Source organism: Streptomyces sp. NPDC004610, assembly GCF_040609715.1.
GTDB lineage: Bacteria > Actinomycetota > Actinomycetes > Streptomycetales > Streptomycetaceae > Streptomyces.
In genome coordinates, this window is sequence record NZ_JBEXLA010000043.1 from 1 (window position 1) to 88,915 (window position 88,915).

Here is an 88,915-nt window from a genome sequence, read left to right on the forward strand (position 1 = left end):
GGGCGTTCTGTGGGCCCTGCTGCGTGACGGACGGATCTTCACCTCCGCCCCACCGGTCACGCAAGCGGCTTGACTTCGTCATTGAGACTCCTGGGGCCTGCGGCAGCCGTGCACTGCTTCCGCGCTACTGCGCTCTGCTGCCAGTGGTACGCGCTGGGCGTAGGGAGGCGTTCAGCGGCTGGGCTGTGCTGTGCTCTGTTGTGTTGCGCTCGGCCTCCGCGCCGGACGAGTCGTGATCGTACGGCGGGGTCATGGGGAGTTCGTGCGGGTCCGGGGACTTTACGGCGGAGGTCTGGGCGGGGGCGGGCCCGCGTCGGCTGGGCCGGGGTGCCGGTGGGGGCGTCCCCCTGACCGGGCCAGGCCGGGTCAGGGCGTCGGCGGGGGCGTCCAGCGGTGGCCGGCCAGCAGGCCGCCGAGGCCGGTCCAGGCGAAGTTCATCAGGGTGGCCGCGGCCTGCCGGGCGGTGACCCCGGGCGTGCTGTTCGCCCAGGCGGCCAGGGACTCGGCGGCGCCCACCAGAGCCTCGGCCAGCCCGGCGAGATCCGTCCCCGACTCCGGGCCGCCCTGCCCGGCGTCCCGCGCGGCGGCGGCTATCAGCTGCGCGACGAACGCCACGATCTCCGCGCGCATCTCATCGGCCTCGGCCGCGAACCGGTCCCCATGGGTGCGGGCCCGCAGATGCAGCACCGCCCAGCCGTCGGGGTGCCCGGCGGTGTGGGTGAAGAACGCCAGCAGCCCTTCCCACAGTTGCCGGTCGGCGGGCAGATCGGCGCGCGCCCCGGTGCGCACGGCGTCGGCGAGGGCCTGGGCCTCCCGGCGGATACAGGCGGTGAAGAGGTCGTCCTTGGAGTTCAGATACAGATAGACCAACGGCTTGGACACCCCGGCGAGTTCCGCGATGTCGTCCATGGAGGCCGCCATGTACCCGCGCTGCCCGAAGATCCGTACGGCCGCGTCCAGCATCTGCTGCTCACGCACCGCGCGCGGCATCCGTTTGCTCTTCACGGCACCCATGCGCCTTAGCGTACGTCCGGCCGGTGACAGTGATGACCATGCTCCGGGCGGCCCCCGCGAACGGTCGTGGAACGCTCCAGGGGCCGCCCGTTCATCAGATGATGCGCGGACGGCCCCTGGACCGGATTCCCGGATTCCCGTGGGGACTAGGGGGATTACGGGGACTATGAGGACTATGGGGAGCTGGGAAGAGGGGGGTCAGGCCGGGAGTGGGACCTGGCGCTTGTCCTCCACCGGCCCGTCCAGTGGCGAGCCGCCGCCCGCCTTGTCGTAGGCGTCCCGGTCGAGGATGCCCTCGCGGGCCGAGACCAGCACCGGGACCAGCGCCTGACCGGCCACATTGGTCGCCGTGCGGATCATGTCGAGGATCGGGTCGATGGCGAGCAGCAGACCGACGCCCTCCATGGGCAGACCGAGCGTGGACAGGGTGAGCGTGAGCATCACGGTCGCGCCGGTCAGTCCGGCCGTGGCGGCGGAGCCGACGACGGAGACGAACGCGATCAGCAGATAGTCGCCGACGCCGAGCTGTACGTCGAAGATCTGGGCGACGAAGATCGCGGCGATGGCCGGGTAGATCGCGGCGCAGCCGTCCATCTTGGTGGTGGCGCCGAACGGCACCGCGAAGGACGCGTACTCCTTCGGCACCCCGAGCCGCTCGGTGACCCGCTGGGTGACCGGCATGGTGCCGACCGAGGAGCGGGAGACGAACGCGAGCTGGATCGCCGGCCAGGCACCCTTGAAGAACTGGAGCGGGTTCGCCCTGGCGACGGTGGCGAGCAGCACCGGGTAGACGATGAAGAGGACGATCGCGCAGCCGACGTAGATGTCGGCGGTGAAGGTGGCGTACTTGCCGATCAGGTCCCAGCCGTAGGTGGCGATGGCGTTGCCGATCAGACCGACCGTGCCGAGCGGGGCGAGCCGGATGACCCACCACAGGGCCTTCTGGAGCAGTTCGAGGATCGACTCGCTCAGGGTCAGGATCGGCTGGGCCTTCTCGCCGAGCTGAAGGGCGGCGATACCGGCGACGGCGGCCATGAAGACGATCTGGAGGACGTTCAGCTCGGTGAAGGGCGTGATGACGTCCGTCGGGATGATCCCGGTCAGGAAGTCCAGCCAGGAGCCGCGGTTCTCGGGTGCGGCGCCGTCGGCCGGGGTCAGGCCGGTGCCCGAGCCGGGGTTGGTGACCAGGCCGATGGTGATGCCGATGGCGACCGCGATCAGCGAGGTGATCATGAACCAGAGCAGGGTGCGGGAGGCCAGCCGGGCGGCGTTGTTGACCTTCCGCAGATTGGTGATGGAGACCAGGATCGCGAAGAAGACAAGCGGGGCGACGGCCAGCTTCAGCAGGCCGATGAAGATGCCGCCGATCTTGTCGAGCGTGGTCACCAGCCAGGAGACATCGGCCGACCTGGCGATCCAGCCGAGCGCCACGCCCAGCACGAGACCGATGATGATCTGGGCCCAGAAGGGCACTCTTATGGGCAGCTTGAGGGAATTCGTGTCAGACACGGACAGGCTCCGGTGGGGGAGATGCGCGACGGGGACGGGGAAGTGCTGGCGCTTGACTGGCTGAACTGGCGGGCCCGGACCGGGGGATGGTCCAGGAGAACGTTGTCAGTGACGACAGCTGGCGGAGGCGCACCGGCAGAGGTCCACATGCAGGCGCTCGACGAGCGGAACGCTCGGAGGCATGACGGACTCGGCTGCGGACTTCATGTCTAGACCGTAACACCCAGGCTTTGAGATCCTCAAAGCCTTTCTTTGAGAGGTACAACACGCCCCATACCCCAACAAAGCAAAGCACCCCGGGCGAACCGGGGTGCGGGGAGGGAGGGAGAGGAAGGGAGGGTGGAGGGGGTTGCGGGGCGGGGGCGCGGCCACGAGGCCCGCGCGCGGCCCGTCCGGTGCTGCTACGAGGTCTGCGCCTGGCCCGTCGGGTGGCCCTGGGACTGCGCGCGGCTGCGGGTCTGCGCCGCCTGGGCCGGGGTCTGGACCTTCTCCTGCTCCCGCTCCTGGCTCTGCGCCAGCGCGGCGCGGGCGGCGTCGTCGGCGACGTCCTCCTGCGTACGGTTGGCCTCCAGGTTGGCCTTCATCCGGTCGACCCGGCCGACGATCCCGACCGAGGCGCGGTCCCGCTCCTTGCGCAGCGCCACAAAGCTGATGGGGGCGGAGATCACCAGCGCGAGCAGGACGATCCACATGCCGTTGGACTCCCCGAGCCCGCGCGGCGCGATCCCGGAGTAGACCAGGCCCGAGACGGCCAGAAGACAGGCCACGAAGATCCCGAGGCGCATCAGCGTGTAGCGGAGCATCTCAATCCACTCTTCCGTTTCCTGCGTTTCTGCGTCGCCGTGTTCAGTCGCCGCGTTCACCGGGGGGACACCGTCCAGTGAAGCACGCCGTCCCGCCCGGTCATGGAGGGGGGTCGCGGGGCCGTCGGGGGCGGGGGCCGGTCAGAGGGGCAGCAGCATGACGATGTCGTCGCGGTCGTCGCCCGGTGCCACCCGGATCGCGCCGGGTATGCGGCCGACCTCCTTGTAGCCGCAGGAACCGTAGAACCGCTCCAGGCCGAGGCCGCCGCGGCAGCCGAGCCGGATCGCCTCGACGCCGTCGAAACCGCGCGCTGTGCGCGCCGCTCGGGCGGCTTCGGCGAGCAGATCGCGGCCGTGGCCACGGCCCTGGTAGCGGGGGTGGACCATCACGGTGTAGAGCCACACCCAGTGGGTCATCAGGCGGTGGGTGTTGAAGGCGAAGAAGGCGGTGGCGGCGACCCGGCCCTCGTCGTCATGGCCGACGAGGAGGCGGGTGCGGCCGTCGGCGATCGCGGTGAAGTGCTTCAGCAGTTCGGGGCGGATCGCCTCACGGTCCACCGGGGCCACGAAGCCGACGGCTCCGCCCGCGTTGGTGACATCGGCCCAGAGGTCGAGAATGCCGTCGCGGAGGGCGGGGTCGACGGCGGGGTCGAGGGTGAAGGTCAGGGGCATGGGGCGTTCGTCGCTGGGCACGGGAGGGTCCTGGGTGGGGCGGGCTGGGAACGGCGTGCTGGGGAGGGCGCGCCGGGAATGGAGTCCTGGGGGGCGTCCCCCCTAACAGCGTCCCGGGGAGGGCGACCCGTTAACGGCGTCCTGGGGAGGCCGCCCCGCTGACGGCGTCCCGGGGAAGGCGTCCCGCAGAACAGCACCCCCAAGGACCCCGTCAGAGCCGCATCGGCTGCGGGGCCTCCCGGCGGGCCGGGTCGGGGCCTTCGTGCTCCTGGACGGTCCCGTAGCGGGCGTCCCGCTGGACCGGGCGGAATCCGGCGTCCCGGATCAGCGCGACCAGGTCGTCCCGGGTGAGGTCCGCCTCGGTCAGCGAGCCGTCCAGCTCGTCGGCGCCGTGCTGGAGGGCGAGCTGCGCGGTCTGGAGGCCGTACGCCGTCCACAGGGCCCTGAGGTGGGGGACGTTGTCGAGCAGGAGCCGGGCGACGGCGAAGGTCTTGAGCGCCTCCAGCGGGGTGACCGCCGGGCCCTGCGGGTCGGGCAGCGGGACCAGGACCTGGAAGCCGCCGGTCTCGTCCTGGAGGGCGCGCAGCCGGAGCAACTCGTCGACGCCGTCCGGGCCGTGGCCCACGGAGGCCGGGGTCATGAGGCCCTTGCCGTGGGCGAGGCGGTGGACGCGGGAGCGGCCGGGCCAGTCGTCGCCGGTCTCCGTGTCGCCGGTGGTGAGGGAGCCGAGTCCGGCGTCGATCAGTTCGTCCAGGACGGCGGAGGCGTCCCGCCCGGAGAGGGTCTCCAGGGTCAGGATGTCCCCGGCGGTGAAGAGCTGGAGCGACACGCCGGGCAGGGCGTCCCGGAGCGCCCGCACCGCGCGCGGGTACGCCTCCCAGGGCAGCCCGTCCCGGACGGCGGCCGTCAGCCGCAGCTCGGTCAGGCCCTCGCCCGCGAGGTCCCCGGCGCGCGCCACGGCGTCCTCGACCGGCGTGTCGAGGTGGCGTACGGCGGCGAAGTGCCCGGCCGTGCCGTTGACCCGGGTGCGGACCCCGTGGGCGAGACCGCCGAGCCAGGCCAGGTCGTCCGCCGCGTGCAGCGCGAGGCCGTCCTCGCGCGTCAGCCGCTCACCGGAACGGACCTTCTGCTCCAGCTCGCGCTTGACCCCGGCGTCCATCCACATGCCCTTTCTCCGACGGTCCGGCCACACCCGGCCGGACCCGACCCACCGTACGCCTGCGCCCTCAGACCTCTTCGGGCAACTCCCCGACCCGGTTCTCCCACTTGGTGGAGAGCACGATGGTGGTCCGGGTGCGGGAGACGCCCTTGGTGCCGGACAGCCGCCGGATGATCTTCTCCAGGCCGTCCACATCGGTGGCGCGGACCTTGAGCATGAAGGAGTCGTCCCCGGCGATGAACCAGCAGTCCTCGATCTCCTGGAGATCCTTCAGCCGCCGGGCCACGTCCTCGTGGTCGGCGGCGTCGGAGAGGGAGATACCGATGAGGGCGATCACGCCGAGCCCGAGCGAGGCGGCGTCCACGGTGGCCCGGTAGCCGGTGATGACACCGGCCGCCTCCAGCCGGTTGATCCGGTCGGTGACGCTCGGCCCCGACAGTCCGACGAGACGGCCCAGCTCGGCGTACGAGGCCCGGCCGTTCTCCCTCAGGGCCTGGATGAGCTGCCTGTCCACGGCGTCCATGCGATCGAAGCCTTCCACTGAAGAGACTGAGGAGATCTGGGTGTACGTGCGTGATGGAGAGGTCTGTGGGGGGCGGGCCGTCAGCCGGTGGCGGGGCCGGCCGATCCGCCGCCGAGTTCGCCGGTCCAGCGCCGGTAGAGGGAGTGGGGGACCCCGGCCGCGTCCAGGACCCGCCCGGCGACGAAGTCCACCAGGTCCTGGATATGGGTGGCGCCCGCGTAGAAGGCGGGCGAGGTGGGGACGACGGACGCCCCCGCGTCGTCCAGTGTGACCAGGTGCCGCAGGGTCTGCCCGTTCAGCGGGGTCTCCCGGACGGCGACGACCAGCGGGCGGCGCTCCTTGAGGGTGACGCTCGCGGCCCGCTGGAGCAGATCCTTGGACAGCCCGAGCGCGACCCCGGCGGCACAGGCCGTGGAGGCGGGCACGATGAGCATCCCCCGGGTGGCGTACGACCCCGAGGACGGTCCGGCGGCCAGATCACCGGCGTTCCAGTAGCGGACGCCGCCGAGGTCGGGGGTGAAGGCGCCGGGCTTGCCGTCGGCGCCCCGGGAGAGCCATTCGCGCAGGTCGTCCTGCCAGTGGGCGTCCCGGAAGGCGAGGCCGGTCTCATCGAGCAGGGTCAGCCGGGAGGCCCGGGAGACGACCAGATCGACCCGCTCCCCCGCCGCGAGGAGGGCGCGGAGCACCGCGGCGGCGTAAGGAGTGCCGGAAGCCCCGGAGACCCCCACGATCCAAGGCGGACGGGGCGTCTCTCCTGGCTTGACTGGGTTCACACCTCCGAGCCTATCCGGCCCGAGGGGGTGCGAATATCCGCCCCGGCCGGGTGGGAACCATCCGTCCGGCCGGACGGGAACCGGCGGTGGGGTGCGGGGCGTTCCTCCAAGGGACAAACCAGTCGCGGGGGGTGTCATGGCGAACTACTACGGATCGGATCTGGGACCGGGAACGGGACCGGGCCAGGCCCGGCAGCCGGGCGGGCGGCGGGGCGGCGGGGCCCGCGCGTGGGCGGCGGCCAGGCTGGTGCTGGGCCTGGTGGCGCTGCTGTGGCTGCTGGAAGTGGTCGATGTGCTCACCGGCCATGAGCTGGACGGCTTCGGGATCGTGCCGCGCACGCCGTCCGAGCTGATCGATGTGATCCCGGCGTCCTTCATCCACTTCGGCTTCGGCCATCTGATGGCGAACACGGTCCCGCTGCTGGTGCTGGGCTTCCTCGCCGCGCTGGGCGGGATACGCCGGTTCCTGCTGGTGAGCGCGCTGATCATCGTGGCCGACGGGGTGGGCGTCTGGCTGGTCGCCCCGTCCGGCACCAACACGGCGGGCGCGTCCGGCCTGATCTTCGGCCTCTTCGGCTATCTGCTGGTGACCGGCTTCGTGGAGCGCCGCCCGCTGGGCATCCTGGTCGGGATCCTGGTCGCCGCGGTCTACGGCGGCACCTTCCTGGCGGGCCTGGCCCCCACCCAGACCGGCATCAGCTGGCAGGGTCATCTGATCGGCCTGATAGCGGGGGTGGCGGCGGCGTTCCTGGTCCGGGGGCGGAGACCGCTGGGGCGCTCGGCGGGGGTGCCGGGACGGCTGTAGGGCTCAGCCCCGAGGTACCGGGTCCGCCGCTACACCGTCAGCCCCCGCACCAGCAGATCCAGCAGCGCGCACACGAACAGCGCGATACCGATGAAGCCGTTGACGCTGAAGAAGGCGCGGTTCAGCCGGGACAGATCATGGGGGCGGACGATGGAGTGCTCGTAGACGAACGCGCCCGCGACGATCAGCAGGCCCAGCCAGAAGAACGCGCCCGCGCCGGTGGCGAGCGCGTACCAGGCGAACAGAGCCGTGGTCACGGCGTGGCAGACGCGGGCGGCCCAGATCGCGGCGGGGATGCCGAACCGCGCCGGGACCGACATGACCCCGACCTCGCGGTCCGTCTCGACGTCCTGGCAGGCGTAGATCAGATCGAAGCCGCCGATCCAGATGCCGACGGCCAGGCCCAGGATGACCGCGTCCCAGGACCAGGTGCCGCTGATCGCCAGCCAGCCGCCGATCGGGCCCATGGCCTGGGCGAGCCCCAGGATGGCCTGGGGGAAGTTGGTGAAGCGCTTGCCGTAGGGATAGACGACCATCGGGACGACCGCGATGGGGGCGAGGGCCAGGCACAGCGGGTTGAGCAGCGCCGCCGCGCCCAGGAAGACCACCAGGGCGATCAGGGCGCCGGTCCAGGCGTGCCGGACCGACATCGCGCCGGTGACCAGTTCGCGGTGGGCGGTGCGCGGGTTCCGGGCGTCGATCTCGCGGTCGATGATCCGGTTGACGGCCATCGCGAAGGTGCGCAGGCCGACCATGCAGACGGTGACCAGGAGCAGCCGGGCCCAGTGGATGTTCCGGTCCCAGTCGTACATCGCGGTGAGCGCGGCGATATAGGCGAAGGGGAGGGCGAAGACCGAGTGCTCGATCATCACCAGCCGGAGGAACGCCTTGGTGCGTCCGGGCTGCGGGATCGCGGCGGAGGCGCTGGTCACCGGAGGCACCCCGGTTCACCCGGGTGGCGGCGGCCGGACCCCGGGCCCGTACCGCGCCCGTCCGTGCCGTTGTCCGCCGTGCCGTTGTCCGCCGTGCCGTTGTCCGCCGTACCGGCGTCCGCCGCACCCGTCTCCGTGCCCGTGCCCGTGCCCGCGCCCGTCCCCGTGGTGCCCGTCACAGTCCGTACTCCTTCCAGCGGCGGTCGACCGTCGCCGCCGTGGCCGGGTCCGACACGACCATGTCGGGCCAGCCGCCGTCTCGCGTATAGCCCTCCTCCGGCCACTTCTTCGTCGCGTCGATGCCCGCCTTGCCGCCCCAGAACTGCTGGTAGGAGGCATGATCGAGATGATCGACGGGGCCTTCGACGACCGACAGGTCACGGGCGTAGTCGGTGTTGCCGAGCGCCCGCCACGCCACCTCGTGCAGATCGTGCACATCGCAGTCGCTGTCCACGATCACGATCAGCTTGGTCAGGGACATCATGTGGGCGCCCCAGATCGCGTGCATGACCTTCTGCGCGTGCTTGGGGTACTTCTTGTCGATGGAGACGATCGCGCAGTTGTGGAATCCGCCCGCCTCCGGGAGGTGGTAGTCCACGATGTCCGGCACGATGATCTTCAGGAGGGGCAGGAAAAAGCGCTCTGTAGCCCTTCCCAGCGGGCCGTCCTCCGTCGGGGGGCGGCCCACCACGATCGACTGGAGCAGCGGGCGCTTGCGCATGGTCACACAGTCGATGGTCAGCGCGGGGAACGGTTCCTGCGGGGTGTAGAAGCCGGTGTGGTCGCCGAACGGCCCCTCCGGGAGCATCTCCCCCGGCTCCAGCCAGCCCTCCAGGACGACCTCGGCCTGCGCCGGGACCTGGAGCGGCACGGTCTTGCAGTCGACCATCTCGGTCCGCTTGCCCGCGAGGAACCCGGCGAAGAGGTACTCGTCGATGTCCCCGGGGAGCGGGGCGGTGGAGGCGTAGGTGACGGCGGGCGGACAGCCGAAGGCGATGGCGACCGGGAGGCGCTCACCGCGGCGGGCGGCGACCTGGTAGTGGTTGCGGCTGTCCTTGTGGATCTGCCAGTGCATCCCGATCGTGCGCTTGTCGTGCCGCTGGAGGCGGTACAGACCGAGGTTGCGGACGCCCGACTCCGGGTCCTTGGTGTGGGTCAGGCCCAGATTGAAGAACGACCCGCCGTCCTGCGGCCAGGTGAACAGCGCCGGCAGCCGCTCCAGGTCCACCTCGTCCCCGTGCAGCACGACCTCCTGCACCGGCGCGTTCTCCGGCTTCACCTTCTTCGGCGGTACGTGCGCCATCGCGCCGAGCTTGCCGAACGCCTCGCGCACCCCGACGAACCCGTGCGGCAGCTCGGGCCGCAGCAGCCCGCCGATCTTCTCGCTGATCTCGCCGTACGACTTCAGCCCCAGCGCCTTCAGCAGTCGCCGGTCGGTGCCGAAGACATTCATCGCGAGGGGCATCGAGGAGCCCTTCACGTTCTCGAAGAGCAGGGCAGGACCGCCCGCCTTCTGCACCCGGTCGACGATCTCACCGACCTCCAAGTACGGGTCCACCTCGACCTTGACGCGCTTGAGGTCCCCTTCGCGCTCCAGTGCCCTGAGCAGGGAGCGAAGATCGTCGTAAGCCATGGGGTCCAGTATCCCCGAGCGGTTACCCTGGCCCCGTCACGGGGCCGGTGCGAGCCGCCCTCCCCCGCGTTCCAGGAGGCTGTCGACCATGCTCAGGCTGCTGATGTTCCTCGTACCGCTGGCGCTGAGCATCTACGCGTTCATCGACTGCATCAGCACGAAGGACGAGGACATCCGGCACATGCCCAAACCGCTGTGGGCGATCCTTGTGCTGCTGTTCCCGCTGGTGGGCTCGCTGTCCTGGCTGATCGCCGGGAAGAAGCGCTCCCCCGCGGCGGAGGGCTGGTCCGGCGTCCGCTCCGGCTCCGGCCGCGCCCGCTTCGTCGCCCCGGACGACAACCCCGAGTTCCTGAAGTCCCTCGCCGACGACACGCGCGCGTCCCGCGAGGAGACCGGGAAGAACGGGGACACCGGGGAGGGCGACGGTCGCGACGCCAGCGGTGACAAGGACGACGAGAAGGACGCCGGGAAGGACGAGGGCCCCAAGGGCGTGTGACGCCCGGTACGGGGGCCCCGAGGGGGCGGGGGCCGTACCCGGCATCGCGCCGGCTACGCCCCCGCCTTGATCTCCCCCGCGAACACCACGATCTGGTCGATGCGATCACGGCGCAGATGGACGACATCCGTGCCCGCCAGCCGGGGCCCGCCACCCGGCGTGGTGAACACCCACCGGTACCGGGCCCATTCGTCGGGCATGTCGACCCCCGACGCCCGGACCATCCTGCCCGTGCCCGCCGGATGGTTGCGGATGTCCAGGACGAACCACTCGACCGCCTCGATGCCCTCACTGCGGCCGAGGGGGCCGAAGAGCAGGACATCGGGCGTGAGCGCCTGGGCGAGCAGACCGGGCACGTAGCTGTCGTCGGAGGCGTTGAAAGCGGAGAGGAACGTATCGATCGCGAACTGGGCGGTCTCTTCCTGCATGCCTTCAGTATGACCAGCCCTCACCGGGACCGACCGGCGTTCAGAATCCGACCGCCTGGAGCGCGCCCAGGCCGACATCGGCGTAGGAGTGCTTGCCGGAGACGAAGATATTGACGCCGTAGTAGTTGAACAGCCAGCAGGCGAAGGCGATCAGGGCGAGGTAGGCGGCCTTGCGGCCCTTCCAGCCGGCCGTGGCGCGGGCGTGCAGATAGCAGGCGTAGGCGACCCAGGTGATGAAGGACCAGGTCTCCTTGGGGTCCCAGCCCCAGTAGCGGCCCCAGGCGTCCCCGGCCCAGATCGCCCCCGCGATGATCGTGAACGTCCAGAGCGGGAAGACGGCGGCGTTGACACGGTAGGCGAACTTGTCGAGGGACGCGGCGGCGGGCAGCCGCTCCAGGAAGGAGCTGGCGAAGCGGCCGGGGGTGCCGCCGGAGGCGAGCTTGGCCTCGTGCGAGTCCCGGAAGAGATAGAGCAGCGTGGCGACCGCGCCGACATAGAAGACCGCGCCGCACAGGATCGCCGTGGAGACATGGATGTAGAGCCAGTACGAGTGCAGAGCGGGAACCAATTGGTCACTGGCGGTGTACAAGACAGTGACGGCAAGGCCGAGATCGAGGAGGACGACGGTGGTCAGGAAGAGACCCAGCCAGCGCACGTTCTGCTTGAGGGCGAGCAGCAGCAGATAGACCCCGACGGCCACGGTGGAGAAGGTGATGTTGAACTCGTACATGTTGCCCCACGGCGCCCGCTGCACGGACAGCGCGCGGGTGAGCACCCCGCCGAACTCGACGAGGAAGGCGACGACGGTGAGCGAGATGGCGATACGCCCGTAGAGGTCGCCCTTCTCGCTGCCCCCGTGCGCACCGGGCCCGTCGGGCACGTCCCGCGCCCCGGCCACCGACCGTACGACGACCTTGGGCCGCTCCAGCACGGCGGTCCCGCCGGCCTTGCGTACGGTCACGGCCGGTGCGGTGGAGGCGTCCGCCGGGGTGTCCGCGGTGAGCGCGGCGGCGGTGCGGCCCACCTTGCTGCGGCTGCCGAGGAGCCATTCGACGATATAGGCGAAGAAGGCCAGGGTGTAGACGGCCATCGCGGAGTAGATCAGCGTATTGCTGATGTTCGCGAGGTTCTCGTTGGTCGCGGCGGCGAGAGTCACTTCTCAGCCCCTTCGGCAGGTACGGCGGGGTCTTGGGAGTCGGAGACGGAGGCGGGGCCGGGGTCGGCGTCGGGGCCGTGGTCGGGGCCCGGGTCGGCGTCGGAGGCGGGGTCGGTTGTGTCGTCCGGACCGGTGCCGGGATCGTCGGGCTCGGGGGCGCCCGGGGCCTGGTCGTAGAGGAGCCCGGCCAGTTCGCCGAGTTCCTCCGGTACCTTCGCGGACTCGCTGCGGCCGAGCCCGGCCATCTCGACGACGGTGATCCCGTCGGCGCCCCTGACGGCCCGCACCCACACCCGGCGGCGCTGGACGAACAGGGACGCGGCGAGACCGAAGATCGCGGCGATGGACCCACCCAGGGCCCAGCCGCTGGCGGGCTGCTGGGCGATCTGGAAGCCGGCCCACTCCTGGACGCCCTCGAAGGTGACCGAACCGGCCCCGTCGGGCAGCGTCATGGTGTCGCCGACGGCCAGCCGCTGCTTGAACAGCTCGCCGTTGGAGTCCTTGAACTCCTTCATATTGGTCTGGTCGAGCCGGTAGATGCTCTGCGGGATACCGGAGTCGACCCCGAGATCGCCGTGGTAGGCGGAGAGGGCCAGCCGCGGATTCAGCAGCGCGGGGAACTGCGAGACCATCGTGCCCTCGCCCTCACCGGCGAAGGTGGGGACGAAGAAGGCGTTGAAGCCGAGCTGCTCCCGCTCGCCGTCGGCGTTGCGGTAGCCGTCCATGACCTTGATGGCGCCGGTGGAGGTGGAGAAGCCGTCGAGCGGCAGCAGGGCCACGGCCTCCTTGTCCATGACGACCTTGCCCGTGGCATCACGGACGGTCACGATCGGGGCGTAGCCGTGGCTGGCGAGATAGACCTTGGTGTCACCGATCGCCAGGGGTTCATTGACCTTGAGCGTGGCGGTCCGCTCCTCGCCGTAGGCGCCGACGCTGTAGGTGATCGTCGCCTGGTAGGTGCGGGGGGTGCCGCGGTTGGGGCCGGTGGGCTCGTAGGTGCCGCGGAAGTCGTTGAGGATGAAGCTGAAGGCGTCCAGGTCGTCCTGGGAGAAGAGGTTGCCGGACTTGAAGTCGTCGTACTGGGTGAGGGTGTTGGCGAAGCCGTCGCCCTCCAGGATCAGTTTGTTGCCCTCGGACTTGAAGAGCTGGCCCCAGGCGAAGGCGATCAGCATCACGACCAGCGCGATATGGAAGACCAGATTGCCGACCTCGCGCAGATAACCCTTCTCCGCGGCGACGGAGTCCCCGGTGAGATGGGCGCGGAACCGGCCGCGCTTGAGGATGGCGAGGGCGGCCTCATGGACCCGCTCGGGCTCGTCGGCGGTGCGCCAGGTGGTGTAGGCGGGGAGCCGGGTGAGCCGCTTGGGGGCGCCCGGGGGGCGGCTGCGGAGCTGGCCGACGAACTGCGTGGTGCGCGGGACGATACAGCCGATGAGGGAGATGAACAGCAGGATGTAGATCGCGGAGAACCACACCGAGCTGTAGACATTGAAGAGGCCGAGCCTGTCGTAGATCGGCGCGAGGGTCTCGTGCCGTTCGCGGAAGTCGTCGACCAGGGTGATGTCGATACCGGACTGCGGGATCAGGGAGCCGGGCACGGCGGCGAGCGAGAGCAGCAGAAGCAGCAGCAGCGCGACCCGCATGGAGGTGAGCTGGCGCCAGAACCAGCGCAGCCAGCCGATCACCCCGAGGGAGGGGAGGTTCGGGTTCGGGGCGTCCTCGCGGGGGGCGGTGGAGAGCCGGCTGCCGGCCTCGCCGATTCCGTCGTCGTCGGCGGTGCGGGAGGCGGCCCGCCGTCCGGCGCGCGCGTCGGCGGCGGCCTTGTCCTGGGCGCCGGTCCTGGTGTCGGTCCCGGTGCCGGTGTCGGTGTCGCTCATCGGTCGATCAGATCCCCACAGTGAAGCCGTTGGACCAGGTCTGCATCTGCTGGACGAGGGTGTCCCAGATGCCGGTCAGCAGCAGCAGGCCGGTCGCGATCATCATGATGCCGCCGATCCGCATGACCCAGACATAGTGGCGCTTGATCCAGCCGAAGGCGCCGAGGGCCCGGCGGAAGGCGACCGCGGCGAGCACGAAGGGCAGGCCGAGGCCGAGACAGTACGCGATGGTGAGTGCGGCGCCGCGGCCCGCGCTGCCCTGCTCGGAGGAGAGGATCAGCACGGAGGAGAGGGTGGGGCCGATACAGGGCGTCCAGCCGATGCCGAACAGCGCGCCGAGCAGCGGGGCCCCGGCGAGTCCGGTCACCGGGCGCCGGTGGAGACGGAACTCGCGCTGGCTGAGCCAGGGCATCAGACCCATGAAGAAGACGCCCATGACGATCATGATGACGCCGAGCACCTTGGTCAGGACGCCCTGGTTCTCCATCAGCGTCTGCCCGAAGAACCCGAACAGCGCGCCGGTGGAGACGAACACGGCGGTGAAGCCGAGCACGAAGAGGGACGCCCCGGCGACCATCCGCCCCCGGCGGGCCTCGGCGAGATCGGTGCCGGTGACTCCGGTGACATAGGAGAGATAACCGGGGACCAGTGGGAGGACGCAGGGGGAGAAGAAGGAGACCAGCCCGCCGAGCAGGGCGATGGGCAGGGCTACGAGAAGGGCGCCGTTGAGGACCGTGTCGTTGTAGCCGACGGCGGCGAGATCGAGGGAGCTGCTCGCGGCCAGCGCGGACACTCCGGACAGTCCGGTCATGTCACTTCTCCGCCAGCACCGGTTCGAGCATCGTGCGCAGTTTCTCCTCGCTGAGCGCCTGGAGGGTGCGCGCGGCGACCTTGCCTTCCCGGTCGATGATCAGCGTGGAGGGGATGGCCTGCGGATTGAGGGTGCCCTTCTCGAACCGGAGCATCAGCTTGCCGGTCGGGTCGTACAGGCTCGGGTAGGTGACCCCGTACTCGTCCTCGAACGCCTTGGCCGGGCCGGTGGAGGTGTCCCGGGTGTTGATCCCGACGAACTGGACGCCCTGGTCCTTGACGTCCTGGTAGACCTTCTCGAAGTTCTTGGCCTCGGCCCGGCAGGGCGGGCACCAGGAGCCCCAGACGTTCAGGACGACGACCTTGCCCTCGTAGTCGGCGACATCGACGGTGGCGCCGTCGACGGTCGGGCCGGAGAGTTCGGGGATGTCGGTGCGCTCGGCGCGCTCGACGGTGGCGATGCCGTCGGCGCCGGTGATGAAGCCGGTGCCGCCGCCTCCGCCGGACGTACCGCCGGAGCTGCACGCGGTGGCGAGCAGGGCGACCACGGCGGCACCGGCCCCCAGGGCGGCGCGGCGGCGGGCGGGAGCGGTGGTGCGATGGCTGCGACGGGACCGGTTCGAGCACAGGGGGGCGCGGCTGGCGGCACTCATGTGAAAAGTTTCGCATGTCCGTTCCGGGGATCTTGGGCACCCCCCTCGGGACGGCAAACGGCCATTTCAGGCCGCGTTCGACGCCCCTGCGGGGGGCGAGGTGGAGGTGGCCGCGCCGCCGCCGAGGAATCCCTGCCAGCCGCCCGTGGGCGCCTGCCCCACATCCAGCGTCCGGAGCTGGTCCAGCACCTCGGGCTTCTGCACATCGAGCCAGTCCACGAACTGCCGGAAGGAGACCATCCGGACGTCCTCGCCCTTCTCCCTCTCCCGCGCGATGTGCTTGATCGACTCCTCGACGGCGTCCATATAGATCCCGCCGTTCCACTGCTCGAAGTGGTTGCCGACGAAGAAGGGAGCCCGATTGGTCTCGAAAGCCCGCTTGAATCCCTTGATGTACGCCTTCGTCGCCTGCTCGCGCCAGCCCGGGTAGTTGTGCGCGGGGGCGTTGGTGGAGTTCACGGACTGGTTGGCGAGGATGTTGTAGTCCATGGAGAGCACCTCGAAGCCGCGCCCCGGGAACGGTATCTGCTGCAGGGGCAGATCCCAGATCCCGTTCCGCTTGACCGGCCAGACCTGGCGTCCGCCGGGCGAGGAGGCGTCGTAGCGCCAGCCCAGCTCGCGGGCGACGGGCAGCAGCTTGTCCTGGCCGAGCAGACAGGGCGTGCGGGCGCCGACGAGTTCCTTGTCGTAGTCGAAGGGCAGGGACGGCAGATCGGTCCAGCCGGTGTTGGTCCGCCACTCCTTCACAAACGCCTTGGCCTGGTCTGTCTCGCTGCGCCACTGCTGCGGGGTCCAGTTGCCGACCGAGCCGGAACCGGCGCAGAAGTGCCCGTTGAAGTGGGTGCCTATCTCATGGCCTTCGAGCCAGGCGCGGCGGACGTTCTCCAGGGTGTCCTTGATGTGCGCGTCGGTGAGGTAGCCGATGTCGGAGGCGCCGCGGTCGTTGTTCGGCGGGTCGTACTTCCGCTTCTTCGACTCGGGCAGCAGATAGAGCCCGGAGAGGAAGAAGGTCATCCCGGCGCCGTGCTCCTCGGCGAGATCCAGGAAGCGGGGGAAGAGCCCGTTGCCGACCTCGGCCGCCCCGTCCCAGGAGAAGACCACGAACTGCGGCGGGGTCTCCCCCGGCTCCAGTGGCCGGGGCGCCTCGGGCTGGCGGGGCTGTTTGCCGGTGAAGGCCGTGGACCCGTCGCCGATGGGCTTGGCACTCGGCGACGGACTCCCGCCGCCGTCACCCCCCGCCCCGGTCCCCCCGGACCCGGAACCGCCGGAGCCCCCGGAGCCGTCCGATCCGGTACCGCATGCCGCGAGTCCCACCGTGGCGGCGGCGCCCGCGCCCAGTCCTAGCGCTCCCCTGCGGGTGATGTGAGGCATGAAGTCCCCGTCCCTGTGCGTCCTCTGTGGTCACCCAGTCAGAGGTGGACAGGAACGGGAAGGTTCCTTGCAGAAGTGAAGGTTTGCCTACAAATATGACGATCAGGTCACAAGGGGCACCGGGGAGCAACCGGGCGCACCGGGGCGCACCGGCGGCGGCAATGACCGGGCTCCGGACCCCGAACGGCCGGACCTCACGCCCCGAACGCCTTGTCCTTCCCCTTCACCGGCCGGGCCCCCACCCGCAGATGCGGCGGCACCAGCTCGCGCGCGGGCTCGCTGTACCCCACCGAGACGATCCGGTCGCCCTCGTAGGTGAAGGACGTCAGCGAGGCGAGGGTGCACTGCCGTCGGCGCGGGTCGTGCCAGAGTCGGCGCCGCTCGATGTAGGACCGCACGATCCAGATCGGCAGCTGATGGCTGACCAGCACGGCCTCGTGCCCGCGCGCCGCCTCCCGGGCGGCGTCCAGCGCCCCCATCATCCGGACGACCTGATCGACGTACGGCTCTCCCCATGACGGGCGGAACGGGTTGGTGAGGTGCCGCCAGTTCTCCGGCCGGCGCAGGGCGCCGTCACCGACGCCGAAGGTCTTGCCCTGGAAGACGTTCCCGGCCTCGATGAGCCGGCGGTCGGTCGCGAGGTCCAGGCCGTGCGTCTTGGCGATGGGGCTCGCGGTCTCCTGGGCGCGCTCCAGTGGGGAGGAGACGACCCGGGTGATGTCCCGGTCGGCGAGATGCTCGGCGACCCGGTCGGCCATCCGCTGCCCCAGCTCGGAGAGGTGGTAGCCGGGCAGCCGCCCGTACAGGATCCCCTCCGGGTTGGAGACCTCGCCGTGCCGCACCAGATGGACGACGGTGAGATCCCGCCGACCGCCCCCCTCTCCCCTTGCTTCCCCCGCGTCCGCTGCATCCCTGTACGTCATCGGTCCGTGGCCTCCGCCGCCGCTCGGGCCGCGGCCGGGAGCGCGTCGGCGATCCGCTCGACGGCCCGGTCGTCATGCGCGGTGGACACGAACCAGGACTCGAAGGACGAGGGCGGCAGATAGACCCCGCTCGCGAGCATGGAGTGGAAGAAGGCGTTGAAGCGGAACGACTCCTGCCGCCGGGCGTCCTCGTAGTCCCGCACCTCACGGCTGGTGAAGAAGACGGAGAACATATTGGAGGCGCTCTGGATGCGATGGGCGACGCCCTCCTTGGTGAGCGCGTCGGCGACCAGCCCCTGGATCCGCGCGGACACGGCGTCGACGACCTCGTAGGCCGCCTCGTCCAGCAGCCGGAGCTGGGCGAGCCCGGCGGCGGTGGCGACCGGGTTCCCGGAGAGGGTGCCGGCCTGGTAGACGGGCCCGGCCGGGGCGAGATGCCCCATCACATCGGCCCGCCCCCCGAACGCGGCGGCGGGGAAGCCCCCGCCCATCACCTTCCCGAAGGTCATCAGATCGGGCACGACCCCGTCGATCCCGAACCATCCGGCCCGGCTGGTACGGAACCCGGTCATCACCTCGTCGGAGATGAACAGCGCGCCGTTCTTCGCGCACGCGTCCTTCAGCCCCTGGTTGAACCCGGGCAGCGGCGGTACGACACCCATGTTCCCGGGGGACGCCTCGGTGATCACACAGGCGATCTCGCCCGGGTGGGCGTGGAAGGCGGCCTGGACGGCTTCGAGGTCGTTGTAGGGCAGGACGATGGTGTCCCCGGCCTGCGCCCCGGTGACGCCGGGGGTGTCGGGCAGCGCGAAGGTGGCGACACCGGAGCCGGCGGCGGCGAGCAGCGCGTCCACGTGCCCGTGGTAGCAGCCGGCGAACTTGATCACCTTGGTGCGGCCGGTGAAGCCGCGGGCGAGCCGGATGGCGGACATGGTGGCCTCGGTCCCGCTGGAGACCAGCCGGACCTGCTCCAGCGGGCCGACGCGCCCGGTCATCTCCTCGGCGAGCGCGACCTCGCCCTCACCGGGCGTACCGAAGGAGGTACCGCGGGCGACGGCCGCCTGTACGGCGGCGATCACCTCGGGGTGCGCGTGCCCGAGGATCATCGGCCCCCAGGAACAGACGAGGTCGACGTACTCGCGTCCGTCCGCGTCCGTCAGATACGGCCCGGTGCCGGACACCATGAACCGGGGGGTGCCGCCGACCGCGCGGAACGCACGGACCGGCGAGTTCACGCCACCGGGCGTGACGGCCGCGGCACGGTCGAACAGCGCCTGCGAGGCGGGTGCTTCGTATGGATATGGCAGTTCGCTCATGACCTTGCGACTTCTCCGACTTCTCGGACTCCGGGGGCAGTGATGCCCTCAGGGTAGGACAGGGGGTGGGGCGGGGGCCGCCGGCGGGGGCGAGGGCCGCCGGCGGGGCGAGGGGGCGGGGGGTGACTGGGCGGGGTGAGTGGGGTGGGCGGGGTGAGCGGCTGAGCGGGATGGACGTGGGGGCGTGAGTGGGATGGGCTTGGCGAGCGGGATGGACGTGGGGGCGTGAGTGGGTGGGATGGACTCGGCGAGCGGGATGGACGTGCGGGCGTGAGCGGGATGGACGTGGGGGCGTGAGCGGGGGCGTACGGACGGTCGTGGCGCGAACCGGCGGCGCAAACCGATGATCCTTCCCGGACCATCTGCGAAAATGACGGTTGAGAATGACCGTTGATACGTACAGCGTCCAGGGCCGTATGGGTTGGGTGCTGCGAAGAACCTGCGGACAGGTGTTTCACCGCACGTTTCGGCGAGCGGCCGTGGGGGAGGTCACTGACACGATGATCGGGTTGCACGGCCGGGGCCGGGCGTCCTAGAAAAGCAGTCGGGTGGAGATATGCATCGCGGTGGCGGACTGGGCGAGGGGACTGATGACCTGGGTCCTCGACGTGCCCGGCGGGGAAGGCACCGGCGCGACGCGGAGGAAGCCGCCGAGACACGTCAGGCACAGGGTGCGCCGAGCGAGCCCGAGCCGATCGACCGACGGATCGACCGACCGATCGACCGCCGGCTGGACGGCCTGCGGGCCGGGAGCAGGAATGGTGGTCGGGTGGGGGTGACGTACAAGTACTTCGGCGCGCCGGACGGGGCGACCGCGGCCCGGGTCCCGATCTCGATGCGTCCCGAGGAGCTCGGCGGCGACGAGCTCGGGATGAACGGCATGTTCACCAAGATCAAGCCGGAGACGATGGCCGCGATGGTCCTCACCGGCATCGAGGGCGTCCCGCTGCACAAGGTCCCGCCCCTGGAACTGGTCGTCCTGCACCCCGACTACGCGGTGGTCAAACTCCCCATGACGGTCGTCGACCCCCTGCGCGGCATCGGCGAGGAGGCGGTGGGCGCGGCGGCGTTCATCTGGTCGACGGTCCCGGATCGCGGGGGGCCGCGGGATGCGTTCAATGTGTACCAACTGCTGCATGAGTGGCAGGACTTCTCGCACCGGTTGCATGAGGCGGGGCATCAGCCGTATTGCCTTGTGTGGCCCTGAGCTGGGGTTTCATCGTTCCCCGTGCGCGCGAGCACGACGGCGCTGATCACGGCCGCGGGGACAGTCCGGGAGCGAGCAGCTCCAGCGCCTCCTCCCAGCGGTAGTGGTCGGCGCCGCCGCCGGCTTTGGGCCGGTGGGGTTCGTACGAGCCGATCAGGACGCCCATCTCGCGCAGCCGATCCAGACTCTGGTGGTAGGCGGGATGGGCGGCCTGGGCGGAGTTCAGGTATGGCAGCACCGCGACCGGAATCCCCATCGCGGGCGCCTCGCACAGGACGCCCAGCGCGAGATTGTCGGAGATCCCGGCGGCCCATTTGTTGACCGTGTTGAAACTCGCCGGGGCGACCGCAATCGCATCGGCGGTCCGGGGCGGGCGCGGTTCCCCCGGCGACCGCCAGGCGGAGCGGATGGGGCGGCCGGTCCGGGCCTCGACAGCCGCCACGTCAAGGAAACCGAGCCCTTGTGGGGTGGCGATGACGCCGACGTCCCAGTGCCGCTCCTGCGCAGCGGTGATCAGCCGGCCGACGTCGGCGGCGACCCCGGCGGCGCAGACCACGATCTGGAGGAACGGCTTGTCGTGCTGATCACTCACGCGGGCACTCCCAGTTGACGGCTGAAGTGGTGGAGTTCGGGCAGTGCCCGGCGGCGGTCGCGGGCCACCATGTCGGCGACCAGCTCGCGTACGGCCGGGCGGCGGACGTCCTGTGCCGCACAGCTCTCGGCGATGCGCAGGGCCTCGGCGAGGAAGTCCTGGGTGGCGTCCCGGTCGCCGTTTCTGCTGGCGGCGGTCGCCCCTCGGAGCAGCAGCAGACCGACGGCTGCCAAGTACCGGGGCGAGCGGCGGTCGTAGGAGCCGGTGAGCTGCTCGGCGGTGTGGCGGACCATGTTCATGGCCTGGGCGGTGTGCTTCTCCCGCACGAGAACGTGGGCGTGCTCGCGGACACTGGCGGCGAGCACCACCGGATGCCCCGACCGCTCCGCCTCGGCCATGGCCCGACCGGCAGCGAGCCACGCATGGCCCTGATCCGCTCGCTTCAGCAGCAGGCTGACCGACGTCTGGTAGCCGGTCGCGAGCAACCCGGACACCTCCACCGAGTCGGATGAGTCCTCGGCGGCCCGGCGCAGGTCGGCGATCAGCCCCGGCAGGGTCTGCTCCGGTTCCGCGCAGTCACACGTGCAGAACATCCGCCGTACGGCCCGTGTCCGGGCCCGCAGCCTGTCGAAGTCCAAGAACTGCCCGGTACTTGCAGAGTTCTTGCCGGGCATGAGGACCCGGACCAGCTCATGATGTGCCGGGGTCGACAACGGTGGGGCCGCCGCAAGCGCGGTGGCCGTCACATCCAGGAAAGCGGTGCATGTCCTCGGTTTCGGGATCGGCGGGGCTGGCGACGGGTGCGGCGGCTAGGCCGAGACGGTGCCGCGGAATCTTCAGCACCTGCGCGATCTCGCGCAGGATGCGTACGTCCCCCGTACCTCTGCCGCTCTCCAGGCGGCTCACCTTCGACTGGTGATACCCCAGTGCGACGGCGGCATCGCGCTGCGACCGCCCCTGTAGCACGCGTGCCTGACGGATCAGCTCACCGATCCGTCCTGCTTCACCCGGTGCGTCGACCATCTGTGCCACGGCTCCTCCTGCCGTCGCCGATCCCGCCTGCTCAACCGAACGTAACCGAGCGGCAATTGTCCGCGATGCAGCTCGTGCATGACTGATGCAGCCCCGGTACACAGTGTCTGCCCGTGTGCCTCCGGAGCGGTTGCGTAGAGCAGCCGCACCAATCCAGGAGGCAGTTCGTGACAGCGCGCCGGTTCGCTCTCTCCGTACCCGCCACGCCGAGTGCGGTCACCGCCGCCCGGCACCGGGCCGTCGAGGCGATAGAGGGCTGGGACGCTGGACTCGGCACCGGTGTGGTGCACACCGCCGAGCTTGTGATCGGCGAGTTCGTCACCAATGCGGTCCAGCACGCGGGCGTCGACCTGGTCTCCGTGACCGTGCGACTCGCCGGGGCCGCTTACGGATCGAGGTCGGCGACGCCTGCCCCCTGCTGCCCCAATCGGGTCTCCCGGATCTGTATGGCGAGAGCGGCCGAGGTCTGTTCCTCGTCGCTGCTCTCGCTGACCGGTACGGCGTCGAGCCGACGGCGGACGGGAAGCGCTGCTGGGCCGAATTCGCCCTGCCCACCAACGCCCACCAGAAGATCACTTTCCCCGTTCCCCCGCAGAGGAGTTGCTGATGAAAACCTCCCAGGCCCCCGGCGCTGCCGCCGAGGTGATCGCCGTACGCCCCGGACCACCCCTCACCGGCACCGTGACCGTCGACGCTTCCAAGAACGCCGCACTTCCGCTGCTGGCCGCTGCGGCAGCCCTCGGCCGTCCGGTGAGGCTGAGCAAACCTCCCGGCCAACACGGACGTCCAGACCAGCTTGCGCTGCTGGAGCAGGCTGGCTGGCACGTCCCACACCCCGTCCGGGACCCGGTGCGTCGTGGACGACGCAGGCCCCGCTCGGCTTCGTCTCCGAGGCACGTCGGCCGCCGCTCGCCCGCTGTCACCCGGCTCGCCGAGCTCCCCAGCTCACCCTTCGTTGTTTCCGGGTCCGTTGCCCGGTCGATCCCCGGCCGTCCGGGGTCAGTTGCCGACGAGTGCCTGTCTGATGCCGGGGATCTGGGGAGCGGCGATCGGCCACTCCGGGAGAGTGCTGCCGTATCCGAGCTCGGCTCTCTGGGGGCTCCCCCGGCTGGGGATCCCACCGACTCCTCGGCTTCCGGACACGCGCCTCAGCTCGTGATCGACGCGTCGCTCGACCAGAACGTCGACTCCACGTTCGGAGCTGGCAATTCCTGCCCAGAGTAGTCAGGGCCGTTCGGTGTGCTGGTCGGCTGAGCGACATCGGACTTGTCGACACACGGGGTGGTGATGCTCAGGTGGGCCTGACCATTGGGTGCGATGAGGACTTCGAGTTGGAAGCCGTCCTGTGTTCTGAAGTGGGCTGTCAGACCGTTCGGACTCGTGGCGACGAGTTCGTAGCCCTTGCTCTTCCAGTGGCGTTCCAGCACGCCGAGGAAGGCTCCGCGTCGTTCCGCGGAGATGACCGTCATGACGGAACGATCGCGGTCCACGTAGCAGTCACCCGGCATGGAGTACAGGTGAGTCCACTGCACTGGGGGCTTGATGGCAGCGAACGCCTCGTCCAGCATCGTGTCTGCTCTGTCGGCGGCCTCTTGCAGGTTCATTTTCGATTGACTTTCCCTGTTTGAGGACGGGGAATCGGAAACGCTGCATCCGGTCAGAAGCAGCGCCAGCGCCGCGGCCACTGCGCATCTTCTCATCATCGCGGCGTCTCCCTGATAACGTATTCCGGCTGGCCTGCGACAATGGCCGCGATGTTCTGTGCGGAAATCTTGTCTTTCCCATCCTCTGGTGAGAAGTAATTACTGTGGGCCTCGATATCTATCTTCGAGTTCAGCACATCTGGAAAGGAGGGTTGAACGAGCTCCGGTCCGGGCAGTGTTTCGAATCTATTGGCGCCGAACGATCGACTTGCCGGATCCTTACCGAACCAGATGTCGTCATCCCCCTGGTCAGCGATATCTCCTCCGAGGTACGCACCGAGCGGCCCGCCCCCGAGGAACCCTATCGCTCCCACCGCAGCTTCCGCTGACGACGGGAGCTTGGTGACGATGTCGTTCTCGGCCGCTCCGACCCAGACGCGATCCTTGCCCACACCGAGATCCTCCGCCTTGTCAACGCCGACCCCGGGACTTCCGACAAGAATGATGTCATCGACCCCTGGAATCCCTCCTGCCTCCTGAGTGGCGGCCCCTACCAACCGAGAGCCGTAGGAATGCCCGATGGCGGTGACATGAGGATCAGCATTCTCATTGGTTGCCGAAATCCCACTCATGAAACTGTTGTAGGTGGGGGCGCCGCGCTCGGCGTCGACCGTAGTCATTACATCGATCGATTGAGGCGCATCGTAGCCGAGCCATACGATCGCCGATGAAGATGGATCGAATTTCTGTGCGCCCTGGGCCGTATTGAAGGCGCGCTCCACCGTGCCGTCGGCAAATTCTGCGTTGAGTTTGGTGCCCAAGCCGGGCACGTATGCCGAGACGTTCTTCGAGGTATCAGGATTCCCAAAGGCGACGATCGCCCTACCATTCCCTTCGAGACCGATCCCCAGAAGGTACATGGGTGGCTGACTTCCCACGTTGAGCTTGTTCTGGATGCCCTTCAGTCCTTCGACTTTTTCCTTGGACGCCGCGTCGCGCTCACCCTCCAACTGTGCGATGAGGAGGCGGATGTGCTCCCGGTTCACCTCGTCCCGAACCGTTGCCGGGATGCCGTCCAAGTTGCCGATGACTTCCGGGAAGGCCGTCTTGTACTCGTCACGTTCCTCGTCACTGAGGCTGTCCCACCACTCTTTGCGGTCGGCGGGTGACTCGTCCAGCGGGATACGGCTCTGAAGGTACTCAATGGCCGCAGAACTCACAGCGTCGACATCGGATGCGACGTCCGCCCAGGTCTTCGCGTCGACGTTCAGCCCTGGCGCCGCCTTGAGCTTGTTCAGCGCCTGGCTGTAACGATCGTCGATCTCCCGGGCCTCCCGGACGGCATGGGCGATGCGGTCGGCGATGTCCACAGCTTTGGCGTGGTGCGGGTTCGGGTTCTTGAGCTGAGGGCTGCTCGGCACCAGCCCCGGTGATTGAAATCCTGTGTTGTTGCCAGGGATCAGCCCGTTGTTGCCCAGGACCGTGCCACCGGGAATCGACTCACCGGTGAGCTCATTCGCACCGCCGCTGGGATACGTGATGGTGCCGTCCGCGTTGACGGTGTACGCCAGGGCCGCCGCGTCGTCCAGGGCCTCGGCCAGGCGTCGCTTGGGGGCGGTGATCTCGGACGAGAACCCGTCGAGGGCTCCGGTGATCAGGCCGCACTCGACCCGGGTGTACCGGAAGTTCTCCGAGAGCATCCGTAGTTGCTTGAGTGCCGCGTCCGCGGCCTCACCCTCGTTGGCCTTCTCCACGGCGGCGGTGATCTGCTTGTCGATACGGTCCATGGCCGCGTCGGCCATACCGCTGATCGCGCGGTACCCGTCCGCCGCCTCCGCGTACTCGGTCGGCTTGAGGGCCTTGAGCGTCAGATGGTCCATGGGTCCAGGTCACCGGCCCTTGGCCTGGCCGCCGACGGGCGTGTCCTCGTAGTGGTCGGTCCGGAGCCCGGCGATCTCGCCCTTGATCGCCTCATCGGTCCGTAACTGGTCGTTGCCCGCCTTCTCCAACACCCCGGCAAGCCCGTCGCACACCCCGCCCACGTCCCTGACGTAGCGCTTCCAGGATTCATAGACGTCCTGTTGTGCTGCCGAGGCAAGGCACCCGGATTCCTTCCCGAGGCCCGTCTGGCACGACTCCATCTTCGCCCACGTCTTGTCGAGGTCCTCCCGTAAGGACCGGACGTCCTCCCCCGCCTTGGTCCACGCCGCTTTGTCGGACCTCAGTCTGAGGACACCGCCGCCACTGCCACCAGAACCGGCGGAGCCTTGGTCGGCGGGCAGTTGGTTGAGCCGCATTTGAGTGGTGTGCCGTTCGGTGGCTACGGCCTTGAGCTGTTCCCATTCCTCCCACGCCATGCGCGATCCCTCCCCGTGTCCTGGTCGTGCGTCGCCTGGTGAATACGAACCCGCGACGGTGGCGCTGTGGTGGCCAGGGCGTACCGTAGCGCCCCCGCATCACGTGCCCCATCCGTATCGGCCACCATCACGCCTGAGTATCTGTACTCAGACGGAACCCGGTCCTCGGTCGGACGGTGTGACGCGGTTCGCATGCTCGGAAGGGGGTGCCATGCCGTCGCGGCGCGAACCCTCGCGTGGTTTCTGGGTGGGTTGATCGGTCCCGGGGGGGGAGGGATGGTGATCTTGATGCGGCGGGGGGGGAGGGCGGGGGCTGGTAGTCCTTCAACGCCGTGCCGGTGGGGCCGTGTCCCCCTCGGAGACGCCGAGCGAGGTGCCGGGCTTCTGCTGATGTCGCTGCACGGCATGCGGGAAGGCGGGGCGAGCGGCGGCCGCCGTACTGGTTGATGTGTGTCCCTGAGCTGGGATTTCGGTCGTACTGGTGGGGCAGTGCGTAGCCCCGGTGATCGCGGGCGACCGCACCTGGCCGGACGGGCCTCGGCGCTCGCTATGGAGGGGGAACGGACCGGACTCACCGCTCCCGGCGGTACAGGAACTGCCAGGCCAGTACGGCCAGGGCAAGGGTCTGTGCCAGGGAGGCGATCACCAGGAGGGGCTGGACGGGGGGACCCGAGCACCAGAACGCGGTCATGCAGATCATGGGCAGGGCAAGGTAGGTGAAGAGATCCACGGCGGTCTGCAGTCGTTTGCGCGAGGTGCGGCCCCTGCCGACGCGGTGGTACTCCTCCCAGCCGAAGACGGTGCCGTGGGCGCCGCTGAGTTCGGCCAGGCGGGGGCCCAGCTGGTCGCGTATGTAGGAGCCGACCGCCGAGATCTTCTCGTCGTTGGCCAGATAGGTCCAGCCCAGGACCAGGCAGATCACCGGGACGGCGAGCAGTATTCGGGCCTGGTTGCTCTGGATGGTGATCGTCAGGACTGCCACGGACGCGGCGAGGGTGAAGTAGAGCAGGTTGTCGCGGAATCCGATCCGGGTCTTCTGCTCCTCCTTGATGCGGTCGTACTCGGCCAGCAGCAGTTTGCTCTCGGTGACGTCGTCTGTGGCGGCCATGGCCATTCCTCAGGTCGGTTCCCCGGTGGCGGGTGGGTTGGGGGGAGGGGGAGGGGAGGGTAAGGGGGCGGGCCGGTTCTCGGGCTTCGTGGCTCCGGGGTTTCGGGGATTCGGGGATTCGGGGGAGCCGGTTGTCCGCCCGCCCCCTTTGAGGGGGGTGGGGCTCAGTCGGTGGTCAGGAAGGGGGGCGGGGTGTGCGGGATGTTCCGTTCGATCCAGCCCTTTCCGTCCGCTGCGATTCCTTCCAGAAGGCGGAAGGTGTGGACGAAGCCGGCCGCATCGCGGTTGATCTCGGCGATTTCCTGTGCGTTCTCGTCCGGGGCCAGTTGATGGGTGTCGGCGTCCTTGACCCGAATGATCCTGGCCGGTCCGTTGGTGAGGATGAGTTCCAGGTCGTAGCCCACCTGGGCATGTTCGGCGACCTGTACGGAGGACAGGGCGTCGAAACGGTAGTTGCTCCGACGTTCGCTCTCGCTTCTCGCGTCGGCGAAATCGTAATCCGTACTGATTTCACGCATGCCGTCCTGTGTGACCAGGAAGAGGCGGAAGGTGTAACGCGAGTAACGCCAGGGACCGTTCCGTACCCGGCCCCGTTTGTAGGGGCGTGCGGGCGTCATCAGGATGGTGTAGGCGATCGGGTCGCGCCAGGTGAGCTCGTAGTGGCGGAGTGCCTCGTCGACGAGCAGCGTCTTGTCGCAGGTGAGCCAGGACTCCATTTCCTGCTCGCTGGGCCGTTTGCCGTCCAGGAAGTTCTTCCAAGTGGCGTACGCGGCTCGACGGGCGGCCAACTCTTCCACGTACGCCTGGGTTTCCGTGGCCAGTCGGTGGTCCTCGCCCCATGCCTCCAGCCAGGAGCGTCCGGCCAGGTAGCCGAAGCAGACCGCACCCGCGGCGGCCAGGACGGCGAGCACTGCGTACGCCTCTCCGGCCCCCGAAGCCGCTGTTCGGAGCAGGGCACTGATCACGGTACCGAGCGCCACCAGGACGATCACACACAACGTCCGTGTCCCCATGGGCAGCTCGCTCCGGTGGCGTTGCTTGAACAGAGTGCCCTTGCCATAGCGGTCCAGGGCATCCTCGGTGAGGTGGCGGATCAGCCAGCCGACCTGGTCCACATGGATGCGGCTCGCGCGGTAGAGAAACGCGACCTCGCCGACGAGGTCGAAGCGGATGCGGGCCGTCTGGTGGAGCCAGAGGTCGGGGGCGCATCCGGGGGGCACTTGGGTGCTGAAGCAGTGGTGGAACGCTTGATGGACACTGTTGGTGAACCCGTCCCCGGCAGTGGCGTGACCGTCCGCCTGGGACGCGCGGCTCCTGGTCTTCAGCCAGCGATCCTGGTACCACCACTGGCGGCCGAAGTAGGCCGCGGTCGGGACCGCCGCCAGCGCCACCGTCAGCTCGAGCACGGCCATGGCCGGGTTGGCGAGCAGCGCGAAGATCCAGAGGATCCCGGTGGTGGCGGCGAAGAGTGTGGCCCAGAGCGGGAGCACCTCCCGGGCGGCGGCAGCGGTGCTCTGACCGGGTGGCAGAGCGCGTGGTTCGGCGGGGTCGAGTTCGAAGTAGGCCCAGACCCGCTGTGTCCGGTCGTTGGCGAAGCGATCCGCCTCGGCGCGTTCGCGGTTCTCCGCCCACAGGCTGTCCTTCAGGCCGCCGGTGAGGATGAGGTCCAAGTGGCGGATGATCGCGTCGCGGTGGCCGGGCGGCAGGGCCCGCAGCCGTTTCAGTACGCGGTCCGGTTCGCCGTCCGCGGTGCTGGGCAACCGCAGCAGCTCGAAGACGGCGCGCAGGGCGTCCTTCCACTCCCCCTCGGCGTACTCCCCGAGGTGCGCGGCGACGTGGTGAAGCTGCTTGGTCTCCTCCCGGCTCAGCTCGTGGAAGGCACGGGTGCTGAGCAGGGCGAGCACCCAGTGGAAACGGACCTCCGCGTTGTCGTATCCGCGGGCGATCACGTCATTGAACACATCGCGGGCGCGGCTGGGAATGCCGTCCTGAAGGGATTTCACGCCGACCTTGTACTGCTCCTGTGGGGTGGCGTCCGGCTGGACGATGTAGACGCTGGAGTTGTGCACGGTCTCGGCCTGGATGCCGACGGTGGAGTCGTACGCGGCCGAACTGGCCACCGGTACCCGCTTCCTTCTGCTGCCGTCGGTCATGACAGTTCACCCGCCGCGACGACCATCGGTGCCAGCCCGGCCACCAACTCGGGAGACTCCGCGACCAGACCTCGTAACCTCTTAAGCGCCATGGTCGCCCTCCTGGCCGAGTCGGGGATGTTCTCCCTGGCCGCCCGGCGGGCGAAGCCCAGCTCGGCCAGCGCCTCCCGGTAGGTGTCCTCGTCGAGAGCCCCCTCGCCGTGGTACCGCTTCACCTGGTCGCGGAACTCGTCCAGGCCCGCGACCAGGTTCGCGATCACATCCGCGATCACATCCGCGGCCACGTTCACGGCCTCGTTCACCGCCAAGTCCGTCGGGTCCGTCGGGTCCGTCGTCGTCGGGTACGCCTGCACATGGACGCTGCTTCCCTCGACCGAACCGGCCATGATGCCGACGGTGCTGTGGCGGGCGGTGTTGCTGATCCGCTCCCTCCGGCCGTCCGCCGACCTACGGGGCCCGTCCGTCCGGGGTGCGGCCTGTGCTGTGGCCTCGGACATCACTGCCTGCTCACGTTCCGCCGCCAGCTCCACGGCCAGGCGCGTGGCGAACGCCGCCGCGTTCGCCGCGGCCCGCGGCTGCCAGTTGCGGTCCCTCGCGCCGGTCTTCGTACCGTCCGCGCGGTCGCTGATGCCTCGAACGACGGCCACCGGTGCCCCGTTGAGATGGCCGGCCTGGGCCACACCCGCGGCCTCCATCTCGATCGCGAGCGCGTCGTTGTAGTGCTGCCTAATCCATCGCGCCTCGGCCGACATCCGCGAGTTCTGCACGATCTCGCCGGCGGCGATCGCGCCGAAACGCACCTGCGGCGCGCGACCCCGACCGGGGAGGTCGTCCGCCCAATCGTCCATGCGTGCCAGATGCGAGGCGAGCTGGCTGATGCCGTGCGGCGCCTCCCATACCCGGGGACGGGCCTTGAGCCCGTCGTCCTCGCTGGTCCCACCGTGGTAGGCGTACACATGCGTCGCCATCACCACGTCGCCCAGCCTGGCGGTGTCCCAGAGGGCACCGGCGACCCCGACGAACAGCACGGCCAACGGGGAGAACTCCTGTATCGCCCGCTCGGCGATCACCGCCGCGGAGTGATTCCCTTTGTTCGTCAGACCGAGCACGAGCCGGCAAGAGGTGCCGTTCACCGTTCCCACCTCGAACCGTGTCCCCCGCTCATGACGGTGCGCCTGCGGACGGGCCAGTTTCCGGCGGACTGCCTGGTACTCAAGATTGAGGGCGGTGAGAATCACCACCGGGTCTGTCGACATCTATTCCCTCTCCTCCTGCATATCTAATTCCTCGGTCACGTCCCTGTTCGTTTCCGTCCCGGACGGCACCGGTCTGATCAGCTGGGGGATCAGCACCGTGTTCGGTCCTGCCCGGTACAGCCGGGCCGGTCGACCGCCCGTGACCCGGCGCACCGAGCCCGCGGGGACGATGAATCCCTTTACGGCCTGGATTTTCCGGTAGAAATTGCGGGTGTCGAGTTCGGTGCCCCACACCGCCTCGTACACCTGCTGCAACTCGGCGATGGTGAAGAATTCTCCGCAGAACGCCGTGGCCAGCGCCGAGAATTCGAGCTTGGTGCGTGCGCGCTCGATTCCGTCCAGCACAATTCGGCGGTGATCGAAGGCCAGTTCCATCCGGCCGGACACGACGTCCTCCGCCGGGACCCACGCCGCCGCCGCGGCATCGCTTCCCGCGACCGGTTCGGGCAGTCCCGGCGCGATCGCCAGATGCGCCACGGACACCACTCGCCCCCGCGGGTCACGCCCCGACGCCCCATAGGTGGCCAGCTGTTCGAGATGCACCCTCCCCGCGGACAGGGCGGTCTCCTCGCTCAGCTCGCGATGGGCGGCGTCCAGGATCTCCTCGCCGTCGTGATTGAGGAATCCGCCGGGCAGCGCCGGCATGCCCTGAAAGGGATCTTCGCCCCGCTCCACGAGCAGCACGCACAGCCGGCCCTCCCGCAGCGTCAGGATCACGAGATCGACCGTCAGGAGCACAGGTGTCGGTGACCACACATCAACTTGCATGGCAGCAACGATACTTAGTTCCTGTCAGTGTGACAAGAAAGGGGGTGGGAGAGGGGTGCCCGAGGGGAGGGTGAGGGTTTTTCGGCCGTCTGAGGTTCGCCAGGCGGGCCGTCTTTCTCGGGGCGGACGTCCCGCGACCGGCCTGGGATCTTCAGGGCACACCGGAGGACGGCAGCGTCGCCGATGGGCTCGGCCGCTACCGGCTTGATCGTTTTATTTGTTGTGGTTGTCGCGGCTATCGCCGCTATCGCAGTTGGCGTGGTGGCGCGGCTACGGCTACGGGTACGGAGTTCCGCCCATCGTCACCCGCCGGTACGCCGCCCTCGCGTGCACCACCCTCGCCACCACCGTGCCCACCAGCGCCGCCGTCAGCAGACAGGCCAGCCACAGGGTGTCCCTCGGGGCGGTCCAGGTGAGGGTGCCCGCGGGCGGGATCGCGAAGCCGTTGAGGAACAGCCAGCACAGCACCGCCGTGCCCGGCGCCGCCGTGAAGCGGGCCCATCCGCCGAGCAGGGCCGCCAGCAGGGACAACGCGGCGAGGGCGGGGCCGGGGCGGTCGGGGCCCAGGAGGGCGTTGTGCAGCGCCACCAGGGTCAGGGCACCCGCGAAGGCGGTCGCCCACACCAAGGGGGTGGCCACGGGGTGGGGGACGGGTCTGGGCCCGGCGCTCAGAAACACCCACTTGATCATGCTGACGGCACCCGGTTCCCCTCCCGTCCTCCCCTGCTGCGGGGACGCCGACCGCTTCATCGGCGTGGACGCTTGACGCTGGACGCTGCGGTGGATTCTCCCACCGGGGGGTGGGGGAAATCGACGGGCGGCACCAGACTCGGCACCACGCCCGGCGGCCCGCCCAGAGCCCGGCCGAGCCCACCCTCACCCTCACCCCCAGCCCCACCCGGCCCGCAACGCGCGCGCCCGCCCCCGGGCTGGGATCATGGAACGTGGTGCCGGTACTGGTGCCGGTGCTGGTACGGCGGCCTGGTCCCGCCGGTTCTGCCGACTCTGCCGGTTCTGGCGGTTCTGGCGGTTCTGGCGGTTCTGGCGGCGGACCGAGCCTGGCCGGGACGGCCACAGGTCCCTCCCGTCCTCCGAAGGCTGGGGTGGTGAGCGTCGTGGATGTGCAGGGCAGCGACGAGGCGCTCGGGAATCCAGGCGAGCAGCACGGCGCCGAGGCGCTCGGGAGTCCGGGTGCGCAGCGCCGCGACGAGTCGCTAGGAGATCCGGGTGGCCAGCGCAGCGACGAGGCGCTACGCGACCCCCTCCTCTTCACCCGCATGGTCGTGCCCGATCGCCCCGCCCGCTCCCTCCGGCGCCACCGCCTCGCCCGCCACCTGGACGAAGGGCTGGCCACACCGCTCACCCTGGTCAATGGGCCCGCCGGTGCCGGGAAGACGCTGGCCGTCGCCGACTGGGCCGCCGGGCTCGACCGGCCCGTGGCCTGGCTCACCGCCGAGAGCGGGGACCGTCGGCCCGGGGAGTTCTGGGCGTATCTGCTGGAGTCGCTGCGCCGGGCCGGTGTCGCCCTCGCGGTGCGGGTGCCCGCGGACGCCGTCCGGGTCGACCGGCGGATGCTGGCCCTGCTCGCCGAGGAACTGCGCGCGCGGGACGACGGTGTCGTGGCCGTCGTCGACGAGTTCGAGCGGGTCACCGGGGCCGATGTCGCCGAGCAGGTCGAGTTCGTGCTGCGGCACGCCGGGGGCGGGCTGCGGCTGGTGCTGGTCGCGCGGACCGAGCCGCTGCTGCCGCTGCACCGGTACCGGGTCGCCGGGCAGCTCACCGAGGTGCGCGGCGCCGAGCTGGCCTTCACCGACGACGAGGCCGCCCTGCTGCTGGAGCTGCACGGGCTGCGGCTGCCGTCCGCCACCGTGCACGCCCTGGTGGAGCGGACCCGGGGGTGGGCCGCCGGGCTGCGGCTGTGCGCCATGGCCGCGCTGGAGGCCGACGACCCCGAGGTCTATCTCAAGGAGTTCGAGGCCGACCGCGGTGCCGTCGCCGACTTCCTGCTCGCCGAGGTGCTCGCGCGGCAGCCCGGCGACGCCCAGGACCTGCTGCTGCGCACCAGCGTCCTCCGGCGCTTCGATCCCCCGCTGGCCAACGCCCTCACCGGGCGTTCCGACGCCGAACCGCTGCTGGTCGGGCTGCACCGGGAGAACGCCTTCGTGGAACCGCTCGGGCACGGCTGGTACCGGCTCCACCCGCTCTTCCGGGAGATCCTCCTCGCCCATCTGCGCGTACGGCTCCCCGGGCTCGAACCCGAGCTGCACCGGCGGGCCGCGCACCGGCTGCTGCGCTCCGGGGATCTCGCCGAGGCCCTCACCCACGCCGCCGCCGCGGGCGACTGGGACTTCGCCGCCGACGCCCTCGTGGACGACCTCGCCCTCGGGCAGTACTTCACCGGACTGCACGCCGGGGGCCTGCGGCGCCTCTTCGCCGGGATGGGAGCCATGGAGACCAAGGAAACCTTGGGAACTCCAGGAGCCCTGGGAACCGTGGAATCCACGGACGGAGACGGAACCTCCGGGTCGCTGGCCCCGCCTTCCCCCTCCCCCTCCGCCGGGCTGCTGCACGCCGCCCGAGCCTTCGGCGCGCGGGACATCGGACTCGGGTTCGCCCGGCTCGCCCGCGCCGACCAGGGGATGGCCGGTGGGGAGGGCTCCCCCCGCGCCCGGGTCTGCTCCGCCTTCCTGCACGGCGTCGGCGCCCGGCTCACCGGCGATCCCGACCTCGCCACCCGCGCCCTGCACGACTTCTCCGCCGCCTGTACGGACGTACCCTCCGCGCTGCTCGGGCGCCATCCCGAGCTGCGGGCGCTGCTGCTCGTCCAGGTGGGGGCCGCGTATGTGTGGGGCGGGCGGTTCGAGGAGGCGCGGGCGGTGCTCGCCGGGGCCGTCTCGGGCGACGACCCCTCCGGCGGGCCCCGGGCCGAGGCACTGGAGCTGCTCGCACTGATCGACCAGCTGTACGGGTGGCCCAGACGGGCCGAGCGGAAGGTCCCGGTCGGCGCGGGAACCGGCCTCGGGGCGCTGGTGCTCGCCGCCGTGGCCATCGAACGGGACGACCTGGACCGGGCCCAGGCACTGCTCGATGAAACGACGGAAACGACGGAAAGGACGGGTACGACAGATACGACAGCGATAGCGGGGATGGCGGAGGCGGCGCGGGCAGTTACGGCGACCGCCGCGCCAGCGCCCCCGCTCCCACCCCCCGGCCCCCTCTTCGACGCCGTACGCGCTCTCGTGCGGGCCCGGCTGATGCTCGCCCGCGGGCATCCCCGAGGGGTCGCCCCCACGCCCCCGGACACCACCCCCACCCCCTCCCCCTGGATCGACGCCCAGCGTGCCGCGCTCGCGCTGGCCGGCGCGCCCGCCGCGCGCCGTGCCGAAGCCGCCGAAGGGCTCGCCGCGGCCGGGCATCCGGCGCCGCTGGGCGCGGTGGAGGCCGCCTGGCTGCTGCTGGCCGCCGGGCGGGCCCGCGACGCCGCCGCCCTGGTCGGGCGGGTACGGGGCGATCATCGCGCCGGGCCCGCGGTGACCGTACGGGCCGCGCTGGTGCGGGCCCGGCTCGCGGAGCTGGCCGGGGACGCCGGTGCCGCCCGGCGGCTGCTGGGGCAGGCGCTGCTGGACGGGCGGCGCGAGCGGCTGCGGCGGCCCTTCCTGGACGCCGGGGCCTGGGTCGAGCCGCTGCTCAGCACGGAACCGCTGGACGAGCTGGCGGCGGGCTGGCTGCCGTACGGGGAGGGGGTGAGCGGGGAGCCGCCGCCCGTGGGGGAGCTGAGCGAGCGGGAGCGGGAGGTGCTGCGGCGGCTGGCCGGGATGATGTCGGCGCAGGAGATCGCCGCCGACCTGTGTGTCTCGGTCAACACGGTGAAGACCCACCTCAAGGGCGTCTACCGCAAGCTGGCGGTGAACCGGCGCAACGACGCCGTGCGCCGCGCCCGCGAGCTGGGGCTGCTCTGAGCCCGCCGCCCACCGATCGGAACCGGCTCACCTGTATCGGGTGAACCGCGCACCACCCGTCCCGGTCCAGCATCGTAGGCATGCGCTACGAGATCCGGATCGACGGGCTGATGTCGGACACGCTGACACGCGCCTTCCCGGAGCTGCGGCATGTGGTGATCCTGGGCCAGACCGTGCTGTTCGGGCCCGTCGTCGACGAGGCGCATCTGTACGGGCTGCTGTCCCGGTTCCAGTCGCTGGGTCTGCGGGTGGTGGAGCTGCGCCAGCTCCCGGAAGGCTGATCCTGTTCGAAGGCTGATCCTGTTCGAAGGCTGATCCGGCTCGAAGGCTGATCCTGATCCGGCACCGGTCGGCCCTACAGGTGCTGCGCCCGCACCCGCCCCTCCCGTACCGCCGTCCGCAGTTCCTCGAAGTCCCGTTCGTTGCGGTCGGCGTAGGACTGGGCGAACTCGGCGAGGGCCCGGTCGAAGCGGTCGCCGCCGCCCAGGTAGGCGCCGATGGCGATGGGGTCGCCGGAGCGGGCGTGGGCGCGGGCCAGGCACGCCCCGCACAGCCGGGCGAACAGGGTGAGCATCGGCGGGTCCATGGTCTCGGGGCGGGCGATGCCCTTCCAGTCCCAGAGCTGGCGGACGTAGAAGTCCCGGGACCGGTCGTCGAGGCCGGTGACATGGGTCCAGCCGAGGAAGATGTCGCTGGTCGTCTGGATCAGCCGCTGTCCCTCGACCACCCGGCGGCCCTGGTTGTCGTAGCCGTCGCCGCCGAGGGGTTCGGCGAGCACCGACGGTCCCGCCTCCTTCGCCTGGAGCAGCAGGGGATCGTCGTCGTCCCGGCCCAGCAGCAGCACCACCCAGCAGCGGGTGCCGACGCTGCCGACGCCGACCACCTTGCGGGCCATGTCGACCAGCCGGTAGTGGCGCAGCAGATGCCGGCGCTCGGCGGGCAGGGTCCGCGCGTAGCTCTCCAGCACGCCCCGCAGCTCCTTCTCCCGGCCCTCCTCGGACGGGTCGTCCAGGAGCTGGTCGAGGGGGGTGATCAGGGGCGGGTCGGCGGCGATCCGGCGGCCCTCGGCGGTGACGGTGGTCAGCTTGGCGAACGCCTTCATGCTGGTCCGGGTCCGGGCCCGCCGGGCGGCCTGCTGGGTACGGCGCTGCGAGCGGGCGTCCAGGGACGAGCCGAGCAGCTCCCGTACGGTGTCGGGGTCGTCCTGGGCGTACCAGATGTCCAGGGTGCGCATCCCGGCGAACTCGCGCATCCGGAGCCGGTACTCGGCGACGCAGGCCCGGACCAGGTCGTTCTGCTCCTTGACCGGGTAGCCGTTGGCGCGAGCGGCGATGGCCAGCCCGGTGGCGAGCCGCTTGACGTCCCACTCGAAGGGGCCCGGCAGGGTCTCGTCGAAGTCGTTGATGTCGAAGACCAGCCGGCGTTCCGGTGAGGCGAGCAGCCGGAAGTTCAGCGGATGGGCGTCGCCGCAGAGCTGGACGCCGAGGCCGCTGTCGGGGAGGGTGCCCAGGTCGGCCGCCATGATGGCCGCCGCGCCCCGGTAGAAGCGGAACGGCGATTCCATCATGCGTCCGTAGCGCAGCGGCACCAGTTCGGGTACGCGCTCGGCGGACTGCCCCTCGATCACCGCGATCGGGTCGAACCGGTCCGGGGGCGCCGTGAACCGGGCCTGCGCCGGGCGGGACACCCGCCCCCGCGCCTGCTTGCCGTACGCCGCCCGCTCCGCGGGGGTGAGGGCGGCGGTGAAGTCGGTCGCCGAGGCCATGACCGGACCTCCCTGTCCGTACGTCCCCCGTCCAGGTGTGCCCCTCCAGCTCACCAGAGGTTCCCCCGGCCCACCAGCGGGGACCGGGGGAACCTCCGGTGTCCTCAGGCCCGGGGGCCGGATCACCCTCGGGGGGTGACCCGCGGGGCGGCGGCCGGGCGGACCCTCGGAAGGGCCCGAGCGGGGCCGAAAGAGAGAGCCGAAGAAGAGAGCAGGGGGGGCTAGCAGGGCAAGGGGGGCCGGCCGAGAGAGATGAGCGCACCCATGTATCTGGCCTACGACTATCCGCTCCTGAGCGCCTTCTGGACCATGCTCCTGTTCTTCCTCTGGATCATGTGGTTCATCCTGCTGTTCCGGGTCGTCCTCGACATCTTCCGGGACGACCGGCTGAGCGGCTGGGCGAAGGCGGGCTGGCTGGTGCTCTGCATCGTGCTGCCGTTCCTCGGCGTGCTGGTGTACGTGATCGCGCGGGGCCGGAACATGGGCCGCCGGGAGATCGAGCAGGCGCGGGCGCAGCAGGAGCAGTTCGACGACTACATCAAGAAGACCGCGGGCGGCTCCACCGGGACCAGCAGCGCGGACGAGCTGGCCAAGCTGTCCGAGATCCGCGCCCGGGGCGACATCACGGACGACGAGTTCCGCCGGGCCAAGGAACTGGTGCTGACCGGACACGGCGCGGGCACCGGCGGCAGCGCGAGCGGCGACACCCGGCACGGCGGGTAGCGGCGGCGAGATCCGGCACGCCGGGCAGCGGCGGCCACACCCGGCACGCCAGGCAGCGGCGGCCACACCCGGCACGCCGGGCAGCGGCGGCCACACCCGGCGGCACCGGGCGGCGCGTCGCCTATCTTGGCCGTCATGCACGCTTACACCATCGGCCAGGCCGCCCGGCTGCTCGGCGTCAGCCCGGACACCGCCCGGCGCTGGGCGGACGCGGGCCGGGTCGCCACCCATCGCGACGAGGCCGGGCGGCGGTTCATCGAGGGCACGGCGCTCGCCGCGCTCTCGGTGGAACTGGCCAAGGGCGGGACCGCAGGCACCGCCGGGCCCGGCGACGAGGAGACCCCGTACACCTCCGTCCGCAACGCGTTCCCCGGCATCGTCACCGCCGTCAAGCTCGGCGATGTCGCCGCGCAGGTGGAGATCCAGGCCGGGCCGCACCGGCTGGTCTCGCTGCTCACCCGGGAGGCGGTGGAGGAACTGGGGCTGGAGGTGGGGATGGAGGCCACCGCACGGGTCAAGTCGACCAATGTGCACATCGACCGGGCCTGACCGCACCCCCGGCCCCGCCCCCACCCCCCGGGGTGGCCCCCCGCGTCCTACTTCGTGACCGAGTACGAGTGCGCGCCCGTCCCGGCGAGCGCGCCGCCGTCGACGATCAGATACTCGTCGCGGATCGGGCGGCCCGCGAAGAAGGACTCCAGGATCTCCCGGGTGCCGGCCGCGTAGCGGGTCTGCGCGGAGAGGGAGGAGCCGGAGATGTGCGGGGTCATGCCGTGGTGCGGCATGGACCGCCAGGGGTGGTCGGCGGGGGCCGGCTGCGGGTACCAGACATCACCGGCGTACCCGGCGAGCTGCCCGGACTCCAGCGCCCGGACCACCGCGTCCCGGTCCACGATCAGTCCGCGCGCGGTGTTGATCAGATACGCGCCCCGCTTCATCGTGCCGAGCAGTTCGTCGCCGAACAGGCCCTCGGTCTCCGGGTGCAGGGGGGCGTTGATGGTGATGACATCGCAGTGCGGGGCCATGTCGGCGGTGCTCTCGTGCCAGGTGAGCCCCAGCTCGCGCTCCACCTCCCCGGGCAGCCGGTGCCGGTCGGTGTAGTGCAGCTTGACGTCGAAGGGGGCGAGGCGGCGCAGTACCGCGAGCCCGATCCGCCCGGCGGCGACCGTGCCGACGTGCATCCCCTCCAGGTCGTAGGAGCGGGCCACGCAGTCGGCGATGTTCCAGCCGCCGTCCAGCACCACCCGGTGGGAGGGGAGGTAGTTGCGGACCAGGGACAGCGTCATCATCACCACATGCTCGGCGACGCTGATGCTGTTGCAGTACGTCACCTCCGCCACGGTCACCCCGTGCGCGATGGCCGCGTCCAGGTCGACATGGTCCGAGCCGATGCCCGCGGTGACCGCCAGCTTCAGATTCTTCGCGGCGGCGATCCGCTCGGCGGTGAGATACGCCGGCCAGAACGGCTGCGAGATCACGATGTCGGCGTCGGCCAGCTCCCGGTCGAAGACGGAACCGGCGCCCTCCTTGTCCGAGGTGACGACGAGGGTGTGCCCGGCCTTCTCCAGGAAGCCGCGCAGCCCCAGTTCCCCGGAGACACTGCCGAGCAACTGGCCGGGGGTGAAGTCGATCGCCTCGGGGGTGGGGGTGGTCTGGCCGCCGGGGTAGTGGTCGATGGGCGGGAGGTCGTCCCGGGCGTAAGTGGTGGGGTATCCGTCGGTGGGGTCGTCGTACAGGACGCAGAGCACCTTGGCCATGGTCGCGGCTCCTCAGCTTCCGTTGCTGACGTTGCTTCCGTTGCTGCCGTTGCTGCCGTAACTTCCGTTGCTTCCGTCGCGGTGGCCGGGGTTGTGCCGGAAGTGGCCGCGCGGGACGGTGGTTCCACGATCCCCGGGGGCGTTCGCCCTGGTCAAAGCGAACGTTGCTATGCGGGGATAGCGGATGGCTATGAACGGCCCCGGGGTGCGGCGGGCCGCAGATAGGTGTGCAGCCGGGCGTCCAGCGCGTCCCTTACGCCCGCCTCGCGGGCCACCGTCAGCAGGGCCCGCGCCAGCACCGACTCGGGTTCGCTGCGGGCGACGACCAGGCCGACCCGGGGTCCGTGCGCGGGGCCCTGGAGCGGTACGACCCGCATGCCGTCCGGCACCCCGAACAGATGCAGCCAGGCGTGCGAGACCACGCTCGACCAGCGCCCGCCCGGCAGATGGGCGTAGAGCCCGGCGACGCTGTCGGACTCGATGGCGGGCGCGGCGACGGCCCCGTCGGCGGCGAAACACTCGTCGATGATCCGGCGGTTGCGCATCCTCGGGGACAGCAGGCACAGCGGCAGCGCGGCGGCCTGCGCCCAGCGCGCGGAGTCCACCGCGCCGAGCGGACCGTCGACCGGGGTCAGCAGCATGTACCGCTCCTCGTAGAGGGGGAGGCTGCGGACCCGGCGCAGGGTGTCGTCGTCCAGGTAGGTCATCGCCGCGTCGAGTTCGAACTCCGCGAGGCCGTGCCGGATCTGTGCCGACGACAGCGACTCCAGGGTGACCCCGGCGCGCGGATGCCGGTCGCAGAACGGGGTGGTGAGGAGGGAGGCGACGGGCAGCGCGGTCGGGACGACACCCAGGCGCAGGGTGCCGGTCAGCCCGCCGCGCAGCGCCGACAGCTCCTGACGCAGGGCGTCCTGCTCGGCCAGCATCTTGTGCGCCCAGGCGAGAACCACGTCGCCCTCCGGGGTGAGCCCCTCGTAGCGCCGGCTGCCGCGGCGCACCAGGGGCACGCCGAGTTCGTGTTCGAGGCGGCGGATCGCGGCGGAGAGGGAGGGCTGGGAGACATAGCAGGCGGCTGCGGCACGGGCGAAGTGCCGCTCCCTGGCGAGCGCGACGAGGTACTCCAACTGACGCAGCACGCGAACGCTCCTGGGGTCGGGGCGGTGACCGACGGCGGGCGGTCGGTCGGTTTGGGGGGCGGTCACCGACGGCGGGCGGGCTGTCGGCTCGGGGGCGGGTCGGTCACTGGCTTCGGGCGGGTGGGTGGCTTGGGGGTGTTGGGGGTCGGTCGGTCACTGGCTTCGGGCTCAGGGGGTGGGGCGGGTCGGTCGTTGACTGCGGGCTCAGGGGTGGGGCGGGTCGGTTGCTGGCTGCGGGCGGTGGCCCGGCTTTGGGGGTGGTGCGGGTCGGTCACCGGCCGCAGGCGGGCGGCCGGATCTGGCGGTGGTGCGGATCGGTCGCTGGCTGCGGGCGGCGGCCCGGCCTAGGGGTGGTGCGGGTCGATCACTGGCTGCGGGCGGGCGGCCCGGCCGGGGGGGTGGTGCGGCTCGGTCGCTCGCCGCAGGCGGACGCGGCTCACGCGCTGTGCGGGCCGGGTCGGTCACCCACTGCGGACACCCACTGCGGACGGCCACCCGGCCCGGGACCTGGCCCGCCCGAGACCTGGCCCGGCCCGGGATCTGGCCCGGCCCAAGAACCCGGCCCGGCCGCTCACCCCACACGCACAGCCCGGCTCAAGAAGTGCTGCGGAGCGTCCTCGTAGTGGGCGGGACGCCACCCCGTGGCCTCCAGCGTCGGGTGCAGGTTGCCCCGCGCCAAGGGGTCGGCGGAGTCCAGGGCGCGGCCGTGGCGGGCGGCGCGCTCGGCGCGGCCGGAGGGGTGGAACAGCAGCAGCACCCCGCCGGGCCGGGTGACCCGGGCCCACTCGGCGAGCGCGGCGGCCGGGTCGGGTACGTGGTTGATCAGCCCGGCGCTGAAGACACCGTCCACCGCGCCCGGCGCCAGCGGCAGCCGGCAGGCGTCGGCCAGCAGCAGCCGGGCCAGTGCGCCCCGGCCCTCGCGGGCGGTCGCGGTGAGCATCGCCGGGGTGAGGTCGACGCCGAGGACCGCGCCCGCCGGGCCGACCTCGGCACGCAGCGCGGGCAGCGCACGGCCGCTGCCGCAGCCGACGTCCAGCGCCCGCTGCCCGCCGCGCAGGCCCATCCGGGCGACCGCCGCCGCGTAACGGGGCCCGTCGGCGGCGAACCGGGCCTCCCAGTCGGCGGCGCGCGGGGTGAAGAAGGCCCGGGTGGCGGTGAGGGCGGAACGCCGGGCGGCATGGTCGGCGAACCGGGCGAGGAGGGGAGCGGGGGCACCGGGGCCCGCGGGCAGGGGCGGCCAGACCCGGACGTCACCGGCCTCGCCCGACCCGGTCGTACCCTCCCTCAATCCCTCCCTCAACCCCGCCCCGGTCCCGCCCGGCGCCGCACGGTCCAGCAGCCGGGCGCCCAGGCCGACGCCGAGCACCGGCACCTCGGCGGTGAGCGCGGCCCGCAGCAGGGTCAACTCGGCCGATCCGCCCGGAAGTTCACGACCGCCGTCGCCGTACGTCCCGTCCGTCCCGTCCGTCAGTACCACCGCCACCACACCCTCCAGCGCGCCGGGTACGCCCTCCCCCGCCCATACCCGGCAGACCCGGACCCGTAGCCCGGCGTGTTCCAGGGCCTCGGTGGCGGGGTGGGGCGCGGGGTGCGGGGCGTGTTCGAGGAGCAGGGCGTCCGGGGGCGGGGCGGGGTTCACCAGGTGCCGTTCCCCGCGAGGTAGCCGCCGTCGACATGGACGGTGTCGATACCGCTGATGTGCCGGGCGCCGCAGCGGTCCTGGGGCAGCACCAGCTGGGGCCCGGCCCGGTCCAGGGCGTGGCCGTCGAGGGTGACGCCGAGCAGGACAGGGGCGCGGGCGAAGTCGGGGTCGATCTCGGCCCAGGTGAGCAGCGCGTGATGGCCGTCGGCGCCGCGCACCGCGATCAGGAAGCGCAGCCGGTCCTTGCGGCGGGCGGGGTCGAAGGCGGGGAGGGCGTCACTGAGCACCTCGTGCAGTAGCGGGCCGGTGAAGCGGTGGCGCTGGATGCCGCTGGTGGCGCACTCGAAGGCGACCTCGGCGCGGTGCTGGGGCCAGCCGAGCAGATCGGGCACGGTCAGCCGGGCCGGGCGGCCCAGATCGCCGGTGAGCGCGAGTTCGGCGAGCGGGCGGACGGCCGGACCGGTGGCTGCGAGGGACTGACTCACGGGCTATCACCTCCCGGTTGACGGTACCCGAACCGCCCGCCCGTACAAACGCACATGCGAGGCATATCGCAAAGTGATCAGGCTCATGCGATGTGACAGAAGACTTTTCCCTCGCAAGTGCGGCAGTATCATCGGCACATGCACACCTACCGGATCGGGACGGCCGCCGCCCTGCTGGGCGTCAGCGTGGACACCGTGCGGCGGCTGGTGGACGGCGGCAAACTCATCGCCGAACGCGATGAGTTGGGCCATCGGATCATCCCGGGGCCGGCGCTCGCCGCCTATGCGCGCGCCTCCCGGCAGGCGGAACGGGAGCCGACCGGCTCCTCGGCCCGCAACCGGCTGTCCGGCATCGTCACCGAGGTGATCCTCGGGGATGTGTCGGCACAGGTGGAGATCCAGGCCGGACCGTTCCGGGTGGTGGCGATGGTCAGCCGTGAGTCGGCGGAGGAGCTGTCGCTGGAGCCGGGCGTCCCGGCGGTAGCGGTGATCAAGTCGACCAATGTGGTCGTCGAGCGGTCTTAGGGCAGGCCGCTCACCAGGCAGGGAACCGAGCAGGGAAACAGGCAAGGAACCAGGCAAGGAACCAGGCAGGGAACCAGGGGCCCTCAAGGCTCCGCAGGCCCTGAGATCAGCCCTGAGATCAGCCCGAGATCAGGCCGTACGTCAGGTCGTAGACCTGCTGATGTGTCCTGTGTGTGCGCAGGACCAGAGGGAGTGGACCCGTGATGACCCGTACCGCGCGCCGGAGCCGGTGGACCTTGCAGTCGGCCGGCGCAGGCACCGCCGCCGCCCTGCTGATATTGACCGGGTGCAGCTCCGACGACTCGTCGTCGGCCTCGGACTCCTCCGCGTCACCGTCAGGCTCCGGCTCCGCCTCCGCCGCGCCGGAGCTCTCGGGCGAGGTCACGGTGTTCGCGGCGGCCTCGCTCCAGGACAGTTTCGAGGCGCTGGGCGAGCAGTTCGAGCAGGCCAACCCGGGCACCACGGTGACGTTCAGCTTCGGCGGCAGCGACGCCCTCGCGGCGAGCATCACCGGGGGCGCCCCGGCCGATGTGTTCGCCTCGGCCAGCCCCAGGACGATGCAGATCGTCACGGACGCCGGGGACGCCGAGGGCACCCCCGCCACCTTCGCCCGCAACCAGCTGGAGATCGCCACCCTGCCGGGCAACCCGGAGAACATCGACTCGCTGGAGGACCTCACCAACCCCGACCTCACGGTCGTGCTCTGCGACGAGGCCGTGCCCTGCGGGGCCGCCGCCCAGACCGCGCTGGACGAGGCCGGTCTGGAGCTGACTCCCGCCTCCTACGCCGAGGACGTCCGGTCGGCGCTGAACAGCGTGGTGCTCCAGGAGGCGGACGCGGCGGTCGTCTACCAGACCGATGTCCTGGCCGCGGGTGACGACGTGGAGGGCGTGGAGTTCCCCGAGGCGTCCGAGGCCATCAACGACTACCCGATCACCCTGCTCCGGGAGGCCCCCAACGCCTCCGCCGCCGAGGCGTTCATCGAGCTGGTGCGGTCCGCCGAGGGTCAGCAGGTGCTCACCGAGGCCGGGTTCCTCCAGCCGTGACGGACGACAGCCCCGAATCGCCCGGCCCACCGGGCACGACCGGCGCCGCGGACACCCTCACCGGGGGCCCGCGGCGCCGCCGCGTCCGGCGGATGGGACGGACCAAAGGGAGCGGAGCCGAAAAGACCGGAGCCGAAGGGACCGGAGCCGAAGGGACCGGCGCCGGAGGGAGCGGAGCCGGAGGGAGCGGAGCCGGAGGGAGCGGAGCCGGAGGGAGCGGAGCCAAGAAGACCGGAGCCAAAGGGACCGGAGCCAGACGGACCGCGCGGCGGCCCCGCCCGCTCGGCGGCGGTGTCCCCCTCGCCCTGCTCCTGCCCGCCCTGGTCTCCCTGGTCTTCCTCGTGCTGCCGCTGCTCGCGCTGGTGATCCGCGCCCCCTGGGGCAATATGCCGGAGCTGCTCAGCAGTACCGAGGTGTGGCAGGCGCTCCAGCTCTCGCTGATCTGCGCGACCCTGGCGACGCTGGTGTGCCTGGTGTTCGGGGTGCCGCTGGCCTGGCTGCTGGCCCGGGTCGAGTTCCCCGGCCGGGGCCTGGTCCGGGCCCTGGTGACCCTGCCGCTGGTGCTGCCGCCGGTCGTCGGCGGTGTCGCCCTGCTGATGGCGCTGGGACGCAACGGCGTGGTGGGCCGCTGGCTGGACGACTGGTTCGGGCTGACCCTCCCGTTCACCACCACCGGCGTGGTGATCGCGGAGGCGTTCGTGGCGATGCCGTTCCTGGTGATCAGCGTGGAGGGCACCCTGCGCGCCGCCGACCGGCGCTACGAGGAGGCCGCCACCACCCTGGGCGCCTCCCGCTTCACCGCGTTCCGCCGGGTCACCCTGCCGCTGATCGCCCCCGGTGTCGCCGCCGGGGCGGTGCTGGCCTGGGCGCGGGCGCTGGGCGAGTTCGGCGCCACCATCACCTTCGCCGGGAACTTCCCGGGCCGTACCCAGACCATGCCGCTGGCCGTCTATCTCGCCCTCCAGAACGACCCGGAGGCGGCCATCGCCCTCAGTCTGGTGCTGCTCGCCGTGTCCATCGCGGTCCTGGCCGGACTGCGCGACCGCTGGATGGCCCCGTCATGACCGACCACCCCACCCCTCCCGACCAGGGGCTGGACGCCCGGCTGATCGTCGAGCGCGGCACCTTCCGCCTCGATGTGACCCTGACCGCCCGCCCGGGGGACGTGGTCGCCCTGCTCGGCCCGAACGGCGCCGGCAAGACCACCGCCCTGCGCGCCCTCGCCGGGCTGGTCCCGCTCAGCGACGGCCATCTCCGACTGGACGGCCGGGCGCTGGACCGTACGCCGCCGGAGGCCCGCCCGGTCGGCGTGGTCTTCCAGGACTACCTGCTCTTCCCGCATCTCACCGCGCTGGACAATGTGGCGTTCGGCCCGCGCTGCCACGGCACCGGCAAGGCCGAGGCCCGCGCCCAGGCCGCCGAGTGGCTGGCCCGGATGGATCTCGCCGACCACGCGGGCAAGAAGCCGCGCAAGCTGTCCGGCGGGCAGGCCCAGCGGGTCGCGCTGGCCCGCGCCCTGGCCACCCGTCCCCGGCTGCTGCTGCTGGACGAGCCGCTGGCCGCGCTGGACGCCCGGACCCGGCTCGATGTCCGCGCCCAGCTCCGCGGCCATCTCGCCGACTTCGAGGCGGTCGCCGTCCTGGTCACCCACGATCCGCTGGACGCGATGGTCCTCGCCGACCAGTTGGTGGTCATCGAGGACGGCGGGATCGTCCAGCAGGGCGCCCCCGGCGACATCGCCCGCCGCCCGCGCACCGACTACATCGCGCATCTGGTCGGCCTCAACCTCTACCGGGGGAGTGCCGAGGGCCACACCGTCCGGCTCGACGACGGCGACGGGCCCGGGATCACCACCACGGAGGAGCTGACCGGCCCGGTCTTCGTGGCGTTCCCGCCGACCGCCGTCACCCTCCACCGCGACCGCCCGACCGGCGCCAGCGCCCGCAACCTCTGGCACTGCACGGTGGCCGGGATGGAGACCCACGGCAACCAGTTCCGGGCGGCGCTGACCGGCGAGCTGTCGGTCCTCGCCGATCTGACGACGGTCGCGGCGGCGGAGCTGGATCTGCGGCCCGGGGTCGAGGTGTGGGCGTCGGTGAAGGCGGCCCAGACCCACGCGTATCCGGCGTGAGCGGGGGTCAGCCGGGCTCCGGGGCGGTGGGTGTCGGGGTCGGCAGGCCCGAGGTCCGGTTCTGCGTCGGGGTCGGGACCGGCGTGCCCGCCGGGAGCACCGAGTCCGCGTCGGCGGGCACGGAGGGCGTGAAGGAGGCCGGGGTGGGGGTCACACCGGAACGGTCCGAGGGGTCCGAGGGGTCCGAGGGGTCCGAGGGGTCCGAGGGGTCCGAGGGGCCGGGGGGATCGGAGACGGAGGGCGTGGGCGCCGGTTCCGGTACGGAGGCGCTGGGCGAGGGACCGGGCGGAGCCAGCGGCACCGTCGGCTGCCGGGGACTGTCGGGGGCCGTGTGCTGGACGACGGGCAGCGCGATCAGCGCGGCGGCGGCACAGGCCAGCCCGGCGCCGACCGCGGTGCGCAGCAGCCGGCGCCGGGCGGCGGCCCGCCGGACGCTCTCGTAACGGCCGGGCGGCACGGCGAGCCGGTCCCCGGGGGCGGGTCGCAGGATCACGGCGAGCGGATCGTCACGACCGTCCGGACCACCCGGACCGCCCAGGTCACCGAGGTGGCCGGCGCCGCCGTGGCCGCCGGGCTCGGGGTCCGGCCCGGGGTCCGGGTCAAAGCGTGTGGTCAAGGCTTCTCCTCAGATGGACGCGGAGCAGTTCGCGGGCCGCGTGCAGATCGGCCTTGACGGTCCCTTCCTTGCGCCCGGTCAGCGCGGACACCTCCCGGATCGGCATGTCAGCGTAGTAGTGCAGCAGGATCGGCACCCGCAGTCGCTCCGGCAGCGACTGCACCAGCAGCCGTACGGAGGGGTCGGCCGGCTCGGCGTGCGGCCGGACCGCCACCTCATGACCGGCCCGGCGCACGGCCCGGCGCTCCCGCTCCAGCTTGCGCCAGTGGTCCCGGACCAGGTTCGCGGCGGTGACATAGACAAAGCCGCGGGGCTCCTCGACCTTGGTCCAGCGGGCCCACAGCCGGGTGAACGCCTCCGACGCGATCTCGTGCGCCGTCTCGTCGTCGTCCACCAGACGGCGGCACCAACCGGCCAGACGCGGATAGAGGACGGCGAACAGCTCGGACGCCGCGCTCTCACGGGACCGTTTCAACGTTCTCCAAGGTGGTGGGGGGTGTGCCGGGGTCTTCACCGGTCAAGAGGCGGGACCGGCGCCGGGCGTTCCCGCCGTCGGCGCCGGTCCCGCCCCGGCCGGTGTCAGGTGTCCCCGCTCAGCTCCGCGAAGACGATCACGTTGTCCCGGTACTCGTCGTCGCCGGTACGGGGCCCGCCGCAGGTGATCAGCCGCAGCTCGGGCCGGTCCACATCGCCGTACACCTCGTCCGTCGGGAAGTCGGCCTTGCGGACCGTGCGCAGGGAGGTGACGGTGAACTCGGCCTCGGTGCCGTCGCCGAGCCGGGCGCGGATGCCGTCGCCGCGGCGCAGCCGGCCGAGTTCGCGGAAGACACCGTCGCCGAACTCGCCGACCGTGACATGGCCGAGGATGACGGAGGGCCCGAGGCGGCCCGGCACCGGGGAGTGCTCGTACCAGCCGGCCCGGTCGTGCTCGGTGACCGGCGGTTCCTCCACGGTTCCGTCGGGATCCAGCCCGAGCCGGATGACCGGGGTGTCGACCGCGATCGCCGGGATGGTCAGCCGGACGGGGGCCGGGGCGTCGGCGGCGCCCTCCGGGTTCGCCGAACCGGCACCGTCGCCCGCCGCCTTGTCGGCCCCGGCGTCCCCGCCGCCCTCGCCGTCCCCACCGCCACCGCACCCGGTGAGCAGCGTGGCCGTGGTGGCGGTGGCCGCGAGCGCGAACGCCCGCCGGGACAGCAGCGCCGAGGTCATGCCCGGGAGCCCGGACCGTCCCCGGCCGGCACACCGGTGTCGGGGGCGCCGCTGGGCACGACGCTGACCTGGCCGCCGGGCGCCTCGGTGGGGGTGGCGCTGCCGGGTTCGGTGGGCGCCACGGTGGGGGTGGCGGCCTCGCCGGGACGGCTGGGGCTGGGCTCGGGGGACGGGGCGTCGCGCGGCGGGACCGAGACGCTCGGGGTGGGGGTGGGGGTCGGGTCGGTGGCGAAGGCGGGGGCGGTGCCCACGAAGACGGCGGTGCACAGCAGTGCCGCGGCGGTGAGAAGGGTTCGGCGCATCGGGCTCTTCGCTCTCTTTCGTCAGGTTCTTCGGACCGTCCGGTGGGGTGCGGACGGATCGAGCGGAGAGACGAGCCGGAAACGGAACGGGTTGTAAAGAACTGGCAAAGCCGTGGAAGGGAGGAGAGGGGGGAGGGGAGGGACGGGGTCGCCCCTCCCCTCAGGCCCTCACGCCGCCTGGTCCAGCTGGGCCGTCAGGGTGGCGCGGGCGCGGGCCACCCGGGACCGGACCGTGCCGACCGGGCAGTCACTGACCTCGGCGGCCTCCGCGTAGGGCAGTCCGAGGAGCTGGGTGAGGACGAACGCCTCCCGGCGCTCGGCCGGCAGCGCGGCCACCAGGTCGAGCAGCGCGACCCCGTCGTCGAAGCCGGGCAGCCCGCGCGGCTGGGCGAGTTCCACGGCGAGCTGCCAGTCGGCGGTGTCCGACGGCCGGGGCCGGGCGGCGGCGTACCGGTAGCTGTCGATCACGGCCCGCCGGGCGATGGAGAGCAGCCAGGCTCGGGCCGAGGAGCGTCCCTCGAACCGGTGCAGACTGCCGAGCGCGCGCAGAAAGGTGTCCTGGGCGAGATCGTCGACGGCCTGCGGATCGGCGCACAGATGGGCGACGTAGCGCAGCACATCGCGGTGCAGCGCGCGGACGAACCGTTCGACGGCGAGCGCGTCACCGCCGCGGGCAGCGAGCGCGAGAGCGGTCGTGACGTCGTCGAGGTCCATCTGCGCGGTTCTTTCCCGGACGGGCGGGGCGGAGGTGATCACCAGTCGTTCCTTCGGGGTGGACCGGGCGCCGGGCCGCCCCGGGCGCGTGGGCGCGGGCGGTCCGGTGCTGCGGTGAACAGGCGGGGGAGCCGTGGGGCCGGATCGGGCCCACGGCGGTGACCCGGGGCGGCGCGGACGGCGGCCCCGGGCGAACCGGCTGTCGTCAGACGACAGCGGTCCCCACGGGCGGTCCCCTGGAGGTGATCGCGTGGACGAGCAGCAGCGAGCACGCGGCGTCACCGGTGTCGCGGCGCCGGGCCGGAGCGGACGGCGGCGCGTCCGTGAGCGGCACCGGCCCGAACAGCAGCCGCAGCGGTGCGGCGAGCCGTCCGGCGACGGTCCGCAGGATGCGGAAGGCCGCCCGCTCCCCGAAGGCCAGCCACAACCCGCTGAGCAGGGCGGCGAGCAGGTGCGCGGCATACATGCCGAGGGAGGAGGAGCCCTCGACGGCGGCGTGCCCGAGGTGCTCCATGTGATCCATCGACCCCATCGAAGCGGACCCCATCGAAGCCGACCCCATGGTGGCGTGACCCATGACGGGGGCGGTGCCCGCACCGGCTCCGCCGACTCCGCCCGCTCCGCCCGCTCCCGTGGCGGACTGCGCCAGGGAGAAGCCGGAGTGCAGCAAGGTCTGGGTGAGGACGGCGACGGTCACCACGAGCCCGGGTCCGCGCTCCCGTCCGGCCAGGCACCAGCCGGCGGCGCCGGTCGCGGCCAGTGCGGCGGCGAGGGTCCAGCCCGGGACCCGGCTGCCGGACATCATCACGTGCCCCAGGGCGGCGAGCAGCACACAGACGGCCGCGAACAACGCGGCCCGTATCGTGCGCGAACACCACCCTGCGGTCATGGCGCCTCATCCTCGCATCCGCGTCCGGGCGGCTGCGTCCGAGCATCCGCTCCGAGCTCCTGCCGCCGGAGCGGACCCAGTACGGTCCCGAGTACGGTCCTGAATACGGACGGCACCCTTCCGGCGCTCGATTCCACGCACGTGATCCACAACACGTCTGCCCACTGGGGCGGTTGCGGAATCCCCTCCACCGGAAAAAGGTCTAGACCGACCACGAGGACCGACCCGAGAGACAACCACCCGGAGCCCGACCCCGAGAAACAACCGCCCGGAGCCCGGCCCCGAGAGACAACTGCCTGGAGCCCAACCCCGAGAGACAACCACCGGAGCCCGGCCGTCCGCAGGACCGGACCGCTAGCCTCTGCCGGAACGCCTCTGCCGGGACAGGGGCGGGAGCCTCGGCGGGAGAGGGCGGGATCATGACCACCACCACGATCGCGATCACCGGGCACATCCATCTCACCGAGGCGAGCGTCCCGCTCGTCCGGGACGCCCTGCGCACCGCCCTCGCCCCCTTCGCGGACGGCGGGCTGACCGGGGTGTCCTGCCTGGCCATGGGCGCGGACTCGCTCTTCGCCGACGCGGTACTGGACCTCGGGGGGCGACTGGTCGCGATCGTGCCCTCGCGCGACTACCGGGAGCGGGTGGTCGGTCCCGGCCACGCCGGGACCTTCGACCGGCTCGCGGCGGCGGCCGGTGAACTCCTCGTCCTCCCGCACCCGGAGGCCGGCCCCGCGGCCTACGCCGACGCCAACCGCGCCATGCTCGCCCGCGCCGACCGGCTGTTCGCCGTCTGGGACGGCCGTACCGCGCCCGGCACCGGCGGCGGCACCGCGGACGCCGTACGGGTGGCGCGCGAGGCCGGACTGCCGGTCGAGGTGGTGTGGCCGGAAGGCGCCGCGCGGCGGACGGCGTCGTAGCCTCCCCGGGCCCCCGCTCGTTGGCCAGGCGGCACGGGGCGCCGGGCCGGAACGAGCCGTCCGCCCCGCCGGTTGTCCGACGGTCGACCTGGTCGAGAGGCGCACGATGAGCGAGCTGGACGTTCCCCCGACGACAACGACGGCATCCCTGCGGTCGTCCCCGCGCGAGTGGGCCTACGCGGCCCCGGCAGCCGGTCTGCGCCCCGGGGGCCACGCCCTGCTGCACGGCCGCCCCGCCCGGATCGTCACGGTCTCGGTCGACCGGGAGACCGTCCGCCTCACCGGCGTCGACGTCTTCACCCGGGCGCCCCTGGAGGCCCGTTGCCCCGTGGCCGCGGACGTGGCGGTCCCCGTCGTCACCCGCACCCAGTATCTGCTGCGGGACATCACCGGCGGCCGGCTCTCCCTGCTGGTGGAGACCACGGGCGAGACCCGGGAGGAGATCCCGCTGCCGGACGCCCCGCTGGGCACGGACATCGCCACCGCCTTCGCGACGGGCACACCGCTGTACGTCACGGTCACGGCGGCGATGGGGCGGGAGGCGGCATCGGGCTACCGGGCACGGGAGCCACGACCGTAGCCCCCTTCGAAACGCGAGACGGGAGCCCCCTTCGAGACGCACGGCCGGAGCCCCCTTCAGGAACGCCGAACCCCCCTCAACCAGCCCCCCAAGCCTCCCCGTCCTCGTCCCCCTCCTCCCCCTCGCCGCCCCCGCCCACCGTGAACCCGACCACCGACCCCCCGCCCTTCCTCCGGTGGGCGAACGGGGCGCCGCCATGGGCCAGCGCCACCTCGCGGACGATGGACAGCCCGAGCCCCGACCCCGGCAGCGCCCGTGCGTCGGCGGCCCGGAAGAACCGGTCGAAGACGCGGACCAGATCGGCGTCCGCGACCCCCGGCCCCCGGTCCAGCACCTCCACCCGGACCATCCCCGGCCGGGCCGGACCGGCGACGACGATCTCGATCGGCTCGCTGCCGCCCCGGTCGAACTTGGCCGCGTTCTCCACCAGATTGGTCAGCGCCCGGGTCAGCAACTGCGGACGCCCCACGGTCGAGGTGTCCCCGGCGGCCCGCAGCACGATCCGGCGCCCGGTACGGCGGCGGGCGGCACCGGCCACCTCCTCCGCGAGGCCGGCGAGGTCGACGCGGCGCGGGGGCTCGGTGTCGGACTGCCCGGCGGCCAGGTCCACCAGCTCGTTCACCAGATCGGTCAGCTCCCGCGCCTCGTCGCCGAGGTCGGCGACCAGTTCCTCCCGGGTCGCCGGGGGCAGCTCGTCCATCCGGCGCAGCAGGGAGATGTTGGTCCGCAGCGAGGTGAGCGGGGTGCGCAGTTCGTGCCCGGCGTCCTGGACCAGCCGCCGCTGGTCCTCCTCGGACTGGGCGAGGCGGCCCAGCATCCGGTCGAAGGCCCGGCCCAGCCGCCCCACCTCGTCGCTCCCGGCGACGGGGACGTCGATACCGAGCCGCCGGGTGCGGGCCACCGCCTCAGCGGCCGAGGTGAGCACCACCAGCCGCCGGGTGATCCGCCGGGCCAGCCACCAGCCGAACAGCCCGGCACCGGCCACCACCGCCGCCATCAGCAGCAGGATGCGCTGCTGGAGGGTCCGCAGCAGATCCTCGGTGTCGCTGAACTCCTGCGCCACCTGCACCGCGCCCCGCCCGTCGCCCAGCGCGACGGTGGCGATCCGGTAGACGTCGTCCCCGACGTCGATGTCCTTGTGCACGACGAGCTGACCGGCACGGGCCGCCGCCGCGATCTTCCGGTCGCTGTCGGTCACCGGCAGCCCGGGGTTGCCCTTGTCGACGACCCGGCCGTCCGCGCCCAGCACCTGCACATCGGTACGGGCCGGGCGGACCAGGTCGTGGCCGGGCGCGGAGGAGGAGAAGTCCCGTGGGGACATCCGCCGATCGCGGATCTCGCCCTGGAGGTCCTGGACCACCTCGTTGAAGATCGACTCCTTGTCCACCCGCAGCAGCTTGGCGGCGGAGTTGTAGGAGAGGATGCCGACCAGGACCGTGACGGCCGCCGCGACCAGCGCGAACGACACGGCGAGCGTGGTCCGCAGGGAGAGCAGCCGGGTCAGCCGCCCGGTGCGGCCGAGGCCCACTCAGTCCTCCCGCAGCACATAACCCACCCCGCGGACCGTGTGGATCAGCTGCGGGGCGCCGGGCTCGTCCAGCTTGCGGCGGAGATAGCCGACATAGACGGCGAGGTTCTTGGAGCCGGGACCGAAGTCGTAGCCCCAGATGCGGTCGTAGATGGTGGAGTGGTCGAGGACGATCCCCTCGTTGCGCAGCAGCAGCTCCAGCAGCTCGAACTCGGTGCGGGTCAGCTCCAGCTCCCGCCCGCCGCGCCAGACCCGGCGGGCCTCGGGGTCCATCCGCAGCCCGGCCGCGACGAGCTGACGGGCGACGACGGGGGAGGGCTCGGGGACCGGGTCGGGGGCGGGCGCCCGATCGAGGGCGGGGATGGCGGGGGCAGCAGGGTCCCCCTTGCCCGCCGCTGGGGGACCGTCCCCGTCCCCGGTGCGGCGCAGCAGCGCACGAAGGCGGGCGAAGACCTCCTCGACGTCGAACGGCTTGACGACGTAGTCGTCCGCGCCCGCGTCCAGGCCCGCGATCCGGTCCTGGGTCTCCACCAGCGCGGTCAGCATCAGGATGGGGGTGCGGTCGCCCTCGGCGCGCAGCACCCGGCAGACCTGGAGGCCGTCGATGCCGGGCATCATCACATCGAGGACGAGGATGTCCGGCGGGGTGCGGTGGGCGCTGGCCAGCGCTTCGACCCCGTCGGCGACCGCGGTCACCCGGTAGCCCTCCAGAGTGAGGGCACGCTCCAGGGCGTGCCGGATCGCGCGATCGTCTTCGGCGAGCAGCAGAGTCGGGGCCACGGACCCAGTGTGGCAAAACCCCGGGGGCGCACATGGTGTCCTGCGCCCCCGGTGGTGCCTTCTTACTGGCCTCTCACCCCGCCCCTCAGCCCTGCCGGAGCGCGGCGAGCCGCTGCTCGAACGGCACCACCGCCTCGAACGCCGCGTCACTCAACGCGGCCGGGCTCCGCTCCGGCGACCGCCCGGCAACGACCCGGGGCCCGACGACGGACACCGACCCTGCGCCGCCAACAGCCGCACCCTTCGCCCCCAGCTGCGCCCCCATCTGCGCACTCATCAGCGCCGCCAGCTCGCCCGCACCCCGCTCGATCCGCTCCTCCAGCCCCTCCGCGCCCCAGTCCTCCGAGGCCGCGTAGACCCCGGTCGGCACGACGGCGGCCCGCAGATAGGAGAAGAGCGGGCGCAGCGCGTGATCCAGCACCAGGGAGTGGCGGGCGGTGCCCCCGGTCGCGGCGATCAGCACCGGCTTGCCGTCCAGCGCGTCCTTGTCCAGCACATCGAAGAACGACTTGAACAGCCCGCTGTACGAGGCCGTGAACACCGGGGTGACCACGATCAGCCCGTCCGCGCCGGTGACCGCGTCCAGCGCGTCGGCCAGCCGGGGCCCGGGGAAACCGCTGGTGAAGTTGTGCGCGATCTCCACGGCCAGCTCACGCAGCTCCACCACCCGCACCTCGGCCCCGCCGTGCGCGGCCCGCCCGGTGGCGGCGGCGAGCCGGTCGGCCAGCAGCCGGGTGGACGAGGGCACACTCAGCCCCGCCGAGACGACGACCAGCTTCATACGCCACTCACCTCCTTGTCCTTGTCCTTGTCAGCGGCCTTGTCAGCGACCTGGGCGGCCAGCAGCGAAGAGTGCGTCGGGGCCTCGGGAGCCTCCGCGGACCGCCCGATGGCGAACTCCTTGCGCAGCACCGGCACGACCTCCTCGCCGAGCAGATCGAGCTGCTCCAGGACGGTCTTCAGCGGCAGCCCGGCGTGGTCCAGCAGGAACAGCTGGCGCTGGTAGTCCCCGGCGTACTCGCGGAAGCCCAGGGTCTTCTCGATCACCTGCTGCGGGCTGCCCACGGTCAGCGGGGTCTGCTCGGTGAAGTCCTCCAGCGAGGGCCCGTGCCCGTAGACCGGCGCGTTGTCGAAGTAGGGCCGGAACTCACGCACCGCGTCCTGCGCGTTCTTCCGCATGAACACCTGCCCGCCGAGCCCGACGATCGCCTGCTCCGGCGTGCCGTGCCCGTAGTGCGCGTACCGGCGCCGGTACAGCTCGACCATCCGCCGGGTGTGGTCGGCCGGCCAGAAGATGTTGTTGTGGAAGAAGCCGTCACCGTAGTAGGCGGCCTGCTCGGCGATCTCCGGCGACCGGATCGACCCGTGCCAGACGAACGGCGGCACACCGTCCAGCGGCCGGGGCGTGGAGGTGAACCCCTGCAACGGCGTACGGAACTTGCCCTCCCAGTCGACGACGTCCTCGCGCCACAGCCGGCGCAGCAGCGCGTAGTTCTCGACGGCGAGATTGATGCCCTCGCGGATGTCCTGCCCGAACCAGGGATAGACCGGCCCGGTGTTCCCGCGCCCCATCATCAGATCCACCCGCCCGTCGGCCAGGTGCTGGAGCATCGCGTAGTCCTCGGCGATCTTCACCGGGTCATTGGTGGTGATCAGCGTCGTGGACGTCGACAGGATCAGCCGCTCGGTGCGGGCGGCGATGTGGCCGAGCATGGTCGTCGGCGAGGACGGCACGAACGGCGGGTTGTGGTGCTCACCCATGGCGAACACGTCCAGGCCCACTTCCTCGGCCTTGAGCGCGATGGCGACCATGGCCTTGATCCGCTCGCGCTCGGTCGGCGTCCGTCCCGTCGTCGGGTCCGGAGTGACATCCCCGACGCTGAAGATCCCGAACTGCATGGCCGCTCACCCTCCAGGTTGTTTACGCTTCAACTATACCCGGAGAACGAAGGGCCTCCCGCCGCTATTCCCACCTGACGGAACAGACCGGCGGCCGACGCGAATCAGAAGCAACCAAAAGCAGGTGAATCAGGAGTAATCATGATTAATCAGAAGTAATAGGTATCCCCGGTGTCGAGGACCAGCACCCGCTGGCGGTCGTTCTCCCGATTGCGGTCGACGGCCCCGCCGCCCCACACCGTGTCGAACTCCACCAGCACCTCGGTCGGCGCCTCCCGCAGCCGTACCCGCAGCTCCACCGGCCGCCCCACCTCACCGGCGGTGAGCGCGCCGGTACGGCACAGCACCACCCGCTCCCCCGACCGGGCACACCCCACCGGCAGCTCCTGCCGGTCCGCCAGCGCCGCCGACCACCGCAGCCGTACGGTCGCGTCGGACACCTCGGCGGGCCCGTGATTGCGCGGCACGAACCGCAGATCCACCCGCCCCGCGCTCATCAGCGCGTCCCCGTGATAGGCGAGATCGGCCTCGGGCTGCCCGGCATCGACGGCGACCCCGGCATCGGCGGCGACCCCGGTACCGGCGGCCCCCGGCACGAGCACCCCCACCGCGAGCACCCACCCACCCAGCACAAGCTTCCAGCCGACCGGACAACGAGAACCCACGAGAACCACCCGCCACTATCTGTAGCCGTCCACGACCACTCCAAAAACTCACATCCCCCCACATATCCCCCAAACCCCACCCCACCACTCGCCGTCCAACAGGTGATCCCACCCCGACCCGCCCCCCACCCCCATGCAAAGCTGCCCCCGCAGCTCACCCCCCCTGACACCCCCTGACATCCCCTCCCATCCCCTCCCACCCCTAGGAGACCCCCCATGCCCCCCTCCCGCATCGCGATCGTCACCGGCGCGAGCAGCGGCATCGGCGCGGCCACGGCCCGGCAGCTCGCGGCGGCCGGCTACCGCGTCGTCCTGACCGCCCGCCGCAAGGACCGCATCGACGCGCTGGCGGAGGAGATCAGGGCATCGGGCGGCCAGGCCACCTCGTACCCCCTGGATGTCACCGACCGGGCCGCGGTGGACGAGTTCGCGACCGCCTTCCAGTCGATCGCCGTCCTGGTGAACAACGCGGGCGGCGCGCTGGGCCTGGACCCGGTGGAGAGCGGCGACCCCGAGGACTGGCGCCGGATGTACGAGACGAACGTCCTCGGCACCCTCCACCTCACCCAGGCCCTCCTCCCCAGGCTGGAGGCGAGCGGCGACGGCACGGTGGTCGTCGTCTCCTCGACCGCGGCGCTGGCCACCTACGAGGGCGGCGCGGGCTATGCCGCCGCCAAGCACGGCGCCCACGTCCTCGCCGAGACCCTCCGCCTGGAGATCGTCGGCCGCCCGGTCCGGGTGATCGAGATCGCACCCGGCCTGGTGAAGACGGACGAGTTCGCCCTGACCCGCTTCGCCGGCGACGAGACCCGCGCGGCCAAGGTCTACGAGGGAGTCCCGGCCCCCCTCACCGCCGACGACGTCGCCGACACCATCACCTGGGCGATCACCCGCCCCAGCCACGTCAACATCGACCTCCTGGTGGTCCGCCCGAGGGCCCAGGCATCGAACACGAAGCTGCACCGGGAGAAGCCCGAGTAGCCCGAACGGGTGAGGATCTCCGATCACCCGAACGACCGCCGAACCGGCGATCTAGGCTCGCGCCACCCCAACAAAAGACGGCCCCCGGCCGGGCGGCAACCCGACCGAGGGCCTGACCAGCAAGGAAGGAACCACTTCCGCATGGCTGACTGCGAGCCTAATCCCCTGAGGTTCATGGACCTGACAGTCCCCGAGTACGCGTACATGTTCGGGTTCTTGCAGGCGGACGGGCATCTGCAACGCGGGCCAGGACAGAAGGGCAAGCTGACCGCCGAGGTCAACGCCCGGGACATCGACCTGCTGCGCCAGTTCCAGAAGCTGACGCCGTACTACAGCAGCGTCACCGAGCGAACCCGGTCCACGAACTTCGCCGAGTGCCACCGCTCGGCCACGTGGAGCCTGTGCTCCCTGGAAGCGCGGACGAAGATCAACGAACTGGGGCTGCCCTACGGCCGCAAGTCCGAGAAGGTCGCCCCACCCCGCGGTGAGTTCTCAACCCGGGACTATGTGCGAGGCGTCATCGACGCGGACGGCTCCCTTGGGCACACCAAGCCGGGCCTCCCCTTCATCGGGCTGTCGACGAAGAGCACGGCGATCGGCGAGTTCGTGACCTCCTACGCCTTCGATCTCACGGGGGCCCACCGAACCCTGAGGCGCAACAACCGCGACGGCATATACAACATCCTGTACGTGACCGAGAACGCCCAGCGGCTGGCGGCCGATCTCTACTACCCGGGTTGCCTGTCACTGCAACGGAAGCAGGCAGCCGCGGACTCCTTGGCGTCCTGGGTCCGTTCACCGGGCACCAAGCCCAGGCCGCCACGCATCCAGTGGACTGCCGACATGGACCGTGTCCTCCTCGCGGCACCCACCATCGCCGATGCGGCTGCGACACTCGGCTACTCCACGAGCCCCTGCCAGAACCGTCGCTGGAAACTGCTCAACGGAGTGGTCGCTCTGCCCTACTGACAGCACAGGGCTGGGCGCGGCCCACCAGATCGCGCCCAGCACCTACCTCGTCACGCAGATGAACTGCACCAGCTCCGCCATTGCTTCCACCTGCATGGCGACATACAACACATCCGTCCGACAGGATGACAAAGGGATCAAGAAGACGCACATCGCAAAACCGGCGCCAAGGTCTAGGAAAGGGACAACGGACCGGCGTCCACGGCTCGGCGTGCGATACACATGGTGCCCGGTGACCACCCCCGCGCAGCAAGCGATTAACCAGCGGGGACACTGGAGTCCCGGCCCCGCGTCCGCCGGGCCGAAACCCCCGTCGAGAGGAGCCTGACCGTGCAGCGGAAGGCGTACGTACCCGGCGTCGCCGCCCTCCTCGCCGCCCTGCTGGCCGGCTGCACCGGCGGCTCCGGCGAGACCGGCGAGACCGACAACTCCAACCCCGGCGAGGCCGGTACGGCGACCACCGCCGCCGAGCCCGGCCGCTACCGCACCCTGCCCGAGCCCTGCGGCGTGGTCGGCGAGGACACCCTCGACTCCCTGCTGCCGGGCGTCCGGGAGATGCCGGACGAGGCGCAGCGCGAGCGGGCGTACGAGGGCGAGGCGACGCTCACCTACGACACGGACCGCAAGGTCGGCTGCCGCTGGAAGGTCGAGTCGGCCACCGCGACGGACCATCTCCTGGTCGATTTCGAGCGCGTGGTGTCATACGACACCGCGGTGAGCGACGCGACCCAGGCGGAGCAGTTGTTCGCCGCCAGACGCGACGCCGCGGACCTCCCGGAACCGTCCCCGCCCCCCTCGACCCCCACATCCCCCTCCCCTTCCACCACCACATCCCCCTCCGCACCCTCCTCTTCTTCCTCTTCCTCCCCCACCCCCTCCGCCACCTCCTCCCCCACCGGTCTCCAGCCGCGCACGCTCGACGGTCTCGGTGACGAGTCGTTCCTCGACGACGCCCTCAGCGAGTCGGGTTCGACGGCGCAGCAGCGCACGGTGACTGTGGCGTTCCGCACGTCGAATGTGATCGTGACGATCGAGTACGCGGAGCAACCCGGCACGGTCGGTACGGTCCCCGACAGCAAGGAAATGCAGGACAAGGCGCGGAATCTCGCCGCACGACTGGCGGATTCACTGTCCGGCTGACGACATGTGACTCGTTCCACACCCTTGCCCGTGAAGCGGGCGAACCCGGCTCACCCGGGTTCTTCACCGCGTACCGTGGCCCCTCGGACCCCGATCCGATGGCAGAAAGCACGTACGTCATGAGTGAAGGAACCACGCAGCCCATGCAGCAACGAGCACAGCGAGCCGACCAGTACGCCCCCCGGCGCAGGAGCAGGGTGCTGCTCGGGGCGGCGGCCGTTCCCGTGATGCTGCTGGCGGCGGCCTGCTCCTCCGGCTCGGACGGCGACGGCGACAGCGGCGGCGACGACGCGAAGAAGGCGTCGGAGAGCGCGGCGGCGTCCGCGAGCCCCTCCCCCACCGTGCAGGCGGCGGCGTACCGGCAGTTGCCGGAGGTGTGCGCCGTGCTGCCGAAGAAGACGCTGGAGGATCTGGTGCCGGAGGGCACCAAGGGCAAGGAGGGTTCGTCGGGCGACACGACGACCCGGGCGAGCTGCTCCTGGAGCAGCCTGGACAACAACGGTGTGGACGGCTCCCAGTTCCGCTGGCTGAATGTGTCGCTGCTGCGCTTCGAGTCGGATGCCACCCGCGGCGCGGGTGACGAACTGGCCCAGGAGTACTACGAGAAGCAGGTCACGGACACCAAGGCGGTGGACGGCGCCAAGAACGTGAAGTCGGAGGCCCTGTCGGGCACCGGCCAGACGGCGACGGCGGTGCGCTACGACCTGAAGAAGTCCGAGGGCGACTTCAAGCAGCAGACGGTGATCGCCCGGGTCGAGAACGTGGTGGTGACCCTCGACTACAACGGCGCCGGTCTGGCGGGCGAGAAGACCCCGGACGCGGACGACTTGATGAAGGACGCGAAGGCGGCGGCGAAAGCGGCGGTCGAGTCGGTGACGAAGGCGAATGCGGAGGGTTCGACCCCGTCGGACTCCGCATCCGGCTCCGCATCCGGCTCCGGCTCCGGCTCCGCTTCCGAGAAGTCCTCTTCCTCCCCGTCCGCCGGTTCCTCGGCGGCGAAGAGCTGACGTCGGTGTAGTCACGGACCGGAGACCGGCCCCCCGTCCCTCGCTCACATGTGCCACTCTGTTGGCCGCGCGCAAGCGCACGCGCACGCGCAACAACACGCAGTGGGAGGGGAGTACGGGTGGCCGCGCCACTTCAGCTGACACGGACGCACCGCGTTCTCATCGGTCTGGTCGTCTTCGGTGCCGTGATCATCGCGGCGATCGGTTTCGCGGGTTCCTACGCGGCGGTCCGTGAACTGGCCCTGGACAAGGGGTTCGGGAACTTCAGCTATGTCTTCCCGATAGGGATCGACGCGGGTATCTGCGTCCTGCTGGCACTGGATCTCCTGCTCACCTGGATCCGCATCCCCTTCCCCCTGCTGCGTCAGACGGCCTGGCTGCTGACGATCGCGACGATCGCCTTCAACGGCGCGGCGGCCTGGCCGGACCCGCTGGGCGTGGGGATGCACGGGGTGATCCCCATCCTGTTCGTGGTCTCCGTCGAGGCGGCCCGGCACGCGATCGGCCGGATCGCGGACATCACGGCCGACAAGCACATGGAGGGCGTCCGCCTCACCCGCTGGCTGCTCTCCCCGGTCCCCACGTTCCTCCTCTGGCGCCGGATGAAGCTCTGGGAGCTGCGCTCCTACGACCAGGTGATCAAGCTGGAGCAGGAGCGCCTGGTGTACCGGGCCCGCCTGCGCTCCCGCTACGGCCGCGCCTGGCGCCGCAAGGCCCCGGTCGAATCCCTGATGCCCCTGCGCCTGGCGAAGTACGGCGTCCCCCTGGCGGACACGGCCCCCGCGGGCCTGGCGGCGGCAGGCATAGAACCGGCGCTGATCCCCCCGCCCCCACCGGCCATGGAACTCCCTCCCGCGACCCTCCACCCCACCCCAGCCACAGGCAGCCTTCACACTGACGTAGCGGCGGGCAATCGTGCCGCTGGGGCGGCACTGGTGGGCGCAGCGGCACCTCATAGCGAGCAGCGCCCCGAACCAGCCCTTGACCCCCAGAGCCCCTGGTTCAACGCCCCCCAACAGGTCGATTACCAGGGCGCCTACGACCCCACCTACGACCCGGTCGAGCAGTACGCCGACTGGTACGCGGAGCAGCAGCGCTACGAGGAGCAGGCGTCCCAGTTCGAGGAACCCCCGCTGGACCCGCTGGACCCACCCCCCTCCCCGGAGGACACCGGCACGTTCCCGATCCCGGTGAGCCCCGGCCGTACCCGGGAACTGGGCGAGGGCGGCGGCACCCCACCCGTCGATCCCACGGAGGAGGACCTGTACCAGGTCTTCAAGCAGCCGATCAGCGGCGGCGGCGGCTATCCGACACCCCGGGAGTTCAGCAACGACGTGGAGGCCACGTTCGGCGAACCGCTCCCGGACGCGGAGGCCAAGCGGATGGTGCTGCGCTTCCAGAAACGCCATATGGCGGACCTGGAAGACGAGCACATCGCCTGAGCTGAGCGAAACCGCAGAACGGGGCGCCCAGCGCGACCCCGCGCCGAACGCCCCGTAGCGAAAGCCCCGTAGCGAATCCGAGAACCCCTACTCCCCCAAAAGCCCCCGCACCCGCTCCTGCCCCACCGCAAGCAGCAGCGTGGGCAGCCGGGGCCCGGTGTCCCGCCCGACCAGCAGGTGGTACAGCAGGGCGAAGAACGACCGCTGGGCGGTCTTGATCTCGGCCGGCAGTTCCTTGGGCGTGGCGTCGGCGGAGAACCCGGCCTGGACCTTGGGGACGCCGTACACGAGATGGGTGAGTCCGTCGAGGGACCAGTGACCGGCGAGCCCGTCGAGCAGAAGCCGCAGGGATTCCCGGCCCTGGTCGTCGAGGGACTTGAGCAGCTCGGTGTCGGGCTGCTCGCGGACGATGGTGCGCTGGTCGGCGGGGACCTGGGTGTTGATCCAGGCTTCGGCCCGGTCGAACCGGGGCCGGACCTCGTCCAGGGAGGCGAGCGGCTGCTCGGGGTCCAGCTCGGAGAGGATCCGCAGGGCCTGGTCGGCGTGCCCCGCGGTGATGTCGGCGACGGAGGCGAGGGTCCGGTACGGCATCGGGCGGGGGGTGCGGGGCAGCAGCCCCCCGGCGGTGCCGACGGCTCGCGCGTGGGCGGCGACATCGCCGGGCAGCGCGGCCCCCTCGCTCACCTTCGCGTCCAGCTTGTCCCACTCGTCGTAGAGCCGCTGGATCTCCTGGTCGAAGGCGATCTTGAAGGACTGGTTGGGGCGGCGGCGGGCGTAGAGCCAGCGCAGCAGCTGCGGCTCCATGATCTTCAGCGCGTCGGCGGGCGTGGGTACGCCCCCGCGCGAGGACGACATCTTCGCCATGCCGGAGATCCCGACGAAGGCGTACATCGGCCCGATGGGCTGCTTGCCGCCGAAGATGCCGACGATCTGCCCGCCGACCTGGAAGCTGGACCCGGGCGAGGAGTGGTCGACGCCGCTCGGCTCGAAGACGACGCCCTCGTAGGCCCAGCGCATGGGCCAGTCGACCTTCCAGACCAGCTTGCCCCGGTTGAACTCGTTGAGCCGGACGGTCTCGGAGAAGCCGCAGGCGCCGCAGGAGTAGGTCAGCTCGGTGGTGTCGTCGTCGTAGGAGGTGACGGTGGTGAGGTCCTTGCCGCAGTTGCCGCAGTAGGGCTTGTACGGGAAGTAGCCGGAGGAACCGGAGGAGCCGTCGTCCTCGGCGGCGGCGCCGGAGCCCTCGGCGGCCTCCAGCTCGGCCTCGTCGACGGGCTTCTGCGACTGCTTGGCGCCGGCCTTCGGCTTGGTGCGGTACTGGTCGAGGATGGCGTCGATGTCGGCGCGGTGGCGCATGGCGTGCAGGATCTGCTCGCGGTAGACGCCGGAGGTGTACTGGGCGGTCTGGCTGATGCCGTCGAACTCGACGCCCAGCTCGGCGAGCGCCTCGACCATGGTGGCCTTGAAGTGCTCGGCCCAGTTCGGATGGGCGGAGCCGTGGGGGGCGGGGACGGAGGTGAGGGGCTTGCCGATGTGCTCGGCCCAGCTCTCGTCGACGCCGGTGACTCCGGCGGGCACCTTGCGGTACCGGTCGTAGTCGTCCCAGGAGATCAAATGGCGTACCTGGTGTCCCCGGCGCCGGATCTCGTCGGCGACCAGGTGCGGGGTCATGACCTCGCGGAGATTGCCCAGGTGGATGGGCCCGGAGGGGGAGAGCCCCGATGCGACGACGACCGGTTTGCCCGGGGCCCGGCGCTCCGACTCCTCGATGACCTCATCCGCGAAACGGGAGACCCAGTCGGTGGTCTCGGTGCTCTGAGCCACGATCGGCACGTCCTTCTTTCTCCAGAAGCAGCCAGGTACGGACACCGGCCGACCCCACCATCCTCCCAGCAACCCCGCAATCGGCGAAAACCCCTTTTCACAGCGCCCCAGCCGCGCAGCACTCACAGCGGCGCAGCCGCATGTGAAGGGGCGCGGGGAACTGCGCGACCAGCCCCCACCGGCCCGCAGCGCCCGAGAAAACCCCTACACCCCCCATGAAATACTGACCGTGTCTAACAATCCCATCGAGGAGAACGGCACCCACCCCATGGCCCCGGTCACGTCCCTCAGCGACGCAGTCGAACAGCACCTGTCCTCCGCCCTCACGGCCACCCTCCCGGAAACCGTCGGAGACGTCCTGCTGCGACGGAGCGACCGAGCCGACTTCCAGGCCAACGGCATCCTCGCCCTGGCCAAGAAAAACAAGCGCAACCCCCGCGAACTGGCGACGGACGTCGTCGCCCAGGTCACCACCGGCGAGCTGATCCAGGACATCGAGGTCTCCGGCCCCGGCTTCCTGAACATCACCGTCACGGACACCGCGATCACCCGCAACCTCGCGGAGCGCTACGCCGACGACACGGGCCGTCTCGGCATCCCCACGGCCCCCCACCCCGGCACCACGGTCATCGACTACGCCCAGCCGAACGTGGCGAAGGAGATGCACGTCGGGCATCTGCGCTCCGCGGTGATCGGCGACGCCGTGGTGCAGTTGCTGGAGTTCACCGGAGAGTCGGTGGTCCGGCGTCATCACATCGGCGACTGGGGCACCCAGTTCGGCATGCTGATCCAGTATCTGGACGAGCACCCGCACGAGCTGGACCACCGGACCACCGGGGACGGCGAGGTCACCGGCGAAGAGGCGATGTCCGGTCTGGACCGGCTCTACAAGGCCGCGCGCAGGCTGTTCGACGCGGACGACGAATTCAAGACGCGGGCCCGGCGCCGGGTGGTGGACCTCCAGGCGGGCGACGAGCGCACGCTCGCGATGTGGCAGAAGTTCGTGGACGAGTCGAAGATCTACTTCTTCTCGGTCTTCGAGAAGCTGGACATGGAGGTCCGGGACCCGGACATCGTCGGCGAGTCCGGCTACAACGACATGCTCGCGGAGACCTGCCGCCTCCTGGAGGAGTCGGGGGTCGCGGTCCGCTCCGAGGGCGCCCTCTGTGTCTTCTTCGACGACGTCAAGGGCCCGGACGGCAAGCCGGTCCCACTGATCGTGCAGAAGTCGGACGGCGGCTACGGCTACGCGGCGACCGATCTGTCCGCGATCCGTGACCGGGTGTTCCACCTCAAGGCGGACACCCTGCTGTATGTCGTGGACGCCCGTCAGTCGCTGCACTTCCGGATGGTCTTCGAGACCGCCCGCCGGGCCGGCTGGCTGAACGACGATGTCACCGCGCACCAGCTGGCCTTCGGCACGGTCCTCGGCAAGGACGGCAAGCCGTTCAAGACCCGTGAGGGCGAGACCGTACGGCTGGTGGATCTGCTGGACGAGGCGATCGAGCGGGCGTCGGCGGTGGTCCGGGAGAAGGCGCAGGACCTCTCCGAGGAGGAGATCGCGGAGCGCGGGGCGCAGGTCGGCATCGGTGCGGTGAAGTACGCGGACCTGTCGACGTCGGCGAGCCGGGACTACAAGTTCGACCTGGACCAGATGGTGTCACTGCACGGGGACACCTCGGTGTACCTCCAGTACGCGTACGCCCGGATCCGGTCGATCCTGCGCCGGGCCGGTGGGACCCACCCCGTGGCGGCCCATCCGGAGCTGGCGCTGCAGCCGGCGGAGCGGGCGCTCGGCCTGCATGTCGACGCGTTCGGGGAGACCGTGGCGGAGGCGGCGGGCGAGTACGCGCCGCACAAGCTGGCGGCGTATCTGTACCAGCTCGCGTCGCTCTACACGACCTTCTACGACAAGTGCCCGGTGCTGAAGGCCGAGACGCCGGAGCAGGTGGAGAACCGGCTGTTCCTGTGCGATCTGACGGCCCGTACGCTCCACCGGGGCATGGCACTGCTGGGCATCCGCACACCGGAACGCCTCTGACGGGGACGGAACCAACCCCATCGGCGGGACCGGCGGGCCCGGCCGAATCAGCCGTACGCGGGCCAAAAGGCTGAGGCCAGGGCCGGGGGACGTAGGTCCCGGCTGGTCCCCCGGCCCGATGCCGCCACCCGGGGCGCGCACCTAGCGTCCCGGGTATGCGAACCACATCGACTCCCGTACGTATCGGTTTCCTCGGCACCGGCAATGTGGCCCGTGCCCTCGCGCCCGCCTGGATCGCGGCCGGGCACGACGTCCTGCTGGGCTCACGCGACCCGGGCAACCGCAAGGCCGCGCTGGACGGTCTGCCCGTGGCGTCCGTCGCGGAGGCGGCGGCCCATGGCGAGGTCCTGGTGAACGTCACCCCGGGGACCGGGTCCGTCGCGCTGCTCGACGGCATCGGCGCGGACGCCCTGTCCGGCAAGGTCCTGATGGACATCGCCGTGGGGTTCACCCCCGAGGGGGCCCTCTCCCATCTCCACGAGTCGCTGGGCGAGGCGATCCAGCGGACGTTCCCGCAGCTCAGGGTGGTGAAGGCGTTCACCACGGTGGACGCGGTGGTGATGGCGGACCCGGCGGTCCTGTCCGGCCCCAGCACACAGTTCCTGTCCGGCGACGACCCGGAGGCCAAACGGATCGTCTCGGGTCTGATGACCGACCTCGGCTGGCCCGAGGACGCGCTGATGGACCTCGGCGGCATCGGGGCGGCGGCCGGTCAGGAGCATGTGGCGTATCTGTTCATCGGGATCGCCGAGGCACTCGGCACCCACCACTTCGGCCTGCGGGTCGTCCCCGCGAAGTAGCGCACCGGTACGACGGCCCGTCCTCCCCGGGGGAGAGGACGGCCGCACCACGCTCAAGCGCCGAGCAGTCCCGCCCGCAGCCGCCGCAGCCCCTCCCCGATCTCCTCCGGCGTCTGGGTCACGAAGCAGAGCCGCAGGGTCGCCCGGTCGGGCTCCCCGGCGAAGAAGGGCGCCCCGGGGACATAGGCCACCTCGTGCGCGACGACCCGCGGCAGCAGCGCCGTGGTGTCGTACGACTCCGGCAGCCGGGCCCAGAGGAACATGCCGCCCTCGGGCCGGTTCCAGGTGGAGCCCTCGGGCAGGGCGCCGGCCAGCCCGGCGAGCATGGCGTCCCGCCGCTCCCGGTAGACGGCGGCGACCCGGCCGACATGGGCGTCCAGGTCGCGGTCGGCGAGATAGCGGGCGGCGGCGAGCTGGTTGACGGTCGGGGTGTGCAGATCGGCGGCCTGTTTGGCGACCGCGCAGGCCCGCAGCAGCGGAGCGGGGGCGCGCAGCCAGCCGAGCCGCAGTCCGGGCGCCATCACCTTGGACAGCGAGCCGAGCAGCGCGACCCGGTCACCGGCCCCCGGCTGCGCCGCGATCCACGGCACCCGTTCCCCCTCGAAGCGGAGTTCGCCGTACGGGTCGTCCTCGACGATCCACAGCCCGCGCCGGGCGGCGACATCCGCGACGGCGGCCCGGCGCTCGGCGGGCAGGGTACGACCGGTGGGGTTCTGGAAGGTGGGGACGGTGTAGAGCAGCTTGGGCCGCTCCCGCACCACCAGTTCCTCCAGCGCCCCGGGGTCGATGCCGTCCGCGTCCCCCGGCACCGCCACCACCCGCGCCCCGGCGAAGCCGAACGCCTGGAGCGCGGCGAGGTAGCACGGATCCTCGACCAGCACCGTGTCCCCGGGTTCGAGCAGAGCCGTCGCGACCAGCGCCAGCCCCTGCTGGGACCCGGTGGTGACGATCAGGTCCCCGGCACCGGTGGCGAGCCCGCGCCCCCGGAGCCGCCCCGCCAACCCCTCCCGCAACGCGGGCTCGCCCTCGGTCGTCGCGTACTGCAACGCCCGTTCCGGCGTTTCCGCGAGCACCGCCCGGAACGCGTCCGCGATGCCGTCCGTGTCGAACAGCTCCGGCGCGGGCAGCCCACCGGCGAAGTTGATCATCTCGGGCCGGGCGGTGACGGCGAGGATGTCCCGCACGGGCGACCCCCCGACGGCCCGCGCCCGCGCGGCGAGCGGGGGCAGCGCGGCGGCGGAGCCGGAGCGGGCGGACGGAAGGGGCGCGGACGGAAGGGGCACGGACTCGGCGACGGTCATGGGCGGCGGCTCCTTAGGCGGCTGGATCCGCGCAGCCTACGGAGATGACTGCACCCTGCACAGACATTTCCGCGATCCGGACGCCGCACCGGGCTCCCCTCAGGGCCCCTCCCCATCCCCCTCCGTACCGTCCACCGCGTCCACCCACTCCTCGCCGCCCAGCGGGAACTGATACCCCGGCCGCCCGTTGTTCCCGCTCGTCCGGAACGGCCGCCCACCGTCATCGACCACGACCGTCCCCGTACGCTCCCCGCTGGACCAGCGCAGCTCCAGATACCAGGACACGTCGTACGCCGAGGCGTCGGCGGTGATCTCGAAGACCTCGGGGTCCGACTCGCTGACCTTGAACGGGAAGTCCCGCTGCCCCGCCCCGGCCACCACCTCGGGCCGCGCCCCGTCGAGCGCGACACTGAACGGCCGGACCGGTACGTCCCCGCCGCACCCGACGCCCATCACATAGTCGTTCCAGGCGAGCGGGGTGTCCCTGCCGACCACCCGGACCGTGAGCCCCTCGACCACCACGGTGTCCGCGCCGGTGCCCTGCACGGTCAGCGACAGCAACTGCTCCCCCGCCGACACCGCCCGGTACGCCCCCACCCAGGCGGGCGCGTCCTGCTCCACGGGCGGCGGCCCCACATCGGCCGGCTCACGGTCGATCAGATAGTGCTGGGAGCAGGGCCCTTCCCAGGTGTGGGGGCGGGTCGCGACGGTGAGCGGCGGCCCGGCGTCGACCGTGCCGCCGGACGCGGCGCCACCACCACCCGGCGTCACCGCCACCGAGGGCGGACCGGACCCGGAGGCGGACACCGAGGCGGAAGGGGACGGCGAGGCCGACGGCGAGGCCGAGACCGAGTGCGACCCGGACCCGGACGGCTCCCCGGACCCCCCGCCGACGCCAGGCGCCCCCACGGCACCCCCGTCCCGTCCCGCCCCTTCCGACGGCAGCCCCACCGCGAACGCCACCGCCCCGAGCACCCCCGCCAGCGCGACCCCGGCGAGCACGACGGTACGCCGCCGCAGCCACCGGGCCCGCCCCGCGGAGACGGACGGCACCGGCGGCCCGGCAAGCTCCACGGCCACCTCAGCGCCCCCGGCCTCCGCCTCCTCCCTCACCTCCGTACCCGTCCCACCCGTCCCCTTCTTCGCCCCGCTCCCCCGCATCGCGTCGGCCAGCACCCACCGCCGGTGCAGCTCGACCAGCTCCTCCGGCGCGGCCCGGCACAGCCGGGCGAAGCGCTCGACGGGCGCGTAGTCGGCGGGGACGGCATCGCCGTTGCAGTAGCGGTGCAGCGTCGACGTACTCATGTGCAGCCGCTTGGCGAGCACCCCGTAGCTGAGTCCGGAGCGCTCCTTCAGCTCCCTCAGAAGTTCCGCGAACCCGGTCGGACCCGTGCCTTCCGACACCCGTTCTCCCCTCCCCCTCGTCCCATCTCCCCGTTCCAAGGGAACGACGTTCCTCCAGGTCAGACGGTTGCAGTCATTCCAGCGTCCCGAATGGCCCGGCATCGCTGGCGCCCGGGACGGACCGGCGGACAAGCTCCGGTCATCCCAGCACACCGCACCACAGAACCGCACAGAAACGGGGATCCACCATGCGTACGTTCCGCCGCACCCGACTGCTCGCCGCCACCGGCGCCGCGCTCACCGCCCTCGCCCTGACCGCCTGTGCGAACGGCACCGGCACCCGCGACGAGGGGGCGTCCACCCTTGTCGAGCAGACCCCGGAGTCGGGCACCACCGCCCCGACCACCACCGGCAAGGACCAGAGCGCCCCGTCCGGCCAGGGCGGCAGCACCCCGAAGACAAACCCGAACCCGACCCCGGAAGCCGACCCGGCAGACGGCTCGGAAACCGACCCGGCCGACGACTGGACCCTCTGCAACGGCACCAACACCCGCACCACCGTCCAGGAGGTCCCCCGCCCCCTGAACCACATGCTGATGACCGTCACCAACACCGGCTCCCAGCCCTGCGCGCTGATGTACTACCCGGTGATCCGCTTCGACGAGATGCAGTGGGTGCCGCAGGCCATCGAGGACAGCAAGCCGCAGTCCGTGCCGATGCTGGAGCCCGGCGAATCCGGCTACGCCGGTATCAGGCTGAGCGCCGCCGACGGCTCCGGCACGGGCGGCAGCACCGGCCGCACGCTGACGGTGAGGTTCCAGGGCTCCACCCCCGACAGCGACGGCGGCCCCGCGGCGACCCCGACCCTCCCCGCCGGAGGCGTCTACTACGACAGCGAGCTGTCGGTGACGTACTGGCAGTCCGAGCCCGAAACCGCCCTCAACTGAGCCTCAGACCAGCATGCGGGCCGCTTCGGTGGCCCAGTAGGTGAGGATGTTCTGCGCGCCGGCCCGCTTGATCCCGGTGAGCGTCTCGATGATCGCCCGGTCCCGGTCGATCCAGCCCTTCTCGGCGGCGGCCTCGACCATCGAGTACTCCCCGGAGATCTGATAGGCGGCGACCGGTACGTCGACGGAGTCGGCGACCTTGGCGAGCACATCGAGATACGGCCCGGCGGGCTTGACCATCACCATGTCGGCGCCCTCCGCCAGATCGAGGGCCAGCTCCCGCAGCGACTCCCGCACATTGGCGGGGTCCTGCTGATACGTCTTGCGGTCCCCGGTCAGCGAGGAGCCGACGGCCTCCCGGAACGGGCCGTAGAAGGCGGAGGAGTACTTGGCGGTGTAGGCGAGGATCGCCACGTCCTGCCGCCCGATCCGGTCGAGGGCGTCGCGGACGACCCCGACCTGCCCGTCCATCATCCCGCTGGGCCCGACGACATGGGCCCCGGCGTCGGCCTGGACCCGGGCCATCTCGGCGTACCGCTCCAGGGTGGCGTCGTTGTCGACCCGGCCCTGCGCGTCCAGCACCCCGCAGTGGCCGTGGTCGACGGTCTCGTCCAGGCACAGGTCGGACATCACCAGCAGTGCGTCACCGACCTCGGCGCGGACGTCCCGCAGGGCGACCTGGAGGATCCCGTCGGGATCGGTGCCGGGCGTCCCGAGGGCGTCCTTCTTGCTCTCCTCGGGCACCCCGAAGAGCATGATCCCGGACACCCCGGCCTCGACGGCCTCGACGGCGGCCTTCCTCAGGCTGTCCCGGGTGTGCTGGACGACACCGGGCATGGCGGCGACCGGCACCGGCTCGCTGACGCCCTCCCGGACGAACGCGGGCAGAATGAAATCGGCGGGGTGCAGCCGGGTCTCGGCCACCATCCGCCGCATCACGGCAGACCCGCGCAACCGGCGGGGCCGCGCCCCGGGGAAGGATCCGTACTTCGACATGCCCCTACGCTACGCCCGCCTCCCCGCCCCCTTTGCCGACGCCCGGTCGGCCCGCCCCGCCCCGCCCGGGAACGCCACCCCCACCCCCCACGTCCTAAAAACCGGAACCCGAGAACCCGAGCAATGAACTCAAGAAGAACCCAAGCAATGAGTGGAGTGAGCGCCGCATGGCCATGGTCGGCCTGTTCTGGATCACCGAGGGCGATGTCTACCTGGGGTCGAAGCCGTCCGGCCTCGCCCCGGGCGTCCGACTGACCCCGGAGGGCGTCCTGGCCCTGGGCGACAAGCAGTCGGCCCTCTACCCCTGGGAGGACGTCCGCTCCCTCACCGTCACCGACGTCCCCGTCCAGACCCTGCGCCGCCGGGCGGGCGCGGTGACGGACATGGCGCTCGGCACGGTCGGCGCGGTCCTGGACATGGTCCCGGGCTCGTACAGCGGCCTCATGGAGGCGGACCCGCCGCTGATGACGGTCCGGGTGGAGACCCCGGACGCGACCCACGAGCCGAGCGTGTACGCGGCGGCGGCCACCGGCTACCCCGCCCCGGAGGTCGCCCTCTCCCACACCCTGCTGACCCGCCTCACCGAGGGCGCCGCGACCCTGGCGACAACACTGTCGGCCATGGCCGACTGGGGCCGCACGGCGGGCCCGGACACCCCGAAGCGGGCGGCCCGGGAGCAACTCCTGCGCGACTGGGCGCGGTGACCCGCGCCCAGCGCCCCCGCTCCTCTACTACGTCGTACTGCGCCTGCGCCGCGCCCCCGGCCGTCGCTCGCTGGGCCGGGTGACCGTCTCGCCCGCCTCGACCGCGGCGGCCCGCCGCCGGGTGCCGAACTCGGCCAGCGCCTCCGCGAGCCGGTGCACGGACGGCTCGGGAGCCATCACATCCACCCGCAGCCCGTGCTCCTCGGCGGTCTTGGCCGTGGCGGGCCCGATACACGCGATCACGGTCACGTTGTGCGGCTTCCCGGCGATCCCCACCAGGTTGCGCACGGTGGAGGACGAGGTGAAGAGCACGGCGTCGAAGCCGCCCCCCTTGATCGCCTCCCGGGTCTCGGCCGGCGGCGGCGAGGCCCGCACGGTCCGGTAGGCGGTGACGTCGTCCACCTCCCAGCCCAGCTCGATCAGCCCGGCGACCAGGGTCTCGGTGGCGATGTCGGCGCGGGGCAGGAAGACCCGGTCGATCGGGTCGAAGACGGGGTCGTAGGGCGGCCAGTCGTCCAGCAGGCCCGCCGCGGACTGCTCCCCGCTCGGCACCAGGTCGGGCTTCACCCCGAACGCGATCAGCGCGTGTGCGGTCTGCTCGCCCACCGCGGCGACCTTGATCCCGGCGAAGGCACGGGCGTCGAGCCCGTACTCCTCGAACTTCTCCCGGACCGCCTTGACCGCGTTGACGGAGGTGAAGGCGATCCATTCGTACCGGCCGGTGACCAGGCCCTTGACCGCCCGCTCCATCTGCTGCGGAGTGCGCGGCGGCTCGACGGCGATCGTCGGCACCTCGTGCGGTACGGCCCCGTAGGAGCGGAGCTGGTCGGAGAGCGAGGCGGCCTGTTCCTTGGTCCGCGGCACCAGCACCCGCCAGCCGAACAGCGGCTTGGACTCGAACCAGGAGAGCTGGTCGCGCTGGGCGGCGGCGCTGCGCTCACCGACCACGGCTATCACCGGCCGGCCGCCCTCGGGCGAGGGCAGCACCTTGGCCTGCTTCAGGGTCTGCGCGATGGTGCCGAGGGTGGCGGTCCAGGTGCGCTGGCGGGTCGTCGTCCCGGCGACGGTGACGGTGATCGGGGTGTCCGGCTTGCGGCCGGCCGACACCAGCTCCCCGGCGGCCGACGCCACCGAGTCCAGGGCGGTGGACACCACGACCGTGCCGTCCGACGCCCCCACCTCGGCCCAGCACCGGTCGGAGGCGGTACGGGCGTCCACGAACCGGACGTCCGCCCCCTCCGCGTCCCGCAGCGGCACCCCGGCGTAGGCGGGCACGCCGACGGCGGCGGCGATCCCGGGGACGACCTCGAAGGGCACCCCGGCGGCGGCGCAGGCGAGCATCTCCTCGGCGGCGTACGTGTCCAGCCCCGGGTCCCCGGGGACGGCACGCACCACCCGCCTGCCGCCCCGCGCGGCCTCCATGACAAGATGTGCGGCATCCCGCTGAGCGGGGCCACCAACGGAAGTTGACGAACCGTCAACGACCGTCAGCTGCGGTGTGCCCGGATCGGAGCCCGCGCGGGCCTCCGGATCCGTGTTCACCACGGAGACGCCCGGCCGCGCGTGGACGCGTACGACGTCGAGCACCTCGTGCTCGGCGACCAGTACGTCCGCGTGCGTCAGCGCCTCCACGGCGCGCAAGGTCAGCAGTCCCGGATCTCCGGGTCCGGCACCCAGGAAGGTGACGTGCCCGCGCTCCGGACCGGCGGGAAGGGTGGTGGGGCTCACTGTGCTCGCTCCCCCATCAGACCGGCCGCGCCCTGGGCGAGCATCTCGGCGGCGAGTTCGCGGCCGAGAGCCACTGCGCCCTCGTGCGTCTCGGGCACGGGACCGGTGGTGGACAGCTGCACCGTACGAGTGCCGTCGGTCGTGCCGACGACGCCCCGCAGGCGCATTTCCTTGGCAGTCTGCCCGTCGGCCAGGAGGTCGGCCAGCGCGCCCACAGGGGCGGAGCAGCCGGCCTCCAGGGCGGCGAGCAGTGATCGCTCGGCGGTCACGGCGGCCCGGGTGAACGGGTCGTCGAGCTCGCCGAGCAGGGCGGTCAGCGCCGCGTTGTCCGCGGTGCATTCGATCGCCAGTGCCCCCTGGCCGGGGGCGGGCAGAACGGTGTCGACCGACAGGAAGTCGGTCACTTCGTCGCCGCGGCCGATCCGGTTGAGCCCGGCGGCGGCCAGTACGACGGCGTCGAGTTCCCCATCCTGCACGTACCGGATGCGGGTGTCGACGTTTCCGCGGATCGGCACGGTCTCGATGTCCAGCCCATGGCCGCGCGCATACGCGTTCAGCTGCGCCATGCGGCGCGGTGAGCCGGTCCCGATCCGGGCCCCGCGGGGCAGGTCGGTGAACTTCAGCGCGTCCCGGGCGACGATGACGTCCCTCGGGTCCTCGCGCGGCGGTACGGCGGCCAGCGCCAGGTCGGCGGGCTGGGCGGTCGGCAGGTCCTTGAGCGAGTGGACCGCGAAGTCGACCTCGCCGCGCAGCAGCGCGTCCCGCAGCGCGGTGACGAAGACACCGGTGCCGCCGATCTGGGTCAGGTGCTCGCGGGAGATGTCGCCCTCGGTGGTGATGGCGACGAGTTCCACGGGCCGTCCGGTGACCTGGCGCACGGCGTCGGCCACCAGTCCCGACTGGGCCATGGCGAGTCTGCTGCGCCGCGTCCCCAGTCTCAGTGCCTTCTCGGCCTTCTCGGTCATACCCGTCGGTCCTTCACTTCCGTGCTGTCCTCGGCCCGGGATACGGCCTGGGCAGCCTGGGAGACGGCGGCGGCCGTCTCGGGGTCGAGGTCGAACAGGGTGCGCAGCGCGTCCGCGTACCCGGCGCCGCCGGGTTCGGCCGCGAGCTGCTTGACCCGTACGGTCGGCGCGTGCAGCAGCTTGTCGACGACGCGCCGCACGGTCTGGGTGATCTCTGCGCGGTGCTTGTCGTCGAGCGCGGGCAGCCGCCCCTCCAGCCGGGCGATCTCCTGGGCGACGACCTCGGCGGCCATGGTGCGCAGCGCGACCACGGTGGGCGTGATGTGCGCGGCACGCTGGGCGGCGCCGAACGCGGTGACCTCGGCGGAGACGATTCCGCGCACCTGGTCCACATCGGCGGCCATGGGCGCGTCGGCGGAGGCGCCGGCGAGGGTCTCGATGTCGACCAGCCGGACCCCGGCGAGGCGGTGGACGGCGGCGTCGATGTCACGGGGCATGGCGAGGTCGAGCAGGAACAGCAGCGGCTCGGGGCGCTCGGCGGCGGCGACCGGTTCGGGCCCCCGGTGCTCGGGGACCCGGCCGGTGGCGGCGGCGGTCACGGCGAGCGCGCTGATCAGTGCGGCGTCGGCGCCGGGCCCGCCGCGTACGGTCTCGCGCCGCTCGGCGGCGGCTCCGCCGGCCACCCAGCTGGCGTGCTGCTCCAACTGCGCCGCGTCCATACCGGCGACGGCGGCCTCGCCCATGACGGAGAACCCGGGCTGGGCGGCGGCGAGGTCCAGCGGACACCCGTCCTCGCTCCCCACGGAGGTCGGCGGCAGCCCGCCCCCGGGCCGGGTACGGCGGTCCCGGTCGTCGTCGATCTCGACCGCGGGCACCCCGGTGCGGCCCTCCAGGGCCTCGGCGATCAGGTCGGCGGTGAGGACGAGTCCGGTGGCTCCGGTGCAGGAAACGGCGATGTCGGCACGTGTCAGCTCGTCCGGCACCGCATCCATCGGTACCGCGCGGGCCAGCACGTCCGTTTCGCCGGACTGGTGCAGGATCTCGGCCAGCCGCCCGGCGCGCTCGGCGGTGCGGTTGGCGATCACGATCTCGGCGACCCCGGCCCGCGCCAGCGTGGCGGCGGCCAGCGAGGACATCGACCCGGCCCCGATCACCAGGGCCCGCTTCCCGCGCGCCCAGGCGGCCGTCTCCGCACCGGCGGCGAGCTGCTGGAGCCCGAAGGTGACCAGCGACTGCCCGGCGCGGTCGATACCGGTCTCGGTGTGGGCGCGCTTGCCGACCCGCAGGGACTGCTGGAACAGATCGTTGAGCAGCCGTCCGGCGGTGTGCCCCTCCTGGGCGGTGGCCAGCGAGTCCTTGATCTGCCCGAGGATCTGCCCCTCGCCGACGACCATGGAGTCCAGCCCGCAGGCCACCGAGAAGAGATGGTGGACGGCCCGGTCCTCGTAGTGCACATAGAGATGGGGAGTGAGCTCCTCCAGGCCGACCCCGCTGTGCTGGGCGAGCAGCGTGGACAGCTCGGCGACCCCGGCGTGGAACTTGTCCACATCGGCGTACAGCTCGATGCGGTTGCAGGTGGCGAGGACGGCGGCCTCGGCGGCCGGGTCGGCGGCGACGGTGTCCTGGGCCAGCTTGATCCGGGCGTCACCGCTCAGCGCGGCCCGCTCCAGCACACTGACCGGGGCACTGCGGTGACTCAGCCCGACGACGAGCAGACTCATGCCGGCATCACGGCGGGTACGTCCCCGTCGGGCCCCTGTTCGGCGGACTCCTTGACGTTCTTGCGGGCGGCCGGCGCGGCGCTCTCGGCGGCCTGCTCCTGCTCCTCACCGGCCTTGCGCTGCTCGTGGAAGGCGAGGATCTGGAGTTCGATGGAGAGATCGACCTTGCGGACGTCGACCCCCTCGGGAACGCTCAGCACGGTCGGGGCGAAGTTCAGGATCGAGGTGACCCCGGCGGCCACCAGCCGCTCGCACACCTGCTGGGCGGCCCCGGCGGGGGTGGCGATCACACCGATCGACACCCCGTTGTCGGAGATGATCTGCTCCAGGTCGTCGGTGTGCCGCACCGGGATCCCGGCGACGGTCCGCCCGGTCAGCGCCGGGTCGGCGTCGATCAGCGAGGCGACCCGGAAACCGCGGGAGGCGAACCCGCCGTAGTTGGCGAGGGCGGCGCCGAGGTTACCGATACCGACGATCACAACCGGCCAGTCCTGGGTCAGCCCCAGCTCGCGGGAGATCTGGTACACGAGATACTCGACGTCGTAGCCCACACCACGCGTCCCATAGGAACCCAGATACGAGAAGTCCTTGCGCAGCTTCGCGGAGTTGACCCCCGCGGCGGCGGCCAGTTCCTCGGATGAGACGGTGGGCACCGAACGCTCGGAGAGCGCGGTGAGGGCACGGAGGTACAGCGGAAGCCGGGCGACGGTGGCCTCGGGAATCCCTCGGCTACGGGTCGCCGGTCGGTGAGTTCGGCCAGTTGCCACGGTGCTCCTGCGGGTAGAGCGGGGCTGCGGGCGGGCATGTGTCTCCGGTGTCCCCGGACCGCCCCGTCGAGTGCAGGCTATGTCTTTGTGAACGCGTGCACAAAGATGGTGTCCGATTTGCCCGGCGAACGTGACCGGCGTCACGCGCCCCCGGCGCACACATCGGACACCGGCACACAGGCACCGCGCACCCACGACCCTGGGGGTCAAACCGCACACACTCCTTCAAGGTCCACGCCCCCGAGACCGATTCGCCGTCGATCCTAAGCGATTTTCGGACTACTTGTACTGGCCGGTCAGTGCCTTCCTCAGCCGGTCCGGGTCGACCCGCCAGAACGTGTGCTGCTTCCCGTCGACCAGCACCACCGGAATCTGCTCCCAGTACGCCTCGTGCAGCGCCGGGTCCCCGGTGATGTCCTTCTCCTCCCAGACCGCCCCCACCTCCCCGCACACCTTCTCGACCACCGTCCGGGCGTCGTCGCACAGATGGCAGCCCGACTTGCCGATAAGGGTGACGACACGCTCACGGGGCTCCGGACCACCGGAACCGGAACCGGAACCGGAACCGAAACCACCGGGACCACCGGGACCACCGGGACCGCCGCCGGATTCCTTGCGCCGAAAGAGGGGACTCATGACGTCATTGTCCCGCCGGAACCGCCCGCCGCACCCGCCCCGGCGTTACGCCGCGGACCGGGAGAGTTCACACCCCGCAAACCTCCCCACTCCGGAACCACCGAACAGACTGGCTATGCTCACGGACATGGCCGCTCTGCGATGGCTCACCCCCCGTAGGCGCTCCGCCACGGCGCGGAGCGTTCTGGCAGGCGAGGCTTCGGCCGAGGCCGCGCGCAAGTCCACCGAGGGCTCCGCCGAGCAGCCGGCCACCGGCGAGGAGCCCGAGTTCCCGGTCCCCGGCGACACCCGCGCCGCCGCCTTCTTCGACCTGGACAACACGGTCATGCAGGGCGCCGCCCTCTTCCACTACGGCCGCGGCCTCTACAAGCGGAAGTTCTTCGAGACCGGCGATCTGCTGAAGTTCGCCTGGCAGCAGACCTGGTTCCGGCTGGCCGGCTTCGAGGACCCGGACCATATGCAGGACGTCCGCGAGTCCGCCCTCTCCATCGTCAAGGGCCACCGCGTCGCCGAGCTGATGTCGATCGGCGAGGAGATCTACGACGAGTACATGGCCGAGCGCATCTGGCCCGGCACCCGCGCCCTCGCCCAGGCCCACCTGGACGCGGGCCAGCGGGTCTGGCTGGTCACCGCCGCGCCCGTGGAGATCGCCACGGTCATCGCCCGCCGCCTGGGCCTGACCGGCGCGCTCGGCACGGTCGCCGAGTCCGTCGACGGCGTCTACACCGGCAAGCTGGTCGGCGAGCCGCTGCACGGCCCGGCGAAGGCGGAGGCGGTCCGCGCCCTCGCCGCGGCCCAGCACCTGGACCTGACCCGCTGCGCCGCCTACAGCGACTCCCACAACGACATCCCCATGCTGTCCCTGGTCGGCCACCCCTACGCCATCAACCCGGACAGCAAGCTCCGCAAACACGCCCGCACCCTCGACTGGCGCCTCCGCGACTACCGCACGGGCCGCAAGGCGGCGAAGGTGGGCATCCCCGCGGCGGCCGGAGTGGGCGCGGTAGCGGGCGGCACAGCGGCAGCGATCGCCTTGCACCGAAGGCGCCGCTAGCCCGCCCGTCCCAGCCCGGGAGGCCGCGCCCCCACCCTCTCAGCTGCGGGCAATCGTGCCGCACCATTCGAGTGACCCCCACCACCACACACCCCACCACCACACAAACACCGACACACCCGAAAAAGCCCGACACACCCAACCGGCCCATCCCCGAAAACCGGCCAATCATCGCACCGTACCCAAGAAACCCCCTGACCACTCCCCTTGTCCGCGCACCGCCACAACACGCCCCGTATCCACCCTCAAACCGATCCATTCCAATCAACAACCGTTCAGCTATCGACACTTGATCGAGCATCAACCGGTTACAGAAGCGACGTAATCGATGATTTGAGCAACTGGGTGTAGCAGCGCCTGCACGAAGCGTTATTCTCCTCAGACGCAAACCGGTACCCCTCCGTCGCTACGACGGGTGAACGGTCCCGCACTGCACGTGATGGAAGCTCTGCCTCTGGGAGTCCCGTGTACCCACACGTCGGGGTTGACGCCTCGGGCCTGGCTACGCTGCGCGCAACGGTCCAACAACTGCTGCGCGACCTCGTCCCCACCGCGTACGCCGTCCCCGCCCTCGCCTCCACCTCCGCCACCGCGCCCGTGGGCCCGTGCTACGCACTGGCCGAAGGGACCGCCGCGGTCGGCAGACGGTCCCGCACGACCGGCGCCGCAACCGCGACCGCCACCGCCCCCGCCCGCCGTCCCGCGGCCGACAGCGACAGCGCCCGCATGATGGATCTCGTGGAGCGCGCCCAAGCGGGCGAGGCCGATGCCTTCGGCCGGCTCTACGACCAGTACAGCGACACCGTCTACCGCTACATCTACTACCGCGTCGGCGGCAAGGCCACCGCGGAGGACCTCACGAGCGAGACCTTTCTGCGCGCGCTCCGCCGTATCGGAACCTTCACCTGGCAGGGCCGCGACTTCGGCGCCTGGCTGGTCACGATCGCCCGCAACCTGGTCGCCGACCACTTCAAGTCCAGCCGCTTCCGGCTGGAGGTCACGACCGGCGAGATGCTCGACGCCAACGAGGTCGAGCGCTCCCCGGAGGACTCCGTCCTGGAGTCCCTCTCCAACGCCGCCCTGCTCGACGCGGTCCGTCGGCTCAACCCCCAGCAGCAGGAATGCGTGACCCTGCGCTTCCTCCAGGGCCTCTCCGTCGCGGAGACCGCCCGCGTCATGGGCAAGAACGAGGGCGCGATCAAGACCCTCCAGTACCGTGCCGTCCGCACCCTCGCCCGACTGCTCCCCGACGACGCCCGCTGACCACCGCTTCGTTCACACACGGTCATCAACCATCAACTCATGGTCAGTGAAAGCCCGTTGCCTCCCCGATCCGATCATCCGCAGTCCGTAACCCAAGTGCCGCGCCGCTCGTTGTGCGGGATGCAGGCTCCCTGTGGTCACCCCCTGGCCGGCTCCGATCACCCGATCGTGTGCTCATGGTCAGGGCGTGCAACCCTCAGGACCCCCTGGGGAGTCGACCGTCATGACGAGAGGAGGTGCCGCCAGTGATCGCGAACGTATCGGCACACCGGCGGGCGAACGCCTTCGCCCAGGCCACGGAGGAACAGTCCGGCCGGGGCACGGCGGCCGAGCAGACCGAGGGTTCGCCCCCGGCCGCGGCAGCCGCCGAACAGACCGAGCAGGGCCGTCTGCTGGCCCTCGCGACACGTCTCGGCGAGCTGCCCCGTCCGGAGCTGGACCCCGAGGTCAAGGTCGTTCAGCGGGCACAACTGGTGGCCGCGATGGAGGCAATGCTCCAGGAGGGCACCGCCACAGCGGCGGCAGCGGACCCTTCGGTGCCCGAGCAGCGTTCCCGCAGAACAAGGGGCGCTCACCGGGCCACCTCGCTGGGGAAGTTCCGCCCACGCAGCCGACTCGCCAAGGGCCTCACGGCCGGCGGTCTGAGCGTGAGCGTGGCGGCGGGCGCCTTCGGCGGAGTCGCCGCCGCCAGCTCCGACGCCCTCCCCGGTGACTCCCTCTACGGCCTCAAACGCGGCATAGAGGACTTCAAGCGAGGTCTCGCCGACGGCGACGACGAGCGCGGCGAGGCATATCTGCACCAGGCGTCCACCCGGCTCAACGAGGCCAGACGACTGATGGAGCGCGGTCGCGGCGGCCACCTCGACCACGAGTCCCTCGGCGAGATCCGCCGCGCCCTGTCCGGAATGACCCACGACGCCTCCGAGGGCCATCGACTGCTCACCGCCGCCTACGAGCGCGACCCCGACTCACTCGGCCCCATCCAGGCCCTCTCCTCCTTCTCCCGGTCCCACCGCGACGCCTGGGGCGCCCTGCGCGACAAGCTCCCGGTCCAGCTGGGCGATGTCAGCGAGCAGGTCACCTCGGTCTTCGACGCCATAGACCAAGAGGTCGCCCCGCTCCGGTCCCTGCTCCCCCAGCCCCCCGCCAGGAACGGCTCCGGCCCGTCCGGCGGCGGCAACCGGAGCAGCAGCCCCGGCCGCGACCGCTCCACCGGCTCCGCCGACCCCGGCCGCTCGTCCGCCACCCCCAGCACCGGCCAGGGCACCACCGACGGCGGACAGTCCCGCCCCGGCACCCCCACCCACCCCGCCGACCCCGGCACCGACCAGAACGACGGCCTCCTCGGCGGTGGCACCGGCGGCCTGCTGGACCCCCCGAAGAACACCGGCGGCACCAGCCCGGCCCCCACCAAACCGCCCAGCGCCGAACCCGATGTCACCCTGCCCCCGCTCCTCCCGGGCCTCCTGCCCGGCCTGGGCATCGACAGCGAGGACGCCGAGTAGCCCCACGGCCCGACGAGCCCCACGACGATGGGGGCGCCCTTCTCACGGAGGGCGCCCCCATCGTCGTACCCGAAGGGCGGGCGTGCCCGAAAGGCGGGCGTGCCCCGAAGGACAGGGCAGGGGTCGGAAGAACTCAGAAGAACTCAGAAGAACACCGAGCGGCGCTGTACCAGCAGCTTGTAGAGGGTGTGCTGGATCTGTTCGCGGACCTGGTCGGTGAGGTTGAACATCAGCATCGGGTCCTCCGCCGCTTCCGGCGGATAGCCGTCCGTCGGGATCGGCTCGCCGAACTGGATCGTCCACTTCGTCGGCAGCGGCAGCGCGCCCAGCGGCCCCAGCCACGGGAAGGTCGGGGTCAGCGGGAAGTACGGGAAGCCCAGCAGCCGGGCCAGGGTCTTGGAGTTGCCGAGCATCGGATAGATCTCCTCGGCGCCCACGATGGAGCACGGCACGATCGGAGCGCCCTGCCGCAGCGCCGTCGACACAAAGCCGCCCCGGCCGAACCGCTGGAGCTTGTAGCGCTCGCTGAAGGGCTTCCCGACGCCCTTGAACCCCTCCGGCATCACCCCGACCAGCTCGCCCTGCGCCAGCAGCCGCTCGGCGTCCTCCGCGCAGGCCAGGGTGTGCCCCAGCTTGCGGGCCAGCTCATTGACCACCGGCAGCATGAACACCAGGTCGGCGGCGAGCAGCCGCAGATGCCGGTCCGCCGGATGATGGTCGTGCACGGCGACCTGCATCATCAGCCCGTCCAGCGGCAGCGTCCCGGAGTGATTGGCGACGATCAGCGCACCGCCCTCGGCCGGGATGTTCTCGATGCCCTTCACCTCGACCCGGAAGTAGTTCTCGTACACCGGGCGCAGCAGCGACATCAGGACCTGGTCGGTGAGTTCCTCGTCGTAGCCGAAGTCGTCGACCTCGTAGTCGCCGGTCAGGCGGCGGCGCAGGAACGCCAGTCCGCCGGCGATCCGCCGTTCCAGGCCACCGCTGCCGCCGTCCGGCGCAGCCGCCGGTTCCTCACTGCTCACCGGACCATCATCCTGCGTCCGGCCGGGCGGCCCTCCGGCGGGCGGGTCGAGACGCTCGTCCAGCTGATGGACCGACGCGGGCTTGCCCCCGCCCCGGCGGCGTGCCGGGCGCTGCGCCGCGCCCCCGCGGGACCGGTCGTCGTCGAACGGAATGACCTTGGCATCCGCCATCGTTGCTGAGCTCCTCGGTTGCGCTAGTCCGTGCTCGTGCTCGGGGGGTGGCCGCCGCCGGCGACGGGCAGCGCGGCGAGCCGGTCGACGGCACGGGCGACGGTCTCGGGCGGCAGCAGCCCGGGGCCCCGGCCGCGCGCGAAGTCCGCGAAGGTCTCCGCGGTGGTGTACTGCGGCCGGAATCCCAGGGTCTCGCGCATCTGGACGGTCGAGACGGCCCGGCCATGGGTCAGCAGCCGGATCTGCTCGGGCGAGAAGTCGGTCATGCCGAGCGTGCGCACCAGCGAGCCGGCCCAGGTGACCGCGGGCAGCAGCAGCGGCACGGTCGGACGCCCGAGCCGCCGCGCGCACTGCGACAGCAGCAGCACCCCGTCCCCGGCCAGATTGAACGTGCCGCTGTTCAGGGTCCCGCGGCGCGGCTCCTGCGAGGCGATCCGCAGGACGTCGATGACATCGTCCTCGTGCACGAACTGGAGCCGGGGGTCGTAGCCGAGGACCGTCGGCAGCACCGGCAGCGAGAAGTACGCGGCGAGCGGCGAGTCCGCGCTCGGCCCGAGGATATTGGCGAACCGCAGCACACAGACCGCCACATCGGGGCGCCGCCGGGCGAACCCGCGGACATAGCCCTCGACCTCGACGGTGTCCTTGGCGAAGCCGCCGCTGGGCAGCGACTTGGGCGAGGTCGTCTCGGTGAACACCGCCGGATCGCGCGGCGCCGACCCGTACACATTCGTACTGGACTTCACCACCAGCCGCTTCACCGTGGGCGACTTCTGGCAGGCGCCGAGCAACTGCATGGTGCCGATGACGTTGGTCTCCTTGACCGCGGCCCGGCTGCCGCTGCCCAGCGCGGTCGCGGAGACATCCATATGGACGACCGTGTCGGCGCCGGTCTCGGCGAGCACCCGGGCGATCGTCGGCTGGCGGATGTCCGCGCGGATGAAGTCGGCGCCGCCGAGCTGGTGCTCGGGCTCCACGGCGTCCACCGCGACCACCCGGTCCACCTCGGGGTCCCGCTGGATCCGCCGGACGAACCGGCCGCCGAGCCGCCGCGCCACTCCGGTCACCAGCACGACCTTGCCCAAGACCAGCGCCCTTCTTCCCGAGGTACCGATGTACCGCGCTTCTGCGGCCAACCTAGCGCCTCGACGTTGCGCTGTGATGACCGCACGACCGCCGAGCCCTCGATTCCGCCCCGGCCCCCGCGACGCCCCTCCCCGCCCCGGGCATGACGATGGCCCCCCACCGGTCCAGGACCGATGGAGGGCCACCCACATTTCCCGCGCTCGACGGCATCACCCGCGTCGCAGAAGCATCAGCACCGCGGCGACGGCGACCGGGGAACTACCCCACGGCCACCATCCCGCACGGCCCTACTTCTTGTTACGACGCTGAACGCGCGTGCGCTTGAGCAGCTTGCGGTGCTTCTTCTTGGCCATCCGCTTGCGCCGCTTCTTGATAACAGAGCCCACGACTACCCTCGCTCACTTCTCATCACTCGGTGTTTGGGCGCCATGGGCCCACACGACCTACGAGGGGCTAGCCTACCCGCCCGAGCGCTGAGGTCGTAATCGAGGCGATCGTCAGGCCGTCTCCACCCCCACATAACTGTCGCGGAGGTACTCGTGAACCGCGTTCTCGGGGACGCGGAAGGACCGCCCCACCCGAATCGCGGGCAGATGACCACTGTGCACCAGCCGGTACACGGTCATCTTCGACACTCGCATCACCGAGGCGACCTCCGCCACGGTAAGGAACTGAACCTCGCTAAGAGGCCGATCGCCAGCTGCAGCCATGACACACCTGAACCTTCCGCACTCGACGGCCACCGGCTTCCCCTTCCGGTGACTCTTCGTCGTTGCGTGCTCACTCCCCAATGTAGGGGCGGGTGATGCGAGTGGGGAAGAGGTGCACCCATCGGCGGCCTACTGTGACAGACACGCTCGATTGAGTACGTAGCGGGTCAGCGGCAGGTAGTAATCGGATCGCACGCGGTCATCAAGGGGAACGGCGACGGACACCCGCCCCTCCGCCTCCCCGACGAACAGCGCGGGATCGTCCGTATCACCCAGACCGATGGCCTCGAACCCCAGCTGACCTGCTCCGCAGACCCAGCCGTGGTCCCCGATCACCAGCTCCGGCAGCGGCCCGCCGGCCTCGGCGAGCGCCGCCAGCGCCACCCGTACCGGCAGCGGCGAGTGGGCATGCGCGCCGGTCGCACCCCGGGGCCCCCCGGGGTGGTGCGCCCGCACGAACCCGACGCCCCGTACGTAGTCAAGGTTGTACGTGCGTAGACCGAACCGGGTCGTTATGTCGACACAGCGACCCTGCGCCGGGGTGAGAACAACACATCCCGCCGCCGACAAAGCGTCCGCGAGCCCGGCGTAGAAACCCAGCAGCGCGGCCGGATGCCCGGTTCCGATCAGCACCGGGCCCTTGCGCTGAGCTACCTCGGCGATCCGCTCGGCGAACCGGTCCAGCGCGAGCAGCGTCCGTAAAGGATCGATCACATCCGGCCCGTCCACACAGCGCGGATCCGGAGATACCCCGCACTTCTCGGCCATCAAACCGATCAACTCCGGCTCACTCCAGGCCCCTTCGGGATCGATCCCGATCAGCACCCGGGGATCCCGAGCCGCGAACAGCCGATAGCTCCGCAGACTCACCTCACGCCCGGTGGCCACGACCCCGGCGATCCGGCAGCCGACCACATGCCCCAGAACCCCACCACGACCGAGCACGCCCCGATGCTGCCGCACCGCCGCGCGACCCACCCCGGACTTCACCGTTTCCCCCACGACCGGCGTAACGGCCGAATCGCGTACGACCGGCGTAACGGCGGCTCCCCGCGCGGTCGGCGTATCGGCCGGGGCGTCCCATGGCTGGGGTGACGGCCAGGGCGTCCCGCGACTGGCGCAACGGCGGGGCGGCGTCCCGCCACCGGCGTGACGGCCAGGAGCCCCGCGACCGGCCTATCGGCCGGGGCGACCGGCGTATCGGCGGGGCGTCGAACCGCGACCGAGGTGGCCGTCGCCGCCGTACCGGCCGTGAACGGTCAGGCCAGCAGCCCCCGCAGCGGAAAGACCGCCCGCCGCGTCGCCAGCACCGCCTGGTCCACCCGGTCCCCCGGGTCGTACCCGTCCTCCCAGGCCGCCCACGCCACCGGCCACCGCCCGTCCGTCATCCGCCCCGGCCCCAACTGCCGGGTCCGCGCGAAGACCTCCGCCCGCCACCCCTCCGGAACCACCGTCTCCGGCGCCACTTCCCGCCCCGCCGCGATCCCCACCAGATGCGCCCACGACCGCGGCACCACATCCACCACCGCGTAGCCACCCCCGCCGAGCGCCACCCACCGGCCCCCGGCATGCTCGTGCGCCAGCTCATGACAGGCGACCTGCACCGCCCGCTGGGCGTCCAGCGACACCGCCAGATGCGCCAGCGGATCCTCGAAATGCGTATCCGCCCCGTGCTGGGTCACCAGCACCTGCGGCCGGAACTCGGCCAGCAGCTCCGGCACCACCGCGTGAAAGGCCCGCACCCACCCCGCGTCCCCCGTCCCCGCGGGCAACGCCACATTCACCGCCGACCCCGCAGCGGCCCCCGCCGCCCCGGTCTCCTCCGGCCACCCGGTCTGCGGGAACAGCGTCCGGGGATGCTCATGCACCGAGATCGTCAGCACCCGGGGATCGTCCCAGAACGCCGCCTGCACACCGTCCCCGTGATGGACGTCCACATCGACATACGCGACCCGCTCCGCCCCCAGCTCCAGCAACCGCGCGATGGCCAGCGCCGCGTCGTTGTAGATGCAGAACCCCGAGGCCGCCCCGGGCATCGCATGATGCAGCCCACCCGCGAAGTTCACGGCGTGCGCCGCGTCCCCCCGCCACACCGCCTCGGCCGCCCCCACCGACAACCCGGCGATCAGCGCCGACGCCTCATGCATCCCGGCGAACGCCGGATCGTCCACGGTCCCCAGGCCGTACGACGGGTCCGCCGCGCGCGGATCCGCCGACGCGGCCCGCACCGCCGCGATGTAGTCCTCCCGGTGCACCAGCCGCAGCGTCGAGTCCCCGGCCGGCTTCGCCGACCGGACCTCCAGCGCCTGGTCCAGGCCCAGCGCCCCGACCAGTCGCCGGGTCAGATCCAGCCGGACCGGATCCATCGGGTGCTCGGGGCCGAAGTCATAGCCCGTTACCGCCTCGTCCCACATCAGCTGTGCGCGACCGCTCATGCCCGCCACCGTATCGGTCGCCCGGACCCTCGAACGACCGGGCGTACACCAACGTCACCAGCACCAGAACCATCGGCACGAGCATGGCCCCCCGATAGCTCCACACATCCCCCAGCGCCCCCACGAGCGGCGACCCGACCAGGAACCCGACGTAGTTGAAGACATTCAGCCGCGCCACCGCCGCGTCCGACGCGCCCGGGAACAACCGCCCGGCCGCCGCGAACGTCTGCGGCACCAGCACACACAGCCCCAGCCCCACCAGCGTGAACCCGAGCATCCCCAGCCAGGCCCCCGGCGCCCCCGCCACCACCGCGAACCCGCCCGCGGCCACCACCGCCCCACCCCGCACCACCACCACGGCCCCGAACCGCCGCACCCCGAAGTCCCCCATGGCCCGCCCCACCAGCGTCGTCACCATGTAGACGTTGTACGGCACGGTCGCCAACTGCTCCGACGCCCCCAGCACATCCTGCACGTACTTGGCACTCCAGTTGGAAACCGTGGAGTCCCCGATATACACGAACGTCATCACCAGACACAGCGGCAACAACGCCTTGAACACCACCCCGGACGCCCCCGAGTCCACACCCGGAGAACCCGGAGAACCCGGAGACCTGGGGGAACCCGAAGAACCGGGAGAACCAGGAGAACCGGGAGAACCCGCCCCCTTCTCCCCCCTCCCCCCATCCACATACCACCGGCTCCCCACCAGCGCCGTCGGCACCAGGACCCCCACCACCGGCAGATACGACACCCACAGCGCCAGCCCCCAGTACGCCCCCACCCACGCCAGCGAGGCCCCCAGAATCCCGCCCAGGCTGTACGCGGCATGAAACCCGAGCATGATGCTCCGCCCGTACGCCCGCTGCAGACTGACCCCGAGCATGTTCATCGAGGCGTCGAGAGCGCCCACCGCCAGCCCGAACACCGCGAGCGAGACGCCCAGTTCGACCATCCCCTCCCCGGCCCCCACCCCGGACAGCGCCAGCAGCACCACCGGTTGCGACCACCGCAGCACCGCGCTGGGCCGGACCCGCCGCACCAGCCGCTCGGTGACCACACTCCCGACCCCGGCCAGGATCGGCACGGCGGCCAGAAAGACCGGCAGCAGCGCGTCGGACACTCCGTACCGGTCCTGAACTGCCGGAATCCGCGTCACCAGCAGGGCGAACGCCACCCCCTGGGCGAAGAAGCCGAACGCCAGCGAAGCCCTACCGCGCCGCAGCACTTCCGTCATGGCGGCGAGCGTAGGGCCCTCAGCAGCCCCTGCCTACATCAAGCCAAAGATGAATTCCCCTCACCTTCCCCGCCTCACACCACCAGACCGACCAGCTCCCCCATCCCGAAGAACACCCTCCCGGCCCCCTCAAGCCGCTCAACAGGCGTCATCCCTGCGAACCCCACCACATCCATCCCCGCCGCGACCCCGGCCCGCACACCCAGCGCACTGTCCTCCACCACCACACACCGCTCCGGCGCCACCCCCATCACCCGAGCCGCATACAGAAACAGATCCGGCGCCGGCTTCCCCCGCCCCACATCCTCAGAACTGAAGATCCGCCCGTCGTCGAACCACCGGTCCAGCCCGGTGACCCGATGCCCCACCCTGATCCGCTCATGACTCCCCGACGAGGCAACGCAGTACGGCACCCCATCCGCCGTCAGCTTCTCCAGCACCTCCACCACCCCGTCGACCGGCCGCAACTCCCGCTCGAACGCGGCAAAGACCCGCTCATGCAGCACCTCATCGAACTCCGCCGGCAACCGCTCCCCGGTCCGCTCCAGAATCAGATCGTGCACCCGATGCACAGCGGCCCCCATGTAGTCCCGCAGAGAGTCCTCGTACGAGGTCGGATGCCCCAGCTCGGTCAGATACCCGGCGAGCAGCCGATTGGAGATCGGCTCGCTGTCGACCAGCACCCCATCGTTGTCAAAGATCACAAGGTCATAGCGCATACAACGACCTTAAACTCCCCGGAAACGCAGAAGAGCCCCATACCCGAAGGTATGAGGCTCTTCCTAAAATTTGTTCGGCGGCGTCCTACTCTCCCACCGGGTCCCCCCAGCAGTACCATCGGCGCTGTAAGGCTTAGCTTCCGGGTTCGGAATGTAACCG

At 71.4% G+C, this 88,915-nt stretch carries 83 protein-coding genes, 1 rRNA gene and 4 pseudogenes; 26 read left to right on the forward strand and 62 right to left on the reverse strand.

The annotated features are described in order from the left end of the window. Positions 1–366: 366 nt before the first annotated feature. The 7 genes and pseudogenes from ABZX40_RS35140 to ABZX40_RS35170 form a co-directional block, all read right to left on the reverse strand. Positions 367–1,014 (reverse strand): TetR/AcrR family transcriptional regulator, encoded by a 648-nt coding sequence (locus ABZX40_RS35140; protein WP_355747232.1) that lies wholly within the window; start codon positions 1,012–1,014, stop codon positions 367–369. Between the two features lie 198 nt (positions 1,015–1,212). After that, positions 1,213–2,529, reverse strand: a complete 1,317-nt coding sequence (locus tag ABZX40_RS35145; protein ID WP_355747442.1) for a dicarboxylate/amino acid:cation symporter — start codon at positions 2,527–2,529, stop codon at positions 1,213–1,215. Positions 2,530–3,044: 515 nt separating this feature from the next. After that, a pseudogene (locus ABZX40_RS35150) lies at positions 3,045–3,326 on the reverse strand (DUF4229 domain-containing protein); the annotation flags it as partial. Between the two features lie 141 nt (positions 3,327–3,467). Then, positions 3,468–3,998: a GNAT family N-acetyltransferase gene (locus ABZX40_RS35155; protein WP_355747445.1), complete on the reverse strand. Its 531-nt coding sequence runs from the start codon at positions 3,996–3,998 to the stop codon at positions 3,468–3,470. Positions 3,999–4,209: 211 nt separating this feature from the next. Continuing rightward, complete coding sequence (locus ABZX40_RS35160) at positions 4,210–5,157, reverse strand: aminofutalosine synthase MqnE (RefSeq protein WP_355747235.1); 948 nt, start codon at positions 5,155–5,157, stop codon at positions 4,210–4,212. A gap of 67 nt (positions 5,158–5,224) precedes the next feature. After that, on the reverse strand, positions 5,225–5,680 hold the full coding sequence (locus ABZX40_RS35165) for an Lrp/AsnC family transcriptional regulator (protein WP_279550938.1): 456 nt from the start codon (positions 5,678–5,680) through the stop codon (positions 5,225–5,227). A gap of 80 nt (positions 5,681–5,760) precedes the next feature. Next, the gene (locus ABZX40_RS35170) at positions 5,761–6,453 is read right to left on the reverse strand and encodes a UbiX family flavin prenyltransferase (protein WP_355747238.1); all 693 of its coding nucleotides are present in this window, start codon (positions 6,451–6,453) and stop codon (positions 5,761–5,763) included. A 136-nt stretch (positions 6,454–6,589) separates the two neighbouring features. On the opposite strand from ABZX40_RS35170, the gene ABZX40_RS35175 reads away from it, so the two are divergent. Next, on the forward strand, positions 6,590–7,258 hold the full coding sequence (locus ABZX40_RS35175; RefSeq protein WP_355747241.1) for a rhomboid family intramembrane serine protease: 669 nt from the start codon (positions 6,590–6,592) through the stop codon (positions 7,256–7,258). 29 nt (positions 7,259–7,287) lie between these two features. On the opposite strand, the gene mqnP is transcribed toward ABZX40_RS35175, so the two are convergent. From mqnP to ABZX40_RS35190, 3 genes are read right to left on the reverse strand one after another with little or no spacing between them, the layout of a single operon-like run. After that, a complete protein-coding gene (gene mqnP / locus ABZX40_RS35180) occupies positions 7,288–8,190 on the reverse strand; it encodes a menaquinone biosynthesis prenyltransferase MqnP (protein WP_355747244.1) in 903 nt (300 codons plus the stop codon). Beyond that, positions 8,187–8,369: a hypothetical protein gene (locus tag ABZX40_RS35185; RefSeq protein WP_355747247.1), complete on the reverse strand. Its 183-nt coding sequence runs from the start codon at positions 8,367–8,369 to the stop codon at positions 8,187–8,189. The genes mqnP and ABZX40_RS35185 overlap by 4 nt, the downstream gene beginning before the upstream one ends. Continuing rightward, entirely contained in the window at positions 8,366–9,823 is a 1,458-nt protein-coding gene (locus ABZX40_RS35190) for a menaquinone biosynthesis decarboxylase (protein WP_355747250.1), read from the reverse strand. Before ABZX40_RS35190 ends, ABZX40_RS35185 begins: the two co-directional genes overlap by 4 nt. A gap of 88 nt (positions 9,824–9,911) precedes the next feature. On the opposite strand from ABZX40_RS35190, the gene ABZX40_RS35195 reads away from it, so the two are divergent. Next, complete coding sequence (locus tag ABZX40_RS35195; RefSeq protein WP_355747253.1) at positions 9,912–10,319, forward strand: PLD nuclease N-terminal domain-containing protein; 408 nt, start codon at positions 9,912–9,914, stop codon at positions 10,317–10,319. A 53-nt stretch (positions 10,320–10,372) separates the two neighbouring features. Here ABZX40_RS35195 and ABZX40_RS35200 read toward each other — a convergent pair whose 3' ends face one another. The 8 genes from ABZX40_RS35200 to hemL all read right to left on the reverse strand — a co-directional run bounded on the left by ABZX40_RS35200 (position 10,373) and on the right by hemL (position 18,853). Further along, positions 10,373–10,747 carry a nuclear transport factor 2 family protein gene (locus ABZX40_RS35200; protein ID WP_355747256.1) on the reverse strand — a complete coding sequence of 125 codons (375 nt, stop codon included), beginning with the start codon at positions 10,745–10,747 and terminating at the stop codon, positions 10,373–10,375. Between the two features lie 40 nt (positions 10,748–10,787). After that, the gene (gene ccsB, locus ABZX40_RS35205; protein ID WP_355747259.1) at positions 10,788–11,903 is read right to left on the reverse strand and encodes a c-type cytochrome biogenesis protein CcsB; all 1,116 of its coding nucleotides are present in this window, start codon (positions 11,901–11,903) and stop codon (positions 10,788–10,790) included. Next, a complete protein-coding gene (locus ABZX40_RS35210) occupies positions 11,900–13,780 on the reverse strand; it encodes a cytochrome c biogenesis protein ResB (protein ID WP_355747262.1) in 1,881 nt (626 codons plus the stop codon). Before ABZX40_RS35210 ends, ccsB begins: the two co-directional genes overlap by 4 nt. A 7-nt stretch (positions 13,781–13,787) precedes the next feature. Continuing rightward, positions 13,788–14,591: a cytochrome c biogenesis protein CcdA gene (locus ABZX40_RS35215; protein ID WP_355747265.1), complete on the reverse strand. Its 804-nt coding sequence runs from the start codon at positions 14,589–14,591 to the stop codon at positions 13,788–13,790. 1 nt (position 14,592) lies between these two features. Continuing rightward, positions 14,593–15,243 (reverse strand): TlpA disulfide reductase family protein, encoded by a 651-nt coding sequence (locus ABZX40_RS35220; protein WP_355747268.1) that lies wholly within the window; start codon positions 15,241–15,243, stop codon positions 14,593–14,595. A gap of 66 nt (positions 15,244–15,309) precedes the next feature. Beyond that, positions 15,310–16,614 (reverse strand): hypothetical protein, encoded by a 1,305-nt coding sequence (locus ABZX40_RS35225; RefSeq protein WP_355747271.1) that lies wholly within the window; start codon positions 16,612–16,614, stop codon positions 15,310–15,312. A 194-nt stretch (positions 16,615–16,808) separates the two neighbouring features. Further along, positions 16,809–17,537 carry a histidine phosphatase family protein gene (locus ABZX40_RS35230; RefSeq protein ID WP_355747273.1) on the reverse strand — a complete coding sequence of 243 codons (729 nt, stop codon included), beginning with the start codon at positions 17,535–17,537 and terminating at the stop codon, positions 16,809–16,811. Next, positions 17,534–18,853 (reverse strand): glutamate-1-semialdehyde 2,1-aminomutase, encoded by a 1,320-nt coding sequence (gene hemL / locus ABZX40_RS35235; RefSeq protein WP_355747277.1) that lies wholly within the window; start codon positions 18,851–18,853, stop codon positions 17,534–17,536. Before hemL ends, ABZX40_RS35230 begins: the two co-directional genes overlap by 4 nt. 769 nt (positions 18,854–19,622) lie before the next feature. Here hemL and ABZX40_RS35240 point away from each other — a divergent pair. Beyond that, on the forward strand, positions 19,623–20,060 hold the full coding sequence (locus tag ABZX40_RS35240; RefSeq protein WP_003974483.1) for a hypothetical protein: 438 nt from the start codon (positions 19,623–19,625) through the stop codon (positions 20,058–20,060). 46 nt (positions 20,061–20,106) lie between these two features. Here ABZX40_RS35240 and ABZX40_RS35245 read toward each other — a convergent pair whose 3' ends face one another. Together ABZX40_RS35245 and ABZX40_RS35250 are read right to left on the reverse strand one after the other, a co-directional pair. After that, a complete protein-coding gene (locus ABZX40_RS35245) occupies positions 20,107–20,652 on the reverse strand; it encodes a flavoprotein (protein WP_355747281.1) in 546 nt (181 codons plus the stop codon). Then, positions 20,649–21,675, reverse strand: a pseudogene (locus ABZX40_RS35250) (helix-turn-helix transcriptional regulator). The gene ABZX40_RS35245 and the pseudogene ABZX40_RS35250 overlap by 4 nt, the downstream one beginning before the upstream one ends. A gap of 615 nt (positions 21,676–22,290) precedes the next feature. On the opposite strand from ABZX40_RS35250, the pseudogene ABZX40_RS35255 reads away from it, so the two are divergent. Further along, positions 22,291–22,533, forward strand: a pseudogene (locus tag ABZX40_RS35255) (UDP-N-acetylglucosamine 1-carboxyvinyltransferase); the annotation flags it as partial. A gap of 299 nt (positions 22,534–22,832) precedes the next feature. Here ABZX40_RS35255 and ABZX40_RS35260 read toward each other — a convergent pair. From ABZX40_RS35260 to ABZX40_RS35295, 8 genes are all read right to left on the reverse strand, one after another. Further along, a complete protein-coding gene (locus tag ABZX40_RS35260; protein WP_355747284.1) occupies positions 22,833–23,369 on the reverse strand; it encodes a hypothetical protein in 537 nt (178 codons plus the stop codon). A gap of 14 nt (positions 23,370–23,383) precedes the next feature. Further along, on the reverse strand, positions 23,384–25,207 hold the full coding sequence (locus ABZX40_RS35265) for an alpha/beta hydrolase (protein WP_355747286.1): 1,824 nt from the start codon (positions 25,205–25,207) through the stop codon (positions 23,384–23,386). Positions 25,208–25,216: 9 nt separating this feature from the next. Then, entirely contained in the window at positions 25,217–25,684 is a 468-nt protein-coding gene (locus ABZX40_RS35270; RefSeq protein WP_355747289.1) for a hypothetical protein, read from the reverse strand. A gap of 571 nt (positions 25,685–26,255) precedes the next feature. Then, entirely contained in the window at positions 26,256–26,798 is a 543-nt protein-coding gene (locus tag ABZX40_RS35275; RefSeq protein ID WP_355747291.1) for a hypothetical protein, read from the reverse strand. A 158-nt stretch (positions 26,799–26,956) separates the two neighbouring features. Beyond that, the gene (locus ABZX40_RS35280) at positions 26,957–28,912 is read right to left on the reverse strand and encodes a hypothetical protein (protein WP_356009171.1); all 1,956 of its coding nucleotides are present in this window, start codon (positions 28,910–28,912) and stop codon (positions 26,957–26,959) included. Between the two features lie 29 nt (positions 28,913–28,941). Continuing rightward, positions 28,942–30,201 (reverse strand): 5'-methylthioadenosine/S-adenosylhomocysteine nucleosidase, encoded by a 1,260-nt coding sequence (locus tag ABZX40_RS35285; RefSeq protein WP_355747297.1) that lies wholly within the window; start codon positions 30,199–30,201, stop codon positions 28,942–28,944. Next, positions 30,202–30,969, reverse strand: coding sequence for an NUDIX domain-containing protein (locus ABZX40_RS35290; protein ID WP_355747300.1), 768 nt, complete (start codon positions 30,967–30,969; stop codon positions 30,202–30,204). It abuts the gene before it with no gap. Positions 30,970–31,245: 276 nt separating this feature from the next. Further along, positions 31,246–31,659, reverse strand: coding sequence for a hypothetical protein (locus tag ABZX40_RS35295; protein ID WP_355747302.1), 414 nt, complete (start codon positions 31,657–31,659; stop codon positions 31,246–31,248). Between the two features lie 416 nt (positions 31,660–32,075). Between ABZX40_RS35295 and ABZX40_RS35300 the strand changes: the two genes are divergently transcribed. Both ABZX40_RS35300 and ABZX40_RS35305 read left to right on the forward strand, forming a co-directional pair. Then, positions 32,076–34,928, forward strand: a complete 2,853-nt coding sequence (locus tag ABZX40_RS35300; RefSeq protein WP_355747304.1) for a LuxR C-terminal-related transcriptional regulator — start codon at positions 32,076–32,078, stop codon at positions 34,926–34,928. An 80-nt stretch (positions 34,929–35,008) separates the two neighbouring features. Next, the gene (locus ABZX40_RS35305; RefSeq protein ID WP_355747307.1) at positions 35,009–35,209 is read left to right on the forward strand and encodes a hypothetical protein; all 201 of its coding nucleotides are present in this window, start codon (positions 35,009–35,011) and stop codon (positions 35,207–35,209) included. Positions 35,210–35,283: 74 nt separating this feature from the next. On the opposite strand, the gene ABZX40_RS35310 is transcribed toward ABZX40_RS35305, so the two are convergent. Further along, positions 35,284–36,693: a DUF2252 domain-containing protein gene (locus ABZX40_RS35310; protein ID WP_355747310.1), complete on the reverse strand. Its 1,410-nt coding sequence runs from the start codon at positions 36,691–36,693 to the stop codon at positions 35,284–35,286. 252 nt (positions 36,694–36,945) lie between these two features. Between ABZX40_RS35310 and ABZX40_RS35315 the strand changes: the two genes are divergently transcribed. Both ABZX40_RS35315 and ABZX40_RS35320 read left to right on the forward strand, forming a co-directional pair. Then, complete coding sequence (locus ABZX40_RS35315) at positions 36,946–37,416, forward strand: SHOCT domain-containing protein (protein WP_355747313.1); 471 nt, start codon at positions 36,946–36,948, stop codon at positions 37,414–37,416. Positions 37,417–37,551: 135 nt separating this feature from the next. Continuing rightward, on the forward strand, positions 37,552–37,965 hold the full coding sequence (locus ABZX40_RS35320) for a helix-turn-helix transcriptional regulator (RefSeq protein WP_355747316.1): 414 nt from the start codon (positions 37,552–37,554) through the stop codon (positions 37,963–37,965). A gap of 47 nt (positions 37,966–38,012) precedes the next feature. Here ABZX40_RS35320 and ABZX40_RS35325 read toward each other — a convergent pair whose 3' ends face one another. From ABZX40_RS35325 to ABZX40_RS35340, 4 genes are all read right to left on the reverse strand, one after another. Next, complete coding sequence (locus ABZX40_RS35325; RefSeq protein WP_355747319.1) at positions 38,013–39,173, reverse strand: NAD-dependent formate dehydrogenase; 1,161 nt, start codon at positions 39,171–39,173, stop codon at positions 38,013–38,015. A gap of 188 nt (positions 39,174–39,361) precedes the next feature. Continuing rightward, positions 39,362–40,309: a LysR family transcriptional regulator gene (locus ABZX40_RS35330; protein WP_355747322.1), complete on the reverse strand. Its 948-nt coding sequence runs from the start codon at positions 40,307–40,309 to the stop codon at positions 39,362–39,364. 571 nt (positions 40,310–40,880) lie between these two features. Beyond that, positions 40,881–41,948, reverse strand: coding sequence for a class I SAM-dependent methyltransferase (locus tag ABZX40_RS35335; protein ID WP_355747324.1), 1,068 nt, complete (start codon positions 41,946–41,948; stop codon positions 40,881–40,883). Further along, positions 41,945–42,436 (reverse strand): hypothetical protein, encoded by a 492-nt coding sequence (locus ABZX40_RS35340; RefSeq protein WP_355747327.1) that lies wholly within the window; start codon positions 42,434–42,436, stop codon positions 41,945–41,947. Before ABZX40_RS35340 ends, ABZX40_RS35335 begins: the two co-directional genes overlap by 4 nt. A gap of 138 nt (positions 42,437–42,574) precedes the next feature. Here ABZX40_RS35340 and ABZX40_RS35345 point away from each other — a divergent pair, with 138 nt between their 5' ends. From ABZX40_RS35345 to ABZX40_RS35360, 4 genes are all read left to right on the forward strand, one after another. Further along, positions 42,575–42,961, forward strand: coding sequence for a TOBE domain-containing protein (locus tag ABZX40_RS35345; protein WP_355747330.1), 387 nt, complete (start codon positions 42,575–42,577; stop codon positions 42,959–42,961). A gap of 203 nt (positions 42,962–43,164) precedes the next feature. Then, the gene (modA, locus tag ABZX40_RS35350; protein ID WP_355747332.1) at positions 43,165–44,007 is read left to right on the forward strand and encodes a molybdate ABC transporter substrate-binding protein; all 843 of its coding nucleotides are present in this window, start codon (positions 43,165–43,167) and stop codon (positions 44,005–44,007) included. A 305-nt stretch (positions 44,008–44,312) separates the two neighbouring features. Further along, the gene (gene modB, locus ABZX40_RS35355; protein ID WP_355747448.1) at positions 44,313–45,071 is read left to right on the forward strand and encodes a molybdate ABC transporter permease subunit; all 759 of its coding nucleotides are present in this window, start codon (positions 44,313–44,315) and stop codon (positions 45,069–45,071) included. Further along, complete coding sequence (locus tag ABZX40_RS35360; RefSeq protein WP_355747335.1) at positions 45,068–46,138, forward strand: ABC transporter ATP-binding protein; 1,071 nt, start codon at positions 45,068–45,070, stop codon at positions 46,136–46,138. The genes modB and ABZX40_RS35360 overlap by 4 nt, the downstream gene beginning before the upstream one ends. A 7-nt stretch (positions 46,139–46,145) precedes the next feature. Here the strand turns inward: ABZX40_RS35360 and ABZX40_RS35365 are convergent, their stop codons facing one another. The 6 genes and pseudogenes from ABZX40_RS35365 to ABZX40_RS35390 all read right to left on the reverse strand — a co-directional run bounded on the left by ABZX40_RS35365 (position 46,146) and on the right by ABZX40_RS35390 (position 49,868). Continuing rightward, positions 46,146–46,754 (reverse strand): hypothetical protein, encoded by a 609-nt coding sequence (locus tag ABZX40_RS35365; protein WP_355747338.1) that lies wholly within the window; start codon positions 46,752–46,754, stop codon positions 46,146–46,148. Beyond that, positions 46,738–47,229 carry an RNA polymerase sigma factor gene (locus tag ABZX40_RS35370; RefSeq protein WP_355747341.1) on the reverse strand — a complete coding sequence of 164 codons (492 nt, stop codon included), beginning with the start codon at positions 47,227–47,229 and terminating at the stop codon, positions 46,738–46,740. Before ABZX40_RS35370 ends, ABZX40_RS35365 begins: the two co-directional genes overlap by 17 nt. Before the next feature lie 104 nt (positions 47,230–47,333). Further along, entirely contained in the window at positions 47,334–47,963 is a 630-nt protein-coding gene (locus ABZX40_RS35375) for a class F sortase (protein WP_355747344.1), read from the reverse strand. A gap of 29 nt (positions 47,964–47,992) precedes the next feature. After that, a pseudogene (locus ABZX40_RS35380) lies at positions 47,993–48,265 on the reverse strand (sortase-dependent protein); the annotation flags it as partial. 168 nt (positions 48,266–48,433) lie between these two features. Next, positions 48,434–48,979: a sigma-70 family RNA polymerase sigma factor gene (locus tag ABZX40_RS35385; RefSeq protein ID WP_355747451.1), complete on the reverse strand. Its 546-nt coding sequence runs from the start codon at positions 48,977–48,979 to the stop codon at positions 48,434–48,436. Between the two features lie 205 nt (positions 48,980–49,184). Then, positions 49,185–49,868, reverse strand: coding sequence for a hypothetical protein (locus ABZX40_RS35390; RefSeq protein WP_355747347.1), 684 nt, complete (start codon positions 49,866–49,868; stop codon positions 49,185–49,187). A 419-nt stretch (positions 49,869–50,287) separates the two neighbouring features. On the opposite strand from ABZX40_RS35390, the gene ABZX40_RS35395 reads away from it, so the two are divergent. Next, positions 50,288–50,788: a hypothetical protein gene (locus tag ABZX40_RS35395; protein ID WP_355747350.1), complete on the forward strand. Its 501-nt coding sequence runs from the start codon at positions 50,288–50,290 to the stop codon at positions 50,786–50,788. A gap of 106 nt (positions 50,789–50,894) precedes the next feature. Further along, a complete protein-coding gene (locus tag ABZX40_RS35400; RefSeq protein WP_355747352.1) occupies positions 50,895–51,368 on the forward strand; it encodes a hypothetical protein in 474 nt (157 codons plus the stop codon). Positions 51,369–51,444: 76 nt separating this feature from the next. On the opposite strand, the gene ABZX40_RS35405 is transcribed toward ABZX40_RS35400, so the two are convergent. The 5 genes from ABZX40_RS35405 to ABZX40_RS35425 form a co-directional block, all read right to left on the reverse strand. Further along, entirely contained in the window at positions 51,445–52,896 is a 1,452-nt protein-coding gene (locus ABZX40_RS35405; RefSeq protein WP_355747355.1) for a HAMP domain-containing sensor histidine kinase, read from the reverse strand. After that, on the reverse strand, positions 52,897–53,676 hold the full coding sequence (locus tag ABZX40_RS35410; protein WP_355747358.1) for a response regulator transcription factor: 780 nt from the start codon (positions 53,674–53,676) through the stop codon (positions 52,897–52,899). It lies immediately after the preceding gene. Positions 53,677–53,761: 85 nt separating this feature from the next. Beyond that, complete coding sequence (locus tag ABZX40_RS35415) at positions 53,762–54,457, reverse strand: FMN reductase (protein ID WP_355747360.1); 696 nt, start codon at positions 54,455–54,457, stop codon at positions 53,762–53,764. Beyond that, positions 54,454–55,575 (reverse strand): LLM class flavin-dependent oxidoreductase, encoded by a 1,122-nt coding sequence (locus ABZX40_RS35420; protein WP_355747363.1) that lies wholly within the window; start codon positions 55,573–55,575, stop codon positions 54,454–54,456. The genes ABZX40_RS35415 and ABZX40_RS35420 overlap by 4 nt, the downstream gene beginning before the upstream one ends. Positions 55,576–55,724: 149 nt before the next feature. After that, complete coding sequence (locus tag ABZX40_RS35425) at positions 55,725–56,240, reverse strand: hypothetical protein (RefSeq protein ID WP_355747366.1); 516 nt, start codon at positions 56,238–56,240, stop codon at positions 55,725–55,727. Between the two features lie 216 nt (positions 56,241–56,456). On the opposite strand from ABZX40_RS35425, the gene ABZX40_RS35430 reads away from it, so the two are divergent. From ABZX40_RS35430 to ABZX40_RS35450, 5 genes are all read left to right on the forward strand, one after another. After that, positions 56,457–57,221: an SDR family oxidoreductase gene (locus ABZX40_RS35430; protein WP_355747368.1), complete on the forward strand. Its 765-nt coding sequence runs from the start codon at positions 56,457–56,459 to the stop codon at positions 57,219–57,221. A 174-nt stretch (positions 57,222–57,395) separates the two neighbouring features. Continuing rightward, positions 57,396–58,190 carry a hypothetical protein gene (locus ABZX40_RS35435; protein WP_355747370.1) on the forward strand — a complete coding sequence of 265 codons (795 nt, stop codon included), beginning with the start codon at positions 57,396–57,398 and terminating at the stop codon, positions 58,188–58,190. 330 nt (positions 58,191–58,520) lie between these two features. Continuing rightward, entirely contained in the window at positions 58,521–59,330 is an 810-nt protein-coding gene (locus ABZX40_RS35440) for a DUF3558 domain-containing protein (protein ID WP_355747373.1), read from the forward strand. 143 nt (positions 59,331–59,473) lie between these two features. Then, entirely contained in the window at positions 59,474–60,337 is an 864-nt protein-coding gene (locus ABZX40_RS35445; protein WP_355747376.1) for a DUF3558 family protein, read from the forward strand. Between the two features lie 119 nt (positions 60,338–60,456). Further along, positions 60,457–61,779 (forward strand): DUF2637 domain-containing protein, encoded by a 1,323-nt coding sequence (locus tag ABZX40_RS35450; protein ID WP_355747379.1) that lies wholly within the window; start codon positions 60,457–60,459, stop codon positions 61,777–61,779. Positions 61,780–61,866: 87 nt separating this feature from the next. On the opposite strand, the gene lysS is transcribed toward ABZX40_RS35450, so the two are convergent. Beyond that, a complete protein-coding gene (gene lysS, locus ABZX40_RS35455) occupies positions 61,867–63,609 on the reverse strand; it encodes a lysine--tRNA ligase (protein ID WP_355747382.1) in 1,743 nt (580 codons plus the stop codon). 259 nt (positions 63,610–63,868) lie between these two features. Between lysS and argS the strand changes: the two genes are divergently transcribed. Together argS and ABZX40_RS35465 are read left to right on the forward strand one after the other, a co-directional pair. Then, positions 63,869–65,641 (forward strand): arginine--tRNA ligase, encoded by a 1,773-nt coding sequence (gene argS, locus ABZX40_RS35460; protein WP_355747454.1) that lies wholly within the window; start codon positions 63,869–63,871, stop codon positions 65,639–65,641. A gap of 155 nt (positions 65,642–65,796) precedes the next feature. Then, entirely contained in the window at positions 65,797–66,441 is a 645-nt protein-coding gene (locus ABZX40_RS35465; protein WP_355747385.1) for an NAD(P)-binding domain-containing protein, read from the forward strand. 53 nt (positions 66,442–66,494) lie between these two features. On the opposite strand, the gene ABZX40_RS35470 is transcribed toward ABZX40_RS35465, so the two are convergent. Together ABZX40_RS35470 and ABZX40_RS35475 are read right to left on the reverse strand one after the other, a co-directional pair. After that, positions 66,495–67,742 (reverse strand): PLP-dependent aminotransferase family protein, encoded by a 1,248-nt coding sequence (locus tag ABZX40_RS35470; protein WP_355747388.1) that lies wholly within the window; start codon positions 67,740–67,742, stop codon positions 66,495–66,497. A gap of 99 nt (positions 67,743–67,841) precedes the next feature. Continuing rightward, positions 67,842–69,146, reverse strand: a complete 1,305-nt coding sequence (locus ABZX40_RS35475; RefSeq protein ID WP_355747391.1) for a helix-turn-helix transcriptional regulator — start codon at positions 69,144–69,146, stop codon at positions 67,842–67,844. A gap of 188 nt (positions 69,147–69,334) precedes the next feature. On the opposite strand from ABZX40_RS35475, the gene ABZX40_RS35480 reads away from it, so the two are divergent. Continuing rightward, entirely contained in the window at positions 69,335–70,033 is a 699-nt protein-coding gene (locus ABZX40_RS35480; RefSeq protein ID WP_355747394.1) for a DUF4232 domain-containing protein, read from the forward strand. Positions 70,034–70,036: 3 nt separating this feature from the next. Here ABZX40_RS35480 and hemB read toward each other — a convergent pair whose 3' ends face one another. Next, the gene (gene hemB, locus ABZX40_RS35485; RefSeq protein WP_355747397.1) at positions 70,037–71,029 is read right to left on the reverse strand and encodes a porphobilinogen synthase; all 993 of its coding nucleotides are present in this window, start codon (positions 71,027–71,029) and stop codon (positions 70,037–70,039) included. 167 nt (positions 71,030–71,196) lie between these two features. On the opposite strand from hemB, the gene ABZX40_RS35490 reads away from it, so the two are divergent. After that, the gene (locus ABZX40_RS35490) at positions 71,197–71,733 is read left to right on the forward strand and encodes a hypothetical protein (RefSeq protein ID WP_355747400.1); all 537 of its coding nucleotides are present in this window, start codon (positions 71,197–71,199) and stop codon (positions 71,731–71,733) included. 27 nt (positions 71,734–71,760) lie between these two features. Here ABZX40_RS35490 and ABZX40_RS35495 read toward each other — a convergent pair whose 3' ends face one another. From ABZX40_RS35495 to ABZX40_RS35515, 5 genes are all read right to left on the reverse strand, one after another. Continuing rightward, the gene (locus ABZX40_RS35495) at positions 71,761–73,461 is read right to left on the reverse strand and encodes a bifunctional uroporphyrinogen-III C-methyltransferase/uroporphyrinogen-III synthase (RefSeq protein WP_355747403.1); all 1,701 of its coding nucleotides are present in this window, start codon (positions 73,459–73,461) and stop codon (positions 71,761–71,763) included. Then, positions 73,458–74,426 carry a hydroxymethylbilane synthase gene (gene hemC / locus ABZX40_RS35500; RefSeq protein ID WP_355747406.1) on the reverse strand — a complete coding sequence of 323 codons (969 nt, stop codon included), beginning with the start codon at positions 74,424–74,426 and terminating at the stop codon, positions 73,458–73,460. The genes ABZX40_RS35495 and hemC overlap by 4 nt, the downstream gene beginning before the upstream one ends. Then, complete coding sequence (locus ABZX40_RS35505) at positions 74,423–76,147, reverse strand: glutamyl-tRNA reductase (protein WP_355747409.1); 1,725 nt, start codon at positions 76,145–76,147, stop codon at positions 74,423–74,425. The genes hemC and ABZX40_RS35505 overlap by 4 nt, the downstream gene beginning before the upstream one ends. Continuing rightward, a complete protein-coding gene (locus tag ABZX40_RS35510; RefSeq protein ID WP_355747412.1) occupies positions 76,144–76,914 on the reverse strand; it encodes a redox-sensing transcriptional repressor Rex in 771 nt (256 codons plus the stop codon). The genes ABZX40_RS35505 and ABZX40_RS35510 overlap by 4 nt, the downstream gene beginning before the upstream one ends. Before the next feature lie 279 nt (positions 76,915–77,193). After that, positions 77,194–77,421 carry a glutaredoxin family protein gene (locus ABZX40_RS35515; RefSeq protein ID WP_355747456.1) on the reverse strand — a complete coding sequence of 76 codons (228 nt, stop codon included), beginning with the start codon at positions 77,419–77,421 and terminating at the stop codon, positions 77,194–77,196. 256 nt (positions 77,422–77,677) lie between these two features. On the opposite strand from ABZX40_RS35515, the gene ABZX40_RS35520 reads away from it, so the two are divergent. The 3 genes from ABZX40_RS35520 to ABZX40_RS35530 all read left to right on the forward strand — a co-directional run bounded on the left by ABZX40_RS35520 (position 77,678) and on the right by ABZX40_RS35530 (position 81,372). Next, positions 77,678–78,604, forward strand: a complete 927-nt coding sequence (locus ABZX40_RS35520) for an HAD-IB family hydrolase (protein ID WP_355747415.1) — start codon at positions 77,678–77,680, stop codon at positions 78,602–78,604. Positions 78,605–79,069: 465 nt separating this feature from the next. Next, positions 79,070–79,867, forward strand: a complete 798-nt coding sequence (locus ABZX40_RS35525; protein ID WP_355747418.1) for an ECF subfamily RNA polymerase sigma factor, BldN family — start codon at positions 79,070–79,072, stop codon at positions 79,865–79,867. Positions 79,868–80,112: 245 nt separating this feature from the next. Then, positions 80,113–81,372: a DUF5667 domain-containing protein gene (locus ABZX40_RS35530; protein ID WP_355747421.1), complete on the forward strand. Its 1,260-nt coding sequence runs from the start codon at positions 80,113–80,115 to the stop codon at positions 81,370–81,372. 143 nt (positions 81,373–81,515) lie between these two features. Here the strand turns inward: ABZX40_RS35530 and ABZX40_RS35535 are convergent, their stop codons facing one another. The 9 genes from ABZX40_RS35535 to rrf all read right to left on the reverse strand — a co-directional run. Beyond that, positions 81,516–82,568 (reverse strand): lysophospholipid acyltransferase family protein, encoded by a 1,053-nt coding sequence (locus tag ABZX40_RS35535; RefSeq protein WP_355747424.1) that lies wholly within the window; start codon positions 82,566–82,568, stop codon positions 81,516–81,518. Between the two features lie 23 nt (positions 82,569–82,591). After that, complete coding sequence (locus ABZX40_RS35540) at positions 82,592–83,653, reverse strand: NAD-dependent epimerase/dehydratase family protein (RefSeq protein WP_355747427.1); 1,062 nt, start codon at positions 83,651–83,653, stop codon at positions 82,592–82,594. A 288-nt stretch (positions 83,654–83,941) separates the two neighbouring features. After that, a complete protein-coding gene (locus ABZX40_RS35545; protein WP_003948845.1) occupies positions 83,942–84,040 on the reverse strand; it encodes an AURKAIP1/COX24 domain-containing protein in 99 nt (32 codons plus the stop codon). Positions 84,041–84,151: 111 nt separating this feature from the next. Further along, positions 84,152–84,364, reverse strand: coding sequence for a helix-turn-helix domain-containing protein (locus ABZX40_RS35550; protein WP_355747430.1), 213 nt, complete (start codon positions 84,362–84,364; stop codon positions 84,152–84,154). A gap of 129 nt (positions 84,365–84,493) precedes the next feature. Beyond that, positions 84,494–85,309, reverse strand: coding sequence for a phosphatase (locus ABZX40_RS35555; RefSeq protein ID WP_355747459.1), 816 nt, complete (start codon positions 85,307–85,309; stop codon positions 84,494–84,496). 314 nt (positions 85,310–85,623) lie between these two features. Continuing rightward, positions 85,624–86,799 (reverse strand): acetoin utilization protein AcuC, encoded by a 1,176-nt coding sequence (locus tag ABZX40_RS35560; RefSeq protein WP_355747433.1) that lies wholly within the window; start codon positions 86,797–86,799, stop codon positions 85,624–85,626. Further along, a complete protein-coding gene (locus tag ABZX40_RS35565) occupies positions 86,750–88,036 on the reverse strand; it encodes an MFS transporter (protein WP_355747436.1) in 1,287 nt (428 codons plus the stop codon). The genes ABZX40_RS35560 and ABZX40_RS35565 overlap by 50 nt, the downstream gene beginning before the upstream one ends. Before the next feature lie 74 nt (positions 88,037–88,110). Continuing rightward, entirely contained in the window at positions 88,111–88,755 is a 645-nt protein-coding gene (locus ABZX40_RS35570; protein ID WP_355747439.1) for an HAD family hydrolase, read from the reverse strand. Between the two features lie 72 nt (positions 88,756–88,827). Continuing rightward, a 5S ribosomal RNA gene (gene rrf / locus ABZX40_RS35575) occupies positions 88,828–88,915 on the reverse strand; the annotation flags it as partial.

Coding starts and splice junctions, on each gene's coding strand:
- ABZX40_RS35140 (WP_355747232.1), bottom strand. CDS start 1,014: ATGGGTGCCGTGAAGAGCAAACGGATGCCGCGCGCGGTGCGTGAGCAG.
- ABZX40_RS35155 (WP_355747445.1), bottom strand. CDS start 3,998: ATGCCCCTGACCTTCACCCTCGACCCCGCCGTCGACCCCGCCCTCCGC.
- ABZX40_RS35160 (WP_355747235.1), bottom strand. CDS start 5,157: ATGGACGCCGGGGTCAAGCGCGAGCTGGAGCAGAAGGTCCGTTCCGGT.
- ABZX40_RS35165 (WP_279550938.1), bottom strand. CDS start 5,680: ATGGACGCCGTGGACAGGCAGCTCATCCAGGCCCTGAGGGAGAACGGC.
- ABZX40_RS35175 (WP_355747241.1), top strand. CDS start 6,590: ATGGCGAACTACTACGGATCGGATCTGGGACCGGGAACGGGACCGGGC.
- ABZX40_RS35190 (WP_355747250.1), bottom strand. CDS start 9,823: ATGGCTTACGACGATCTTCGCTCCCTGCTCAGGGCACTGGAGCGCGAA.
- ABZX40_RS35195 (WP_355747253.1), top strand. CDS start 9,912: ATGCTCAGGCTGCTGATGTTCCTCGTACCGCTGGCGCTGAGCATCTAC.
- ABZX40_RS35200 (WP_355747256.1), bottom strand. CDS start 10,747: ATGCAGGAAGAGACCGCCCAGTTCGCGATCGATACGTTCCTCTCCGCT.
- ABZX40_RS35210 (WP_355747262.1), bottom strand. CDS start 13,780: ATGAGCGACACCGACACCGGCACCGGGACCGACACCAGGACCGGCGCC.
- ABZX40_RS35215 (WP_355747265.1), bottom strand. CDS start 14,591: ATGACCGGACTGTCCGGAGTGTCCGCGCTGGCCGCGAGCAGCTCCCTC.
- ABZX40_RS35220 (WP_355747268.1), bottom strand. CDS start 15,243: ATGAGTGCCGCCAGCCGCGCCCCCCTGTGCTCGAACCGGTCCCGTCGC.
- ABZX40_RS35225 (WP_355747271.1), bottom strand. CDS start 16,614: ATGCCTCACATCACCCGCAGGGGAGCGCTAGGACTGGGCGCGGGCGCC.
- ABZX40_RS35230 (WP_355747273.1), bottom strand. CDS start 17,537: ATGACGTACAGGGATGCAGCGGACGCGGGGGAAGCAAGGGGAGAGGGG.
- hemL (WP_355747277.1), bottom strand. CDS start 18,853: ATGAGCGAACTGCCATATCCATACGAAGCACCCGCCTCGCAGGCGCTG.
- ABZX40_RS35265 (WP_355747286.1), bottom strand. CDS start 25,207: ATGGACCATCTGACGCTCAAGGCCCTCAAGCCGACCGAGTACGCGGAG.
- ABZX40_RS35270 (WP_355747289.1), bottom strand. CDS start 25,684: ATGGCGTGGGAGGAATGGGAACAGCTCAAGGCCGTAGCCACCGAACGG.
- ABZX40_RS35275 (WP_355747291.1), bottom strand. CDS start 26,798: ATGGCCATGGCCGCCACAGACGACGTCACCGAGAGCAAACTGCTGCTG.
- ABZX40_RS35285 (WP_355747297.1), bottom strand. CDS start 30,201: ATGTCGACAGACCCGGTGGTGATTCTCACCGCCCTCAATCTTGAGTAC.
- ABZX40_RS35290 (WP_355747300.1), bottom strand. CDS start 30,969: ATGCAAGTTGATGTGTGGTCACCGACACCTGTGCTCCTGACGGTCGAT.
- ABZX40_RS35295 (WP_355747302.1), bottom strand. CDS start 31,659: ATGATCAAGTGGGTGTTTCTGAGCGCCGGGCCCAGACCCGTCCCCCAC.
- ABZX40_RS35305 (WP_355747307.1), top strand. CDS start 35,009: ATGCGCTACGAGATCCGGATCGACGGGCTGATGTCGGACACGCTGACA.
- ABZX40_RS35310 (WP_355747310.1), bottom strand. CDS start 36,693: ATGGCCTCGGCGACCGACTTCACCGCCGCCCTCACCCCCGCGGAGCGG.
- ABZX40_RS35315 (WP_355747313.1), top strand. CDS start 36,946: ATGAGCGCACCCATGTATCTGGCCTACGACTATCCGCTCCTGAGCGCC.
- ABZX40_RS35320 (WP_355747316.1), top strand. CDS start 37,552: ATGCACGCTTACACCATCGGCCAGGCCGCCCGGCTGCTCGGCGTCAGC.
- ABZX40_RS35325 (WP_355747319.1), bottom strand. CDS start 39,173: ATGGCCAAGGTGCTCTGCGTCCTGTACGACGACCCCACCGACGGATAC.
- ABZX40_RS35345 (WP_355747330.1), top strand. CDS start 42,575: ATGCACACCTACCGGATCGGGACGGCCGCCGCCCTGCTGGGCGTCAGC.
- modA (WP_355747332.1), top strand. CDS start 43,165: ATGACCCGTACCGCGCGCCGGAGCCGGTGGACCTTGCAGTCGGCCGGC.
- ABZX40_RS35360 (WP_355747335.1), top strand. CDS start 45,068: ATGACCGACCACCCCACCCCTCCCGACCAGGGGCTGGACGCCCGGCTG.
- ABZX40_RS35375 (WP_355747344.1), bottom strand. CDS start 47,963: ATGACCTCGGCGCTGCTGTCCCGGCGGGCGTTCGCGCTCGCGGCCACC.
- ABZX40_RS35385 (WP_355747451.1), bottom strand. CDS start 48,979: ATGGACCTCGACGACGTCACGACCGCTCTCGCGCTCGCTGCCCGCGGC.
- ABZX40_RS35390 (WP_355747347.1), bottom strand. CDS start 49,868: ATGACCGCAGGGTGGTGTTCGCGCACGATACGGGCCGCGTTGTTCGCG.
- ABZX40_RS35395 (WP_355747350.1), top strand. CDS start 50,288: ATGACCACCACCACGATCGCGATCACCGGGCACATCCATCTCACCGAG.
- ABZX40_RS35400 (WP_355747352.1), top strand. CDS start 50,895: ATGAGCGAGCTGGACGTTCCCCCGACGACAACGACGGCATCCCTGCGG.
- ABZX40_RS35415 (WP_355747360.1), bottom strand. CDS start 54,457: ATGAAGCTGGTCGTCGTCTCGGCGGGGCTGAGTGTGCCCTCGTCCACC.
- ABZX40_RS35420 (WP_355747363.1), bottom strand. CDS start 55,575: ATGCAGTTCGGGATCTTCAGCGTCGGGGATGTCACTCCGGACCCGACG.
- ABZX40_RS35430 (WP_355747368.1), top strand. CDS start 56,457: ATGCCCCCCTCCCGCATCGCGATCGTCACCGGCGCGAGCAGCGGCATC.
- ABZX40_RS35435 (WP_355747370.1), top strand. CDS start 57,396: ATGGACCTGACAGTCCCCGAGTACGCGTACATGTTCGGGTTCTTGCAG.
- ABZX40_RS35445 (WP_355747376.1), top strand. CDS start 59,474: ATGCAGCAACGAGCACAGCGAGCCGACCAGTACGCCCCCCGGCGCAGG.
- argS (WP_355747454.1), top strand. CDS start 63,869: ATGGCCCCGGTCACGTCCCTCAGCGACGCAGTCGAACAGCACCTGTCC.
- ABZX40_RS35465 (WP_355747385.1), top strand. CDS start 65,797: ATGCGAACCACATCGACTCCCGTACGTATCGGTTTCCTCGGCACCGGC.
- ABZX40_RS35470 (WP_355747388.1), bottom strand. CDS start 67,742: ATGACCGTCGCCGAGTCCGTGCCCCTTCCGTCCGCGCCCCTTCCGTCC.
- ABZX40_RS35480 (WP_355747394.1), top strand. CDS start 69,335: ATGCGTACGTTCCGCCGCACCCGACTGCTCGCCGCCACCGGCGCCGCG.
- hemB (WP_355747397.1), bottom strand. CDS start 71,029: ATGTCGAAGTACGGATCCTTCCCCGGGGCGCGGCCCCGCCGGTTGCGC.
- ABZX40_RS35490 (WP_355747400.1), top strand. CDS start 71,197: ATGGCCATGGTCGGCCTGTTCTGGATCACCGAGGGCGATGTCTACCTG.
- hemC (WP_355747406.1), bottom strand. CDS start 74,426: ATGACCGAGAAGGCCGAGAAGGCACTGAGACTGGGGACGCGGCGCAGC.
- ABZX40_RS35505 (WP_355747409.1), bottom strand. CDS start 76,147: ATGAGTCTGCTCGTCGTCGGGCTGAGTCACCGCAGTGCCCCGGTCAGT.
- ABZX40_RS35520 (WP_355747415.1), top strand. CDS start 77,678: ATGGCCGCTCTGCGATGGCTCACCCCCCGTAGGCGCTCCGCCACGGCG.
- ABZX40_RS35535 (WP_355747424.1), bottom strand. CDS start 82,568: ATGGCGGATGCCAAGGTCATTCCGTTCGACGACGACCGGTCCCGCGGG.
- ABZX40_RS35550 (WP_355747430.1), bottom strand. CDS start 84,364: ATGGCTGCAGCTGGCGATCGGCCTCTTAGCGAGGTTCAGTTCCTTACC.
- ABZX40_RS35560 (WP_355747433.1), bottom strand. CDS start 86,799: ATGAGCGGTCGCGCACAGCTGATGTGGGACGAGGCGGTAACGGGCTAT.
- ABZX40_RS35565 (WP_355747436.1), bottom strand. CDS start 88,036: ATGACGGAAGTGCTGCGGCGCGGTAGGGCTTCGCTGGCGTTCGGCTTC.
- ABZX40_RS35570 (WP_355747439.1), bottom strand. CDS start 88,755: ATGCGCTATGACCTTGTGATCTTTGACAACGATGGGGTGCTGGTCGAC.